Source organism: Mycobacterium sp. E2479, assembly GCF_001667925.1.
In the GTDB taxonomy this organism is placed as follows: Bacteria; Actinomycetota; Actinomycetes; order Mycobacteriales; family Mycobacteriaceae; genus Mycobacterium.
This window is the reverse complement of the sequence record NZ_LZJR01000027.1, coordinates 1-107,579: the sequence shown is the minus strand read 5'-3', so window position 1 is coordinate 107,579 and position 107,579 is coordinate 1. Positions and strand designations below refer to the sequence as shown.

Genomic DNA, 107,579 nt, shown 5'->3' with positions numbered 1-107,579 from the left:
GGTAGCCGGTGCCGCGATCGCGGGGGGAACCGAAATCCTGCAAGGCACCGATATCCGAGTTGCCGGCGAAGGCGCGAAATTCGGGGTGTCGGAGGCCCGTTGGAGTCTGTACCCGATGGGGGGGTCGGCGGTCCGGCTGGTGCGTCAAATCCCCTACACGATCGCCTGCGATATTTTATTGACCGGGCGGCATATCTCCGCTGCCGAGGCCAAGCAGTTCGGGCTGATCGGGCATGTAGTGCCCGATGGTCACGCGCTGACCAGGGCGCTCGAGATCGCCGAGGTGATCAACAACAATGGGCCGCTGGCGGTTCAGGCGATCCTCAAGACCATCCGCGAAACCGAGGGCATGCACGAGAACGACGCCTTCATACCTGACACCCGCAACGGCATTCCCGTGTTCATGTCCGAGGATTCCAGGGAGGGCCCTCGCGCCTTCGCCGAAAAACGCAAACCCAACTTCCAGATGAAGTAGTGGTCCGAAGGTGACCGGGAACGCGTAGCAGGCGCCCTAGGTGTCAGGGGGCGGTGGAGCGGGCTACCGGGGTGAACGTCACGGGCATCGACTCCAGGCCCACGGCGAAGTTCGCTGGCCGTAGCGGCAACGGACCGTCGGTAGCCAAGCGCAAGTCAGGCAAGCGCCCTAACAGCTTTCGAGACATCTCACGCAACTCCAGGCGCGCGAGCTGGTTGCCGATGCAGAAGTGGGCGCCGAACCCGAACGCCAGATGATTGTTTGGCGCGCGATCGATTCTGAACTCCTCGGGCTCATCGAAAATAGACTCGTCGAAGTTGGCCGACTCGAACATCAAGAGCGCCTTGTCGCCCTTCTCAAACGAGTAGCCATAGAACTCCGCGTCGCGGGTCAAATGCCGGCACATGTTCTTGACGGGCGATGAGTACCGCAGCATCTCTTCGATGGCGGTTCCCAACAGAGTTGTGGTGTCCTCTCGTAGCCGGGCATGCTGACCAGGGTGACGTAGTAATTCGGCCCAGCCACCCGACAGCGTGTGACGGGTGGTTTCGTCGCCGGCCACCAGGAGCATCAGGATCTCCTGGAACACTTGCTCGTCGGACAGCTTCTCGCCATCGACTTCCGCATAGACCAAGGCGCTGACCATGTCGCTGGTGGCTTCAGCCTTGCGGGTGGCCACCATCCTGTTGATGTAGTCCGACAGCTGAGCGAACGACTCCATCGCCGTCGCAAGTATTTCCGGGGTTGCCGTCGAGCTCAGCGTGAGCAGGAAGTCGTCGGTCCATTTCAGGAACTTGGGGCGATCGGCTTTCTCGACACCCATCATGTTGCCGATCACGGCCATCGGCAGTGGAGCGGCAAGGTATTCGACAAAGTCGCATTCGCCGCGCTCGGCTACCTCGTCGATCAGTTCGTCGCACAGGGTGTCGATCGAGCCCACCTGGTCGAGCACGCGGCGCTTGGTGAACCCGGCACTTACGAGTTTGCGGCGCTTCATGTGTTCGGGGTCGTCGAGGTCGATCATCATCGGTAACGGCGGCATGTCTGGGCGAATGCCGCCAGCGTTGGAGAACAGGTCCGGCTGGCGTTCAGCGTCCATGATCGCCGCGTAGGTGGTGATGCCGACCAGTCCGTTGCGGTCGCGGAAGATGGGCTCATTGCCGCGCATCCAGCCGTAAGCGGACCGCGGATGTCCCAGCAGATGCGCGTAGAACTGTCCATCGGTGAAATCGAGGTCCGGTCGAATTTGAGTGGACACAGGTGTCGAGACTGCCATCTCCGGTTACCAGCCAATCTGTTCACGACGCGTGGCCAGCATGGTCACGCGCCACTGACCATACATACTTATTAAAGCGTGGGGCCAGTCCGGGGGTGAGCTTCGCGCCGCACCGCCTCGGGCAGACCACACACTATTGCTATTATGCCTAGTCATAAGACAGCGGCGGACTCTGTGACGATGCGAACGCGGTCGACGGTAAGACATCGCCACGAGATTGGGAGGAAGCCGCTTACAGACGATTTACCGAAAAGTGTTGCTGCTGAGTGGTATGCGCGAGATGCGAGGCGGCCAGCCGCTAGCCACGAGCGATGCGAAACGGCTTCGAGGGTTAGCCGAGCCACATGCGGTCTCACGAATGTGGCGCATGTCAGATCCAGGGGGTTATGTCGATGAGCGTAGCGAAATGGACGGAGGCCAGGGTTCCGGATCAAACCGGGCGGACGGCGGTCGTCACAGGCGCTAATACCGGGTTGGGCTACGACACCGCGCGGGCTTTGGCTGCGCGTGGGGCCTGGGTTGTGCTCGCGGTACGCGACCCCGCCAAGGGTAGGGCCGCCGCGGCTCGCATCCTGGCTACGTCCCCGACCGCTCAGGTCACTGTCCAGCCCCTCGACCTCGGCTCGCTGCAGTCGGTGCGAGCCGCCGCAGAGGCACTGAGCTGCGCACACCCGCGAATCGATTTGCTGATAAACAACGCCGGTGTGATGGTCCCGCCGAAACAGGTGACCCCTGACGGATTTGAATTACAGTTCGGCACAAATCATCTCGGGCATTTCGCTCTAACCGGGTTGCTGCTAGACAACCTCACAACGGTCTACGGATCACGAATCGTCGTCGTCAGCAGCAACGGGCACAAGCTGGGCGGTGCAATCCATTTTGACGATCTGCAGTGGGAGCAGCGCTACAACCGCGGCGCGGCCTACGCCCAGTCAAAGCTTGCGAATCTGATGTTCTGTTACGAGTTGCAGCGGCGTCTGGCCGCGGCAGGCAAACCGACCATCGCGGTGGCAGCGCATCCGGGTTTTACCAATTCCGAGTTGACGCGCCACGTGTGGAAACCTGTTGCTCCACTGGTGAAACTCGCTGGACCATTGGTGGGGCAAAACCCACGCATCGGTGCCCTGCCGCAACTGCGAGCCGCGACCGATCCTGAGGTACGCGGCGGACAGTACTGGGGGCCGCGTGGGCTGGGCGAGCTCAAGGGCTATCCCAAACAGGTGACGTCCAGCGCCAAGTCTCACGACACGGATGTGCAGCAACGCCTGTGGGCGGTATCCGAGAAGCTCACTGGCGTCGCCTTCGGGGTATGAGGGGCCAATGACCGAGAATTTTCATCCCGACCTCCGCAAAATCGCGCGGGTACTGCCGCGAGGCATCTTTAACCGTTACACCCTGCCGCTGCTGCGGCCCCTGACCCGGTTGCCGGCGTTGCGTACACCTAAAGGCGTCGAGGTGCTGACCCTCTCGGACCAGACGAGCGTGCGGCTGCACCAACGGCCCGCGGCTGACCAACTCGGTCCGGCGCTATTGTGGATCCACGGCGGGGGATATGTCATTGGATCGGCAGCACAGGACGATATGTTGTGCCGCCGCTTCGGGCAGCGGCTCGGTGTACCGGTCGCCGCGGTGGACTACCGTCTGGCGCCGAAGTATCCATTCCCAGCTGCGCTCGAAGACTGCTATGCGGCGCTGAAGTGGCTAGCCCGGCTGCCCGGTGTCGACCCGTCGCGCATCGTCATCGGGGGGGCCAGCGCCGGGGGCGGCCTTGCCGCGGCCCTGGCGCTGCTGGCGCGCGACCGCGGCGAGGTGACGCCACTGTTCCAGCTGCTGGTTTATCCGATGGTCGATGACCGCGCGGGCGTCGACAATCCCAATTACCGGATGTGGAACCTAAAGTGCGATCGGCTCGGGTGGGCGGCTTACCTGAAGGGTATCGACCCGGAAGCAGCAGTGCCATCACGGCGGGTCGATCTGACGGGTGTCGCGCCCGCGTGGGTGGGCGTGGGCACTCTGGATCCGCTGTACGACGAAGACGTCGAGTACGCCCGCCGCCTGCTTGCGGCTGGTGTTCCGTGCGATCTCGACATCGTTGCCGGAGCATTCCACGGATTTGACATGATCGCCCCTTCCGCCGGAGTATCTCGGGCTTTCTTCGACCGCCAGTGTGCGGCATTGCGGACGGTGTTGACAGGGTAAGTGCCATTGCCCGGAAGACCATACGCTGCCGATTAAGTGTATGGTGGTATTGGCTTCGGGGATGTCGCAGCTGTCGGCATTCCACGAGGCGTTGTCAGGGAGGCAGTTGAGCGTGACCAGCACAAATTCCGTTACGGGTGCGGGGAGCGCCGTCGGCGCATTTGCGAAGCCGATCAAAGACGCGGCGGTGCTCAATGTCGGGGCTGTGCTGCACCGACGACGGTTGGGCAAGAGCGCCTTCGCGGACGCGATCATCACCGACTACGACCCCTTGGATCCGGCCACAGCAGCGAACCCGTTTCCGGCCTACCGCAAGCTGCACCAGGGTGATCGAGTCCATTACAACCCGAGACGGGCGACGTGGATCATCAGCCGCCATAACGATTTACGCGAGGCTCTCAAGGCCACCGAGCAGATCAACAGCACGGAAGGTGTCACGCGCATCAAGTTCGCGATGCCGTTTCTCGTCTTCACCGATGGTGAGCAGCATTCGCAGTTGCGGAAGAAGGTTCAGCCCGCCTTCACCAAGCGCGCGCTGGAAAGCTGGACTCCGATGATCGACGACCTCGCCAAGACGATGGTCGCCGATGTAATCGCGAACCCAGGCTGCGATGTGGTGCGTAGATTGACGATCCCGATGCCGATGAGCATGATCGCGCATATCTTGGGTGTGCCTGACGCCGACATAGCGCAATTCAGGTGCTGGTCCGAAAATGCAGTAAAGATAATGGATTTGGCGCCTAACCTCGAGTCCGTCGGCAAATCGGTCACCGCGGTCCGCGCCGTATTCGCGCTGCGGAGCTACCTCTTGGGTCAATTCAGACACGGTGCCCTCAAGGACTCGGACACTGCGCTAGGACGTCTGGTGAACGAGAGCGCGGATGGCCCGATCACCGATGACGAATTGTTTGCCTTTGCCTTACTGCTGCTGGCGGCCGGCAACGAAACGACCACCAACCTATTGGGCGGCATCTTCGACACGCTCGCCCGCAACCCCGACCAGTACGACAAGATCCGGGAGAATCCGGAGCTCATCCCGATGGCCGTGGAGGAACAGTTGCGATACTCGTCGCCGATCCAGCACCTATACCGCAACACAGTCGCCGGCTACACCGTGGGTGATGTGACGATCCCGAGAGGGTCGCGAGTGTTGATGTCCTACGGTGCTGCGAACCGTGACCCGCGGGTTTTCGAGAATCCGGATGCTTACATTGCTGATCGCAACCCCCGCATGCACGTCGCATTCGGATATGGAGCGCACATGTGCCTCGGCGCGCCTCTAGCCCGATTGGAGGCTCAGGCTGTGCTGCGCGAACTGGTGCAAAACGTCAAACGCATCGAGCCAGTGAGTGACACCACCTGGTCGACCAACGCGTCACTGCGCGGCCCGACACATCTCTGCGTGCGGCTGAAGGGCGCATAGACGTCATCGTGGAATCGGAGGCGTCGGGCTCTCGGCCAGTGCCGATGATCGTGTCCGCATTCGGAAGTGCGATGATCAGTTAGGCGACTCGCGCCACCTCCCGAAGCCATCCCATACCTGTCGCACAACATCTGATAGGGCAAGGGTCTGCTCACGGAGACGCTCCAGCCCGGACGGTGATGCCGCAGCCTTCGCGGCGTATTGACTGAATTCCTCACCGTGGTCGGCGTCCAAGGCTGCGTGCATCGAAAACCAGGTGAGCTCGTGGTCGCTGAATCCGTAGTTCTTCTTCAGCGCCTGATAGATCCGCTGGCAGTATTCCGCATTCGGCACTTCGACGCTCAATCCGTATGCGGTCAGTTCTACATAGAAATCTTCCGGGGCGATCACACGGCCCTGCGGTGTTTCCTGACCCACCGGCGCCGAAAGTTCTGACGCTTGTTGCGGATTCACGTCGAAAGCTTGAAGGAAGTCGAGGAAGACATCCATGTGACACTTGTTGACGCCAGAAATCCGGCCCGTCTCCTCCTCGAAAAGATTCTCTGCCAGCTCCCGACGCACGACGGGGTCGTCAGGACTATTGGCGTAAAAATTGCCGAGGATGAAGCGGCCGTTGCGGGTGGCCGCATAGAACACTTTGGCCCACGCGCCGATCTGCTCACGGGACGCCATGCCGGCCTCGATGTCGTTGAGGATGCCGGCGTCGAGCATCGACGCCTTTTCGCGTCTGATCTCGCTATTTAACTGCTCGAGGAAGGATTTGACTTCCGCCGCGGTCATGGTCGCTCCTTGAACTTAAATTTGATTATGGCATCATAACTATATGCTTGAGCACGACCTGTCATCAAGTGTCTTGGCTGTTGTTCGCTTGGCGAAAGTGATCGAGATTGTTCTGGGCCAGCTCGACTTGACGGTAAATCAGTTCAGGCTGCTGACGCTGGCCGACGAGGGTATGCCGACTTCGCAAGAGGTAAGCATCAGGCTGGTCAGCAAGCCGCCAAACGTCACAGTGATGAGTAACGCGATGGTCCGTCGAGGTCTCATGGTTCGCGGGCGCGGCTCTACCGACGGCCGTAACGTGGCCCTACGGTTGACAAACGAAGGGAACGATTTGCTTGCGCAAGCGCGCCAACGGTGCTCAGCGGCATTTCGTTTTCTTGCCGTCGAGTTCGGCGGTCAACAGGACGTCGACGAACTGTTCGCGACTCTAGAAGCGTGGATACCCGCCTTGGATGCAGCTGCGGACCGATTGCACAATGTGGCCGCCGTTGCGGCGGCCGATAAGGCCCCTCTTGACCACCGATTGTTGCAGGAAGTGGCTGACCAGGGTGCGAGCCATCGTGCCGCAGGCCGCGCGGGACAGGCCGGCAGTTGAACGAGATGTTCGAGTGTGGAGCCGCTGTTCGATCAACAACTGTCGTCAGAACTGTCGTTAACTCCCTGAGACGGACGACAGCACGCGCGGTGCTGAGTTCATGACGCCGAGGGTGAATCCTAACCGGCGCGGCGATCGGTGATATCACGGATGGCATCGGCCACTCTCGCCAGCGATCGGAAGCTTGCTTCTGGAATGCGCTCGGAGACCTTCGCCGCGGCGAGCATGCGACCTCGCGCTGATCGCGGTCGTGGGCATGCTTTACCTCAAGCCTGACGACCTTAGCCACGCGTCGGGCGCGAACCTCGACATCGCCATGATCGTCGGCTATTTCGTCAACAGCTTCACCTTGGAAGGGCGACCCGCGGCGCTGACGCAGGATCCGACACGGGAATCGACGCTTGAGCCGCACCGGAACCGGGCCTCGACGCCGCCATACGGTTTCGGTTGAGTGTATGCTCAGTTGGGTTCGACGCCGTGCCAGTTGCTTGCCGGGAGAAGGCGCCAATGTCTGAAAGTATGTTGCCGCGTGATCCCGATCTATTCGACTTGTTGCGTGCGAACCGCGACCTGATCCCGGCCGCGATAGACGAGAATCTGCGGTGGGGTAATCCTGTGCAGTGGGCACGAACTGGGCTGACTCCATACGAAGTGGATGGTACCGAGATCCCAGCTCAGGCCAGGGTGGCGCTGTTCTTCGCCGGGGCGAACCGCGACCCGGAACGGCACAAGGATCAGGACACGTTCGGTGTCTATCGAAGACGCAGAGCCATATGGGCTTTGGGCAGGGCCCGCGCATGTGCATCGGTTCCGGACCCGCGCGCCTGAAGGCCAAGGTCGCGTTGAACTGCCTGTTCGGCCGAGTCAAGCGCATCGAACGTGCCCGAAAGTACACGTGGACCGCCAACCCGTCCCTGTTGGGGCCAACCCGCCTGCCGATGCGCGGAGTAGCCGCGTGAACCGGACAACGCCCGACCCATCGATGGAGGATGCAGTGGCAACCAAAGAGCAATTCGTCGGGGTGGACAGTCCTGGCCGGTTGGTGCGCGGAAGGCGGCAGGTCGCATGGTGCGCGCTTGCCGTCGCGGTAGTCGCACTCGTCGCGATCCACGCCCGAACCGGTGCCGTCTCGGAGCGAATTCGGAATCCGGACCTCAAAGGCGCACCGCGCCCCGTGAGTTACCTATTCGGCTTGAGCGGTTCGATGTGGCTGACGATCCTTCAAATCGCGACTGTGGTCGCGGTGGTGGCGCTGCTAGCGGTTTCCATCGTTGTATGGCGACGCCAGCCTGGGCATCCACTTCTGTTGATAGGAATCGCCACAACGGCAATCGTGTGGCAGGACCCAATCTTGAACTGGGCGCTGTATTTTGGTGTACAACCCGCAGCTCTGGCACTGGCCTGAAGACTGGCCGTTGGTCTCGCTGTCGCCGACGGTCGAGCCGTTCCTTGTCATCGGTTACGTGTTCATCCTCGCGGCCCCGTATTTCCCGGCGATCTGGACTCTTCGCAAGATTCAATCCCGCCGGTCCGTCGAATCGTTCGTGTGGCGTCATCCGTTGGTCTCCTTGGCAGGACTCGTCTTCGTCTTCGGCTTCGTGATGGACGCTGTCCTTGAGATTGTCATGATTCGCACCGGGCTTTACAGCTACTCGCAAGTGATTCCGTTCGGCTCCGTTTTCGTGGGAACCCCATTCCAGTTTCCCTTGCTGTGGGAGTCGTTATGCGTGACGTTCGTGATGATTCCCATTGGCATCCTCCGTCTACCGCGACGACACCGGCCGCACCGTGGCGGAGAAACTGGCGCGGCGGGCAAAGATTTTTCCCGGTCGGCCCGTTCTGGGCAGCTTTGTCACCGATGGTGGCCATCCTGAACGCGGTCTACCTTTTCGGCTGCGGAGGGTGGTTTACCGTCATCAAAATGACGGAGGCCGCGACCGCGGTGGCGTGTCCATGGCCCTACCCCGAAGCCAAAGTCTATGACCCGCAGGGCTTTTACGAACGCAGCGGTCAGCCCGGGCCCTACTTCGCCGGGCTCATGTCGACCTGGATGAGTGGTCAGTCCGAAGGAAGACCCCACGGGCATGCACCGGCCGGCGGCGGCAGATGCACAGCACAAGGCCCCGAACTTCGATAGCCACGTTTGGCGTGGAAGGAAATCTCCACTGAAGTTGTAGATACCGCCTGCCACCGGGACTTGGTGGCGCGCCGATGGAGCAGTAGATCAGAGGCTCAGGTATGTGCGGGGTCTCTCGATGACGGCATCCGGTACACGTTTGGTGGCGAGCGTGCGACGACAGTTTTGACGACAACGCTGCGACAGTAGCGCGTCAAACTCACCTACGACACCGCTGCGTGGCTGCTAAACGGCCCGTTCACATGTTTCTGCCCGGCCCTGGCAGTGTGGGGGTCAGGGGGTTCGAGTCCCCTTAGCTTCACCGAAATAATGGCAGCCCGCTGCCTCAGCCGGGCAAAATGAACATCCCACTCGGTTCGTCGGCAGCGAGGTGCCACAGTCTCAGTCCGCACACAGTCCGTAGAGCACCCAACGGCAGTCGCTGGCGACCATGATCAACCAACACTTAAACACGTTGTTGCCGAATGGATTACGCGTACTTTCCAATGATTTCCAAATACTGCCGTTAATTACAAAAGCACAGGTCAAGCACTCTCATAATCCGTTGGTCGCGGGTTCGAGCCCCGCCCGCCCCACCGTATTTCCCCTGGTCAGCGCCTCGCAGGGGCATTCCCGTGCAATTGAGAGCCCGTTATTCGCGGCGTCGTCGCGGCGTGGAGCGCAGAGCGTGTGCAGAGCGTGTGCCGCTAGCAAACTGGGCACCGCCGCCGGGGTACACGCCGGGGCGCGGCGACCGTGTGACTGGTGTGACGTGAGCTTCTACACCCGCGGTAAACCCAAGGTTGGGATTGAACGCCCGGCGTGTCGCCGGAATCCCCGCGCCGCGACCACCTCAGCGACCCTGCGGCTGGCGGCTCGACGAGCGGTAGGAACGAAGCCAGCAGCAAGACCGCGGCGCCGACGATCACTAGTCCCAGCGCGAGGGCGTTGCCGAGCCCCCGTTTCATCGCGATGTCCGCCCTCCCGAATCCCGGATTACCTAATAGCCGCAGCCGCATTGGCAGATTTTGAAGGGGACCTTGGCTTTGGCTTTCACCGAAGTCGCCCGCTGAGTGCCTCGACGCGCTTAGTTCGCCAGCCGGTCTGTCGATCCGCAGGCGCACGCCGCCGAACGGGATCGCAAGTGGATCAGACGTGGACATGGTCGGCCCCGGCCTTCGTGTCGGCGTTGTGGGGCTCGACTCGCTCGTGGACGTGAGCAGCCGGTGTGCGGTCGATCAACAGACTGAGCAGTTCGGGCCTGCTGTAGTGGCCGATGGCATCCATCTTCGACTTACGCTGGTCGATCAACGAGAAGTCGAGATCGGCGATCACAACGCCCTCGCCGGAACGCAAGGGCGTAGCTAGCAATTCGCCAAGAGGTGACACGATCGCGGTGAAGCTGCCGCCCGATATCGGGCCGATCGGCGCCCCGGTGTCGGCCATGATCTGCGCTTGCTGATCGGCATCCAGCCAGCCGGTGGAGTTGACAACGAAACTGCCCGATTCGAGTGCGTGATTGCGGACGCTCAACTCGGTCTGCTCCGCGAAAAGCGGACCGCCGAACGAGCCCGGCCACATCGCTGCGTGAATCTGCTCACCGTCAGCGATGACGGCATAGCGTGCCAGCGGGTAGTAATGCTCCCAGCACGCCAACTGGCCGATCCGCCCCACGGCGCTGTCGACGGCCGCAAGACCGGAGGCATCCCCCCGTCCCCACACCATCCGTTCGTGGAAGGTGGGCAGTATCTTTCGACGGCGCTGGATGAGGGTGCCATCGGCATCGAAGAGGAGCTGCGTGTTGTAGAGCGTGCCGCCATCGCGTTCATTCACACCGATGGACACCACGATTCCCGCTTGCCTGGTCGCATCGGCGATGACGTCGACTGTGGGCGACGGTATGGTCACGGCCTGATCGATCAGCCTCAGTTGCTCAGCGGCCAGCTCGAAAGGTCTTTGGACAAAGGAGAAGTAGGGATAGTACGGCACGATCGTCTCGGGGAAGACAGCGAATCCTACGTCCTGGCGCCCGAGTTCGGCGATCTTGTCGACAACCTTCTGAGTGGTGCCATCACGGCTGTATAGCACCGGGCTCATCTGTACTGCAGCCGCTCTTACCGTAGTCATTTCATTCACCCTTCATGCGCAGGTACTCGACTAGAACAAGGTGACGGGAAGGCAATCCATTCCTGAGTATTGTAGACTGTACTCAGCATCACAAAAGCGTCGTTGGCACCGCTGTGAGGCCGCACAAAAGGAGAACACTATGCAAATCGAGGGGACTACTGTCAGCCCCACGGCATTCACCGCTGCGGCGGTCGCCGTAGCACGGTCGGCGGCGCCCGCGCCCATTCCGCCATCGATGATCTGCGAGGTCTATCTGCACGGATTTGTGCCGTATCTGCTCGAAGGGCACTGATGTCGACCTCACGCCGCATCTTTTTCGCCGGCGCCTCCGGGGTCATCGGCCAGCGACTGGTGCCGTTGCTGCGGAACGCCGGTCACACCGTCGGTGCGATGACGCGCTCGCCGGAGAAGGCCGGCCGGTTGGCCGCCACCGGTGCGCAACCGATCGTCTGTGATGTATTCGACCGTCAGGCGCTCACGGCCGCCGTTCAGGCGTTCGCGCCCGACCTCATACTTCACGAGCTGACAGATCTTCCCGACGATCTGAAAGACTTACCCGAGGATTCGAAAGTCAATGCGCGAATACGCGTCGAAGGCACCCGTAATCTGATCGAGGCATCAAAAGGCTTGGGCTACATCAAGATCGTGGCCCAGAGCGTTGCATGGACCGTGCAACCCGGCGCGGAAGCCGCCGCTGTCGCAGCACTCGAAGAGGCGGTGCTCGCCGTGGACGGTGTCGTCATCCGGTACGGCTTCCTCTACGGTCCTGGCACCTACTTCGAACAGTCGCGTCCCAACGCACCACGCGTGCACATCGATACGGCCGCCTCTCGGACTCTCGAAGCGATCGAGGCACCTCCGGGCATCGTGACCGTCGTTGACAGCGAATGACCGGATGAACATCTGCGTCTTCCTATCCTCCGCCGACCTCGCCGAGCGCTACACGCGGCCCGCCCGAGAATTCGCCGAGCTCATCGGCAACGGCGGACACGGTTTGGTGTGGGGTGGATCCGACACTGGTCTGATGAAGGTCGTCGCCGATGGCGTTCGGGAGACCGGCGGGCGGCTCGTCGGCATCTCGGTCGAGTTGCTGCGGGAGTTCGCGAGGAAGGACGCCGACGAGATGGTGTTCGCGAAGGACCTCGCCGAGCGCAAAGCGTTGCTGATCGAGCGCGCGGACGCGATCGTCGTGATGGCAGGCGGCCTCGGCACGCTCGACGAGGCGACGGACGTCCTGGAGCAGAGGAAGCACAAGCTGCACGACAAGCCGGTCGTGCTGCTGAACACGGCCGGGTTTTACGACGGTTTGACGATTCAGCTCCAGCGAATGGACGAGGAACGTTTCCTTCCGGTGCCCATCATCGATCTGGTCTTCATCGCCGACGACGGCGCCGAAGCCCTCGCCTACTTGGAAGGTCTGATCCGCGAAGCTAATTGAACGATCTCGGGCGCCGCGCTAAGCGCTGTCGGCCGGTTGCAGAAGACGCTGTACCGCGCGTCGGGCGTCGACGGCGGGCGCCACTCGGTGCTGGACCGTGCAAAACTCACCGAAACTGCCGTAGCTAGCAGCCGCGCGCAGATCCCGCCCCGGCGTTTTACCGGCGACCGAGGGTGACACTAGGTCGTATCGAACCCGAATCGTAGCCGCACCGGCTACGCCTAAGTTTCCCGTCTAGCAGGCATTTTGCGCCAATTCAGCCAACGGTTTCTCCTGGTCGGAAGCGCGCCGAAAAGGGACTCATAATCCGTTGGTCGCGGGTTCGAGCCCCGCCCGCCCCACACTGAATGTGAATTACCTCGGCTGATGCCTGACATTTCGTCGTCGGGTGATGCTTGACGGTGTTTCGGCTGATGCTTGACAGCTACTTCGGCTGATCCTTGACAGTCCCTGGATGACGGAATTGAGCGTGGCTCAGCAGCGATATCAGGCCTTGTTGTCGGTCATTAGTGATGGGTTGGCGATCTGGCAGGTCGCCAGGAAGGTCGCGGTGTCGCGTCAGACGCTGCACGCCTGATTGGCCTTACCTACCGCAAACCATTGGATCACCAAAAGTCCGGGACGGACTGAAACGCCCTGATGACAACAAGATTCACCGAACTGCCCCAACGTCACGAGCGGGGGGATCAGATCCGGTCGGACGGCTTGGCGGCCTTCTTCATCAGCTCGGCCATGTAGTCCCGGAATTCCCGGGAACCGGTCACGACCGCTTGCAGGTCGTTGCTGGCCTGCTGATGCGTCCGGAAGCCCATGTTCTCCCACGCCCGCAGGATCCCGGCCTTGGTTGCTTGCAACGTGATCAGTGGTGCCTTGGCGATCTGCGCCGCAAGCTCCTCTACCTCCGCCTCGAGTCGATCGCGCGGCACGACTCGGTTCACCAAACCGAACTCGAGAGCCTGCCCGGCGGTGATCTTCTGCGCGGTGTAGAGGTACTCGGCGGCTCGCTTGTAATTCATGAACACCCACGGTTCGAACATCGTCTCCGAACCGGGCAGGCCGAATCCCGGAACGAGCGGCATTTGGAACCAGGCGTCGTCGCTGCAGACCGTGATCTCCGGAATGAGCGCCCAGGTAGTGCCGCCGCCAATGGCGTACCCGTGCACTTGCGCGATGACCGGCTTGGGAAACTCCCAGAGCTTCAGGACAGGCCACAGAAACAACTGCGCCGCCGAGCGCCATATTTTCCCGGACGCCTCGCTCTCGGCCTTGAATTCGGGATAGCTGCCGTCGGGAATGTGACCCGAGCAGAACCCCTTGCCGTTCGCTTTGATGATGACGACCTTGATGTCGTAGTCGTACTGCGCGTCATCGAGCGCCTCGCTGACGCTGTGGACCATCTCGGAAGTCTGGGCGTTGGCGCGATCCGGATTGTCCAAGATGATGCGAGCTATTGCTCCATCCTTCTCGTATACGACGTGGTCCATCTTCCGCGTCTCCACAAATAACCTCCTGAAGCTCATTGGCCGGGTCCCCGAGGATGCTAGAGCATAGTAGTGCTATTAAACATTTTCTGTAATAGTGTTCCGCACGGAGGGTGGTGTCGATGACAACGACGGACTTGCGCTGGGATCCGTTCGACCGTGCCCTGCATAAGGACCCGTACGCGGTCTGGAAACGGTTGCGCGACGAAGCGCCTGTTTACTACAACCCGGATTACGACTTCTACGCCCTCAGCCGGTTCGACGACGTGATGACGGCATCGCTGGACACCGAATCTTTCTCGTCGAAGCACGGCATCATCCTCGACACGATCAGCGAAGAACCTCTGCCCGCGCCCCAGCCGATGATCATGATGGATCCTCCCGACCACACCTGCTTGCGGAAGATGGTCAACCGCACGTTCTTTCGTAGCCGGATTGCTCAGCTGGAAGACCGCGTCCGCGAATTGTGCAGGGGCTATCTGGATCGATACGTCGGCACCGGCGGATTCGACTACGTTCAGAACTTCTCCGCCAAGCTGCCGGTGATGGTGATCAGCTCGCTCCTCGGCTTCCCCGAGGAGGACCACGACAACCTGCGCGAGTGGTCGGACGCGCAACTGCATCGCGAGGAAGGGAGCACGGAACTCAGCGCCGCGGGAATGGAGGCCTCGGCGAATCTCTACGGCTATTACCAACAGCAGATCGAACTGCGCCGCCAACACAGTACGACGGACATTGTCAGCGATCTGATGAATTCCGACGTCGTCTTGCCCGATGCGCAACCACGCCGGCTGGATGACGGCGAACTGTTGATGTTCATCGCGATGATCAACGTCGCGGGCAACGAGACGGTCGCCAGACTTCTCGGTTGGGCGGCACTCACGCTGGCGCGCAACCCGGAGCAGCGAGCGAAGTTGGTGACGGATCCCGGATTGATCGGCGGCGCGGTGGAGGAACTGCTGCGATACGACGCGCCGTCCCCAGTCCAGGGGCGTTTCGCCCTGCGCGACACCACCTTCCACGGCAGGGTGATTCCGGCCGGAGCGAAGGTGGTCCTGCTGACCGGCTCGGCGGGTCGCGACGAGCGTCAGTACGAGCGCCCGGACGTCTTGGACGTGACGCGAACCGGGATCCGCCACGTCAGCTTCGGACACGGCTCCCACTTCTGCCTGGGTGCGGCGCTGGCCCGGCTGGAGGCCCGGGTGGCGCTGGAGGAGACGCTGAAGCGCTTCCCTCAGTGGGAGGTCGACGAGGCCAACGTCGAGTACGTCCACACCAGCTCAGTGCGCGGTCCGGCCAGCGTCCCCATCGCGCTGTAGATGAGTGTCAAACCATATGGCCGAGGAACGCGTTAGCCAGGTTCGAGAGGTCGTTCGAGGAAGCGTGATTAGTTCCAACAATTGCGACGAGGCGCCTGCGCACTGGCGCACCGGAAGGGGTAGCCGATGACCGTAATTGAAGACGCAGGCGAGTCGAAGATGACTGGAAAGGTGCCGCCTCGCTATGCGTGCGGTGAGACGTTCGTCCCCAAAGGCCGCTACATCGATCCCGAGTTCTTGCAACTCGAACTCGACCATCTCTTCACACAGGTGTGGCAAACGGCGTGTCGGGAGGAGGAGATTCCCGACCCCGGAAGTTACTCCGAATACACGATCGGCCGGCAATCGATCATGGTGGTGCGGCAGAAGGACAGGAGCATCAGGGCCTTTTACAACGCGTGCACCCACCGCGGCATGAAGGTGGTGCGGGGACAAGGATGCGCGGTCGACGGCGAGCTACGCTGTGGGTTTCACGGCTGGCGGTACGCGCTCGACGGCCGCTCGTCGTTCGTCCCGTGCCGTGACGAGTTCCTCAACCGACCAAGGGAGCAGTGGGCGCTGCGCCCGCTGTCGGTAGGGACGTGGGGCGGTTGGGTGTTCATCAGCATGGCCGAGAATCCGCCGGATCTGCTCGACTGGCTCGACCCGCTTCCGACAGCGCTCGCGCCCTTCCGGTTACAGGACATGCGTTTCCGCTGGCGCAAGCGAACCCCGTTGGCCGCCAATTACAAGACCGTCATCGACGCGTTCATCGAGGGTTACCACTCGCCCGGCACGCACCCGCAGACGGTGCGGAGCGATCAGGGCGTGCGGCCCTCGACCGAGCCTGCGGCACCCCACGAGTTTGTCTACGCGCCGTACACACCAACCACCGTGTACCGGAACCACTCGCGGTTCACCTACACCGTGCGGCCCGACAGCAACCGCGGCGCAGCACGCGCGGAGCGGGAGGCATCGCCGGAGATCTTCGCGAACGGGATGCAGTACCAGTTCCTCGAGGTCAATTCCCTTGTCACCGAGCGTGATTACCGGGTCGCACAGCAAATGGCCGGTATGGAACCCGGTCCCATCCCGCCATTCATGGTCTATCACCAGATGTGCGAGGAATTGGCCATTGCCGAGGGTGTCGACTACCCGAAGATGTCGATGGAGGAGTACTTCGCGGGCAACGGTGACTGGCATGTCTTTCCCACCCTGGTCATCCTCGTGGAGAAGTCCTGCGTGCTCGGCTATCGCATGCTCCCCGACGCAGAAGACCCGAATCGGTGTGTGTTCGAGATGTTCTCGCTGGAACACTTCGCGCCTGGTGAGGTTCCGGAGTCCAGCTGGCTCGAGTTCGAGCGTTGGCAGGACCATGATGGCTGGGGCGAACTGCCCACGCAGGACCTCGTGAACATCGACGCGATTCACGCGGGTATGCACTCGCGCGGATTCGAGGGGCTCTGGCTCAACACCAACCAGGAGATGTCGATCCGCAACGAGCACCGCATCGCGGACCGTTTCATCTTCGGCGTCGATGATTGCTGACGAGATCCACTCCGCGACGATGATCCGCCCTGGTGGACGAACCGTATGCCTACATGATGATTGATGAGCTGTTCCGGGAAGAACAGGGCCCAGCAACCAATTACCTTGTCGGAGAGAGTAGTTATGCCAGTAATGCAACAAGGTGACCTTGAGATCGCTTATGAGATCATCGGCGAAGGTGAGCCATACATACTTACCGGTGGCGGCCGCTTCAGCAAGGATGCTGGGGGAGTTCGCGAGATGGCCGAAGCGCTCGCTGATCGGGGTAAGCAAGTAGTGATTTACGATCGACTCAACTGTGGCGCGTCAGCGGTGTGTTTCGAAGGCAGCTCGGAGTCGGTGATGCAGGCCGATTCACTCGCCCGGCTCATCGTAGATTTGGACCTCGGACCGACGGTGTTGGTCGGCGGCTCCGGAGGGGCGCGGATCTCATTACTCGCTGCGGCGCGAAACCCCAAAATTGCTCGTGCCGTTGTGATGTGGTGGGTCAGCGGCGGAGCGTTCGGCACTATGTCGCTGGCCGAGGTGTACAACTTTCCCTCGATCCGGGCGGCGTGGAACGGAACCATGGCCGATGTAGCCGCCCTTCCCACGTGGGCCGAGGTCATCGAACGCAACCCCCGTAACCGCGACCGATTCCTTGCGCAGGACAAGCATAAATTCATAGAAACGATGGAACGGTGGGCTCATGCTTACTGCGCATGCGGCAACCCACTAGTGGCGGGGCTTTCGGATGAGGAAGCCGCAGCGATCACCCTTCCCATACTCGTATTTCGCAGCGGTGAAAGCGATTACTATCACACCCGCGCGACGTCGGAACGCCTAGCCGCGAATCTGCAGAATGCACATCTCGTCGATCCCGTCTGGGGAGACCGGGAGTTCCTCGACCGATTCGAGGCCAGCCGGGACCGTGGAGAGTCAGTCTGGGCGAACTGGAAGCAGCTCGTACCCCAAATCGTCTCTTGGACAGACGAGGTGCTCGGCTGACGAATTTCGTGAGGTCTGATTAATTCGGAAGCCCTATGGCGAGGGTTGGTAGCGACAACGAGATTGCACGCCTGGCCACGGCCGCCTAGACCGTGCGCTGGGTCTTGCACGGGCGGTCGACAACTGACATGGGGCCCAGCGTGCCGAGATCAAGACACATCCCGCAGTCGGGCATCGTCGGGACCCGCGCGTCGAAAATCAGCGGGGCGGTGAATCGAGCTGAATGGCATGGCTGCAGCTAGCTCGCGGTTGTCTGTGGTGCAAATCCTGACGAGGACGCGTACGACGCGCCTCGCGAAGTTCATGGTGCGGATGGCGCCTCGGTGCCGTACCACCGGGTGACGTCGTCTCCCCGTTCGTAGCGGTTAAACCACTCGTCGGCGAGCGCGGGTAGTCGCTCGTCAGCGGGATCGAAGAACGGATTCTGGCTCAGGATTAGGCCGCGCAACGCCGCGATCTTGTCTTTCCTGCTGACATCGGTCAGCATGTCGGCGACCGGCGAGCTGTCTGGACGGTCGCGCCTGGCTAACTTGTATAGCAATTGACGGATGCGCCATGACGCCGACATCGATCGGGCATCGAGGACCCTCTCGCTGGCCGGCACGTAGGCATTGATGCCGTCTACATAGAGCGGAACGAGGGTGGCCATGATGTGGTGGATGACGCTCGGCGCGACGCGGAGGCGATAGAACGGCTTGCCAACGACGGCATTGAAGATGATTAGCGCCGAACTGCGGTGCTCGATCTCTTCGACCATGTGCCACAACAACAGTGACGCGACGCGGTCGTCGCCGGGCCGGAACATCTTGTCGTCGTTGTCGAGCAGGAACCGAAACGATGGGGTGAAGGTGGCCTCCAGATTGGCGATGTACGCCAATCGATAGGCCAATGACCTAACCTTCGTCATCTCGTCGTAGGAGGCCATGATCGCATCCAGGGTGTTCTGCAGGCCCGGGTATCGGCTTATCAATGCACCGATGTGCTGTCGATGGGCGCTGGCGTGTTGCGCCTCCTGGCGCAGGAACGCATTGGCTTCTGCGGCCACCTCGGAGTCGGTGAAGTGCGGTCTAGCCTCCTTGACGGCTTCGACGATCATCTTCTCGAAGCAGATCGCGGTGAATGACATCAGGTTGACGGCATGCGAGAAGGCAGGGTTGTCCGGATGCCATACCACCGGAACGGGTTCGGAGAAATCGAATCGCAGCCGGCGCACTCTCAGATCGGGCATTGGTGGCTCCTGCGGTACCTCACTGGCCGAACGTCTGACTGGGGAGATGTCAACGTCTGTGGTTAGCCGAGGGCGACGCCGAGTTGCTCGGCGATCACCTTGATCATGTGCTGAACCGCAATTTCGTTGCGGCCGATGAGCATGTGGTCATGCTGGGCCATGCGGACCGCTTCCCCACACTGCGGCAACATGGCGAAGTCCTCGTCGCGGACCGCGGCGTGGACGGCGGCAAAGATGGCGTCGTAGCCGGCGCGTGTCTCGTCGTTCGTCGCGGGATAGCGGGCCATCCAGGTGTGGCGCACCGTGCACCTGGTGGGTGAGCCAGCTGGCAGCATGTCGATGATCTCCACTCCGACCGAGCTGTTGGCCAGGATCAGGTTGGGGTAGATCCAGTAAATGAGGCCCATGTTGTCGCGGACGTCCCAGGAGCCGCTCGGATCTTCGGCGAGCTTGGTGATCCAGTGGAACGGAAACCCGATGCGGTGGTGCTTGCCGTACTCGTCGTAGATGTGAGTGTTGGGTAGTGCGTTGATCCCGATGAGACTCTCGCCGTGCACGAACGGGAAATGGTAGCCCTCAGCGAAAGCCTCCAAGGCTCCCTTCCAGGACACCTCAGAGTCGAATTCGCGAAAGTCGTGGTAACCGAATGAGTCGTACTTCAACTGTGCCAACTGAGGTGCTACCTCTCCCAGGTGCGCGTTCACGTCAATGACACCGCCGGCGGTGAGCACCGCCCAGATGAAGCCGTACTTTTCCTCGTTCGGCAACTCCACGAGTCCGTAGTCGGCGAACTCCACCCCGGCGAATCCCGATTTGCCCGGGACGGTAACCAATGCGCCGGTGTTCTTGTAGGTCCACGAGTGGTACGGGCAGGTAAAGCGGGTGGCATTGCCCGATCCGCAGGCAGGCATGGCCCCACGGTGCCGGCAGTAGTTGAGGAAAACGTGGCTGGTCCCGTCCTTGTCGCGGGTGATCAACAGCGACTGGCCGAGCACTGAGCGGACGACGTAATCGTTGGCGTTGCGGACCTGCGCACTCGGCAGCACCGCAAGCGGTGTTCGGCGCAAGATTTGTGACTCCTCGATCTCGGTCAGCTTGGCGTCGTTGTAGTAGTTCAGTGGCACGCGTAGCACGTCCTCGGCCAAGTCGGTGGTCTTGTCCAGCACCACCTTCAGCGCGCGCCGTGTCAGGGCGTCGTCGATCAGGTCGTACCCCAAGCGGCCATCGGTGACTGTCACAATCGATCCCTCCGGGTGGTCGTCGGAATACGCCCTACCGTTGTATTGACAAGACACTAACGCGACTATGTATGGTCGTGCCAGCCGCATCTTGGAGGCATGCCATGAACACTTGCACCGCGGAGTTCGCGCGGCTGTCAGCCGGCCTGGGGGGATTGCAGTGTGACGGCAACCCGATCATCACCTTCACCAATCCGCTCGATCTGCAAAGTTGGACGATGCCCGTCATTGAACTGCTGCTCATCGCCAGCGCGGTGGCGTCGTTGCTGCACGCGTTGTGGTGGCGGCGAACCACGACGGAGTCCTCGAACCTGGTGTTATGGATCTGCTCGATTTTCAGCCTGCTGCTGATCGAGCCGATCGCCTACTTTCCGCAGTGGTTCGGGCTCGAGAAACTGATGGGTCTGACCTTTGTGCACAACCAGTTCTCTGTGCAGTTCCTCTACGACCGCTTACCGCTGTACATCGTGGCGATGTACCCGGCGTACGCGTATCTGGCCTGGGTTCTGGTGCAGCGCACCGGGGTTCTGCGCCGCTATCATCCGGCCATCGGCGCGGCGTGTGTGGCATTCGTCTTTCATTGTCTCTACGAGATCGTGGATACCGTTGGCGTGCAGTTCCGATGGTGGGTGTGGAACCAGGAGCTTTCGACGTCGCAGCCCGCATTGGGAGTCGTCCCGCTGGTGAACCTTCAGGCCTTCTCCATCGGGCTACCGTTCGGTCTGGCTCTGTTGACACTGTTGGTGTCACGGATGCGCAGTGGTCGGCGGCGACTGTTGCGTGACGTCGTCATCGTCTGCGTCTGCGTGTGGCCCTTGCAGTTCCTGTTTTCGGCGCCCGCGACGTTGATCGACCTGACGGGCGCGTCGATCGAGACCGGACGGCTGGTCGGGACATGGTTGCTGATCGCCGTGTGCGGCGTGGTGACGTTGTGGGTGTTCGTCGCGTCATACCGTTCGCGTATCACCGATCCGGCGTCGGTGCCCGCCGTGGTGCGTAGAGATTACTTCGGACTCATCAGCGCGGTGGTGTATCTGATTGCGTGCGTGGCGTTTTGGGCTGCTGCCCTGCCGGACTACATTGCGGCCACCCACGGGGTGACTGCCGGCGGTGCACCAACTGGATCGTTCTCGTATGCGGTCGTGACGTTCGTGCTGTCGATCGCGGTGGTCATCGGCGCGTATGCGGCGACGACGGGCACTGGATCGGTAGCAGGAGATATCGGTGCCGATCCACGTCGAGCCGCGACCGCTTAACCGGGCCGCGGCCGCTATTGCCGAATCAGGAACGAACGTGCGTGTTACCGCGCCTAGTGCGCTCACTCGGGCGGCGCTTGCGGTGATGCGTGATCGCCGGAGCAACCCACTCACGCAGGTAGTCCCGCAGCTGTTCAGCGTCGCGAACGGGGTGCGCAGGATCAATGACGAGGGACTGGAGCACGCGCAACATGTGTTCGACCAATCGGTCGAGGGTCTCATCGTCGAAGCCTGCCGCCCTCCAATCGACTTCGAATCGGTCGATCATCAGCCGACCGAATGACCGCGCCACATCGGAGGTCACACCCGCGAAGAACGCCCCCTTCTGATCGGAGGTGAGCAGCAGGCCGAGGTACTTCTCCTGGGGTAACTGTTCGAGTGCATGGGCGATCGCCTCGATGACCGCCTCCGCGGGATCGTGGATGCCGGCCAGGTGCCGCGTCAGGCCATCGAGGAAAGGCCCAGCATCTGACACCGCCGTGGCCACCAAGAGGTCCTCGGCGCTGGGGAAGTAGCGGTAGACCGTCTGCCGGGTCACGCCAAGGTCGCGTGCGACGTCGGTCAGTCGCATGCCGATACCGCGGGCATCGATGGCGCGTCGTGCCGCCCCAAGGATCCGCTCGACGGCTTCCTCGTCGCTTTTGGGCGGGGCGCCTTGCCAACCGTGCGTCCGCACCGGCTACCTGGCCCGCCGAGGCGAGTGACCGTTCATGCCATCCTCCTACGCTAAGCGACTACCGTTCGTCAGGGGTCGCCGCCGCCTTCCCTCAATCGAAACGTCGCACACCAGGCTCCGGTGCCGACCGCCCTGTACCAGCCGCTAGACAAGTAGGCGAATCTACAACAGGCCGTCGCCCGCCCTCGGGTGATGCTTGACGTTTCGGCTTCGGGTGATGCCTGACAGTGTTTCGGTTGATCCTTAACACTCCCCGCGAGCCTCTTGGAGTTGCGGCGGTCGCGTCGGTATTGGGGCACCGCGGCGGCTGGTGTCTGGACTGGGTAGTTGTGATCCCAAAGTCACTGCGTGGAATCGACCTTGGTCAACACCATCGCTGCTTCGTTATACGGAAACAGGCGGTAGAACATCCCTGATGGCCCCGAAACGATCGCTGCGCCCTCGGCCTTACTCACAAGACGAGGATTGACCAGCTCGATACTACTGCCGCGCCTGTGCAATACCGCCTGTCCGCCGGCCAAAACATTCTTCACCCAGTCCGAATGCAGCCCGTACCCGATGAGGACGACGAAGCCGTCGGGGGTGGGAAAGACCAACAGCGGCGTTAGATAACGCGTGCCTGATTTGCGTCCGACATGTTCGAGCGTCCCTTGGTACGGAAGCCACGGCGTGATCGACCGAGCCGCTGGATTGGTGACTCGACGATTGAATTTGGCGACGGCCCGTGGCACCCGCATGGCTCCTAATCCTCAGCTAAGTTCGAATCATGATGTGCCAACTCATGCGGACGCGGGCACCAGTGCGCTGATGTCCTCGCCTTGAAGCAGCTTGATCGTCAGATTCAGGTCGAAGTAGTCGGTCCAGCGTGTGATCCTCCCGTCGCCATCGACGACGAAGGTCCCCATTACGGGGATGGCCGGCTTGCGTCCATCCGGAGTCTGGATGTAGTCCAGGCGTTCGGTGAGCACCACGGAACCGTCGCTGGCGAGGTTCACGATCTCGAAGGCGTAGGCGTCCGGGAACATAGCGAACTGGGCCGCCATGTTCTCCACGATGGCGTCCGGTCCGGTGAAGGCAGGCATTCCGACGTTCTGATAAACGGCCCCTTCGGCGAGCAGGGGACGTAACGCTTCGGCGTCTCGCTTCTCCATCAAAGCGCAGAAGTGGCGGACGATATCCGCTGGCGAAGACATAAAATGTATCCTTTCACTGCGAGTAGGTGGATCACCTGCGCGGGCTAAAAGATGATGCGGATCTGCCTCTCGACACATCAGTGCTCGTGGATGATCACCCCGCGAATGTTGCGGCCGGCGAGCATGTCGTCGTAGGCCTCATTGATGTCGTCGAGCTTGTACTCCGTGGTCACGGCTTCGTCGAGCAACAGCTTGCCGCTTCGATAGAGGCTGATCAGTCGAGGGATGTCGGCCCGCGGGTTGGCTTCGCCGTACAGGCTGCCCAGCAGGCGTTTCTGGAACAGCGTGAACAACGTCAGCGGCAGCGTCGGCGTCACGTCGGACATCGATGCCAGGGCGGTGGCCACCACGGCACCGCCCTTCCGCACCACGTTGAGCGCGTCGTTGATCATCGCGCCTTCGAGCACACCTGGCGTGAGGATGGCCGAGTCGGCCATGACCCCGCGCGTGATCTCACCGACTAACTGGGTTGCTTCCTCCATCGAGGTGGCAAAGTGCGTGGCCCCGAACTGAAACGCTTTGTCGCGCTTGTTCGGTTCGATATCCACCACGACGATATGCTCAGCTCCTGCCAGCCGCGCGCCCTGAATGGCACCGCAGCCGATCCCTCCGCAGCCGACCACGAGAACCACGTCGCCGGGACTGACGTTGGCGGTATTCACGGCCGAACCCCAGCCGGTGGTGATGCCGCAACCGAGAAGACATGCGCGCGACAGCGGCACATCGTCGTCGATCTTGACGACGGAAGCCTCCGACAACACACCCCACTGCGCGAAACTTCCAACGCCCGAGAGCGCCCCGATGCCCCGTCCTCTGGCTCGGCGCCGAAAGGTACCGTCGGCCTGGACCCCCGCCAGGATGATCGCCCCGTAATCACAGAGGTTCTGACGGCCCGTGGCGCACCAGCGGCAGCGGCCGCACGCCGGTAGGAACGACGTGACCACGTGGTCTCCCGCCGCCATATCGCGGACTCCCGGACCAACCTCCTGAACGACGCCCGCCCCTTCGTGCCCACCTATCAAGGGGAAACTCACCCCGAACATATCGCCGGTGCGGATGTGGTGGTCGGAGTGGCATAGACCGGTGGCTTCGAACTCGACGAGTAGCTCGCCTTCCTGTGGCGGATCGAGTTCGATCTCTTCCACCGACCACCTCTCGTTCGGCCCCCACAGAACTGCTCCCTTGGTCTTCATGGCGACTCCTCGAGGATATGTATGGCACGCTCCGGGCAGTTCGCGATTGCGTTGTGCGCCCGGTCTTCCCACCGGGACGGGATATCTTCCATGGTCACGACGGCGGTCCCTTCGTCGTCGATGTCGAACAATTCGGGATACGCCGCGTAACAACGGCTGTGGCCTTGGCACGTTTCCCTGTCGACATGAAGTTTCACGTTGTCTAGTCCAATCCGCCTGGGCTGGTCCCGATGACTCCTTTTTCTGTGAGCGCTGCAATCAATGCGGAGTCGAGGCCCAGTAGGTCGCCGAGGATGCTCGCGTTGTGCTGCCCTAAGGTCGGCGCTGCCGACCGATACCACGTCTCAACGCTGCGGTACCTGAAGGGAATCGCAGGCACGTGATGCCGTCCCACGATGGGATGGTCGAGGCTTTCGAAGAAGCCCCGTGCTGCCAGCTGAGGGTGCATCGAACCGACCCTGGCGTCTGCCAAATCTGCAGCCGGAATACCACGTTCAACGAGCAACTGTGCGGCGGCCGCGGAATCGTATTGGGCAGCCCATTGCTCGAGGTGCTTATCGATCACATCATGTGCCCGCACGCGCCCGTCATAAGTGTCCAACGCGGGGTCGTTTGCCCAATCCGGTTCGCGCAGAGCCGACTTGAGTAGGCGCCACTGCTCGTCCGTGGCGACCGAGATCGCCAGCCATCGTTCGGTTCCCGCGCACGGATAGAGCCCTTGTGGGGCAGCGTCACGGCTGCGGTTTCCCAATCGCGATATCAGGTTCCCGTAGGCGGTGAATTCGACAACCTGCTCGGCGGCGGCGTTGAGCGCGGACTCAACCATCGATACTTCGATGAAGCACCCTTGGCCGGTTTCGTCGCGTCGCCGAAGTCCGGCCAGCATGGCGAATGCGGAGTGCATTCCAGCCAGTGGGTCACACGGGCCTCTGGGGATTCGCGGCTGGTCGTACTCGTGACCGGTCACCCACGCCATTCCAGTCATCTGCTCCATCGTTTGCGCGAAACCCACGTTGTTGCGCCACGGTCCGTCGAGCCCGAAGGCAGGCATGCGGACCATCACGATTCGGGGGTTCCGCTCACTGACGGCCTCCCACGTGATGGCGAAATTGTCGAAGACGCGGGGCGAGAAGTTCTCGACCAGAATGTCCGAGCGTTCGACAAGCCCGAAAAGCAGCCCCCGCCCTTCGGGCGAAGACAGGTCGAGCGTGAGCCCTTGCTTGTTGGCGTTGGTCGCCAAGTACATCCCCGACCGCTCCCACCACTGAGACTGATTTGCAAACGCCGCGGCCGCCATCCGTGCGCCGTCGGGGTGGTCCGTCGACTCCAGGTGAATGACCTCAGCGCCGAGCGCGGCGAGAATGTGGGTGGAGCAGGGACCCGCCCACCACGCTGTCGCGTCGAGAATTCGTATGCCCTCCAGAGGAAGTCGTGGTGCACCGTCGGCTGTGGTCGTAATCCTGTTGTGGGCAGGTACTTTTGCCATTTCGCCGAGCGGGGGAGCGCCGGCGGTGGGGGAGGGGCGTCGGCCATTGATCCGGTACGGCGCCAACGGGTGGGTAAAGCTGCCGTCGGCATACCTGCCCCACACGCCGCGCGCCGCGAACTGAAGGTGGTCCAACACGGTCTGGCCATTGTTGACGGGTGAGACGGGGATCCGCAGATCGGAGGCCAACGCGACGATCTCGTCTGTGGAACGTTGCGCCGTCCATTCCCGCACAATCCGATTCCACTCCTCCCGGCGTTCCCATCGCGTCGTGGCGGCGGCCCAGGCTTGGTCCTCGTCGAGCAGATCCAGTCGGCCGATCATCGCCAGGAACGACTCGAATTGTTGGCGGGTATTGGTATTGAAGCCCACCCATCCGTCCGCCGTTGGTTCGATGGAAGGGATTTCAACCTGTCGCGCCGGCACGGCCAAACGGGGACGACCGGCCAACTCGTGGTAGAGGTCGGCGAATCCGCTGGCGCTGAGGTGACACGTCTCCAGCAATGAGCAGTCCACGATTTCGCCTGCGCCTCCGAGTTGAACTCGCCGCAATGCACCAAGCGCCGCGACGGCGGCGTAGCTGGCCATTACCCATTCGAAGACTCGGCCGCCGGCTTGAATGGGCGGTTGGTCCGGACGACCTCGCAACGCCAGGGTTCCGCTCTCGGCCTGGATCGTGAACTCCGTCGAGGGTCGGTCCCGGTACGGTCCGGTCAAGCCGTAAGGAGAGAGCGCCACGATCACCAGGTGTGGCGCTCGCTGTAGGAGGGCCTCGCGGTCGAGTGCTTCGGGGCCCAGAGAATCGACGAACACATCGGCGGAAACGATCTGGGGCTCCAGGTCGGCCAGCGAAGTGCCAACGACCGACCGCTTGCCGGCGTTTAAGAATTTGAACAGCGCGCCGGCTTCGTGTTGATCGCCAATCGTCCTGCGGCGGAACGGATCCCCGTCCGAATCCTCTATCTTGATGACCTCCGCTCCGAGGTCGGCGAACAACTTGGTGCAGTACGGGCCCGAAATTTCCGTCGCCCACTCGACGACACGAATCCCACGCAGAGCGATCATCGTGTGGCTTTCCGTGTCAATGTCTGCTGAAGTGCGTTACCCACCCCGATGAGTGCACACACGCCACTTCCTGTCCTCACGCTCGTGCCGGTCGAGCAGAGCGTTCTGCATCCGCATGGCTACGGCTTGGTTGGCAACGACGCTAGCGACGGGAAAGCTGACGTGTCAAGTGCGACTCGATAACCCTGGCCAGGGTTGAGTCGTTGGGGCTTTCAGTCGGCCGCACGCACCTTGGGGGACCGTTGGACCCGCCCGCTGCGTTTGGCGGGCGGCTTCGTAGTCGACGTGCTTACCCCTTTGGCGAGGATTTGCGAACCCAGTTCGATCTGCGCGCGGATGTCTGACTCGGCCGTACCAAACCAGCGTGGTCCGAGGCTCGTCGTGAAAATGATGAAATTGGCCAGCAGCTCGGCGAACAGGTCGGCGTCGACGTCGGCCCGGATCTGCCCCGCGGCCTGATAGTGGCGAACGCCTTCGGCAATCACGGCCGTACGGCGTGCGTGATTGGGTTGCAGCACCCGCAGCGAGAAGTCGGGATCTGACAACGCCCGACCGGAGATGTCCCAGCCGGGAACGCCGCTGTCCCGGTCATCGATCCTTAATCTCGCAAAGAAAAGCCGCTCGATATAGTCCTCGAAGCGCGTAGGCAGATCCGCCACGACTTGCTCTTCTGCCTCACTGACCAGGTCCGCGATCTGTCGAGAAACGACTTGCTCGAAGATGCCTCGCTTGTCTACGAAGTAGTGGAACAGCATCGCCTCGGAGCAGCCCGCACGACGGGCGATCTCCTTCGTCGCGGCGGCCGCGTATCCCGCTTCGGCAAACACTTCAGCGGCTGCTTCAAGGAGGGCTCGTTGTTTGCCGTCCTTGTCGCGAACTCGCCGCCGCGCGCCTGTGGTCATCACACATACTTTAGCGAGCAGCCGTCGGCTGAGGGGACGCCTGCACGCGTGCCGCCCGTTCGCGCCCTGCGCGGGCGCGTCGATCCTAAGTGCTTTCAGGTAGTTATCGAGTGCGACTTGACTCCGCGGGGCCGACGATTTACTGTGCTGCCAAAGCGAATTTCGGCGTGTGCGAGAAATCTGAGGGCCGGCGCAGATGGCACGTGGACGGCGGCACGATTGCGGCGTGCCTGGAATGTGGTCGGCCTCTCGATGGTGGCTGTCTGGCCGGGCTGACCGCTGGCGGTGTCTCGAGGTCGGCGGGGGCGGAAAGGACTACCTATGGTGAGCAAATCACCGGAGGAACACGCCCGGAACCTCGACCTTCGTCACGAGGATTTCAACGATCAAGAATTCCTCTACGAGGTCTACTCGGTGATGCAGGAGAACGGACCGTTCAGTCACCAGGACGTGCCATTCCTGGGCCCCACGCCGGGGGGCGCGTGGATCGCCACCCGCTACGACGACTGCTACGAGATTTTGCGGAACTGGCGCAGCTTCTCCAGCAAGCCCCTGGGACTCGAGGGCAACCCGATGTCGTTCGGCGACATCGTGATCACCTTGGATCCCCCACGGCAGCAACAGCTTCGCAAAGTTCTCAATCCGTATTTCTCTCCGGGCCGAATGAAGGAGCTGGAACCTCAGGTGCGTGCGGTCACCGATGGGTTGATCGACAATTTCATCGAGCTGGGCAGCGGCGATCTCGCAGACGTTGCATGGCAGCAACCTGGAATCGTGTTCTTCCGGTACGTACTCGGCATGCCCGTTGAGGACGTGCCGCTCTACATCGAGACAGCCGACCTCGCGATCAATGGTGAGAGCGAAGAGATCCGAAACGGTTCGATGACGAATCTCTACCTCCGCGTACGCGAGGAGATCGACAAGCGTCGTGGTGAACCGCCGCGTGATGACCTGATCGACGTTCTACTAGCCGCCGAGATCGACGGCGAGAAATTGAGCTTCGACGACGTTGTCGCGAATGTGATGCTGCTGGTGCAAGCGGGGCTCGAAACGACCTCTAGTGCAATGTCGTTCGCCTTCTTCTATCTGGGCACCCATTCCGCGGATCGCGACCGACTCGTACGCGAAGCCGGGTTGATGCCCGTGGCGATAGAGGAATTCATCCGGTTCGCCGGTTCGGTCCACGGACTGCATCGCTCAGTCGCAGAAGAGGTTGAACTAAGCGACCACAAGTTCTGTCCCGGAGAGACGGTCGTCGTGAACTATGCGGCCGCCAACCGCGACGCGCGCGAGTTCGACGAGCCGAACAAATGCATTCTCGACCGGCAGACAAATCGTCACCTCGGGTTCGGAGCCGGCGTCCATCGCTGTCTGGGCTCCAATCTCGCCCGGCTCGAGTTTCGGGTGGGCGTCGAGCAGACCCTGAATCGGATACCCGACTACGCCATCCCCCCTGGGGCAAAAGTTGATTTTCACGGGAACTCGGTCACCCGGGGCTACCGCGCCCTGCCCGTCGTCTTCACGCCGGGTGCCGGCATCAGCCGGTGAGAGGCGGCAGGCGACCGCCGATATCGTCTCGCAGCCAACGTAATAGCGAAATCAAGGAGGAACTTGTGGACAAGCAAGATCTTCAATGGATGATCTCCGTCGATGACCACATCATCGAGCCACCGAATCTATGGGTCGACCGCGCATCGGCCGCCGACCGCGATCGAGTGCCACACGTCGAGCGCATCGACGGCGTCGATACGTGGGTCTACGAGCAAGCGCGCGCGTCGGTGCTGGGCATCTTGGTCGCGGCTCACCAAAGGCCGGCCGAGTATTCCCCGCTTCCAGTGAATTATGACGATATGCCCCGCGCATACTTCGACCCGGTGGCCCGCATCCCTGACATGGACGAGGATCATGTGATCGCGGGACTGAACTTTCCGTTCTTCCCAAGGTTCTGTGGTCAGATGTTCGCCCACCTCGGTGACCGCGATCTGGGTCTCAAGTGCGTGCGGGCGTACAACGACTTCGTCATAGATGAGTGGTGCGCGGCGGCGCCCGGTCGCTACATCCCCATGGTCATCGTTCCGTTGTGGGATACCCGTTTGGCCGTCGAGGAGACGCTACGGTGCGCCGGCAAGGGTGCCAAAGCCATTGCCTTCTCGGAGAACCTGCACCCGTTGGGATTTCCGTCCATCCACTCGGGGGCATGGGACGACTTCTTCGCGGCGGTGAACGAGACGAAGATGCCGCTGTGCACGCACATCGGCTCGTCGTCGGTTAGCCCGACCACATCCCCTGACGCACCTTTCGGGGTTCAGGCGGTCAACATCAACCTCAATCTCGCGAACTCAACCACGGATTGGTTGTTCTCGGGCAAGCTTCAGAAGTACCCCGACCTGAAGATCGTGCTGGCCGAGGGCGGCATCGGCTGGATCCCCTACCTCATCGAGCGTGCAGAACATGTCGCCACCGACTACCAGTACCTGCGCGCCAACAACTGGGCGGTCGATCCGGCCACGATGCGCTTGACCCCGGTGCCCACCGACCCCGAGATTTTTCCGGAGTCACCGCGCCAGCTTTTCCGCGACCACATGTATGGCTGCTTCATTGAGGATGACTTCGGGGCGGCTAACCTCGACTCCATCGGCGTCGACAATGTGATGATTGAAACGGATTATCCGCACACCGACAGCCTGTGGCCCAACTCCCTTCAGGCCGCTCATAAGGCACTCGACGGCCGGTCCGACCTCGACAAGTACAAAGTGCTGCAGGGTAATGCTCGCCGGGTCTTCGACTTTGAGCCCGCCGCGTATCCGACCCTGGCGTAGCAATTTTCTCACTGGCTGAGGGATTGTTTGATGCGTGAGTACCAGAGCTTCATCGATGGTAAGTGGTTGAGCGACAACGCCCTCGGCACCATCGAGGTCATCGATCCGTCCAATGAAGAGTTGATCGGCCGAGTCGTCGACGGTGGACCAAAGCAGGCGGCAATGGCGATCGAGGCTGCCCGGCGAGCGTTCGACGAAGGTCCGTGGCCGTGGATGTCCGTCCGGGAGCGGGCGAAGATCATCAAGCGATTCGCTGAGATCCTCGACGAGCGCAAAGCGGAGCTTCGGGAGCTAGTCGTCGCCGAGATCGGCTCGACCGGCTTCATCACGGACCTGATTCAGGTTGGCGGCGCGATCGAGGCGGCCCACTATTACGGCGAGTTCGTCGAACACGATGTGAAGTGGGTGGAGACACCGGGCGGGCCCATAGTTTCACCGACTGGCCTGGGCGGCGTGACGGTCGTTCGCGAACCGGTCGGGGTGGTCGGCGTCATCACGCCCTTCAACTTTCCTTTTTCGATCAACATTCAAAAGTGCCTGGCGGCCTTGGCCGTCGGCTGCACTGTGGTGCTCAAGCCTCACCCGTGGACCCCGATGAACGCCCTGGAGTTGGCCAAGGTCAGCGAGGAAGCCGGCCTTCCGCCCGGTGTGTTCAATGTGGTTGTGGGCGGTGCGGAAGTGGGAGAGGAGCTGTGTACCCACAAAGGCGTTGACATGATTGGGTTCACCGGTTCGACGGCGATCGGTCGGCGCATTCGTGAACTATCGGCGGCAACGATGAAACGCGCACAGCTGGAGCTGGGCGGCAAGAGCGCGCATATCGTCCTCGACGATGTCACCGAAAGCGACGTTGCGGGAACAGGATTCGGGCAGGTGCTGATGCATGCCGGACAGGCATGCACCGTCACGTCTCGACTTCTGTTGCCCGAGCACCTGCTCGACGCCTATGTCGAGGGCCTCAAAGCCATGGCTCCAATGATCACGGTCGGGGATCCGCGCGATCCCACGACCGTTGTTGGTCCGCTGATCAGGGATCAGCAGCGTCGGCGAGTCGAATCCTTCGTTCAGGCGGGCCTACAAGACGGCGCGCGGCTGGTGGTCGGCGGCAAACGTCCCGAACACCTCGTCCTGACATAAGCGCATGTCGCTGCGGCAGTCGACAAATGCCGTCGGTTCGTAGTAGAAGCCGCGTTGGAGGTGTTCGGGCCTGTGCTGTCGGTGATGACCTATCGCTCCGAAGACGAAGCCATCCGCATCGCGAACGACTCCATCTACGGTTTGGCAGGTCTGGTAATGACCCGCAACGCCGCGAAGGGATTCAACGTCGCGAGGCAGGTCAGAACCGGCACCATCATGGTGCAGACTGTCGCACCCGGTGTCGATCTAGGAGCCAATCCGGGGGGAGGGCAGGGCCCCGGCTGGTCTCTACCGGCGCGTGGCATGTTCAACGGCGGGGGGCCGTTCGGCGGCTTCAAGCAAAGTGGACTCGGCCGAGAGCAGGGTCGCTGGGGCTTCGAGGAATACACCGAGCTGAAATCAATCACCATGCTGTAGTCGCACCGCGCTTGTTGAAGACGCGCCGCGCCGCGTTGCATCCGGAATCCGAGAAGGAAAGGTCGCTTATGGAACTTCTCAAAGATGTCCGGGTCCTCGAGGTGTCACTCTTCTCCGCGGATGCACTGGGCGGGCATCTGGCTGACCTCGGCGCAGAGGTGATCAAGGTGGAGCCGCCTGGCGGCGGTGGTTTCCGCGGTTCGGCGGTTTCCGGTGGCGAGCTGCAGGACTCTCACTGGAACCGCGGCAAGAAGAGTGTGGCAATAAACCTGAAAACGACTGACGGTCAAGATGCGTTTCGTCGCCTGGCCGCGAGATCGGCCGTGGTGATCGACGGACTTCGTTACGGAACCGCGCACCGGCTGGGCTTCAGCTACGACGACATCGTCGCAGTCAACCCGACAGTTGTTTATTGCGTGCTCAACGGCATGGGCAGCTATGGGCCGTACACCCGATTACCCACACACGGGCTGTCCTTCGACTGTTTCGCGGGGTTGAGTCCGCCGATCATCGCGGCGGACGGAACCCCACGTCTTTCGGGAGCGGCGACAGGCACAACCGGTGTTCTGGCGGGACCGCTGTACGCAGCGATGGGTGTACTCGCCGGGCTGCACGCTGCGGGGCGAGACTGCAGGGCGCAGTACATCGAAGTAGCGCAAGTTGATGCCGCGATCAACTGGAACTTTCAACACCTCTCGGCGCTGGCCAACGGTCAACCGGCCTACGGGGGCGAGGGAATCCGCGCTTCGCTTAGATACCAGTACTACGAAACGCGCGATGGCAACTATGTGGTGTTCAATGCCCTCGAGGACAAGTTCTGGCTGAGGTTCTGCGAGTCACTCGACAGGATGGATCTATACGAACCGGGCCGCCAGAAGCCGGGAGAGGATGTTGAGGCAGAGGCTTGGCTGCGCAACGAGTTGACGGCGATCTTCAAGGCCCGCACTCGCCGGGAATGGACCGACTTCTTTGTCGCGACCGATATCGCCGGTGCGCCGGCGTTTTTGGGCGCCGATCTGTTCGACGACGACCACACGAAGGCTCGCCGACTTGTCTACGAGCAAGCACAGCCTGACGGGACCGCGAAGAGGATGGTGGGCACGTGCATAAAGACCAATCCCGACGACGGATTCGCACCGCCAGGAGCGCCGCACGTCGGGCAGCATACGGAAGAGGTGCTCACCCGCCTGGCCGGCTACGACACGGCCGAAATTGAGCAGCTACGTTCGACGGCCACGATCTGAACATTTTCGTGCCCAACCGAAGTTAAAACTGCAGGGGTTCGCGTATTAGCGGCTTGCCTCTAGCTAACATCCGCTTAGCCCGGCTCACCCCGGCGACCAGGGGCGATTTGTAGCCGTACTCAGGGCGTACTGTAACCGTACCGGCAACGGCCAGATTCATTGTCTCACACGCGATTTGATGCGTCGAAGCTAAACGGTGTCTCCTGGTCTTCGACGAATTGGCTAGGGACTCATAATCCGTTGGTCGCGGGTTCGAGCCCCGCTCGCCCCACCGGCCAAATGTATTTAGCGTCCGATCGATCGGTTGCTTAACTAGGGAAGTCTGTTCTATGGTGACTGCTATGTCGCCTAGAGCGTCTGCTGTGGAGGCCGCACGCACTCGTGATCGCATCCTGACTCGTAGCGTGGCGATCGCCTCGGTCGAGGGACTCGATGGACTGACCCTCGGTCGGCTGGCCGCCGACCTGAACATGAGCAAGGCCGGTGTGATCGGCCATTTCGGCGCGAAGGAAACGCTGCAGATCGCCACCTTGGATAAAGGCTACGAGGTGTTCGAGGCCATCGCTTTCGAGCCGGCCGGGCATGTGGACCAAGGTCTACCGCGCGTGCTGGCGCTCTGCGAGGGCTGGATTCGGTATCTGCTGAATGAAGGAGAATCCTTCCCGGGCGGTTGCCTGTTCACCACCGCAGCGGTCGAATTCGATGCTCGCGGCGGACCGGTGCGCGCGGCGGTGGCCGAGCTGTTTGGACGATGGCAGGACAAGCTGTCACACGCCATTGGCGAGGCCCGCGACGCTGGGCACCTGCCCCCGAGCACTGATGTCGCGCAGGTGGTTTTCGAGTTGATCGGTACGTTCACGGCGATGAACCTCGCCGTGCAGCTGTTCGCCGACAAGAGAGCTGCGATGCGCGCGCGCCGCGCCGTCGCACGCATACTCGGCCTGGCTGACCCGGGCACCGGGCGGCTACCACGGCTCGCTAAGACTAACCGCGGCACGAAGACCTGACCGCAACTACCCACTCCTGTCGCTTTTCTGCTCGATTCGCTCTGTCTACGAAGGGGTTTTGCCATGCCCAAATCTGATGAGTTCGACCACATCGTGGTCGGCGCCGGCAGTGCGGGCTGCGTGCTAGCCAATCGGCTCAGCGCTGACGCGTCGACCCGGGTGCTACTGCTGGAGGCCGGCGGCGAGGACTCCCCGCCCGAGGTGCATATTCCGGCCTTGTTCGGCACGCTGTTCGGCACCGAGATGGACTGGGCGTACCGGTCGGTGAAGCAGTCCGGAACGGGCACCAGCGTCTGCATACCGCGGGGGCGTGTGCTCGGTGGCTGCTCCTCGATGAACGCGATGGTCTACATCCGCGGTAACCGGCTGGACTACGACGGTTGGGACGCCGACTACGGAGCCGCGGGCTGGCGCTACGACGAGGTGCTGCCATATTTTGTCCGCGCCGAACACAACGCGCGGCTACACGGACCGCTGCACGGCGTGGATGGCCCACTGCATGTGCAGGACCCGGTTTATCTGCACGACCTCAACCTGAAGTGGATGGAGTCCGCGACGGCCTGGGGGCTACCGAGAACCGACGACTTCAATGGGGTGCAGCAGATCGGTGTCGGCCCGTTTCAACTCACCCAGGCGCAGGGCAGGCGTTGCTCGGCGGCGGATGCCTACCTGCGCCCGGCGCTGGAGCGGGAGAATCTGACCGTCCGGACGCGCGCCCTGGTTCACCGCATCCTGCTCAATGGCGAGCGCGCGGTCGGTGTGGTCTATGACCACGATGGTGCACGGCGTGTGGCGCACGCGGCGGGGGAGGTGCTGCTCAGCGCCGGGGCCATCAACTCGCCTCAACTGCTGATGCTTTCGGGCATCGGCCCGGCCCAACATCTGCGTGCGCAGGACATCGATGTAGCGGCGGATCTGCCCGGAGTTGGCGCCAATCTGCACGATCACCCGACACTGCCCATGATCTGGAGTACCCGCGATGCCACCGATATGCTGGCCCTCGCCCTTAATCCCAAGGCCATGGCACAATTCCAGGCCGGTGAGCCCGGGCCGCTGAACTCGGCGCTGTGCGATGTCGGTGCATTCTGCAGCACGACGGGCGATACGGTAACGCCCAATATCGAAATCCATGTGGCACCAATGGCCTTCGCTGACGGTCTGGTGCCGCCCTCAACTCCGTCGTTTACCGGGACGGTGTCGCTGCTCGATCCGGTGAGCAGAGGCACGGTGCGGTTGCGCTCTGCCAACGCCTCAGATACCCCGTTGATCGACCTCGGACTGTTTCGGGAACCCGGAGACTTCGAGGCCGTGCTCGCAGGCGCCGAGGCGTTCATGGACATGAGCACCTCCGGTCCGCTCGCATCACACTTGGGCGCCCTGTTCTTTCCGACGCGCTGCACTGACGGCGCCGAGTTCACACAGGCCGCCCGCGCCCGCACCCAGACGATGTATCACCCGGTAGGCACGTGTGCGATGGGTAGCGGTGAGTTTTCCGTGGTAGACCCTCAACTACGTGTGCGCGGTGTCGAAGGTCTGCGAGTGGTCGACGCCTCGGTAATGCCTGTCGTGCCGCGTGGCAATACCAACGCTCCTACGATCATGCTCGCCGAGAAAGCTGCTGACCTGATCAACGGCGAGGCGAACGTCTGTAGCGTCCACCTTTCCTAGATGGGCAAGTCCCTGAGTATCTTTGCAGCCAGCCTGCTCGTCGCGGTCTGAACCAACGGCCGTGTCGGACGTAGGTTCCTCGAAGTCCCGACGCCATCGAAGCCGACTACACACTCGACGGGCCAAATGTATTGCTTCGGGTGATGCTTGTCGTTTCGCCTTCGGGTGATTGGAGGGCGGACCATCAGACCGTTGGGGCCGCTCATCCCCACCAGAACGACGTGGCGATCGCCACATAAAGCGCGATGAGCACTGCTCCCTCGAACCAGGTCGACTCGCCGTCGAAAGTGACCAGCACCGCGACCAGCGCCGACATAATCATCGACGCCAACAGCAGCGGCGAGAACACCAGATCGAAACCGGGCTGGCCGAGCCATACCGCCGCCAGGCAGACGATCGGGGCGATGGTGAGCGCGATCTGGACGGGCGACTGGAGGACCACCTGAACCGCGTAGTCCATCTGGTTCTTGGCAGCCAGCTGAATGCCGACGAAATTCTCCACCGCGTTGCCGGCGATGGCCACGATCACCAGGCCGGCGAAAACCTCGTTGATCCCTGCTGCATGCATCGCTGGCTCGAGGGCGGCGACGAACCATTCCGACACGAAGGCCGCACCTATACCGGCGCCGGCCAGCATGCCGATGGACATCGCCAGCGGCCACTCGCCGTGAGCTGTCGCGGCACTGGCGGCTTCGGCCGATTCGGGGCTGGCCACAATGGGAGAGGTCGCTCTGGAGGGGCTATGACCGGCTTGCAGCGCCGAGTCGGGGGTCCGGTTTCCGAGTGTGGCGGGCAGCGAGAGTGCGAACAGCGTGAGCATGACGATGGAGACGACGACCGACACCGCCCGTTCGTGCTGTTGCGCCGGGGTGTGTATTGCAGCGGTGAGCGAGGGGACGGCCAGGATGAACACCGCGAGGGTGAACATCAGTCCGAGGGTGCGTCCGTCGTCGGCGGCGAAGCGCTGGCGGCCGTGCTTGATCCCGCCGGCCACGAATGCGAGCCCGAGCACGAGCAGCGCGTTGGAGAGAATCGAGCCGACGATGGTGGCCTTCACCACGCCGTAAAGGCCTGCCTTGAGTGCGAACAGGATGACGAACAACTCGGGCAGGTTTCCCAGCGCCGTCTGCAATATCCCAGTGGCGTTGGGCCCGAGCCGGTCTCCGAGCGCCTCCACCGAACGGCCGACCAGAGATGCCAGTGTGGCCAACGCGAGTGCGGAGATGGTGAACGCCAGCACTGCATTCGCGTGGGTGAAGTTGAGAACCCCTGTCGCCATGGACGCGATCACGGTAATGGTGATGATGATGCGGTCGCGCCGGGTCAGCAGCGGGAGCCGTTCGGTATGGGTGGTCGTCACGCGCCTCTCCCTCTGATCGCGCTGAAGTTTTCCACAACCGAACGGTTCGCGCGGGAAACACGCTGGTCCCGCTGCGGTGACCTCGCCTTACTGCCGAGTCCGGAGGCAATGGCGGGACGCAGCCGTAAGCCTGATCTGCGCCGTCACGCTCATGCTGATAGGCGCCATCAACCTCTGGGTTAAGGGCTAGCCAGCGGACCCAGAGACGTACCGCAAGAAAGCGTTGATGTCGCCGTGCAGCAGCGCATCGCCGAGAGCGATTCGTGACATCGACAATCGACTGCTCTCGGCGACCCCATTGGCTCAACTTCTTCGTTGTAGTGCCCAAACTCACTGCGTGGAATTGACTTTGGTCAACACCACCGGCGAATACATTCTTCAACCAGTCCGAGTTCAGCCCGTACCCGATGAGAACGACGAAGCCGGCCCTTGGCACCCCGCATCGATCCCCCTCGTTCACAACCAAGCCCGAATATAACCAGTATCCGTTGGAACGCTACGGGCCGAAGCAAATTTTATGCAGGTGTCGAAGTGATTGGGGACCAGCATGCTTACGTTGACGCGTAACGCGTACGGGATTGGGCTGCCCAGCAGCGCCGGAGCAGGTTCCCGGCCGTCGCGGTTACCCAGATACCTTATGAGATAGCGTAATTAATGCGTATTAACCCTCGCGCCGACGGTACCGGTGGATATACGGCCGGGCGCGATGCCACTATCTGGCGCTGACCACTGAAGTGATCGCTGACCACCTGCGCGGTGATCACCGAACGGCATGATTGCGCAGGATATTGCTTGATGGAAGATGCAGTGGCACTACGTGGCTGGGGACGTCGACCTCGTCCGCGTGGTTACGAGAACCTTCCTGCGGATGCCGGGCACCAGTTTTAACGACCCGGCCCGCCGACAGGTCAGCTCCTATGAAGCCAGCCGCGGGGCAAGGGGACAACGTCAATCAACGTGCCACTGTTGCTTGGCGGATCAGTACAGGCGATCCAACTGACCCTGGGAAATCCTTGAAACCAGCCATGGCCTGCGCGGTCTGCGGGGTCAAGGGCGCGATATCCCCTCTCTGCCGCGTAGGATCCCTATATGCGAAGGGCTTTCGTCGTTACATTCGCGGTTGGGTTGATTGTCGCAGTGTTCGGACTGATCTGGGCGCTCCAGGGATTTGGAGTGCTTGGCGGAAGCCCGATGAGCAACACCACGACCTGGTCCATCATTGGCCCGATCACGGTGCTGATCGGCATCGTGATTGCGCTATTCAGTTGGCGGAGACTCTCGTCAAAATAGCGCTTCACCTCTACGCCACGGTGAAGTCCACCGTGTGCCAGCCGGTGGCGCCGTCGGGGACGGCACCAACCCGATCTGCCGTCTGAGTAGCGCCGGTGTTGTCGGTCGCGCGCACGGTGATGCTGTGTCTCCCGGGGCTTTTCGCCTGCCAGGGAAAGCTCCACAATCGCCACGTCTCGTTGGAATAACTGGCCCCCTGTTGCGCGGGTTGCCACCCGCCATTGTCGATGAGGACCTCCACGGCCCGCACCCCACGATTCTGGGCCCACGCGACACCGCCGAACATCACGGGCCCGATCGGCACCCTCTGGCCACTTTTCGGCACGTCGATCCGCGACTCCGTCTTGATGGGTGCGCGCGGTGCCCAGCCCTGCCGCGTCCAATACGCCGCCGCTCTGTCGAAGCGGGTCAGCTCCATCTCGACGACCCACTTGGTGGCCGACACGTACCCGTAGAGCCCGGGTACCACCAGCCGGGCCGGGTAGCCATGCTCGATCGGCAGCGGCTGACCGTTGAGGCCGACGGCCAGAAGCGCGTCGCGGCCATCGGTGAGCGCCTGCACCGGCGTGCCGGCGGTGAACCCGTCGATCGACGTCGAGAGGACCATATCGGCATCCGCGTGCACGCCCGCCGCCGCCAACAGATCGGCCACCCGGTAGCCTGTCCAGATACCCGTCGAAATCAATTTGCCCCCAACGGGATTCGACACGCAGGTTAACGTCGTCACCGTTTCGACCAGGTCAAAGTGGGCGAGGTCGTCGAAGCTGTAGGTGGCTTCGTGGTCCACCATGCCGTGGATGCGCAACCGCCAGTCGCCGTGGCTGAGTTGGGGAACACTGAGTGCGGTGTCCACCCGGTAAAAGTCGGCGCCGGCGGTGACAAAGCTCGGTAGCGCAACGCCGTTCGGTTGCACATCAGCAGGTATTGGTGGCGCCGATGTGCGCGGTCGGGGAAGTGTGAAGCTGTTGCGGTCAGCGGCCACCGAATGCACCAACCGCGTGATGACCGCACCCGCCACGCCACTCACTACTCCGAATCCGAGCAATCCCAACATGATCAACCTGCGCCGGCCGGCATCCGGCTGGTCGTGGTCGGCCCCGTCCCCCTGGTCTCCCAGGGCGGGCCAAAACCGACGGGTGAGCACGCGAAGGGTCGCCACGCCGCAGGCGGCGCCCGCGACGGTGGGGATGGTGTCGAGTGCTGTCGCACCCTGCCGCGACAGCACCGCAAGGCATCCGAGGACGCCCGCCCCGCCGACCATGGCGCTACCGAGCGGGCGACGCTGAGTCTCGAGGGTCCCAGCAATCGCAGCGATCGTAGCGATCACCACAAGCACAACGACAGCCACGAAGAGTTTGTCCAGCGAGCCCAGGGTCTGAATGGCCCACTCTTTGATGGGACCCGGTGTCAGGTCGACGGCCACTGAGCCGATCGCAGCACGCGCATCGGCTCGCGCACCGAACGGGACGCCCACCAGCTGGGCTATTCCGAGCGAGACGGTCGCGGCGGCGACCCCAGCGATCATCCGCTCATTGGACGGGGCGACGACCATCGAACTACTGTACTCGCGTTCCCGTCAACAACCGCAAACGTCTTGCCGTGCAGGCGAACCGGCGACTTCGGCATGCTGCCCGACGACCGGGGGCACTGTACGGACGATCTAGCCTGACCCTGCGCTGGGGGCCACAGCCGTGACCTCGATCGGAGGTCCCAGCACGTCTGCAGTGATCGGCCCATACTGGAGGGATCTCGACGTTTCGTCGGCTGTAAGTCGCCCGGACTCGCCGAGAAGCACTGACAGGTCTTGCCGGGTGGAAGTGGACATAATGATCATCCTTTACGCATTGGCCGCAGCGTTCGGCCTTGGTGTGCTCTGGCTGGGCACAAACGTTCGGGTCGTCAAGCAATTCGAACAAGGCGTCGTCTTTCGTTTCGGACGTGCCCAAACCGGGGTCCGTGGACCGGGGCTCACGATGCTGATTCCAATCGCCGATCGCCTCAAGAAGGTGAACATGCAGATCATTACGATGCCGGTGCCCGCCCAGGATGGCATCACCCGCGACAACGTGACCGTGCGTGTGGATGCTGTCATCTATTTCAAGGTTGCGGATCCGGTGCGTGTGGTTGTCAACGTACAGGACTACGTGTCCGCTATTGGCCAGGTCGCGCAGACGTCGCTGCGTTCAATCATCGGCAAAAGCGACCTGGACGACCTACTCTGCAACCGCGAGGGTCTCAATCAGGGCCTGGAGTTGATGATCGACAGCCCCGCGGTGGGCTGGGGTATTCACATCGACCGCGTGGAAATCAAGGATGTAGTACTGCCGGATTCGATGAAGCGGTCGATCGCGCGCCAAGCCGAGGCGGAGCGTGAGCGGCGCGCTCGGGTTATCACCGCTGACGGTGAACTACAGGCATCTGAAAAACTGGCCCAAGCGGCGGAGACGATGGCCGTGCACCCGGCTGCGCTTCAGTTGCGGCTCTTAGAAACCGTGGTCGAAGTCGCCGCGGAGAAGAACTCGACCCTGGTGCTTCCCTTCCCCGTCGAACTGCTCCGGTTTTTGGAACGAGCAACACCGCAAGCATCCGGGGGTCGGAACGACGAAGCCGCTATGCTCTCCACCGGAGCGGCGGCCGCGAAGACCGAGATGTCGAAGCTGGACTAACCACAGATCCCCGAAGACGCCAGCGGTTTGGAAGTCGACACACGCATCGCGGGTCGGTTTTCCGACTGAAGCGGGTAACCGTTGGGAACGGCCGAACCCGGGTGAGCTGGCCATGTTGGCCGACACACCTGACTCTCGTCGAATTACTCTTGGCCCAGCAAATCTCACGGAGCCGCTGTGTGGGTTGTGGCGGCGTGGCGGGCCCGCGCGGCAGTGCGTCGTGCGGCCTCCGTATGCTCAGCGGCGGTGACGACCACCGCGTCAGACCCGGGGTACACCGTCGCCTCGTGCCCGGTCACCAGCCAACGCACCACGTATGGCGGCGAGCCGTCTTGCGAGCGAACCTCGATGATCTCAGCATGTTGATCATGCCGTTCCGTGGTTGTGCCCTTTACCACGAGGTAGTCGCCGACATTTGCCTTCATCGCCCGCCCCCTTCTCGTCCTGGTGAGACTGCGGACCCCTCCATCGTGCGCGCGTTCGTCACTTAACGGAAGCGTGAGTAACTACCACAGCTTTCCGGCGACGAAGTCCGCGCTTGTAGGTCGGCGCGTAGCCCCACGCCCGTGGCTGAATTCCGACGCGGCAGCAGCGCGAAGCTCGCGCTCGGTTTCGCCACACTGTTTAAAATTTGGGCGTGGCAGCGCGCGCCGTCCTGGTACCCCGCTGTCGGGGCCGCTGGCTAGATTCGGGATTGCAGGGGCGAGCGCCCTTGTTCTCCGGGCTGGCGGTTATGCGGCGCACGCCGGGAACCCGGAAGTGCCGACTAGTTATATGTTCAAACAACTTGCCCACGACACCCAGGTTTTCTTGGCCTGTCCCCACGTCCTTAATTCATAGCGCTAATTGGCGTGGCGAAAGGCTGAGTGACCGAGTATTGGGACGCGGCCCGCGTGACCCTGTTGTCCAAGCGCCATAGGGCGTAGCGTTCTGCGGATCGTGAAGAGGTGATTTCCATGAATAAATTCATTAGCGTCATCGCGGCCTGTGTTGGCGCCTCACTATTGGCGGCAGGCATCGCGCTTCCCAGCGCGGCCGCGGACCCAACCGACGCCTCAGACCCCAACCCGGCGGTGGCTGACCAACCGCCCGGAGTTCAACCCGACAACCCCTTGTTCCAGTCGATTGTTGAGGGGCAGGATACTGGTCTGCCCGCAGGGGTCCCAGGTTTGGACGTCATAGGGCAGCCCTAACGGGGTTCGGCCGCCGCGGTCATCGTTAGCCGTACTCAAGTCGGCGTTTATCACCGCACGCCGTAACTGAGCCGCCGTGATCGTCGACCCGGCAGCGCTTGACTCGCCGGTATCGTCGTTCACCGTAACGTCGTCGTCAACGCGGTCGGGCAGGTCAAAGTCGCGACGAGCGAGTACCAGTGCTTCAGCAGCGACAGCGTATTGCTCAGAAGCCACAGGTCCATTCGGTCACGTTGTGGTGCGGCCACCGGGATCGGCAATTCACCTCCACGCCCGAGGGCGGCCAAGACGGTGGGCGGCAGCGTTTTCAAAACGCAGTTTGTCATTCAGGCCGAGCTGCGTCGGGCGATAAGACGGCCGCCGCCACCTCCCAACGCCGAGCCGTGAAACCCATAGAAAGAAGGGATTTCTCTGCCAAGCTGGGCGGATGACCTCGCGACTGTCGCCTCTTGTACTCCTGCATGGCGGGTCCTGGTCTGGCGATCAATGGCGGGACATTGCGCCGCTGCTATCCGCCCACCACGACGTCTACACACCGTCAGCCCTCGGTCATCGCGGAGGGCCAGCTGTGCGGCGGCGACCCGTCACGATTTGGGACGTGATCGATGAGTCCGAACGCTACCTCGACCAACGCGGATTAGATCGGCCGCATTTAGCGGGCCATTCGATGGGTGGATTCGTGGCGCTCGAATTGGCGCGTCGTGGCCGGGCGGCATCCGTCTGCGCATTTTCACCGGGTGGATTGTGGTCAGACGATCTACGGGCTCAGGTCACGAAGAGGCTGCGACGGCGGTTCGCGGTAGGCCGCTTGATGCGCCCCATCACCCGACATCTATTGAAATCGCCGGGGGTGCGCCGACGTTCATTGACCGATTTGACGCTGCACGGAGATCGACTCAGCTACGAGCGAGCCATCGAAATCGGCGAAGTGTCCCTCGCATGCACCATCACTGGCGACATTTTCGACAAGGCCGACGAGCAGGTCGCACCGATGGACCCCCTGCCGTGCCCAATCACCATCGCCTGGGCCGAAAAAGACAGGATTCTTCCACTCGAGCTGTGCGAACCCATCGCCCGCGACCGCCTACCCCGCGCGACCTTCACCATCCTGCCGGGCCTCGGTCACACTCCGACGGTCGATGATCCCGAGCTGGTCGCGAGCACCATCCTCGCCGTCACCTGCGCCCCAAAGGCGTAGCCATCGACGTAACAGCTGACCCTAGTGACGCGGCAAGTATCGAGGGGGAGCAGCTGACCCCGGAGTAGCAGAGCGTTCCGCTTAGCGGTGGCCGCAAGGCCGTAGCACCCGCGACATCAACTTTGAGACCGCACCCGCTCTCCGGCCGGGGCCATCCGGCGACATTCGAGACGTGGCAGTCTTGGCAGTGTGACCGACCTCGTGGAGGACTTCGAGGCTCAGCGGCCGCGCCTGTTCTGGCTGGCCTACCGACTGCTGGGGTCGGCGAGCGAAGCCGAAGACACAGTGCAGGATGCATACCTGCGACTACACGGCGCAGACTCAGCGCTCATCGAATCGCTGCCCGCGTGGCTTACCAAAGCCGTCACGAACCTGTGCCTCAACCGGCTCACGTCGGCCCGCGCTCGACGGGAGGTCTACCCCGGGCCGTGGCTTCCGGAGCCAGTCCTCACCGACGACCGGACGCTCGGCCCGCAGGAGACCGCCGAGCAACGCGAGTCGGTGTCTATCGCGTTGCTGAGCTTGATGGAGCAACTCAAGCCCAACGAGCGGGCGGTGTTCGTGCTCAGAGAGGCGTTCGCGTACCGCCATTCAGAAGTTGCCGAGATCCTCGAGATGTCGGAAGCCAACGTCCGGCAACTGTACCGGCGAGCGAGGCAGCGACTGAGTGAACGCCGTCAGCCGGTGCACCGACCGGATCGGGCACAGTGGCGGTCCCTGGTCGATCGCTTCTTCACCGCCGCCACCGCCGGTGACGTGGCCGGACTCGTCGAAATCCTGGCCGCTGATGTGACCTCCACGGCCGACGGCGGCGGCAAGGTGGCGGCCGCCCGGCGCGTGGTCTCGGGCCGCGACCGGATGGCCCAGTACGTGGCGCGGGTGTTCACCCGAAACCTGGCGCAGATACAGCTGCGCCTCGATTCCGTCGAGGTCAACGGCGAGCCGGCGATGCTGGCATTCGACGGCAACAGATTGGCCGGCGTCTTGTGCTTCGAGATCACGGGCGAGCGGATAGCGGCCGTGCGGATCCTGGCCAATCCCGACAAACTGCGGTTTCTCGCTGAGCAGCTGTCACATCCTGCGGGCCTGTCCGGTTCATAGGGTATGACGAACTCTGTACTCGTAACCGGCGGCACGGGAACCGTGGGCCGCGTCGTTGTCGATCACCTGACGGCGGCGGGGAACGAGGTCCGCGTTCTTAGTCGCGGGCGGCGCCCCCGGCAGTCCACCGACGTTCGGCACGTCGTGGGGGACGTGCAGATCGGTGCTGGGCTCGACGCGGCCCTGGACGGCGTCGACACGATCGTGCACTGCGTGTATCCCACCGAGCAGCTGGTCGCGGCGGCGAAACGGGCGGGCTCACCGCATCTGGTTTATGTCTCGATCGTCGGAATCGACCGCATCCCATTCGCCTTCTACCGCACGATGCTCGCCAACGAACGCACGATCGCCGAGTCGGGCCTGCCGTGGACCGTGCTGCGGGCGACCCAGTTTCACGACCTGATCGCCTTCCTATTGCGCGTGCTCGCCAAGCCGCCGGTCATCGCACTGCCGTCGGGCCTGCGGTTCCAACCGGTCGACGTTCGCGACGTGGGCGAACGGTTGGCCCGGTTGGCACTGGGCGAGCCGATCGGGCGGGCACCGGATTTTGGCGGCCCGCAGGCGCGTGCGCTCGACGACCTTGCCCGCAGCTACCTGTCGATCGTCGGTAAACGCCGAGCCATCGCCCCGATCCGTTTGCCCGGCAAGGTGTTTGACGGGATACGGGCCGGCGGGCTACTAGCCCCGGAACACGCCACCGGCACGATCACGTTCGAGCAATACCTCAATGAACAGCACACCGCAGGTGAACGGCCGTACCGCGGCGCCATCCGCGCCTACCTGCCCCGGTCGCATCGCCGACGCAGGGGGTCGCGGTGAACGCCCGGCTGATCGTGCTTCGGGCCGGGGTCTGGTTTTTCGCATTCGTACAGATCGCGGTCGGGCTCGTCGCGACGCTGGCCCCTCGGGCTTTCTACGACTACGTGCCCTGGGTGGACCTCATCCCGCCGTTCTCCGAACATCTCATGCGTGACTACGGCGCCATGAATCTCTCACTCGCGCTCGTATTCGTTGTCGCCGCAGCCACATTGGAGCACCGCATGGTGCGGATTGCGCTGGGTGCGTACCTGCTGTTCGCCATCCCACACCTGATCTTTCATCTCACACACCTGGAGCACTTCACGACCGGGGCCGCGGTCTGGCAGACGATTGTGCTCACGGTCGCCGTGCTGCTGCCAAGTAGCCTTTTGATCCTCACGGCCTGGCGGCCACGGCCTTGAGTGGATCGCCTTCTTTGTCGGGCTATTCGAGGGGTATGCGATGGTCCAGTTCTTCCGCCACGGCAAGCGGTTCACCAATACCCAACTCTCCTTCATCATGGGCGGAATGATCGTGGAGGTCACGCTGCCGGCCGTGTAATTCGTGGATTACGCACGCGATGGCATCGCCATCGTGCTCGTCCTCTATCCACGGATGACGTCGCCGCCGATCCACAAGCGACACGCTTGATCGGGGTGGCACACCGAAGCAGAACGACGCACCTCGCTGTCGCAAAGTGTCCCAACGAAGTTGAGGCTCGTCTGGTTCGCATCGAGTAGGTCAGAGGGACACCACAATTGGCCAGGTTCCGTGCCTTCACTGGTCGGCGTCGCCCAAGCCGAACAGGTATCTGTCGGCGATCGCGTGCTCGTTCCGGATCGACATTTCCTGAGCGGTGTTAAGCCATAGCCCGTCGAAGCCCGCCGAATGCATGCCGGCGTGGATGGCTCCGATGTTCTTCAAGTCCTGCGACGGCAACTCGCCCCAGGCGTCGTGATCCTGCCATCGCTCGAACACTTGCCACTGTGTTTGCGGAACCTCTCCGGGCGCGAAATGCTCCAACGAGAACATTTCGAACGTGCACCGATTCGGATCTTCGGCATCGGGCAGCATGCGGTATCCGAGCAGGCACGATTTTTCGACCAGGATGACCATCGTGGGAAACACATGCCAGTCGCCGTTGCCCGCGAAATACTGCTCCATCGACATCTGCGGAAAGTCGACGCCTTCCGCGCGTGCGAGTTCCTCACACAGCTGGTGATAGAGCACGAACGGCGGGACGTCACTGGGGTCCTGGGTCGCCAGTTTTTGCGCGGCACGGTAGTCGCGTTCGGTGACCAGCGAGCCGACCTCTAAATATTGGTATTGCATCGAATTTGCGAATACTTCCGGTCGCGCCGCCAGTTCCTGACGAGCGCTGTCGCGGCTGGCGTGTTCGGGACGCTGGGTGTACACGAACCGGGAGTGGTTTTTGTATGTGATTGTTGGCGTGTACGGAGCGTAGACGTACTCCTGCGGCGCGGCGGGCGTCGCCGATGGCCGCGGGCCCTCTGCAGATCGCATCGTTTGCGGGTGGGTGCCAGGAGTGTGGTAGCCCTCGATGAATGCGTCGACAACCGTCTTCCAGTTGGCGGGCAAAACGGTACGCTTGCGCCAGCGGTAGCGCATGTCCTGCAAGCGGAATGGCGCCAGCGCGGTCGGCAGCGGGTCCAGCCATTCGAACAGATCCGGCGGGCTTTTCGACATGCTGATGAACACCCAACCGCCCCAAGTGTCAACGGCGACGGGGCTTAGGCCCCATTTCTCCCGTGGGCGGGAGGCGAATTCGTCACGGCAAGGAACGAACGATGACCGTCCGTCTAAGCCATAACGCCAGCCGTGAAAACCACAGCGCAACTCCTTGTCCTGCGAACATCCGCTGCCTTGCACAATTTTCATCCCACGGTGCGCACAAGCGTTGTGAAACGCCTTGATCCCGCCGTCCTTCTGGCGCACCACGGCGATAGATTGCCGCCCGATCGTGTACTCGTAATAACAACCGGGGGAGGGGATTTCCTCTTCGCGACACGCAGGCTGCCAAACCTGGGTGAACAATCGATCCAACTCGAGCTGCAGGAACTCCGCATCAACATACCTGCTCTTCGGCACGAACGTCTCACCGCAGGCGTACTTTTTGGGCACCCGCTCGGTGGCAAGCTCGGTCATGATCACCCTCTCCGTCTCAGCTGGCGGGTGGCTTGTCGAAGATGTTGGGATACAGGACGGCTTCCTTGAACGACGTCTCGATCTCGGCGAAAGCAGTCGGGATATCCCAGGTTCCCGAGGTCGACACGATTTCGCGTTCGACGACCGGGTTGGACATCAAGCTGATGCGGCCGTTGCCGGCGAAGATGACTCGCCGGTTAAGCCAATCAGACTGCGCGCTAGCCAGATACACCACAGGCGGCACGCAGTTCTTGGGCGAAAGGCGAATGTTGGAGTCCGAGTAATCCATGCTCCCACCACCCTTGATGCCCTGGGTCATGCGGGTTCCGGCGATCGGCGCGATTGCATTGCACCGCACCCCATAGTTGCGTAATGCGTTGGCACACGAGAATGTCAGGCCAACTATGCCCATCTTGGCGGCAGCGTAGTTGGGCTGGCTGGGGGCGCCCTGCAGTCCCGACATCGACGTGAACGTGATCAGTCGGTACTGCCCGCCTCGGTTGGCGCGCCACCATGCCGCAGCGTGCCGGGTGACGTTGAACGTACCTTTGAGGTGCACGGAGACCACTGCGTCCCAGTCCTGCTCGCTCATCTTGAATACCATGCCGTCACGCAGGATTCCCGCGGCGTTCACGACGACATCCAAGCCGCCGAGCGTTTCGGCGGCGCGGTCGATGAGATCCGCGCACGCAGCGAAGTCGGTGATGTCGGTGGTATCGGGGAAAGCCTTGCCGCCCCGGCTCGTGATCGCCGCGGCCACACTTTCGGCCGGGCTCGCGTCATGGCCGGTCCCGTCGACGCCGACTCCGGCATCCGACACCAGGACCGTTGCGCCCTCGGCTGCCAGGCCCTCGGCGACCGCAGCCCCAATTCCCCGTCCCGCGCCGGTTACCAGTGCAGTACGTCCGTCAAGCACACCCATCGTCATTCAGCTCCCCGTGCCGTTTGCTTCAGCATACAGAACACACATACAAGATCTGTATAGGTGTCGCATCAATGAAACTATTCGAATCCCCACTCGGAATAGCGGCGCTCGAGCTCGGCCATGGCCTCCCGGCCGCCGCGAGAACTGCGTTCCTTCATGAAGTTGAACTCATCATCACGCCAGGACAGGTTGCTGAACACGGTGTGGCCCATCGGAACCCAATCGCCGAACTGTGCCATTCCGACTGCGTGCCAGAACGCGATCAGCGCGTGCTTTCCCACCATCAACCCGTCGGCTGAGTGGTGGGCTATCGCGTGGGCGTACCGCATGGCTTCGTGGCGTAACGACACGGCGGGCACCACTGACGCGGCCACGCCCCATTCGCGCAGCTCAGCTGCCGTCACCTTGCGGCCGGTGATCATTGCCTCGTAGCCGCGATTAGGTCCTAACTTGAGCAGCGCCAACGGCATAGCTGTGGAAAATCCTGCGAACCCGATGCGCGCCTGCGGGCGGGCGAGATACATGTCGTCGGAAACAACCAGGATGTCAGCGGCTAGAGCGAGATTCATTCCGGCGCCCAGCGTGGCGCCTTGGCAGGCCGCGATCACGGTCTTGGGAAACTCCAGCCAGTTGGTCAGGTGCCGGTGTAGTCGTCGAGCATTGCCTAGGCGTGCAGTCTGTGGCAACCGCTTCCCCTTGGTCAGCCCTGCTTGCTCCACCGGGAGCCGGCGCACATCGTCGCCGCTGCAGAAGTCCTTGCCCTCGGCCAGGAGGATGACGACTTTGACCGCATCATCGTCTTCGGCACGGGTCAGCCGCTCCTTGAACAGGTTGTGCATGTCGGGCGACAGGATTGCGTTGCGCCGGTCCGGCCGGTTGATGGTGATCTGGGCGATGTGCGGTTCGACGACTTCATAACGGACCCAGTCGTCATCGACCTCGTATTCGCCTTCGGCGGTGGCGTCGGCGCTCATGTCACCCTCCTTCGCACACGCGGCAGTACATAAAAACAGTAGTCGATCAACTGTTACATGGTGGTGGTACCTTCAGCGAATGCCATCGTTTACGGTCACCAAGCAGCTCGCAGCACCGCCGGACGCAGTTTGGGCAGTCCTGGCTGACTTCGGCAACGTCGATTGGATCCCCGGGCCCAGTGATGTCCGGGTCGAGGGCGAAGGACCAGGCATGCGACGGTTCATCGCCGCAACCAGTGAGAAGCCGGTAATCGAGACACTCATCTGGATCAAGCCGGACCAGCGCGCGCTATCTTACGAGATCGCCAACAATCCGATGCCGGTCAGCCGATTTGTGGCGGTCAATACCGTCTCCGAAAGCGCGGATGCCGTTGGGGAATCGATCGTGGTCTGGGACATCGACTATGAGCCGATTGGTGACGACGCCGCCGCGCGCGAAGCCATGGAGGCCGTTTACGGCTTGATGGCGGGCTGGGTGCAGGACTTCGCCACTGAGCGTCGGCCCGGATAGAACACTTAGACATAATCTGTTAATTAGTCTAAAATGCATCAGGTGATTGATCCTCTCGATCTGGTGCTGATCAGCGTGGACGACCACACCGTCGAACCGCCCGATATGTTCTCTGGGCGGGTGCCACGCCGTTTCGCCGACGACGCTCCGCGCATTGTCGAGGACGCCGACGGCGTGTGTTTTTGGGAGTATGACGGTCTGCAGCTACCCAACATCGGACTCAACGCGGTGGCGGGCCGGCCCAATGACGAGTGGGGATTTGAGCCCTCCCGATTCAGCGACATGCGGGCAGGTTGTTACGACGTCGACGCGCGCGTGAACGACATGAACGCGTCCGGCGTGTTGGCTTCGCTGTGTTTTCCATCTTTTCCCACCATCTCCGGCGCGCTGTTTACCTACCGGGGTGACCGTGAGGTCTCCGAGGTGATGGTGCGCGCCTACAACGATTGGCACATCGAGGACTGGTGCGGCCGTCATCCCGACCGGTTCATCCCGATGGGCATTCTGCCGCTGTGGGATCCGGTGCTGGCCGCAGCCGAGGTGCACCGGCTGGCGGGGCTGGGCTGCCGCGCGGTGACGGCGCCACAGCACATCGGCAACTACGGCCAGCCGCCGTGGCAGGACCCGCACTGGGACCCGCTGTGGGAGGCGCTGTGCGAAGAGAACAGCGTGGTGAACATCCACATCGGCACGGGTGGCGGCATGCCCGTGCCGTCCGACCTCACCACCTACCTCGCGTACAACGCGATGATCCCGCTTGACACCCAGCGGTTCACGGCCGATCTGCTGTTCTCGCCGGTCCTGACGAAGTTTCCAACTATCAAGTTCTCCCTATCTGAGGGCGGGATCGGCTGGATCCCGTTCCTGTTAGAGCGATTCGAGGACATCTATTCCCGCCAGCGGGCGTGGACCGGAGACGACCTCGGTGATGGACTGAGCCCCACCGACGTGTTCCGGCGCAACTTCATGTCATGTTTCATCCGTGACCGTGTGGGCATCGAGATGCGCGACCGCATCGGGGTGGAAACCATCTGTTGGGAGATGGACTACCCGCACTCGGACAGCAGCTGGCCCGACGCACCCGAGCAGCTCGCTACCCAACTGGAGGGCTGCAGCGCTGAGGAGGTCGAAGCGATCACGTGGAAAAACGCCGCCCGTGCTTTCGGCTACACGGGCGTTGAACGGCTCGAAAGGGCGAACTGCACCGTTGCGGCATTGCGTGGGAAGATCGCCGGCTTGGATCTGTCCGCCCCGAAGGTCGACGCTGGCCGCGCGCCGAAGGCAGGTGCCACGGCGATCACGTACGGGGACATGAAGGTGCGGATGGCCTCGATCCTTCGCGGTGGAGCGTGACCGAGCCAGACTATGGCGTTATCCTCGCCGACGCTGATCGCGAGTTCCGCGATGAGGTCCGCGCTTTTCTCGCATCAGCGCTGACGTCTGACGTGCGGGGCCCCGGCGATAACGAGACCGACCGCCTGGACCGAATGCGGTTGTGGCAGAGACGGCTTCACGACGCGGGTCTGGCCGCGATCTCTTGGCCTGTGCAGTTCGGCGGCCGCGCCGCCACACCGGTGCAGCAGCTGATCTTCAACGCGGAGTTGGCTGCAGCCCACGCGCCCGAGCCCATTAATCGCAGCGCCGTCAATCAGTTGGGGCCCACCATCATTCAGTGGGGCAACGACCAGCAGCGCGCACGATATCTGCCCAAGATTCTGTCTGGGGAAGAGGTGTGGTGTCAGGGCTTCAGTGAGCCCGAGGCAGGCAGCGACTTGGCTGCGCTGAAGACGAAAGCCGATATCGACGGTGACAAATTGGTGATCACCGGTCAGAAGATCTGGACGTCGAAGGCCCAGTACGCGGACTGGATCTACATACTGGCGCGTACCGATGTGACAGCGGATAAGCACCATGGAATCAGTTACATCCTTGTGCCGTTAGGAACCCCCGGAATCGAGGTGCGCCCGATACGGCAGATCACCGGGCAGGCGGAGTTCAACGAGGTGTTCTTCGATTCGGTGCGTGTGCCGCTCATCAATGTTCTCGGGCCATTGCACGGCGGCTGGACGGTGGCCAAGTCCACGCTGGGCTTCGAGCGTGTTGGCCAGAGTCGCACGCATCGCATCGAGCGGCGACTCGCGATCCTGGTCAGGATGGCACAGGAAGAGAATGCGCTGACTCGCAACGGCTTCAGCGACAGCTATGTAGCCGATCGGATCGCCGGGTTCGCGGCACAGGTGGAGGCGCTGAGGCAGATTTCGGCGCAGGCGACCGCCGCGGGCGTCCGCGGTGTCAGCCCGGGCCCGGAGGCGTCGGTGGCCAAGTTGCTCACCTCGGAGGTCGACCAGGCGATGGCGAACTTCGGGTTGGACCTCGCCGGCCCCGCCGGCGCGCGGGAGCGCGGCTCGGTGGGGGCGAGCAAGAACGGCAATGTCGCTCAGAGCTACTTGTTGATGCGCGCCGCGACCTTCGGTGCGGGTACATCGGAAATCCAGCGCAACGTGATCGGTGAGAAGCTGTTGGGGCTGCCCCGTGACCCCTAATTCCCTGTCGTCGTTGACCGAGATGGCTGACACTGCAGAAGAACTCGCACGGCTGCGCGAATCGGCCGACGATATCCTGCGGCGGGCATGGTCGCCGCACGCATTCCGCAGCCTGCTCGACGGCCCTGGGCCGGTCTTCGACCCGACGTTGTGGCAGACCATCGCCGAGTTGGGATGGCCCGATGTCTTGGTGAGCGATGCGGGCGGCGGGGGAGGCGAGGGTCTTCGCGAGTTGTGCGTGCTGGCCGAGGCGGCAGGCGCGGCGGCGGCCCCGGTCCCGCTGGGCATAGCGGCTGCCGCAGGCTGGTGCGAGGATCGGTGCGCGGACGGCATCAGCCTGGTGCTACCCGAGCGCGGGGAACTCACCGGCGCCGGCAACATCTCCGGAGTATGGCCGCTTGTGCCCTTCGCTGCGGTTGCGACCAGGCTCCTGGTCTGTGCTGGCACCAACGACGAGGCTGTTCTGGGTGTGATCGATCCGACCGGCGCAGGCGTGACATGTGAGGCGGTCACTCCACTGGATCACAATCCTGCTGCCCGAATCTCCATGCAGGAAGCACCGATTGAGGTCATCGAGTCGGGTGAGCCAGCCGAGGTCCGCCATCGCGGCGCGACAATGCGTGCACGGGTCGCCCAGGTAGCCGAACTGGTCGGCATCGCCTCGGCCGCCAATGAATCCGCGGTCGAATACGCCAAGCAGCGCACCGCGTTTGGCCACCCAATTGGTGCATTCCAGGCGGTCAAGCACCGCCTCGTCGACCAGCGGTGCGCGATCGAAGTCGGACGGGCCCTTGTCAACCGCGCCGCCGACGCGTGCCAGCAGGGGCATCCCGACGCTGCGGCGCTGGCATCGCTTGCCGCATATTGGGGTATCGACTCGCTGCGCGCCGTCCCTGAGGGCGCGACCCAGGTGTTCGGCGGCATCGGCTACACCTGGGAGCACCACGCCCACGTTCACCTTCGCCGCGCGGCGAGTGTTGCGGCGGGGCTCGGAGGACGCGCGCATCACCGCGACGCGGTGACGCGCTGGCTCACCGGCCGGCATCGCTCCGCCGCCAACGAGGAGCGTGGAATGTGAACGCTACCGATCAAATTTCTTTCCTATCAGGAATCAACATCCTCGAAATCGGCGACGGGATAGCCGGTTCGGCTGCTACGGCCCTGCTGGCTAGCCTCGGTGCTGCCGTCACAAAGGTGTCCGGGGCAAAAACGACCGGCCGGGTCGGGCCCGTGTTCAGCACCCCAGCGGGGCCCGTCGCGGCCGTCGACTTGACCCTCGATCGCGGCAAGCGGATCGTCGGATCGCCACCGGACCTGTCGGCACTGATCAATGAACACGACATCGTGATCGTGGACCACAACGCCGCCGTGGACCCACCTATGGCCGACAACGCCGTTGTGGTGACTGTCAGCCCCTTCGGACTCGACGGACCGCGGTCGTCGCAGCTGGGGGGTGAACTGGTCGCCCAGGCTGCCGGCGGGCTGCTCGCCACGATCGAGGGAGCGGATGGAGCGCCGGTGCCCGCCCCGGGCTATGTCGCGCTGAAGGCGGCGGGCGCGGCCGTGGCGTTGGCAGCGTTGCACGGCCTCGATCAGAGCAACTCTACGCACACGTCGGTATTCGTCGACGTATCAGTCCAGGAGGCAGTGGCGTTCACCGCGGCTCTGCCAGAGTGCGCTCATGTGCTCTACGCGTGCCCGGGCAAGGCGGGCAGCGGGCGCTATGTTGCGCCGTCGGGTTTGTTCGGGTGCCGCGATGGGATGGTTCGCATCACCGCGGTGGAAAACCACCAGTGGCAGGGTCTGCTTGCCGCACTGGGCCATCCGGCGTGGGCCGAGGGGCTCGACGAACGAGACGCCCGGATCGACCACGCCGACCTGATCAATGAACATGTCAGTGCGTGGGCGGCGACGCATGACAAAGAAGCGTGCGCAGCGCTGCTCCAGGCCAACGGTGTGCCGTCGACACCGGTCAATACTCCCGCGGAAATCCTGACCTCGCCCCAATTCGCCTCTCGCAGAGCGATTTCGACGATGGAACTTTGCGGTGTGGCAGTGTCCGTGTTGGACCCGCCATGGCTGGTGCACACGGGTGGGCAATCCGATCACCGACGTACCGGTCGCTTGACCGACCTGAAGATCGTCGAACTGACCCACGTGTTGGCCGGACCGATCATCGGCGCACTACTCGGCGCCATGGGAGCGCGGGTGGTGAGGCTGGAAGATCCGGAGCGACTCGACATTTATCGACGCATCGGCCCCTTCGCCGGAGGCCAACCAGGCGTCGAGCGCGGTGCCTATTTCGCGGTGGCCAACCATTCCAAGCGGAGCGTTCTGATCGAGCCTGGCCGAGCGGTGCAGGATGTCGCCGCAGCGGTGGCGGACTCCGACGTGCTTATCGAGAACGTCGGCGCGTCCCGACTGACCCGGCTGGATGTGGATCCTTCTGCGGTCACCGGCTCGGGCCGACTCGCGGTTCGGGTGTCGGGGTTCGGGTCGACAGGCCCCATGGCGGGATACCGGGTGTACGCCAACAATGTTCAGTCCTACGGGGGTCTGGCCGGGCTGACCATCGGCTCCGACGGGTCACCCGCGCGGCTCGGTACGGTCCTCGCCGACCCGCTGTCCTCGGTGGTGGCCGCCACGGTGATAGCCGCGTGGGCCATCGGGCCCGCCCGCGATATCGGAGCGGTGATTGACCTGTCCATGGCCGAGGTGGTCGCGTCGACGGTGGCCGAGTTCGTCGCTGCGGCCTCGGTCGCCGAAGGGCCGGTGAACGCCAACGCGGCGGCCTCGCACCGCGGGGTGTACCGAAGCCGCGATGGCCGTTGGGTAGCTGTTGAACTCGTTGAACCCAGTGACTGGGCGTGTTTAGCCGGCTTACTCAAAGCGCAGGAGGATTCGCCGCACGGCGTGGTAACCGAGCAACTGGCAGCGTTAATCGCGGCTGCGTCGGCTGAGGACGTGGCCGCGCGCTTGAGCGCCGCGGGGGTGCGCGCCCAACCGGTGCGGCGCGCCGAGGAACTGGTGACCGACGAGCATCTGAGGGCCCGCGGATTCTTCCCCGAAATCACTCATCCCGACCCCGAAATCGGTACCGCCCGATTGGTCGGGCTGCCATGGCGATTCGCGGGCCTGGGCGCTATTCCGCTGGCGCCGCCGCCGGCGCTGGGCAATGCAAACGCTCGTCACGAAAGGATGACCAATGCCCGGTGACCCGACCGCGACGGTGTGGGCCTCGACCTTCGTACCGGCGAAATCGCCGATCCCCGGTTATGGCCAGGACGGCTACAGCGTCGCATGGGTGGACACCCCCGACGGGCGGCTTCAGGTGCTGGTATTGGGGCCGAGGCCGGAACCGGGCACAGTCGGTCGTGTCGTCGAAAAGACCTTGGGTGACATCGCAACTGTGGTGTTCGAAGGGGATCCGACGTGACCGGTGTACGCATTGCCGGAGTCGGCATCACCCCATTCGGCAAGTACGGTGATACTGCGCTGGCGGATCTCGGTGTCACGGCCGCCGAGATAGCGCTTGGAGATGCGGGTCTCGACTACGAGGCCGTCGGCGAGGTCTTCACTTCCAGTTCGATGGCGCCGCCCCAGACAGGGTTGAAGGTGGCGCATCGTCTGGGCCGCACCGGAGTTCCCGTGACCGCCATCGAAAGCGCCTCAGCCGGAGGCATGGTCGCGTTGCGGCACGCCGTCTGGGCGGTCGCGTCGGGCCGTTGCCGCACGGCTCTGGCGATCGGCTACGAGAAGACGACGGCTCTCGAACCCGGCGGGGTGGTACCGGCTGCGGTCGATTTCTGGGACCGCTTCCCGCCGCAGGTTCACTACGCTATCGAGGCTAACCGGTGGCTCTACGAGGCACATTGCGGTCCGGAGGCAATCGGTGCGGTCGCAGCCAAGTCGTACAACCAAGCACGGCTGAATCCGTTGGCGGCGCGCCGAACCGACGACGAGGTGACCGTCGAGCAGGTGATGTCTGCCCGCATGGTCGCCGAGCCGCTGACGAAGATGATGTGTCACGCCTCGGTCGACGGCGGAGCCGCGATCGTGGTGACGGGCGAAGACCGACCGCGATCGGTGGCGGTCAACTCGATCGAGCAGACGAGCTGGCCGCAGGACCCGACTTGGCCCGCCAAGGGCCCATGCGTTGGCCCTCCGTCACAGATCACGCTGACCGCTCAGCGGGCCTTCGACGCTGCGCAGGTCGTCCCATCTGATATCGGGATTGTCTCCCTGCACGACATGTGCGCCAGCGAGGAGATCACCGCACTCATCGCGATGGGCCTGGCCGACGTCAAGGAAGTGGCTGACCTCGCCCAATCAGGTAGCCTGGCGTCAGGCGGCCGCTTACCAACGAACACCGACGGTGGTTGCCTCGCCCGTGGTCACGCCTTCGGCGCAACCGGATTGGCGCAGGCAGCTGAGATTGTCAGTCAGCTTCGCGGCGAAGCGGATTCGCGGCAAGTCCCCAATCCTCGGATCGGGCTGGCGCAGGCGATGGGCGGTGGCGGGTCCTGCGTCGTCGCCGTGCTGGGCCGGTGAATCCTGGGCATGGGTTCGGGGCCGCGGTGCTGGCGCAGCGGGCCGGCTTCAATGTTGTAGCGAGGTCAATCCATGACGGTTCTTGATAATCCGATCCAGTTCTTCGGCGCGGACGCGGTACAGGACCCCTATCCGTTGTATGACCAGATGCGTGCTGTGGCGCCGGTGCATCGCATCGGAAATTCGGCGTTCTACGCCGTGTGCGGTTGGGATGCCGTGATGGAGGCCGTCGAACGGGTCGACGATTTTTCTTCGAACCTCACGGCCACGATGGTCTATCACGACGACGGGACAGTCACCCCGTTTGAGCTGGGTGCGCCTGGGGATCAATCTCACGTGTTGGCCACCGCGGATGATCCGGTGCACGCGATGCACCGCAAAATCTTGTTACCGCACTTGTCCGCCAAGCGCGTCCGCATCATCGAGGAGTTCGCCGCCGATACCGCCGATCAGTTGTGGGACGAGCATCTGCGCGGCGGTCAGATTGAATGGATGAGCGCTGTGGCCAACCGGCTTCCGATGATGGTGGTGGCCAGGTTGCTGGGCCTGCCCGACGACGACGTCGACGACCTCATCCGCCTCGGCTACGCCACCACGACGTTGCTCGACGGGATTGTCACGCCGGCACAGCTCGAGTCCGCCTGGGCTGGGGCAGCCGAACTGTCCACGTACGTGATGGAGCACTTCGAAAAGGCAGCCGAGAACTCCGACCACGGTCTGATCAGTGACCTGGCCGCACGCTGTTCGTCCGGAGAACTTGAGCAAGCTCCAGCTCTCCGGATAATGCTGACCCTATTCAGCGCCGCCGGTGAGTCGACGGCATCACTTCTGGGAAGCGCGGCGTGGATTCTGACCGACCGACCCGAGGTCCAAAAGCGGCTTCGTGACAACCCCGAATCCCTGGGCGCCTTCATCGAAGAGGCACTGCGCTGCGAGGCGCCGTTTCGTGGCCACTACCGACACGTCATGCGCGACACCACGCTTGGCGGAGTCGAGGTAGCCGCCGGCTCTCATCTGCTGCTGATGTGGGGAGCGGCTAATCGCGATCCAGCCCACTTCGATGCGCCGAACGAATTCCGCCTCGACCGCGGTAACCCCAAAGGGCACCTGACCTTCGGCAAGGGGGTGCACTTCTGCGTGGGGGCCGCACTGGCGCGATTGGAGGCTCAGATCGTCTTCCGGATGCTGCTGGCGCGCACCAGCTGGATCGAGGCGGCCGACGTTGGGGAGTGGTTGCCCAGCATTCTGGTTCGGCGCTTGAACCGTCTCGAGTTGGCCGCCCGATAAGCCGTGCGGGTGGTCCGTCAGCCGATGGCGCCGCTGTCCTTGAGCGCGATGATCCGGTCCCAATCGTCACCGAGTTCGAGGATCAACTCCTCGGTGTGTTCGGCGAACTCCGGTGATGGACCGAGACGCAAAGGCGTCTCGTCGAACAGCACTGGACTGGCCACCAAGTCGAAAGACTCGCCGTCGCGATCGATTGTGACGATGCCGCCATTGGCGCGTACCTGCGGGTCAGTCGCCACCTCGGCCGTGTTGAGGACCGGGGCCCACTGGCCGTCGAAGTCCGCGAGCACTTTGCGCCAGTGTTCAAGAGGGTGTGTCGCGATGGCGACACGCAGCACGTCGGTTGCCTCGTGGGCGTTCTCGGTGAGCAGCTCATGGCTGGCGAATCGCTCATCGGCGGCAAGTTCAGGAACTCCCACACGTGCGCAGAATTCTGGGAAGTACCGAAACGCCTGCAGCATAGACAGTCCCAGGAATCGATTGTCACTGGTCCGGTAGAAACCGGTGAGTGGATTGTGCGGCGCTACGTTGGCACCGGTCGGATTAGCCACCCACGGCTCGCCGCTGACCAGGGCGGCGTTGACGGCCACGCCCATTGCCCATACTCCGACACCAAGCAGCGAGATGTCCACTGTGCGTGCCACGCCGGTCCGTTCGCGCTCGAATAGCGCTGCGGCGATGCCACCAGCGATCGTCATGCCGCCAAGTGAATCGCCGTACGCGGGGCCTGGTTGCGCGATTACTCCGTCCAGGTCACCCGGAGTGGTGCTGGCAGCCCCCGCCGCACGACACCAGAAGCCCGTCATGTCGTAGCCGCCCTTGGCGCCATCGTCGCCGAGCGGGCCATAGGCGCTGCCGCGGGCATAGATGATCTTCGGGCTGACCTCCCGCACGTCGTCGACGTCGATCTTGAGCTTCTTGCGGGCGTCGGGCAGGAAGTTGGTGAGGAACACGTCGCTGGTCCGCGCGAGGTCCATCAGCAGCTCATGGCCATCGGGCGTCGAAACATCGAGCGCGATCGACCGCTTGCCCCGGTTGGCATGCTCCATCACGGGATTACGCCGGCCTTCGACGGTGATGTTGCCGAGCTGACGCAGCCCGCGCTGCGAGTCGCCGGTGCGAGGGTGCTCAACCTTCAACACATCGGCACCCCAGTCGGCCAGCACAGCACCCGCCGCAGGAACGAACGTCCACTGCGCGACCTCCAGGACGCGCACGCCGTCCATCGGTCCGCTCATGGATGCGCCTCTCAGCGGTAGTTCAGCACGACCGGCAAGCGATCGTGGGTATGCACTAGCGCGGACGCCCGCGGCACCCGCTCGCCGACCACGTGAATGCCGGTGGCGCGCTTAACGATTTCGTCCAGCAAGAGGCGCGCCTCTCGTCGGGCGAGCGCGGCGCCCATGCAGAAATGTTCACCCACACCGAATCCGAGGTGACTTGCGGCGTCGTCGCGGGTGATGTCGAACTGCTCGGCGGTCGGTCCCCAATGGTCCTGGTCGCGATTGGCCGATGCATACGCCAGCAACACGCCGTCGCCTTTCCTTACGGTCGCGCCGCGCAGGTTCACATCGTTGGCGGCCTGGCGGGCCATGCTCATCACCGGCGTCCAGTACCGCAGGACCTCCTCGACCGCGTTGGCGCTCAGGCTTGGGTCTGCGAACAACTTCTCCGCTTGGTCGGGATGCCCGTCGAGGCAGTCTGCGATTCCCGCGATCAGGCTCTGCGTGGTTTCGCTGCCCGCCGCCAGCAGGGTCAGCGCGTAGATCATCACCTGGGTCTCGTTGAAAGGTTCTCCGTTGACCCTCACCTCCGACAACAAGGTGAGCAGATCGTCTCGTGGATTGTCCTTACGTTCGGCGACCAGACCCAGCAGGTACGGGCCGATGTGTTCGAAAATGAACGCGAGGTCATCGTCACTGGCCACCCCGCTGCCCACGTTCGCGATTGTGGTCGCCCAACCTGCGACCCTGGGCCAATCCTCCTCAGGTACTCCGAGTAGGTAGGCGAAAACATAGACGGGAATGGGCTCGGCGATCCGCTGGATCCAGTCGAACTCACCATCCGGCAGGCCGTCGAGGACGTCGTTGACGACTTGGCGCACCCGCGCTTCCATCTTGGCGACCGCCGCCGGCGTGAAACGGACGCCGATGGCCTTGCGGTGCTCACGGTGTTCCGGGGGATCCATGAACATGATGCCGCGGCCCTGGTATCCCTGTGGGTCGCGGCCCTCCCGGTGCGCGATCAGATCCATCATTATGCCGATACGCTCGGACTTGAACTTCTCCGGACGAGCCGAGATGCCCTTGATGTCTTCATATTTGGTAATAACCCAAAACTTGCCCTCCTCGTACCAGTGCACGGGATCGGCTTCGCGCAACTGCGCAAATGTCGCGTTCGGGTCGCCGAGGTAGAACGCCGGCTCGTCGAACCGGGCGGCTGCGATCGTCACCATAAAGTGAACAATAGAACATTAAGTGTCAATCTGCGAGCACCGGCCACCCAACCACGCATGCGCCCAGCCTGTTGGCAGAAGAACAAAATCTGTTTTATTGTTACACAGTGACCAGCGCCTTATCCCATCTTCGCGTGTGCGACCTGGGCGGCCAGCTGGCCGGGGCCGGCGCGACGAAAATTCTGGCGGCCTTCGGCGCCGAGGTGATTCGGGTCGAGGATCCGGTTACTCGCGGGATGTGGGACGCACTGCGCGGCGTGGGTCCATTTGTCGATGATCGCAGGGGGGTCAACCTGGGCGGCGGTTTCAACAACCACAACGTGGGCAAGCTCGGCGTAACCATCAACCTGCGCGTCGACGCCGGTAAGGACCTGCTCCGCGAGCTGATCGCGGTGTCCGACATCGTGTGTGAGAATTTTGCAGCCGGCGTGCTGGCCAGGATGGGCTTCGGCTACGACGAGCTGCGACGAATCAAACCGGACATCGTCTATGTGTCGAACTGCGGCTTCGGCCACACCGGTCCGTATCGGGATTTCAAGACCTGGGGCCCGATCGTGCAAGCCCTGAGCGGGCTCACGTTCACAGCTGGGCTGCCCGGCAGGGAACCCGCCGGATGGGGTTTCTCCTACATGGACCACATCGCGGCGTACTACATGGTCGTCGCGATTCTGGCGGCGGTACACCATCGCGAACGCACGGGTGAAGGCCAGCACGTCGATTTGGCGACGGTGCCGGCCGGCATCGCCATGCTGCCCACCGAGGTGCTCGACTGGACCGTGAACAAGCGGCGCGCCCGCTCAACCGGGAGTCCCCACGGCAATCGCGCCGACTTTGGTGAGATGGCCCCGCACGGGATCTACCCGTGCCTGGGCGAGGACCGGTGGATCGCCATCGCTTGCCGCGACGATCGCGATGTCGCGCTGCTTGCCAAAGTCGTTGACAAACCGGAACTGACTGCCGACCGGTTCGCGACACTCGAGCAGCGGCTCCGCGTCGCCGACGAGCTCGATGAATTGCTCAGCGCATGCACCCGGACGCGTGACGCCTCTGTCCTGGCAAGCGAACTCACCGCTGCGGGAGTTCCCGCCAGCGTTGTCAAGTCGCCCCGTGAACGCATCGACGAAGATCCCGACCTGGCCGAATGGGGTCTCTTCCCGGCCGTGGAGCACCCAGAGATCGGGACGGTGCGGGTCGAGGGGCTGCCGCTGCGAATGTCGGCCTCGCCGTGGAATATTTCGCGGGCGGCGCCCTGCCTCGGCGAACACAACCGCCAGGTGCTGGGCGGATTGCTCGGTCACAGCGGTCAGGAACTGAACGAACTGACGAAGCAGGGTGTGATCTGAACGCACTAGCCGGAATTCGCGTCGTCGAGATCAGCGACCAGTTCACGCCCATTGGTGGGCGGGTGCTCGCCGAACTCGGCGCCGACGTGATTGTCGTTGAACCTCCGACCGGATCTCCACACCGGTCGCGGCCACCGTTTGCGCTCGAGGTTCCCGGGCCCGATGCCAGCCTGCGCTGGTGGGGCGGAAATGCCGGAAAGCGCTCGGTGACCATCGATCTCGAGACCCCGCAGGGGATAATTGCGCTGCAGCGCCTGATCGCGCGCGCCGACATTGCAATTTCGGGGGCCGGGCCGGTGGGCGATGGCCCGCTTGGCTACGGCAAGACCGTGGCCAATAACCCGTCGTTGATCTGGATAGCGGTCAGCCCGTTCGGCCTGAACAGCACCCGAGCCGACCAACCGGTCACCGACCTCACCATGCTTGCTGGAGGGGGCCCGGTGTGGAACTGCGGCTACGACGACCATTCACTGCCACCGATCCGCGGTGCCGGCGAGCAATCCGCAAACATAGCCGGAATGTACTGCGCGATCGGAGCATTGGTTGCGCTTGCCCATCGCGACCAGACCGGAGAAGGGCAGCTGGTCGACGTCAGCGTCAACGCTGCCTGCAATGTCAGTTCCGAGCAGGTGACCTACCACTGGCTGGTCAACAACGAGACATGCGTTCGACAGACCGGTCGGCATGCATACTTCACGCCGAGTCAGCGGACCCAAGTTCTGTGCGCAGACGGCGCGTACGCCACCACCGGCGTGTTGCCCCGGAAACCACACGAGTTCGCCAACCTGCTCGCGTGGCTCACCGAGCTCGATCTAATCGACGAGTTGCCCGAGACCGTGTTCCTGGAACTGGCCGCCTCACGCGACACACCAGTGGACATCGCGCAGATCGGCACAGACGACGAGACCACCGCGATCCTGACGGCGGCCCGTGAGGCGATCACGTTGATCGCTTCGCGGTTGCCCGCCAAGGAGTACTTCCTGGAAAGCCAGCGCCGCGGATTCCCGGCCGGAGCGTTGCTGTCACCTGACGAGGCATTCGAGGACGAACATGTCGCCGCCCGCGGATTCAAGATGCCGGTGCCCCACCCGGAGTTAGGGGAAACGTTCAATTACCCGGGCACACCGTACGCATTCAGTGCCACACCGACGACCACCCTGACTCGCCCGCCTCTTGTTGGCGAACACAACGCACTGCTCGACGAAGTTGTCGACGACGCCACATGAGCGGCGGCCACCGACTCACTCACATCGGGCTGTGCGTCAGTGACGTTGAACGGTCCATCGAATTCTATTGCGAGGCTCTCGGATTCGATGAGGTCAGTCGAATGCACGTCGAAGGGCCTCAGACAGCACAACTGCTAGACGTGCCCGGACTGGTGCTTGACCTTGTTTACCTGCAGAGGGACGGATTCCGCCTCGAGTTGCTGAGCTACGCGGAGCCGGGGGTTCACGGGAATATTGAACCGCGGCAGATGAACGCGGTGGGATTCAGTCATCTGTCGTTTCGCGTCGACGACCCCGACGAACTCATCGCGCGGATCGAGCGCTCCGGGGGGCGGGCACGACCCGAGCGGACGGTGACTTTCGAAGGTGGCAACCGCGGCCTGATGGCCACCGACCCCGACGGCAACTGGCTGGAGTTGATTGAACGCCACCCTAGACAGTGATCAACTGATCACAAAACGTTCGATTGTTCAGCCAAATGATAGAGTCATGGCTGTGCCGGCCACCAGCGAGCTGATGTATTCGCCGTTCTCGAAGGCGATCTTCGACGATCCGTACCCCGTCTACCGGCGACTGCGCGACGAGGCACCGGTCTACCGGGATCCCGAGGACCGCTGGTGGGTGCTGTCCAGGTTCGACGACGTCTCGCGGGCCCTTCGGGACTGGGAGACGTTCTCGTCCAAGCTGGGTCCGGCACCGGAGAACCCCGACAACGACGGCCGCAAATACTCCGTAATCTCGATGGACCCCCCTCGCCACGACCGTATTCGCGGTGTGCTCAAGGGCTTCTTCACGCCAAAAGCGGTCGCCGCGATGGAGTCCGCCCTGCAAGCGGTCGTCAACACACATCTTGACCGGCTGCGCCCCGGAACCACCGTCGACGCCATGGAGGCGTTCGCGTTCTCGGTTCCCACCGACGTGATCGGCGATCTGCTCGGCGTGCCGCACGGCGATCGTGCGCAGCTGCGCGTCTGGTGGGAAGCCTTCCTGACGCGCGAGGAAGGCGAAGTGGTCATGCCGGCCAAGGCCATCGAGGCCAATCGGATGATCAGCCAGTACATCGGCGACCTCATCGAACGGCGCCGTACCGAACCCGGGGACGACCTGATCAGCATCGTGCTGCAGGCCACCTTCGACGACCCCGAGGCCGGCGGTGAGCGCTCGTTGACCGCGCACGAGGTGCTCATGTTCTGCAACCTGCTTTCAGCCGCGGGGTCGGAAACCACTCAGAAGTTGATCTCCAACGGCTTGGTCGCCCTCGCAGAGCATCCCGACCAGTGGCAGCGAATCGTCAAAGACCGCAACCTTATTCCTGTCGCCGTCAACGAGGCACTTCGTTATGACACCCCGAGTCATTGGGTGGCCCGCACGCTGACGCGGCCCATTGAGCGGCACGGTGTCACCATGAACGCCGGAGACTGGGTGCTGCTGCTACTGGGCAGCGCGAACCGCGACGAGCGTCGATACAAAGACCCCGACCGTTTCATCATCGGGCGGCCTCGGGGCACCGACGTCTATTTCGGCTGGGGAATCCACATCTGTCTTGGGCAGTGGCTGGCGCGCCGGGAGGCGCAACTGGTGTTCGAGTACATCGCCAAGAAGTTCCCGAACTACGGCATCGGGGCGCACGAGCGGGTGCTCACCGCGACCGTGCGCGGCTACACCCGCGTGGAGATGACCCTGCGCTGACCATGGACATCGCCTTCACCGACGAGCAGCGACTGCTGCAGGACACCGCCACTCGGCTGGGGGAGAGTCTCGGCGTCACCGGCCCCGACCAACTACCTACCGACCGCGCGCTCGACGCACACTGGCGCCAGGTTGTCGAACTTGGTGTGCCGACGCTGCGTTCGCCTGCCCTGTGCGGACTCCCGGCCAGCGGCGTGGAAACAGCCATCGTCATCGAGCAGCTCGCACGAACTCTCAGCGCCGTACCGGTGATAGGCCAAGCGGTGCTGGCGACCGAGCTTTTGGAGGCTGCCAGCGCCGAGAAGGAACTGCAGCTCGTCGCAGACGGAAGCCTGCGGGCGGCGCCTGTGCTGACCATTGACCTGGGGGGATTCGCAGCGGCGAATCAGCCAGGAGTGGCATTCGACGCGGCGGGTGCTACCCACGCACTACTAGCGGTCCGAACGGATGGTCAACGCAAGCTCGTCTGCGCGCCGCTTGATGGTGACAATGCGGCTGCCCTCGACCTGACCCGCGTGTTGCGCCGCACGCCGGCCGATCTGGCAGCTTCGGCAGTCGCGACGGGAGAGCCCATCAGTGATGAGCGCTGGCAGCGGGTGGAGTCGCTGGCGATGACCGCGCTCGCCGCCGACCTTGTCGGCGTCATGCAAGGCGCGCTCGACGATGCGGTGCGCTATGCCGGTGAACGCGCGCAGTTCGGAGTCAAAATCGGCTCATTCCAGGCGGTGGGGCACCTGCTCGCGGATGCCCTGGTACAAGTCGAAGGCGCCCGCAGCTGCCTGTGGCACGCCGCGTGGGCGATCGACCAACTGCCGGTTGAGGAGGCGCGGTTGGCTGCGATGACGGCGAAGGCATACGCTGCCGCGGCGGGCCGCGAGGTGGTGGAGACGACCGTTCAGGTATTCGGCGGCATCGCGATCACGTGGGAGCACATATCGCATCTGCGGCTACGTCGTACCCTGCTGGACCGGCGCTTATTCGGTGACGAGGTGGTTCACTATGACGCCATCGCGGCGATGCGGTTGGCCAACCGAGAGTTGGCGTAGCGATGGACTTCAACGACAACGCGCCAGAAGCGCAGTTTCGCGCCGAGCTAAGGCAGTGGCTTTCCGAACACGCCGCGGACGCTTCGATCCCCGAGGATCCAGCCGCCCGCGCTGATGCGCAAAACGCTTGGCACCAAACGCTTTACAAAGCTGGGTACATCGGGCTCTCTTTCCCCGTCGAGTATGGAGGGCACGGAAAGGCCCCCATCTACGAGGCGATACTCAATGACGAACTCGGCCGCGCCGGCGCCCCGCCTATTGAAGGGGTCGGCCACCTGAGCAACGCTTTGCGGTTGTTCGGTACCGACGAGCAACGGGACACCCTGCTTCCCGGTCTGTTGTCCGGAAAGGTGCGGTGGTGTCAGGGGTTCTCCGAACCCGAGGCTGGATCCGACCTCGCGGGCCTGAAGACCGGCGCCGAGTTGATCGAGACCGAGGGGCATCAGCGGTTCCGCGTCAATGGCCGCAAGATCTGGACGAGCTTCGGGGCCGTGGCCGACTGGTGTTTCCTGCTGTGCCGCACTGAGCCGGACGCCCCTAAGCACGCAGGTATCTCGGCGCTGTTGGTACCGATGTCGACGCCAGGGATCCAGGTCCGCCCGATTGTGAATGCCGCGCGCAACCGCGAATTCACCGAGGTCACGTTCGACGACGTGGACGTACCCGTGGCCAATCTGCTGGGTGAGCGCGGCCAGGGCTGGTCCATCGCCAGCCAACTGCTGGCCTACGAGCGGGGTCCCGGCGACATCAACTGGGTCAGCCGGCTCTCGACACAATTGCGGCGGCTCGAGAACGACGTCCGGACCGGCTGGCTCCTCGACTCACCCGCGGCGCGGGCCCGGCTTGGGCAGGCCTACGTGGAGTTACGCGCTCTCCAGATCAAGGTTCAGCGCTCACTCACGGAGCGCCAACGCGGAAAACTTCCGGGGCCGGAGGGGTCGGTCGACAAGCTGCTCATGGCCCGGGCCGACCAGTACTTGGGTCACACCATGATGGATCTGTGCGCCAGCGGCCCTCTGCTCACCGAGGGCCTGGAATGGGACATCTACCTGTGGTCGCGCGCTGCCGGCATCTACGGGGGCACTGCGCAAATCCAGCGCAACATCGTCGCGCAGCGCGTGCTTGGACTGCCACGCGCCTGAGCAGGTGCCGGTTACCCTGGTTCGGCCTCGGTCAGGTGTCTGTACGCCTCTTTGAGACCGTTGAGCCGCCGTTCGAGGATCTCGTCACCCGCATGGGCCACGCTGAGTTTCGCGTTGACCTCGGCTATCTCCGCGGAGAGCCGTTCGGCCGCTTCACCCTTGGTGAGCAAATCCTGGTCGGCCCAGTCGTCATGGGGGATGCGCTCATGCGGGTCCATCGTCTCTCCTCAGTGCACCTTTGGTTTGAGCCTAGGTGGAGATCGGCGTTATAGTCAGTTAGGCATAAAGTGTTTAGTTGTACTGTAACGCATGAATTAGAAAAGTTGAGGACGCGACGATGCCGCTGCAACCATCGATGAAACTTCTGTCGGTCGACGATCACCTCATCGAGCCACCCCATGTCTGGATCGACAGGCTGCCGAAGAAGTACATCGACCAGGGTCCTCGCATCGTCGACTTCCCGCGCGAGGGTGCTCCGCCTACGCAGCAGTGGGTCTATGAGGGCCGACCGTATCCCAACATCGGGCTGAACGCGGTCGCGGGCAAGCCCCCGGAAGAGTTCGGCGTCGATCCGATCCGCTACGCCGACATGATCCCTGGATGCTATGACCCGAAGGCCCGCCTGGCCGACATGGACATCGATGGTGTCCATGGAATGTTGTGCTTTCCGTCGTTTCCCCGATTCTGCGGCACGGTCTTCCTCGAGGGGGAGGACAAGGAACTGGCGCTGCTGGGCGTCAAGGCGTGGAACGACTTCTCCCTCGATGAGTGGTGCGCTACAGACCCCGCCCGTTTCATCCCTATGGCGATCACTCCGCTGTGGGATCCAGCGCTCATCGTCGCCGAGATCGAGCGAGTGGCGGCCAAGGGAGCCCGGGCGATCGGCCTCCCCGATAACCCGACCAACCTTAAGCTGCCCAGTTATCACACCGCGTACTGGGAGCCGGTGTGGTCGGCGTTGGAAGAGACGAATCTGACGGCGGTGATGCACTTCGGCAGTGGCGGATTCCCGCCCCAGACGGCGCCGGAGGGCCCGTTCGCCGTGATGATCACGTTGATGGGCACCACATCGATGGCCGCGGCCACCGAGCTCATCTTCTCGCCGGTGTTCCATAAGCACCCGAACCTCAAAGTGGCGTTCTCCGAAGGTGGCGTCGGCTGGATGCCCTACCTGGTCGAGCGCGCGGATTACGTCTGGCGCAAACACAAGTACTACCAAAACATTCACCCGACCGTGGCGCCATCGGAGCTGTTCCGGCGCAACATCTCCGGATGCTTTATCGAAGACGAAGTCGGGATGGCTATGCGGCACCAGATCGGAATAGACAACATCACCTGGGAGTGCGACTATCCGCACTCGGACTCGTTCTGGCCCAAGAGCCGAGCGCGCGCCGAGGAAATGCTGGCCGATGTACCCGACGAGGAAGCTGCCAAGATCGTCGAGCTCAACACTCGGCGCTGGTATGCATTCCCGGAGGAGGGCTTCAAGTCCTGCACGGCGGACTCCGGGTGGCGCCCGAATGACGGCAACCCAGCCGACTATGACTACGACGAGGTCATGGCAAGGCATGGCGGGGTCGGCATGGAGGCTTTCATGAACAAGATGGAGGAGCAGAAGTCTCAGAAGGTTTGAGCCATTGATCGATTGGAACGGCGATTTGGGTCGGATTGTCTCGTCCGCGCAACACTTTGGAGTCGATGACGCGCCACCGCCGCCTCTCCGACTCATCCGCCCGGCTCAGCGCCGCACCCGACGCTGCGACACCGTCGGACAGCTTGGCGACCTCGGTCAGCCGTGCCGCCTCGTTGACCGGGTCTCCGATCACCGTGTACTCGTACCGGTTGGGGTCGCCGATGTTTCCGGCGACCGCCTTGCCGGCCGACACCCCAATGCCGACCTTGATGTCCTCGTTCGCCCGGTTGAGTCGGATGTTGAGCTCACGCGCCGTCGCGAGTGCGTCCGCGGCGGCCCGGGCGTTGGCATTCGGGGCGCCGAAAACTGCCAGGGCGGCGTCGCCCTCGAACTTGTTGATCAAACCGTTGTGGCGCTCAACGACGCTGACGACCACGGCGAAGAACTCGTTGAGCATGATCACCAGTTCGTCCGGGTCTAGTGTGGTGGCCAGCCGTGTCGAGCCAACCAGATCGACGAACAACACCGCTACTTCGCATTTCGCACCGCCCATTTCGGTCTCGACCCCATTGCGGGCGACTTGCTCCGCCAGGCGCGCTACGTCACGGCCGACGTGCCGACCGAACAGATCGCGTAGGCGCTCACGTTCGCGAAGTCCACTGGCCATGGTGTTGAAGCCGGCCTGCAGCAGCCCGAGCTCAGAGGCGTCGAAGACGGGAACCGATACGTCGAAGTCGCCCCGCTCGACGTACCGCATACCCCGCCTTATCTCGTCGATGGGGTCGGCGATGGTCGACGCGTTGAAGGCGGCGATTACCAGGCCGCAGGCCATGGCGCACCCCCCGAGTACGAGAACGAGAAGCGCAAGTCGATGCGCGGAATATTCGACGTACAAGGCGCTTTCGGCGACCAGCATGACCATCAGCGTCGGAACTCCCGTTCCTATTACCCAGGCGCTCACGGCACGCAACCGAAGACCGGGCCCCCGCGGGCGTGTCGGCGGGTTGTCGGTGAGCAACCTGGCCGCCGTCGGCCGCAGCGAAATCCTGCACATCCAATAGGCCAGTGCGGTTGTCACGATGGCACCGAGCAGAATCGACACCCCCAGCGTCGCGGCCAGCCAGGGTGTGTGGATGTTGATGAGCGCAAAAACCGCGGCCGCTGCCGACCATACGGTCCCGTGGACTACCGCCATCCTCATTGGGATGGCCAGGACGACGCGGCGCACGGTGACATCGCTTGCCCCCGCAGGCAGGCTCATCCAGATGTACGCCCATAACCCGGCCAAGGGCAAGACGGTGCCGGAGTAGCACAGTGCGGCAACGATATTGACCAACATCACATGGTGTTTGCTCAGCGCCGCACCGGTGGGCAAGGCCCAGGCGGTCAGTGCTGCGATCAGCGCCGAGCCCGTGAAAGTCGGAACGATCGCCCCCGAAATGACCAGAGATCTGCCGGTGCGAGCGAACGGCAGGCGACGTTCGGCAAGCGAGGTTTTCACGGTGACGCCCGCGCAATGCTCGAGTTGTCCAACCAGTTCGCGATGCTCATCAGTCGTCCCGATGATGCGAGCGTCATGAATAGGGTGCGGGCATCGCTGCTCAATGCGACATTGGTGGTCATCGGGTCGTCGGCGGGAATCGCACCTAGAAAGTCGCCGGTCGAGGACAAGACGGTGACCCCGCCCGTCCCCAGGGTCGCGACGAGGATTCGGCCGGCGGGGTCTACGCACAGCCCGTCGGCCCCTCCAACGTTCAGCGGGCCGCCGCTCGGCACCGTCGCCAGACCCCGCGCCCGGCCCACCACGCCCGGTCCGTCGAGCTTGAATTCCCAAATACGGCGCGTGCGCGTCTCTGCCACGTATAGCGACGAGCCGTCGGGTGACAACGCGACCCCATTCGGCATCTCGAGCGGGTAGATAATTTCACGCAGGTCGCCGTCGACCGTGCCATAGAGGAGTCCGGTCACGCTGCGGGTGCGGCTCTGTGCCGTTCCTGCGTCGGTCAGATAGAAGCCGCCGTGGCTGTCAGCGCAAATGTCGCTGGGCCGCACCAGAGGCAGCGTCTTACCGGAACGCGTGCTGAACTCGGTAGCGAGCGTGCTGACGCTACCGTCGGATTCGATGATTTGCAGCGCGGGGGTGACGGGTTCGTCGGGCGGCCCTATCGGCCGGAAGATGTTTACGCAGCCGTTGAAGTCGTATGGCCACGGCCCGACCCCGAACTTGGACCCGCCGTTTTGACACACGATCAACCGTCCATCGGGGAGTTTGACCACGCCGTTGGGTCCGCCACCCGTGTGGGCGACTGTCTCGGTAGCCCCATCGGGGCGGACTCGAGAGATCCGGCCGGCCGCCATCTCCGACACCAGAACGGAGCCGTCATCCAAGGCGATCGGACTCTCCGGGAAGGCTAAGCCGTCGGCAAGGCAGCGATTCATCACGGCTGTTCTCTATCAGATTGTGGCACAGCGGTTTTCGTTGCATTGCTCCACCAGGCGACGAACACCGGATCGGCCAGCGGCAGATCTCCGACGCCAGTCTGATTTCGCGGCCAGTCTGCGGCGCTTTGCGTCAGTGGTGAGGTGGGCCTGTTGACGCCGTAGAACAGCCGATGCCGGCGGTGCAAGAAACACCAACGCTCTTCGTGTTTCTCGTAGCGGTCCTCGTACTTGATGAGCTGTTCGATGAATCCCTCGGCGTGCGCCTGAGCGAAGCACTGCGCCCAGACCTGCCCGTGTGCCCTGTCCTCGGTGTCGAGCTCGATGAGGTGGTTGGCGACCAGAATGACAGCGAACACGCTGGCGTCGAGGCTGTCGGACATGAGACGGCGCGCGCCGTCGCGACCCTCTCCATAATCACCGAACCGCGCATGCGGGACGAACAGATCAGCCATCGCGTCGGCGTCGCGGGTTTCGATCGCGGTGGCGTAGCGAAACGGCAGTTGGCGAATCTCTTCGCGCGCCAGCATGGCTTGTACGGCTGGATCTATCGTGACCACCGAATCCTCCTCCGCCACAGTTATTGGTCGATGTCTTCCAACGTGTGGATGGGATGAGTCATGAACGGATGCATTGCATTTGACTTCTATGGGGTCGCATCAAGTGATGGGCGTCGGCTGGCCGAGGATGTAGTGCCCGGTCTGGGGATGGTGGTACCAGCCCCCAGCCGCTGCCGTACCGCCGTCGACATGCAATGTCTGTCCGGTCACGTATGCACTGAGATCGCTGGCCAAAAAGACGGCTGCCCCTGCCATTTCGTCGACGTGGCCGGCTCTGCCCATCGGCACCATGAATCTGGCGTTCTCGGCCCCGGCAGGGGCCATCTTCGCGAGGCTTTCGGTCAGGGTGAAGTCGGGAGCCAATCCGTTGACACGGATACCGTGCGGCGCGAGTTCGAGCGCAGCGGTTTTCGTAAAGTTAACAACCCCGGCCTTCGCCGCTGCATAGGCGGCAAACCCGGGCGCCGCCCGCACCGCCTCGATCGTGCTGACGTTGATGATGCTGCCGCCCGTGCCGGCTTCGACCATGGCGCGGGCGACCCGTTGAGTGCACAGCAAGACCTGGGTCAGGTTGATGCGGATCAACGCGTCCCATCCGTTGGGGGAGGTTTCGAGCAGACCACACCAAAAGACTCCACCGGCATTGTTCACCAATAGGTTTGGGGTTCCTAGCTTCTCGACGGTGGCGGCCAGGGCGGCATCAACCTGCTCAGCGTCGCGGACGTCGGTGACGCACGCGAGGCCGTCGATTTCCCGGGCCGCAGCTGTCGCCGTCTGCGCATCCCTTTCCCAAATTGAGACCTTTGCGCCGAATTCAGCGAACGCTGACGCAACGGCGCGGCCGATGCCGGCCCCGCCTCCCGTCACCACGGCCACCCGGCCGTCCAGGGACGCGGCCTCGCGGTGCAGCGTCACTCGCTTTCCCTCACGCGAATCAGACTAGGCGCCGTATCCACACACGTGACAGATTAACACTGAGTGTTCTATTATCCAATAATGCTGTCGGGGGTCGCGGCGCCCGCAGGAACAACGGTCCTGTGGCTTGTGCCGGGTGTGCGGCCGAGCAGCTGGCTCGTCGAATGACCATGGAGGAGCAGATGCAGCGCTTGAACGGCAAGGTGGCCGTGATAACCGGTGCCGCCCGCGGACAGGGCCGCAGCCACGCGGTCCATCTTGCCGACGAGGGCGCCGACATCATCGCGCTGGACATGTGCGCCGACATCGAAACCAACGAGTACCCGCTTGCTACCAGGGAGGATCTGGACGAGACGGTCAAGCTCGTCGAAAAGTCGGGTCGCCGCGCGGTTTCAGCGGTCGTCGACGTCCGCGACCGCGCCGCGCTGAAGAAGGCGATCGACGAGGCCGTCGCCGAGTTGGGCGGCCTCCATGTCGTCGTGGCGAACGCAGGCATCTGCCCGCTAGGCAACGATGTTCCGTCACGCGGTTTCACCGATGCCTTCGACGTCGACTTCGTTGGTGTCATCAACACCATTCATATCAGCATGGAACACCTGCGCTCGGGTGCGTCGATAATTGTCACCGGCTCGATCGCCGGACTGGTTCCGCAGAAAGACCTGGCCACCGGCGGTGGGCCGCAAGGTCCCGGGGGCGCCGGCTACGGACTGGCGAAGAAGATGCTGTGCGAGTACACGAAGGGGCTGGCCTTGACGCTGGCACCCGAGCAGATCCGGATCAACACCGTGCACCCGACCAACGTCAACACCGGGATGCTGCATAACCTCCCGATGTACCGGACGTTTCGTCCGGACCTGCCCGAACCGAGCCGCGAGGACGCCGAAATCGTCTTTCCGATCCTGCAGGCGATGCCCGTCCCGTGGATCGAGCCGCATGATGTCTCCCACCTGGTGGTGTACCTGGCGTCGGACGAATCCCGTTACGTTACCGGACAGCAGATATTCGTCGACGCCGGCGCAGGATTGAAGCTGGGCCTCTAGCAATGACATTCGCTAGGTAGCCGTCACCGTCCGCGGAAGTCGGGATCGCGTCGCTCGACGAAGGCAGCCATCCCTTCGGCGACGTCGTCGGTCGCGGCTACCTGTTCCACCAACAATGCCTCGGTTCGAAGGGCGGCGTCACGACCCACGTCGAGTGCCTGGTTGAGCATCGCCTTGGCCGCCGCCAGCGCACGTGTTGGTCCTTTAGCGAGCCGCCGCGCCCAGGCCGCCGCCTCGTCCTCGAGGTCGCCGTCGGCGACCACCTTGTTGACCAGGCCGATCCGGTAGGCCTCGGGCGCGGACAGTTCCTCGCCGAAAAACAGCAGCTGCTTGGCGACATTGAAGGGCACCTTACGGGCCAGCAGATATGCGGCACCACCGTCGGGCGCGAGCCCTCGCCGCGTGAAAAGCTCTATGAGTCGCGCGCTTTCGGCGGCCACGATGAGGTCACAGGCGAGCACCATGCTCGCGCCCACCCCGGCGGCGATGCCGTTGAGCGCGCACAGCACGGGCTTTTCGCAGTCCAGCAACGCTGAGACCACCGCTTGAGACCCAGTGCGCAGAATGCGGGCGGCGTCGCCGGCGACCCTGTCTTTTTTGGGTTGCATTCCTGGATCGTGGAGATTCGGTCCGGTGCAGAAATGCCGGTCGCCCCGAGCGGTGAGCACCACCGCTCTGATGTCGGGATCGCTGGATGCGGACTGAAGATTCTCGATCAGGCTCCGCTGCATGGCACGCGTCACCGAATTGCCGGCGTCCGGTCGGTCCAGAACCAGCCAGCGCACCGCGTCCTGTGTGTGCGCCGCGAGGTCGGGGGTCACGGCCGGATCGGCACGCTGGCGGGCCCGCGCACCGAATTGGTGTGCACGTAGGTCACGGCGTCTTCGTCGACATCCCAGGCGGGAAAACGCTTCAGCGTCTCTTCCAGCGCCACGCGGGCCTCGAGGCGGGCCAGCGCCGCGCCCAGACAGAAGTGCGAACCGTGACCGAAGCTGATGTGACGGATTCCCGCGCGCTCGACGTCAAGGACGTCCGGGTTCTCGTATTGGCGTTCGTCGCGGCCCGCCGATCCGGTCAGCAGTGCTACGCGCGAGCCGGCTGGAATGAGGGTGCCGTTGTAGGTGACATCGCGTTTCGTGTAGCGCCCCTGTACTGGTGATGGGGCGTCGTAACGCAGCAGTTCCTCGACGGCGTTGCTGATCAGTTCTGGGCGGTCCACCAGCTTGGCGCGTTGATCGGGATAGTTCGCCAGTGTCAGCGCGGCCCATCCCAGCAGGCGCGCAACCGTCTCATTGCCGGCGACGTTGATCATCGCGATGAACATCAACACTTCACGATCGTCGAGGCGACGGGTCTGGCGACCTGCCTGGACGAGGTCGGAGGTCATCAGGTTGCCGACGATGTCGTCGCTCGGTGCGACCCTGCGGCGCTGAATCTGGTCGGCGTAGTAGCCGAGCAGTTTGACGTTGGCCTGCTGGCCGTCCTCGCTGAGCTGGGTTGTGCCCTCATCGCGGTGGAGCTGGGCATCCGACCACTCGCGCAGGTTGTCGTGATCTTCTTCGGGAAAACCAAGCAGCGAGCTGATCACCATCACCGGTAACTTCATCGAGAAGTCACGCACGTAGTCGAAGCCATCGGTACCGACGAAGGCATCCAGATAATGGCTGCACAGCGTCCGGACGCGGTCCTCGAGTCGGGCAATCTCGGTTCGGAAGAAGGTGCGATTGACCATCTTTCGCAACGCGGTGTGATCTGGCGGGTCCATCATGATCATCGCCCTGGGCGACGGCCACGGTTGCTCGCTGATCGCATCCAGGGTGACCCCGTGCTCCGACGAGAACGTCTCGGTGTCCAGCGACGCCTCCAGCACGTCGGAGAACCGGCTGAGCGCGTAGAAGTCGTACTGTTCGTTGTAGTAGGTCGGCGCTTCGTCGCGCAGCCGTTTCCAGACGGCGTAGGGGTCCTTGTGCAGGGCGCGGTCGAACGGATCCCAACGTAAGTCTGTTGTCGTCATCGGCACCGTCCTTTCCTGAAGAACAGTAATACATTATCTGTATAGTTGCACCATGCGGTGGTGGGCCGCCCGGTGTTGAGGAGGAAGAACCGAAGTGGAAACGCGAGAACTGGAGCACGTGATCTACCAGAAGGACGGCCCGATCGCGCGCATCATCCTGAACAATCCTGACGCCGCCAACGCGCAGAGCTCGGAAATGGTCCATAGCGTCAACGCGGCCCTCGACGACGCGCAGTACGACTACGACGTGAAGGTGGTCATCATCAAAGCCAATGGCAAGGGCTTCTGCTCTGGTCACGTCCCCACCGGCGCGTACCCGGAGTTCAAAGCCGAGCTGGAAGCATCGGGGAAAGTGTGGCGTTCTGCGGCGCAATTGTTCCTGTGGCCCGTCCTCAAGTTGTGGGAGTTCCCCAAGCCGGTGATCGCCCAGGTACACGGCTACGCGATCGGTGGGGGCACGACCTGGGCGCTGATTCCCGAGATCACCGTCTGTTCCGAGGATGCGTGGTTCCAGATGCCTCTGGTGCCGGGGTTTGGGCTGCCCGGTGCCGAAACGATGTTCGAGCCGTGGGTGTTCATGAACTACAAGCGGGCGGCCGAATATTTGTACACGGCTCAACGGTTGACTGCCGCGCAAGCGCTCGAGTTCGGTCTGGTGAATCGAGTGGTGCCCACCGATCAACTCGAAGCCGCCGTCGAGGAACTGGCCGCGAAGATTGCCACCGCGCCCCTGATCACGTTGCAGGCCGTCAAATCAGGTGTAATCCGGGCGTGGGAAACAATGGGTTTCCGCACGCACCAACAAGCGAGCAACGACCTTCAGGCGGTGGTGACCGGTAGCCAGGAGTTCCAGCAGTTCCTCGCGGAGCTGATGAAGAAGAGTTCCAAACCCAGTGAGCGCATCTGACCATGCCACTTCAGCCGATCATCCGGTTTGGCGGGGACGAGGACACCGAGTCACTTCGTGCGTCGGTGCGTGATTGGCTGGCGCACAACCTGCCTGACGAGTTCCGTCGGACTGCGGCCAATCCCGACTACCTGCCGCGCGACGCCCACGAGCGTGCGGTCTTGTTCTGTAAGGCGTTACACGAGCAGGGATGGTTTGTGCCGCACTGGCCGGCCCAGTACGAAGGCGGCGGCCGCGGTGTCGTGGAGCAGGTGGTCATCCGTGAAGAGCTTGCGTATGCGGGCGCGCCACTGGTGAACACCAACGGGGTGAACATGTTGGCGCCAGTATTGTTCAAATTCGGTACGTCAGAACAGAAAGCGGAGCATCTGCCGGCCATCGCGCGCTCGGAACGTATGTGGGCACAGGGCTATTCGGAGCCGGAGGCGGGCTCGGACCTGGCGGCCTTGCGGATGACCGCTCGACGAGACGGCGACTATTACGTCCTGGACGGGCAGAAGACGTGGACAAGCAACGGCGTGCTCGCCGACTGGATCTTCGTCCTGGCCCGCACGTCGCCGGTGGCGGGCAAGCGTCAGGCCGGAATCTCGTTCTTTCTCGTCGACCTGGACTCGCCAGGGATCACCCGTCGACCCATCAGGTCGATGACTGGCTACCCCACCTTTGCCGAGGAGTTCTTCGATGGTGTGCGGGTTCCCGCGGCCAATCTTGTCGGGGCCGAGGGGGAGGGGTGGACGGTCGGAAAGGCACTGCTCGACGTCGAACGGTCGAATATCACCAGGGCCGCTCAGGCTCAGCGCTATCTTGACGAGCTGATCGACTGGTGCCACGCGCAAAAGGGATCGACGCACGACCCACTGTCCGATCCGGCCAATCGCGTTGCGCTCGCTCGCGCCGTCGAACGCGTCGAGGTGGGTCGCGCCCTGTCGTATCGGGTGGCACACCTGCAGGCCGAAGGTGCCCTGGATGCCGCACTGCCGTCGTTATCGAAGCTGTATCACTCCGAATTGACCGCCGAATTGCGGGGGCTCGGGGCCCAGATCCTCGGGCACGCAGGCGAACTCATGCCGGACGATCCGGACTCGGTGCTCGATGGCCATTTCTCGGAGGGGTTGTTGCTGTCTCTCCTGCACTCGATAGGCGGGGGCACCAGCGAGATTCAGCGAGATCTGATCTCGACGGTTGGGCTGGGCATGCCCCGCTGAAATCAGGAGTAGGCAGCTCGTCCCTCGGTGGCCGCCGAACGTTGCTGCGCTACGGTCGCCATTGCCAGCTCAAGCGGATGAAAGGCGGCAAGTTGCGCACTTTCAGCAGAATTGATCAACCGTTTCGTCATTTCCACCGCCCCTGCATCGGCCTGTGCTAGTTCGTTGGCTATCGCGACGGCGCGATCGATCGCCGATCCGGGTTCGACGACGTCGGTCACCAGTCCTAGCCGTTCGGCCTCGGCGGCCGATAGCCGTATGCCGCGCAGTAATAGGGACGCCGCGCGGTGTCGGCCCAGCTGTTGAGTGAGGCGCCAGGCCAGCCCGCCGTCGGGTATCACCGCGCGTGCCACGAATGGAGCAGCGAAGAAGGCATCGGAGGCGCTTACAACTAGGTCGCACGACAACGCCAGACTCCAGCCGAGGCCAATCGCCGCGCCTTCAACCGCCGCGATAGTCGGCACCGGCACAGCTTTGAGTTGTTCCATCACTCGTTGCGCGTGCTCGACGCGGCCCGCGGGCCCCAACGGCCCGCTGCCACGGGCGGGTCCGGTCTTCAAATCACCTCCGGAGCTGAAGAATCCCTCCGCGCCGGCCAAGACCACACCGCGGGCGCCGTACGCAACGATGCCACCGAGTGCGATCGATAGCTCGGTCCACGATTCGTAGCACAAGGCATTACGCTGGCGCGGCCGGTCCAATAAGACCACAGCGATGCCGTCCCGCTCTTCGTAACGGACTAGCAGAGCGTCCGCGTCAGCGTCGTCGACCATCGGACCAGTCCTACCGGTTCAGGAACTTGTCGATAGCAGCCCGGTGCTCGGGTGTGGTGAAACACTCTGTCTCAGCCGATATCCCGTACTCGAGGATGCCGGTGATCGCGCGTTGGGCATGCAGATTCAACGTTCTCTTCGTGTCCTGCACTGCCCGCGCCGGCAGCGCGGCCAGGCGGTGGGCCACTGCCAGGCCCTCCTGTTTGATCTGCGCGTGCGGTACAACGCGGTTGGCCAAGCCGAGTTCTACGGCCTTGTCGGCGTTGATGCGTTCACCGAGCATCAGGTACTCCTTTGCCTTGATAAGGCTCATCAGCAACGGCCACAGCACCGACCCGCCATCGCCGGCGACCAGACCACTCGCGACGTGGGTGTCGGCGAAGAACGACCGGTCGGACATCAACACGATGTCGCACAACACGGCGATGCTGCACCCGAAGCCGACGGCGGGCCCGTTGACGGCCGCGACCACCGGCAGGGGAAAGTCGATCATGTCGCGCACGATCCGCCGTGCGTCGCGCATTCCGGCACGGCGTGTGACCGGGTTGTTGACGTGGGTTTCCAGCCATTCCACCAGGTTTCCCCCGGCGGAGAAGTAGTCGCCGGTGCCGGTGATGAGCACTGCCCGGGCGTCGGGGTCGTCGGCCAGCGTGCCCCACAACCGGGTGAACGCGGTGTGCATCCTGTTGTTGACCGCGTTGGCGTTGTCGGGGTTGTTCAACGTCACGATCCGCACGGGACCGTGGACAGCAACAAGGATCTCGTCGCACCCGGTGAGCTCCGAGGTGCCCTCAGGCAGGTCTGTCATCAGGGTGAATAATAGAACACTTTGTGTTCATTTGTCACGTTCCTCGGTGCCCCGCACGCGCGAGACGGCGCCCGTAAGGCGCAGATCTTCTTTTGACATTCGTCGTCGACATTAGTCATTGACGACCGTCAGAAATTGGCTATAGAGTTAGCGTGCGCAGATAGATTTACGTGTACCAAGGGGTTTGGATGGCAAGTGCGACGCGGTCGTTTGCTGACGGTGCGGGCCTCAGGCGCCCGGATGTGAAGTTCCCGAGTCGCGAAGCTCAACGGATCGAGACGCGTGAGCGTGTTTTCAACGCTGCTGTACGTGAGTTCGGGCGCAACGGCGTCGCCGACACCGATGTCAATGCGGTTGTGCTGGGCGCAGGCGTAGCTCGGGGCACCTTCTACTTCCACTTCCCCACTAAGGAACACGTATTGGCCGAGCTCACCCGCCGCGAGGAGACCAAGATCGCCGACGAACTCACCCGAGCGCTAACCTCAACGGTCGACCTCGAGTCGGCTTTGGCCGAGGTGATCAAAGGCGTTGTGGCAGAGGAAGAGCGCTTGGGCAATGTGCTGTTCCGTGACGTTCTCAACCTCTATTTTTCGGCCACTCAACCCGAGCTGAATGATTCGGCGACGCACCCGATCGTGCTCATCGTCATCCAGCAGATCGAGATGGCCCGAGACCGTGGTGAGGTCTGCGCCGACGTCGATGCCGGTGCCAGCGCCGTCTTCTTCCTCATCGGCTTGTATGGGCTGCTGGTCACCAACCGGGAGGCTTCGCCCGGCCGAGTATCCATGCTCGAGAAGTACCTCGCTCACTTCTGCCGCGGGCTGGAGGCCCGGTGACTTTCAAGTTCGAAGATTCGCCACCCTTTTGGAGGTCTCGTCATGGTCGAAGACATCATCCGCTTCGTAGTCGCGTGGGGCGGCTGCGCACTGATCATTTGGTTCTGGTACTGGGTGATGGCCAACATCGGCACCTTCTGAGGTCCGCCCCTAGGGCGGCCCGTACGCTGCCGGTTCCGGCTCCAGGAACCGGCCATGGCTGACGGCATGCTATCTGCACTCCACGCTGAGAAAAGCTGTTCCCTTGTCGCGGTGGCGTTTTCGAGTGGTAAGCGCCAGGGCGTACGCCTTGTTTCCGGGACCCACCGCGCCTTCAGTCTGAACAGCGGCCGCACGATTATTAACGTGCCTTTCCCGATGCTGGAGCCGGACTGGACGTTGCGCACGCTTTCCTGTGGCGTGGGCCTGCAATGCGCACCTTCGAAAGATCTCCTCGCGCAGCGTTCGATTCACGAACTGACGGCCCGGGAACTACGAGCCCTGATGGTCATCGAGGGCCGCGTCGCGATGGGCTGGTTGGCGACGAACTGGCCCGGCACGATGGCAGAACTTCGACGACGACTACCCGGACTGGAGCCGATCTTCGACGAGCTCGACGCCGAGGCGATGCTCGACTACGCCCTTGCCCTGGCAGATTCCGGCGCGCCGCTGCCCTCGTGGCGGCTGCTTGGGAGGCTGCCTAGCCCCGTCGCCAACCGCCGCGGAATGGTGGAAGGCACCCGCAGAATGTGGGGCAGGATGCCGTGGACGTCACGGCGTCAGGACGCCTACCGCATTTACTCGGTACCGGTCGGCGGCGAAGGCGGCGTCAAAAACCCCAATCTCCCTTTACCAAGCCGCCCCGAGGACGAAGAGATCGAGATCTCTGTGGACCAACGCGCGGGTGTGCCTTATCCAGAGTGGGACTTTTGGTCCAATCGGTTCCTTCCCGATCACGTCGCGGTGCTCGAACGCACGCACACCGCATCATCACAACGACCGAGCCGCCGGCCAGCAGACCTAAGACGGTACTTCGAGATGCGCACACAGCGGGTAATGCGGAACGGTCTCGAGGACGGTTGCGATCTGGACATCGACCGCTACGTCGATCACTACATCGACCTATCGACCGGCAAGTTCAGCGACGGTCGTGTATTTCGTGACCTCATTCCGACGCACCGCGATGTCACAACATGCCTTCTGCTGGACGGTAGTTCCTCACTCGGAGCACACCAGGGCCACATCTTCCAGCTCGAATTACAGTGTGCCGACGCGCTGTCACAGGCGATGACCCAGGCCAAGGAAAGACACGGGATCTTCGTTTTCACCGGAAACACTCGCCACCGCGTCGAGGTTCGCTGCCTCAAGGATTTCACCGACCGCGACTTCGTCGCCCCCAGCACTCAGGGCCTGGTCACTGCCGGCTACACCCGACTTGGCGCACCGTTGCGTCACTTGACGACCCGGCTACTGGTGCAACCGACGGAGCGGCGGTTACTCATCGTGATCGGGGACGGCCTGATCTCCGACGAGGGTTACGAGGGCCGCTACGCCTGGGCGGACGTCAACCACGCCGTCGAGGAGGCCGAAGATGCCGGCGTTTTCGTCTACTACATCGGGGTGGGATTGACGCGGGTCGATCCACTTCCCGAAGTCTTCGGCTCGCGCCGATCACGACGCATCCGCCGGGTCGACGAGCTGCCGCGCGTGTTGGGTCACGTTCACCGCGAACTCATCGCGGCCTAGCCATAATTCTCAAGGAGTGTATGTTGAGCGACTTCTATTCGGTCAGCGGCAACGAGGTCAAACTCTTCGAACAGGCCTACGAACGGCGCCTCCCGGTCATGCTCACCGGTCCGACCGGATGCGGCAAAACACGGTTTGTCGAGCACATGGCCGGGTTATTGGGCCGTCCCGCGGTCACCGTGAGCTGTCACGACGACCTCACCAGCTCCGATTTGGTCGGTCGATTCGTGGTAACCGGCGGCGACGTCGTCTGGACCGACGGGCCCCTGACCCGTGCCGTGCGTGACGGGGCGATCTGCTACCTGGACGAGGTGGTGGAGGCACGCCACGACTCACTCGCCGTCCTGCACTCGCTCACCGACTATCGCCGCACCTTGCATCTGGACCGGTCGAACGAGACTGTCCACGCGCCCGACACTTTCATGCTCGTATGCTCCTACAACCCCGCATACAGGAGTTCGTTGAAAGAGCTCAAGCCGTCGTTTCGGCAGCGGTTCGTCACCATCGCGATGGACTACCTGCCCCCAGATCGGGAAGCCGAAGTGTTGATGAACGAGGCGGGCGTCAGCCGAGACGTCGCCGAGGCTCTGATCAAATGCGCCAACAGCATCCGTGCTGCCGACGAGGTCTTCCACTTCGAGCCGCCGTCGACGCGAGTGTTGGTGACCGCCGCGCAGCTCATCGCGGTCGGCGCCGATGAACTGGAAGCGGTCACCGCGTCTGTCTTGGCGCCACTGAGCACGGACGGCGCCATTTCCGACGGCCTGCGTGAAGTGGCGGTCGCAAGCCTGGCCGGAGCCCCCAAGGCAGAAAGTCGATCTATGAGAAAGGAACGGCCATGGTAGTCAACGAACAGGACCGAAAGCGGCGATTGGCGTTGTTCTGGTTCCAAATAGCAATCTATGGATTTCTGTTGGGCAACTTCTTCATTCAGCTGTACATGAGCTTCAACCGGGGCTGGTGACAAGCCAATCATGAACCATCCCAGGCTGAAAGCGGGACACCGCAACCTTCTTCCGCCCGTGGCCGAGAACGCAGCGCCGAATTCGTTGAGCTACGAGGACCACATGGCCGAATCCAAGCGGGTCCAACGTAAGGCCGATATCTACCTGATGATCGGCGGATTTCTGATGGGCACGTTGGTGCTGGGCGTGATCGGGTTTCCGATCTTCTTCTACGGCTTGACGATCCTGCGTCGCGCCGGCAAAGAGGGACTTTCAGTCCGCCCGTTGATGGTCACGCTGATCGGTTTTCTGGTGTTCATCGACGCGGCGCTGAATAGTTTCGGATGGGCACTGGATCTGGTGGCCAACCACACTCTGATCAATCGCACGATCACGGTCGCGTGGGGGAACTTCTTCGACGCCGGCTACTTCTGGCACTACAACCAACTCTGGATCGGCGGGTCCGGGGCGCCCGGCGAGAAGTCCTGGGAGGTGGCCTGTGTCCTGGTCGTTTTCCCGATGCGCATGGCCGCTGCGATCGCCTTCCTGCAGATGAAGCGGTGGGGCCACCAGTGGCTGATCGTCACCTGTTGGTTCGGAGTGGTGATCTGGGTCGGCTACGTGTTCAACATGACCGTGTACGCCGACCTTCGTTACACGAACATCGGTTTCCCCGTCATTGCCTGGTGGATCTACGACATCTTCTACATCACACCTTTCTTGGCGATTCCCTACCTGCACACCGTCAACCGCGAGCTGTTCTCGGATTGAAGCAGCTAGTTCCTGTGAAGGGAGATGGCAGTGAGTAACCCCCCATCCGAAATTGAGCAGACCGCACGTGAGGAAGTGCTCCCCGAGGGCACCACCGCGTATTACAAGGGACTGCATACCTGGCTACGTAGAGCGATCTATGTGTGCCTCTTTGCGCTGGTGGTCGAGGGCACGTTGTTCGTACCGTTTTTGGTGGTCTGGTACGGCTGGCCGACGCTGTCGATGCATGAGATATGTGACGAGCTACAGAAGGTCATGTATTCCGATGAGACCCGGCAGTGCAAGTATCCCTACCCACTACTCAGCCCGGCAGAAGCGGCCGGCGAAAAGACATCCCAAGACACCTGGGGAGTTCAGCCCAAACCGCACTACCCGCGGCTCGGGTTCCGCCAGCTCGTCACAATCCACCAGCAACGCCTGGCCCGAGACACCCAGCAGCACAACGGAACCGGGTCGCGATGACAACCACAGCAGAACCTGTACGCAACCCGCTTGCCGTCCGCCTGCGCCGACAGGGTGTCATCTCACCGCGTTTTGCTGGCTGTTCTTCACGAGCGGCATCGTGGTCAGTCACATCATCGCTTTCACGCACGGCTACGGAACCGGCTTCGGCGACGGACGCCAGCTAAACCGGTGGAACAAATGAGCCCCGCGGAGCTAGCCCGTAGCGGGTCGTGATCGACGACTCTCATTCGACGGGACCGATAAGATGACGATGGAAACCGCAGTCAATATCTCCGGCGATCGGCACCTTCCGTGGGAAGTGACCGCAATGGACGCGAAAACCATTCAGCGCAGCGGCGTTGTCGACTATATCGAGGTCTCTGATCAGCCCGTCGGCTTCTTGCCGCCCAGCATCTGGAACGAGGCGAACGTGCCCGCCGCGGCGATCATCGACGAGCCCGATTCACTAGACGCCGGAATCGTCACGGCGACGGTTGCTGCCACCAGCGCCCCCGGTATGGGTCTGACAATCGGCACCGATTGCATACGGACCCCGCCTGTGGAGTTGATTCAAACAATGTGGTCACTAGCCAAATTGACTAAGGGCAAAGCCCTCTTCCACATTGGCGCGGGTGAAGTTAAGCAGTGCGCACCATATGGGCACAAGCGTTCTCAAGGACTCGCCCGAATGGAGGATCTTTGCCGAATCTTCAACCTAATGTGGGAGTCCGATGAGCCAGTCGACTTCGAGGGACATCACATTTCGCTCAAGGGGGCCTACCTGGGGTCCGCCAGGCCGTACCGCCCTCAAATGTGGGCGCTGGGTGGCGGCCCCAGGCTGATCGACCTGGCAACGAGCTATCTCGACGGCGTCGCGGTAGCGGTGCCAAATGTGTGGTCCACACCCGAGCACGCCAGCGTTGAGATCAAAAATATCCGCCAGGATCTCGAACGCAAGGGCCGTGATCCTGCGACTTTTCGGTTCGGCATGTGGAGTCTAGTTCTATTGCATGAGGACCCCGACGTCATCGAGAGAGCGCTCGACAATCCCGTCATTCGTTGGCAGTCGGCGATCTTCGGCCGAGTAAACCCAAACGATTGGCGCAAAGAGGGCATCGAACCTGCCGTACCCGACAAGTGGACCTATCACCTGAACCTCAAGCCACTTTCAGTCGAGCAATCCTTTCTCGACAATGCTCTTGCTCGTACCACGCGCGAAATGGCAAGCCGCAGCTTCATCAATGGCACACCCGAAGAGGTGGCCGACCAACTGCAGGGGTGGGTCGACGCAGGCGTCGACTGGGTCATGCCGGTCGACTACATGCGCTTCGTCACGTCGCTGGAGGAGGCGGCGGTCGCCCTCAACCGCACTTTCGAGCTATGCAAACGCATCAAGGCCGCGAGTCGTGAGGAGGTCACGGCGGTCCGAACCGATGATTGAACACGTTCTCAACGTGGCACGTTCCGTTCGCGCCGCGTCCGTTGAAGATTTACTGCGGTGGTCTGCTTGTCCTCACTTTGTTCACCTTGGTCCCCACAATCGGCATGGAAGTCGGGTTCATCAAGCCCACATTCACCGTCGACGTGCTCGGCAACATCGTTCTCGCGTTACCATCCTGGCTAGTACCACTGGTTGCTGGTGGGACGGTCCGGGGGAGCACTGCACACCGCTGCAACGGGGCGCCGAATTAATCCTGGTGTGGTTCCTTCCGAGCGGCAGCATGCTGGGAGCAAAGTCGGACAGTTAGGCGTTTAGTCGGCGTTTTGAGACGGTAGCCACGCAGGCCGACGGGTCTGGACGAAAGCGTCGCGGTCGTTGTTGACAGGCCACGCTGGTGATCGCTTCTGTAGGAACGCCGTAAAAGCTTCGATCTGTTCGGCGGTACCGATGGACGACCAGTAGCCCGTGACGTCCACGGGCGGCAACGCGCGCGCCATCTCGCGTTTGACTGCAGCGCGCGCGACGGGGCCGGTCTTTCGGACTCGTTCTAGCAAGGCGTCCACTTCCGGCAGCAAGGAGTCGTGTGGCACGACTTTGCCGACCAGGCCGAGTCGTTCGGCCTCTTGCGCGTCGATCCAATCGTTGCCATAGATAAGGTGATTGGCTCTTAGCGTTCCCAGCCGTTGCGGCAGCCGAGCGGCGACGAATGCCTCGTACACCCCGCGGGTGAGGTCGGGGACGCGGAATCGGGCTCGATCGGATGCGACGACCAGATCCGCGAACAGCGTCATCACCAAACCACCGCCCAGGGCAATCCCATTTACCGCGCAGACGACGACTTTCGGTATCTTGCCGAGCGTTTCGAACGGCGTACCGTCGTATGATTCGGTGAATGCATCCCACGTCCGGTCCGGGTTCTCCACCGCGTTCATGTCGCCACCCGCGCAGAACGCCTCGCCAGATCCGGTGATGACCAGGAAGCTCAAACCCGGTTCGTCGGCAACGATCATCGCTGCCCGCTTGATGCCGTGATAGCCGTCTGCCGTGACGGCATTCTTCTTCTCGGGACGGCTGATCGTAACGGTCAATGTGTCGCCCTCGATACGCCCGATCAGCTCTGGGGTGCCGAGGTCAACGTCGACCGAATCGGGTAGTGCTGTCACCCTTCCTCGATCATCGCGAGGAGCTCGCCGACGTTGTAGGTTTCGCCGGCGCTGACCTTCCAGGAGACGACACCCGAGGCCGGCGCCTCGATATCCATTTCGACCTTGTCCGTGGCGATTTGATAGAGCGGGTCGCCTTCGGACACGTGGTGCCCGTCCGCTGCGTACAACTCGGTCAGCTCCGCTTCGGTGATCGCATCGCCCGGCTTGGGCATCCGCACCTCCATCACACAATCCTCCCGATGGCTTCGACGAGTTGACCGGCATCGGGACGGCAGGCCGCCTCCAGGGTGGCCGCGCGCGGCACCGGAGTGTAGGTGCCGGCCACCCGCTGAATGGGGCTCCTCAGCACGCCGAACAGTTCGGTGCCCACGGCGGCGGCGAGTTCGGCCCCGGGCCCGCAGAATCCGACCGATTCGTGCGCCACGACCAGGCGGCGGGTCTTGCGAACCGATTCGATCACGGTGGCCAGATCCAGCGGCACCAGGGTTCGCAGATCGACGACCTCAACCGAAACTCCAGCGGTTTCAAGCTGGTTAGCCGCATCGAGCGCGGCGTGGACCATGGTGCCGTAGGTGCAGATCGTGACGTCGGTTCCGGGCCGTTTGATTTCGGCCTGCCCGAGCGGAATCACATAGTCGGCGGTCGGCACGGGTCCCTTGCCGCCTCCGTAATAGAGCTTCATTGACTCGATGAACAGGCACGGATCATCTTCTGCCAGGCACGCATTGAGCAGGCCGACGGCGTCCGCGGCGGTGCTGGGCCACACGACCTTGATCCCCGGGGTGTGCATCGCCCACGCTTCGAACGCTTGCGAGTGTTGCGGTCCGGCGGCGGTCCCAACCATGGCGCGGATGACCATCGGCGCGCCCTGTCGCCCACCGGACATGTAGCGAATTTTGGCGGCGTGGTTGGCGATCTGGTCCATGGCGACACCCAGGAAGTCCATGAACATCAGTTCCGCGACCGGTCGCAGCCCGCCCAGCGCGGCACCGACGGCGGCACCGATGATCGAGGACTCGGCGATCGGGGTGTCGCGCACCCGGTCGGCGCCGTATTTGGTGGACAACCCGGCAGTGATCTTGAACATGCCGCCCGACGGGTCGGCGATATCTTCTCCGAGAAGCACGATCGATTCGTCGGCGGCCATGGCCCGATCCAGCGTGCGGTGAATCGCTTGCACGAGGCCGAGATTCTCCGTTTCGCCTTCGGGCACCGTGGCACGCTGCGTCACTGGCGCCGCTAGCTGCGTGCCGTGGGTGGCGAAGACATCTCGGGTGAGTTCGTCGACAGCGGGAGGCTCTGCGTCGCGGGCGGCGGCAAACGCCGCATCGATCTCGGCTTTCAAGTCGGCGTCGATGCGGTCCAACTCCGGCTCGGTGGCCACACCGTCGTCGATGAGACGGCGCCGGTAGCGCGTGAAGGGGGCGTCGGCGCGCTTGGCCGCCAGCTCGTCGGGGTCCGCGTACGGCATTTGGTCCCCGAAATAGTGGCCCTGTAGGCGATATGCCACCGCTTCGACGAACGATGGGCCGCCGCCGGACCGCGCGCGCTCGGCGGCCTCGGCCACGGCGTGATACACCGCGTGAGGATCCGTGCCGTCGACGGTGACCCCTGGCATGGGGTAGCCCGCGGCGCGGTCGGACAGCCGGGCAGAACGCGTGTAGCCGGCCACCGGAGTGCATTCGGCCCACGCGTTGTTCTGGCAGAAGAACACGACAGGGAGTGACCAGAGCGCCGCCATGTTCATGGCCTCGTGGACGTAGCCGATGCTCGTCGCACCGTCACCGAAGCTCACCAGGACCACCTGATCGCTGCCCTTTATGTCCGAGGCCAGGGCGATCCCGTTCGCGATCAGCGGCCCCGCGCCGACGATGCCGGTGGTCCACGCGACCCCGTGATCGGGGTCGTAGATGCCCATTGCCCCGGCTTTGCCCTTTGACAAACCGGTGCTTCGGCCGAGAATTTCGGCGAAGTACTTGGGTAGGTCGATGCCCTTGGCCACCACATCACCGAGACCGCGATAGGTGGTGACCAGCTGATCGTTATCGGAGAGGGCAAGGGCCGCCCCGGCCGACATCGCCTCCTGTCCCTCGACTGGCCAATAGCTCATGGCAATCTCGCCGGATGATAGCCCTTTTCGGACGCGCTGGTCGCTGTGGTTCACCTTGCTCATCAGGCAGTACAACTCGAGGGCACGATCGCTGCTCAGGGCCCGGGTTCCCATGTCTACTTGCGTGGCCATCACCACTCCTTCGCGATGCGCATCCGCCGACGAGCATACAATACAACAATACGATATTTGTTCAGTCGTCCGATGGGCGGCTCAAACGCCAGTTGGGGAGAACTTCGACCGCGATGCCCGAGCGACTAACCCTGCAAGCCGGTGACGGTCTGCCCACCCATGTTCGCGGTGCCGCCGACCCTCGATTTGCCTGCGCAGTGAAAACTTTCGCCACGCTCTTTCCCGGCCCACGGTATGGTGGTGGGGCGCTGTCTGTGTATGTCGACGGGGAACCCGTCGTCGACGTGTGGACCGGCTGGTCCGATCGCGAGGGGCAGGTGCCCTGGTCTGCGGACACCGGCGCGATGGTCTTCTCCGCGGGTAAGGGCGTGGCGTCAACGGTCCTGCATCGGCTCGCCGACCGTGGGTTGCTGTCCTACGACTACCCCATCGCGCAGTACTGGCCCGAGTTCGGCGCCAACGGTAAATCCGACATCACCGTGCGTGACATGATGCGTCACACGACGGGCCTGTCCCGGCTCGGGACCATCACCACCGAACAGTTGCTCGACCACCGGTTCATGGAAGAGCGGCTGGCCGCCGCGTCCGTTGACCGCCTCGCCGGCCGGGCGGCATATCACGCGTTCACTTTTGGATGGTTGGCATCCGGATTGGCCCGCGCGATCACCGGCAAGGGCATGCGGGAGCTATTCCGCACGGAGATCGCGCGACCACTGGACACCGACGGTGTCCACCTAGGGCGGCCGCCGGCCGACGGGTCCACGAAGGCCGCCCAGACCATGTTCCCGCAACGCTTCTCGGGCGGGCCGGTGCTTGGCCAGCTGATCTCGCTGATGGCCAAACTGCCGGTTCCAGGCCCGCTCGGTGCGACCTACGTACCCGGCATCACCTCCCTGGTCCAGGGCGACATGGCGCTGCTGGACAGCGAGATTCCCGCGGTGAATGCGGTGGTGACCGCGCGGGGGCTCGCCAAGATGTACGGAGCGCTCGCCAACGGCGGAAGTATCGATGGGCAGCGATTCCTTTCGGAGGAATTGGTCGAGTCGCTGACAGGCAGGCGCAGCTTCCGGCCGGACCTCAACGTCTTGTTCCCGATGTCATTTCACCTCGGCTACCACGGATCACCGGTGCCGGGTCTACTGCGGGGCTTTGGGCATGCCGGACTGGGCGGGACCATCGGCTGGGCCGACCCGATCACCAAAAGCTCATTCGGCTTCGTACACAACCGGCTGCTGACACCGATGGTCGCCGACCAACTGCTATTCGTGCCGCTCCTGATACCGCTGCAGCGTGGCGTCAACGAGACGCACGACGGCGAGCTCGTCACCGTGCCCAGCTTCGGCGCACGAACCTCCGACGAGGCGCGCACCGAAACCGCCGGCCGCTGACCCGACAACCTCTGGCGGTATCGTCTACGGGTCTTTATCCGGCCGGCACAGGGAACAGATGGATATCTCGCGGGCAGTTGCCCATGCGGAACTTGAAGCGCTGTCCCGCAGGTATGCTGCGGCGGTCGATCGCCGAGATCGCGACGCGCTTCTGGCGGTGTTCGCCCCCGACGCGTCCATGCTCGTCGAAAGGCCCGGGCGCGAACCGGGAACGTTGACCGGTCACGGCGAGATTCAACGGATAATCGGCATCGTCGCGGGGTGGCCACGCACCGCCCACATCATCGCCCAAGGCCTCTACGTCGTCGAGGGGGAGTCGGCGGTCGGCGAAATCTACTGCACGGCCAATCATTTTCGTGGCGGCGAGTCGGACGGCCGCAACCACGTCATGCACATTCGTTACTTGGACCAATACTCGCTCGACGGCGAAGGACGGTGGCAGATCAGGCATCGCAGGGTCGTCGTCGATGCGACCGAAGACCGGACCGCATCGATCGGAGAAACTCAGTGATTGCCCCGATCCAACTTTCAATGGGGATTCCGTCGTACTCGGCGGCGGCGCCGTCGAATTGGAATCACCTTACCGAATGGGCGCAACTGTTGGAGGGCGCTGGATTGGACCGCCTGCTGGTCTCGGAACACGTCGCGTTCGGCATGAACATGGACGCGTACGCGGATCCACGGACGGGCGGAACAATAGGCGGCCGCCAACCGACCGGGCCGGACGGGCACTGGCTGGAACCACTCACGACGCTGACCTACCTGTCGGCAAGGACCGAGCGAATCCGGCTGGGCACGAACATTTTGCTCGCCGCGCTGCGTCCGGCCGCGGTCCTTGCGAAAACCCTTGCGACCATGGATGTTCTGTCCGGTGGCCGCCTCGATGTCGGGGTGGGCGTCGGCTGGCAGCGTGAGGAATACGACGCGGCTGCGGTGGACTTCGACCGACGCGGGGCGATCCTGGATCAGACGCTCGAGGTATGCCAGCGGTTATGGCGGGAGAACGAGGTGAGCTACCACTCGGCCGATTTGAGTTTCGAGCGGATACACCAGATGCCCAAACCCGTGCAGCCCGGCGGAGTACCGGTCTGGGTGAGCGGGACGGTGAACCGAGCGGTCGCTCGCCGGCTCGCTCGCTTTGGACAGGGCTGGATCCCGTGGGGTCCGGATGCGCGGGATGTCGCCGCGGGAATAAGTCGAATGCGCGCCGCCGTCGAACGCGCCGGCGGAAACCCGGACGGGTTCGGTGTTGCCGGGACGCTGCGTGTGCAGACGAGTGCCGATGGCCGGCTCGACCTCTCCGCGGTCGCCGCGGGAGCGACCGCGCTGGCGCAGGCCGGCGTGACCGACCTGCGAATGACGCACTGGCCGTTGCCTGGCGCGAATCGGGACCGCGACACCCCCGCACTCGTCCAGGCGGTCCGTGACGCTGTCGATGACTAGGGCGTGCGGATCGACTCGAGTTGCGCAGCGAGCAGCATCCGGTCGAAATAACAACGTTCCAGGACGAGATCGGGCCCGCGGAAGCCGAAAAGGTTGACGCTCAACATGTCGAGCGGTGTGCCAGGTGCGGTCGTTCGCGTCTCCACGACCAGACCGTCGTCCCCGTGGTAGATCGCCTCGGCGGCATATCGCAGCATGGGGAGATCCACCCACTGCTGCAACAACATTGCGCGGACCGCCTCGTCACCGTCGAAAACGGTTCCCGTAGGGATGATCTCGTAGCGCGGATGGGTGAAGGTGGCCATCGCCGCGTCCAGGTCGCGCGCATTCTCGGCCGCGACGTGCCGGAGCACGACTTCTTCGCGGGCGCGCCGCAGCGCGGTATCAGGACTCACTTCGGTTCGAAGACAGCGAGATTGCGGCCGTCCTCGAGCGGCACCCACGCCACGGTGACACGGTCACCGACTGTGGGAGGGGGACCGAACACGTTCGACATCATACGGACACCTTCGTCCAGATCGACGAGCACCACAGAGTACGGCACCATGTCGGCCAGCGCGGGCAGCGCGGCGCGGTGGTGCACGCTGACCGCGTAAACGACCCCGTCGCCGCTCAACTTCTCCCACACCAGCGATGAACCGCCGCAGTGCGGACAGACGAACCGTGGGTACCAGACGAGCCGCGCGCACGATTCGCATCGTTGGACCTTCAACTCGCGACGCCGGGTCGCGTCCCAGAAGGGCGCGGACGCCGGGCTGGGCTCCGGGACCGGCAGCGTATCGGTCACAGCGCCGCCTCCGTTCCCAGAATCACCGTCGAGGTGGCCGAGAGCACCCCGCCGGTGCCATGTGCGACAGCCGTTTTCGTTTCTGGGACCTGGCGTTCGCCGCATTCACCGCGCAACTGGCACGTGGCCTCGACGAGCAGAAATGCCCCGAACGCCCCGGGGTGGGTGTAGGCGAGCCCGCCGCCGGACGTCTGACCGGGCAGCGTTCCTCCGGGTCCCAATGCGCCGTCCGCGACAAACGGACCGCCTTCGCCCTTCGGGCAGAAGCCCAAATCTTCGAGCGCCAGCAACACCGTGATGGTGAACGAGTCGTAGAGCTCGACCACGTCGATATCGGCCGGGGTGAGGCCGGCTGCACGGAAGGCGGCTGGCCCCGAAAGGCCCCCCGGGGTGACGGTGAGGTCGGGCATTTGGGAGATCATCGCGTGCGACGCCGCCGACGCCGCACCCAGGACGAAGGCCGGCGGCTTGGCCAGGTCGCGGGCGCGCTCGGCGCTCGTGACCACCAGCGCCGCGGCGCCGTCGGTGACTAGGCAGCACTCGAGCTTGTGCAGCGGTTCGGCAATGAAGCCGGAGTCCAGGACGTCGTTCACGGTGATCGTTTCGCGCAGGTGAGCGCGCGGATTCATTACCGCCCAACGCCTGGTGTCGACGGCGATCTGAGCGAGCTGAGCGGCGGTGGTTCCGAAAGTGGCCATGTGGCGGTTGGCGGCCAGCGCGTAGGCACTGATCGGGAGCATCACGCCAAACGGGTTCTCCCACTCGAGCCGCTCGGGGGTGGCGAAGACGCCCAGGCCTTTTTCGCCGCGCTTTCGTGCGGCACGCGGTGTGGATGCATAGACGATTACTACCGTCTCGGCTTCACCGGCGGCGATCGCCGCGGCGGCATGCTCGACGTACAGCCCGTAGCTGGCGCCCCCGGCTTGAGTGGCATCGGTGAATCGTGGCGTAATTCCGAGATATTCGGCCAGTTCGACCGAATGCATGAGCGCTCCGCCAGTGCAGGTGCACAGGCCATCGACGTCCCGCAGCGACAAGCCCGCATCGGCCAACGCCGCGGTGACCACGCGCGCTTCCAATTCCCGCAGCGGAACGTCGATCACACCGGTCGGCGAGACCTCGTCGGCCACACCGACGACGGCCGCCGCCCCTCGGATGTCGGTTGTCAACTCCGCACCCCTTCGAATAATCCGCGCACGCCGGGCTGGCTGACCTTGAGCGAGGGCGTCCGTGGCAACTCGTCGACGATGACCAGACGGGCCGGAACCTGATAGCGGCTGACTCGTTCGCGCACATAGGTCAGAAGATCCTCCGATGTGACCTGACCACCGTGTACCAACTCGACTGCTGCGACCGGCACGTGGCCGAGCCGCTCGTCGGGCAGACCGGCCACACCGGCGTCGCGCACCGCCGGATGACTGCGCAGGACCTCGACGATTTCGGCGGGGGCGACCTTGAAGCCACCGCGGATGATGACGTCGTCGATGCGCCCATCGATGAACACGAAGCCGTCGTCATCGACACGGCCAAGGTCGGTGGTCCGCACCCAGGCGCCACCGGAGGTACGGACCTCGATGCGACCCTGTTCGCCGGCCGGCATCTCGCTGTCGCCTTCTATGGACATGACGCGGATTTCGCGCCCCTGCTGGGGCCGTCCTACGCTGCCGCGTTTGGCTGCGGCCCACTCCCGATGTAAAGCAAGGTTCCAGCCCGCCACTCCGCCCGCGAATTCCGTTGCGCCGTAGGATGGCAAGACCGCAACGCCGTAGCGCTGCTCGAACTCCTCCTGTATGTCGACGGGCAGATGCGCGGTGCCCGAGGTCACCACCTCGACGCTGGAGAACACCTCAGGCGCCACCCCGGCGTCGAGCACCATCGACAGCGCCGACGGCACCAGGCTCACGGCGCGTGGCCGATGTCGGACCACCAATTCCACGAAATCGGGCACCCGGAATCGCTCCAGCAGTGCGATCTTTCGGCCCTCGCAGACGTTGAGCAGCGTGCGAAACAGGCCCGACATGTGCACCAGCGGCGAGGCGACGATCGCGATGCCGGAACGCAGTCTGAGTTCCGGCACATGTCCCGAACCGTAGTGCGCGCCCGCTGCGGCAACCGTGTGCTCGAAAGAGCGGTAGGACAGCGGGACTCGCTTTGGAGGGCCGGTAGTGCCACTGGTCAGCATCTCGACTGCGATGCCGGCGGCTTGCTCACGGAATGGGCCGGGCCCGGGATTTTCATGGCCGGCAACGGTTGCGCAGGCGGCTGGCTCGGTCATCACCTGCAGCCCCATCGCCCCGGCAGCGGCGCCGATGACGCCGGTGCGCTGCCAGTCGGTCGACACTGCGACCACCGCGGGCAACCTCAGCCCACGGATGTCCGATGCGAGTCCGGCGTCCCCGTGTGACGGGTTGATCGTGACGATGCAACCGTTGGCCAAGAACACGCCGAGCATCGCCCCGACCATCGCGGGATGATTACGCAGCACCAGGCCGACAGCAGACCCCTCGTCCAAACCTACTGCTGTCAGCTGGCTTTGAACTCCCGAAGCGATGTCTGCCACCGCCTGCCAAGTCGTCCAAGAACCGTGGTACTCGATGGCGGGTGCCCCGGGGTCGAGCGCCAGAACCGCGCGGATGCGGTCGGCCAGCTGCTGGCTCAAGCCGCAGCTGCCGCGAGCTCGGTGGCCGCCGGGATCACCTCTTGGGCGAACAACTTCATCGATTCGTAGACCTTGGCGCGTTCCATCGCCCCGCCTCGCGACATGCGCAATATGATGTTGCGCCAACCCATGTCGATGACGGTACGCATCTTCTCCACAATGCGGTCCGGGTCACCCATCAGCGTCAGGTGTGAATTCAGCACCTGCTCGTAGCTCTGCTTGTCATGCTTGTCGAACCAGTCCGAGTAGGCCTTGTAGTCGGCCGGTATCTCGCCGCCCCGCTCGAAGGGGCTCGAATACTTGCGATGGGTCTGAATGGACAGCTCGACACTCTCACGCGGGTAGCTGCGGGCGAACGCGTCATCCTCATGGCAGAACGCGTTGAGCAGCGCCCATACGTTGCCGGTGGCTGCTTCGAGTCCCTTCTCGGACTGCACCTTCAGGTAGATATCCAGCGCTCCTTGCAGGTCGGGGTCCACTTGGTAGGGGTTGCCGATGATCGCACCGAAACCCTTCTCCGCCAGCCACTCGAAGCTCGACGGCGTCTTCATCACGGTGCCCCACACCGGTATCGGCTGCTGTGCCGGGCGCGGATAGACGGTGACGTCTTCCAGCTGGAAGTACTTGCCCTGATGGCTGACGTTCTCCTCCGTCAGCAGGCGGTTGACGATATCCACGCATTCCTGGTATCGACCGGTCGCCTCGTCCATTGAGATGCCGAATCCCTGAAATTCGTGTGCCTGATAGCCGCGTCCGAAGCCGGCGTCGAAGCGTCCGCCCGACAGCACATCGACCAGCGCGATGCGCTCCGCCAGTTGGATGGGATTGTGGAAGGGCGCGACCATGCATGCGGTCCCGATGCGGATGCGCTCCGTCTGCGCCGCAATGGCCGTGGCTACCTGTGGGAGGTCCGGGAGCATGCCGTACGGGGAGAAGTGGTGCTCGGCCAGCCAGACCTCGTCGTAGCCGAGTTCCTCCGCCCAGCGGGCTTCCTGCAGCACGTTGGCCAGCACCTCTTTCTCGCTGAGGTGGTTGGGCTTGTCGCCGAGGATGAACACGCCGAACTTCATATCGGTCCTTCCTTCAGACCCTCAATAAAATAGTTGCAGTTACTGCCACTATATTGCACGATTGAACATATATCGTCAATCCGTTCAACGTAGGGAGGCGCCGTGACCCTCTCCGACTCCGTGGTCGGGACCCCCCTGAGGCCGGCGTCATTCACGTGGGATCAGACCGACGTGATCCTCTACGCGCTGGGGGTTGGCGCCCGCCCACCCACCGAGTTGACACTGCTCAATGAGGCCTGCGGTCCTGCGGTGTTGCCGACCTTTGCCCTCATCGCCAACTGGTGGGCAGTCAAGGATCTCCGCAGTGTTCTCGACCTCGGTACGTTCCCTATCGTCCACTCCGCCCAGTCGCTGGAGCTGCATCGACCGATCGCCGCCAGCGGCGAACTATCAGTGCAGGCTCAGGTGTCGTCGGTATGGGACAAAGGCAAACACGCCGCCGTCGAGTTGACCAGTCGCGGGGTCGACGCAGACGGAACCGTCTTTGTCGCCCGGTCGCAGACCATGGTCCTAGGAGCCGGGGGATTCGGTGGCGAGCGGGGACCGTCGGCCGAGCCGGATCCGGACGGGCCCCCGGACGAATGCTTCGACGACGTGATCCGGCCGGAACAGGCCGCAATCTATCGATTGTCCGGCGACCGCAACCAGCTCCACATCGACCCGGCCGCAGCCCGCAAATTCGGCTTCGACGACGTGTTCCTGCACGGGCTGTGCACGCTGGGATTCGCCGCACGGGCGGTGATCAACGAAATCGGCCACGGCGATCCACAGTCGTTGACATCCTTGAGTTGCCGGTTTGCCAAGCCGGTCGAACTCGATGGCTCGCTGCGCACCGAGATGTGGCGAACCGGAGATTCCGTGCGTTTCAGGACACTGCAAGGTGACATCGTCGCGTTGAGCTCAGGAACTGCCACCTTGGCAGGGGGATGACCATGGACCAACGGCGGGCCCGCGGATTGCGCAACCGACAGGCACTCATTCACGCGGCGATCGAGCTCTTCGCCACCCAGAGCTACGAAACGACCACAGTCGAGCAGATCTCGGCCGCGGCAGGTGTAGCGCCGCGCACATTCTTTCGCCACTTCGCCACCAAAGACGACATACTGTTCGACGGCTACGCCGATCGGCTCCAGGAGGCCACTCGACGGTTCCGTGCCGCGCGGTCGAGCTCCTTGTGGGGCGCCCTTGCCGAAGCGTCGTCCGCGGTGGCGGAGGCGATCATCGAACAGCCCGAGATCTTCGTGGTCCGCGCCAACATGTACCACAACGTGCCATCGCTGCGCGCAACGATGTTGCGGATCAACGAAGACTGGATTGATCAGCTCACCGCCGAAGTGGCGCGGTGGCTAAACAGCAATGGGGAGACGGATTTGCGGCCTCGTCTCGCCGCCACGCTGACCAATAGCGCCAACCGTGCAGCCATCGATGTGTGGGTGGCCGGCGGTGGTCAGGGAAATCTGCCAAAGCTGATGGCCGAAGCCGTTGAATTGGTCCGGCCTTCCATCGTCGCGATCGAGCGTGCGGCAGCGACGACGGGGGGTCAGCGTGTCGGTTGAATCTCGTCCGCTTGCGGTCGTCACCGGCGGAGCCCGCGGCATCGGAGAGGCCATCGTCGCCGAGTTGATCTCCACGGGTCATCGGGTGGCCGCAGTCGACGTTAACGCGAAAGCGATTGCACGAACATCTGATTCGGACGCCGCACGTTCGGGAGATCTCATCCCCGTAAGCCTGTCGATCACTGATCGTGGCGCCGTAGAGGACGCGCTAGACAACCTCGCCCGCGAGCACGGGCCCATTAGTGCACTGGTGAACAACGCCGGGATGACGCTGCCCGGAACGTTTCTCGAGCAGGGTGACGAGGACTGGGATCGCATCGTGGAAGTCAACCTCAAGGGCACGTTCATCATGGCGCAGGTTGCGGCCCGACAGATGGTGGCCGAAGGCCGTGGGGCGATCGTCAACATCAGCTCGGTGTCGGCCCACGGCGTGCGCACCGGTCCGCCGGCCTATGCGGCCGCTAAGGCGGGTGTGGAGGGACTGAGCCGGCTGATGGCCGTCCAGTTGGGTGTGCACGGCGTGCGCGTTAACACGGTTGTAGTCGGTACCACGGCGACGCCCTGGCTAGTGGGGCGCAAGACCGAGGACGAGCTGGCACAGATGCGCCGGACCACCGTGACCGGGGAGCTGGGCGAACCGGCGGACGTTGCCGGGGTGGTCGCATTCCTGTGCTCACCTGCCGCCAAACACCTGACAGGCCAGCTGATTTCGGTGTCCGGTGGCCAGTGGATGCCATGAAAGTCTCCGGTGAGACGATGAGACAAATTCTGCTATAGTGTTTAGCTGCTACATATCGATGCCAGGGGATGCCGTGGAACTGAAGAGAATCTTGTTCGAGGTCAGCGAGCATGTCGCCACGATCACCATCAACCGCCCGGAGCGGCTCAACGCTACCGACGATCTGACCCGCACCGAGCTCGGCAACGCGTGGGCGCACGTTCGCGACGATCCCAACGTTCGAGTGGCCATCATCACCGGAGCGGGGGACCGCGCATTTTCCGCGGGCCAGGACATTCGGGCAACGGCAGAGGGCGGCATCCGCAACAAGATTCCCGGTTCTCGGCTCCACCACAACGTATGGAAGCCGGTCATCTGCGCCCTAAACGGGATGGCGGTCGGAGGCGCTCTACATCAGGTAGCCGACTCCGACCTGATCATCGCAGCCGAACATGCCGAACTGATCGACACACACTTGGCGGTCGGCAACGTGTTCGCGCTCGAGCCCGCGGTGCTGCTGCGCCGAATGCCGCTATCGATGGTGATGCAGCTGGGGCTGATGACCAAGCAAGGGCGTATCAGCGCACAACGAGGCTACGAGATCGGCTTGATAAACGAGGTGGTACCCGCGGACCGACTGCAGCAGCGCGCCCGGGAAATCGCTTTGGAAATAGCGAAACTCTCACCGGCCACTGTCCAGGCGTCCATCAAGGCGATGTGGGCCAGCCTCGACGTCGGGCTGCACGCGGCCAATGACGTCGCCTACCGCTATGTGCTGCAACACCAGCTGACCCATCCTGACTACCGGGAAGGGATGCTCGCGTTCGCCGAAAAGCGTGAACCACGCTGGGTGGTGGAATGACTGGCGCGCCATGAGGCAGTCCGCACGGACGTTCACCTATGATCCGTTGCCGTACGCACCGGTGCTGCCGGCGATGCTGGCCAGTCTGGTTGCTGACTACGGCGACAACGACTTCATCGTTTCGTCGGTCGGTGACGGCACGGTCGAGCGGATCACCTATGCGGAAGCCGATTCCAGGTCGGCCGAGATGGCCCGGCGACTTATAGCCGCGGGGGTGACCAAAGCTGCGCGCGTCGGAGTGATCGCGCCGAACGGCCCCGATTTCGTCGTCGCGTTCCTGGCCGCCACCCGGATCGGTGCCGTTGCGGTGCCCATTAACACTTTCTTCCAGCCGCAGGAGTTGAGATGGCTGCTTCGTGATGCCGACATCCACACGCTGCTGTCGGTCGACTCGCTGCTCGGCAAAGACATGCTCGCGCGGGTCACCGAGGCGGCCGGAGGTTTTTCCACCTCGGCCGAGCAGCTGGCTGTAGAGCGACTACCGCACTTGCGCAACGTATTTGCGCTCGGCGACACCGATCGGCGCTGGCCGACGGCGTGGCCGCAGCCAGTGTCCGATCCATTCCTGCGGGCGTGTGAATCTACCGTGCGCCCTTCCGACGACCTGGTGGTCATCTACACATCCGGGAGCATGTCAGATCCCAAGGGCGTCATCCACACGCACGCCACGGTGATCGCACACTCCCGCTTCATCGCCACCCAGCACGAGTGGAAGCCCCATGACCGGGTCTACATCCCGATGGCGTTCTTCTGGGTGGGCGGACTGGTCTTCGGACTGCTGGGGCCGATGCAGACCGGGGTGACGATTCTGACCGAGCATCGATTCGACGCCGGTGATGTGTTGCGTCTCCTCGAATCCGAGCGGGCCACCTACGCAACGGGTTTCCCGCACGTCGGTCCGGCGCTGGCGAATCACCCCGACTTCGCGTGCACCGATCTGTCGAGCCTGCGGGAGGGATACCACCAGGTCCTGCTGGCGCCGGAACTGCGCGCCGCCGATCCTTCATTGCGGGTAACGCAGCTTGGGATGACCGAAACGTGCAGTTCGCACACGTGGTGGCCGCCGCACGAGCCGGTGCCCGAGGCCAAGCGCGGTTCGCTCGGCGTGTCCGCGCCCGGCTACGAGCACCGGATTGTCGACGATTCCGGCGCGGACGTGGCCAACGGCACGGTAGGCGAGATATGCGTCCGAGGTGTGGCCATGATGCGAGGCATAATCGGGCGGCAGCGCGCCGACCTGTTCGACGCCGACGGTTGGTATCACACCAAGGACGCTGGGTATCTGGACGATGACGGGTTCGTGTACTTCACCGGCCGGACCGACGACATGATCAAGACCTCGGGAGCCAACGTCGCGCCCGTTGAGGTCGAAGCGGTGATCACCAGCGTCGACGGTGTCCGGATCGCTTATGTCGTCGGTGTTCCCGACGCGGACAGGGGCGCGGTGGTCTGTGCGGTGGTCGTGTGCAACGAAGGCCGGCACACGTCGCAAGACGAGCTCGTCGCCGCATGCCGAACAGAACTCGCGGCCTACAAGATCCCGAAGAGATGGGTGATCCTTCCCGACGCCGATCGGCTGCCGTACACCACCACCAACAAGATCGACAAGAACCGGTTGGTGCAGCTACTGGAGTCCGGGGAGTTGGCGTGACGGACTTAAAGGCGCGCGTCGCCCGGTTGGAGGCCATCGACGAGATCCGGCAACTGGCCGCCAAGTATGCGGTGGCATTGGACATGCGCGACTTCGATTCCTTGGCAAATCTTTTCGTGGACGACATCGGCGTGCCGGGCAAGGGTCGCGGCCGCGCGGCGATGCGGGAGTGGTACGACGCCCAGATCAGGCACTCGCTGTTGGGAAGCGCACATGGTGTTCTCGGCCACGTCATCGACGTGCACGACGCCGACAACGCCAGCGGACTCGTCTATTCACGCAACGACCTAGAGACGGAGTCGAACTGGGTCATCGAGCTGCTGGCCTATCTGGACAGCTATGAACGGCGGGACGGCCATTGGTATTTCGCCCGCCGCACACCGCTGTTCTGGTACCAGAGCGACATCACCGACCCGCCGGTCGGGCCGCGCAAGATGCGCTGGCCGGGTACCCCGCCGCACGACGGCGCATTCCACGACGCCTTCCCATCGTGGGAGGCTTTCTGGACCGCCGATCCCGGACGCTTCGACGCGCCCGTCCCGGCCCCGGCCGTCGTCGGCGAGTGGTTGCGCACCCTGCGTCGAGGTGCCGAGGTGCCTCGCGTCGACCCCACCGGCCGTGGCGCCACGGAGACCTGAAATGCCCGGCAATGCTATGAATTTCGCGTTCACCGATGAGCAGAACGAACTGCGCCGCACCGTGCGCTCTTTCCTGGCGAGCAAGGCCAACGAGACAGAGGTGCGTCGGCAGCTGGAATCGCCGCTGGGCTACGACCCGACTGTATGGGCTCAGATGTCTGACCAGATGGGCCTGGTTGGGCTGGCCATCCCGGAAGAATTCGGCGGCCAGGGCTTCAGCTTCGTCGAACTCGGAATCGTCTGCGAGGAAATGGGCCGGGCTCTGCTTCCGTCGCCCTATTTCGCGGCAGTCGTGCTGGCCGCCAACCTGATCATGCATTCCGGCGATGACGCCGCCAAGAAGCGGTACCTGCCAAACATCGCATCCGGTGGCACCGTCGCGACGCTGGCGGTCACCGAAGAATCGGGCCGCTGGGAAGCCGGCGCCATCCGGACGCGGGCGCGCAGCACAAGCGACGGCTGGGTGTTGGACGGAACCAAAACGTTTGTTCTCGATGGTTGCAGCGCCGATGTACTCTTCGTGGCGGCCCACACCGAGGCGGGCATGTCGCTCTTCGCCGTTGACCGCGTTGACAGCGTTATTCGCCGGCCGTTGTCGACCTTGGACCAGACACGCAAGCAGGCGCGCATCGAGTTCAACGCAACGCCGGCGTCGCTGGTCGGTCGCGATGGTGCGGCGTGGCCGGTGTTAGTGCGGACCCTGGCGCTCGGTTGTGCCGCGCTGGCCGCCGAACAGGTCGGCGGCGCACAGCGCTGCCTCGAACTGGCCGTCGACTACGCCAAGATGCGCAGACAATTCGGCAAGCCGATCGGATCATTTCAAGCCATCCGCCACAAGTGCGCCGACGTCTTGCTGGACGTCGAATGTGCCCGCGGCATAGCACATTACGCGGTGCGCGCTGCAGCGGAACTCTCCGATGAACTACCGGCGGCGGCATCATTGGCCAAGGCATTCAGCTCGGATGCGTATGCACGCGCCGCCGCGGCCAACATCCAGATTCACGGGGGGATCGGCTTCACCTGGGAGCACCCGGCGCACCTCTACTACAAGCGAGCAAAATCCTCCGGCCACCTGTTGGGAGATGCCACGTTCCACCGGGGACTGCTCGCCGACGAGATCGGGATCTGAGACCTGTCATGCTGCCTCGCCAACGTCTCAGAAGTCCGTGCCCCCATCGATGTTGATGGCCGCACCCGTCATGAAGGCCGCGCGCTCGCCGAGCAGGAACGCGATCAGCTCGCCCGCCTCGGCGGGGCGACCCCCGCGGCGAAGGGCGACCCGCATGTTCCAGTCCGGATTGCTTGCCAAGTGCGTGTAGATAGCGTCCTCCAATGGCACGTCGTATTCCGCCGCCCGCTGAGCGCGAATGGAGTCGTTCACCTCTGTGTCGAACAACCCTGGGCACACGGTGTTCACCCTGATGCCGTCGGGACCGTGCGTTTTGGCCATGATCTTCGACAAGGTCAGCACCGCCGCTTTCAGCGCGTTGTAGGGCGGTATCAGAATCTTCGGCGCCCGAACCGAGTACGCGGCGGTGGTCACTATCGTCCCGCCGCCGTTGCGCTGCAGGTGGGGGATGGCGGCGCGGCACGAGCGGACGGTAGCCATCAGGATCAGCTGGTAGTACCAGTCCCACGAGTCGTCGCCGTGTTCGAGGAACGGTCCCTGCTGGTTCATGGGGCCAGCCGTCACGGCGAGACCTCGCAGCGGACCGAGGCACGCGGCGGCGTGATCGATAGCGCGGTCCACGCCGTCGCCGGTGGCAGCGGCGTCAACGGCGATGCCGACCGCACGGACGCCGTGGTCGGCGCTCAGTTGCCCGGCGCGGTCGCGGGCGCGCTCGCCGTCGCGAGCCAAAAGAGCCACGTTGGCTCCGTTTTCGGCGAGTTGCTGGGCGGCGGCGAACCCCATCCCGGTGGTGCCGCCCACGAGCACGAAGTTGCGCCCCGCCACGCCTAGGTCCACCCCCAGCTCCTTCCGTGATTGAACCTGACGCGACGCGTCAGGCAAAGGCTCATACTAAACAAAAGTACGGAAGATGTAGAAATGACCACTAATCTGCCTGTCGCAAGCCCGATCATGGGCATAGATTGAACACATTGAGCATATTTGTCGCGTAATATGGGCTTTTCGGGTGGGCGGCTATCACGGCACGAGGAGCAAAATGCCAACGGAACGGGCTACTGCCGAGCTGGACTCGACCGAGGAGTTCGATCGCCGGGACCAAATTCTGGGAGCGGCGAACGAATGCTTCACCCAGCTCGGGATCGCGCGGACCAGCGTGCAGGATGTCGCGCGCACAGCCAACGTGTCGCGCGGCACGGTGTACCGCTACTTTGAGGACCGCAATGTGCTCATCGAGGCCGCCATCGAGTTCGGGGCACAGCGGTTCTATCGCGAAGTCGCGGTGGCGATGGCCGCGAAGGCGACGCTGGCCGAACAGGTTGGTGCGATGGCCGAAACCCACGCGAAGATACTGATTGACCACCGCACTCGAAACCGATTAATGGCCGATGATGCAGAGCTGATGCGACACATGATCTCCGATGGAGACACCGCAGTGCGCCGCACGACGGCATTTCTGATGCCTTACGTTCGCGACGCCCGGGAACGCGGCGAGATCGGCGCCGGTGTCGATGTGACGGCCGCCAGCGAATGGCTGGCGCGCATCATCTACTCGTTTTCCACCGTCAACGAGGCACAGACATTCGACATGTCCAAGCCGGCGACGGTGCGGCGCTACGTCGAAACTTTCGCGATAAACGGTCTCCGCTGATCTCCGTCCTGCGCAAGACAGGCTTGGGCGTAACTGAACAACCTATGTACTAGTGTTCTCCGAAGGCGGATGCGGGCTGAGCCGCGAACGTGAGAAGAGGGCGCCATGAGTGAGCGGACTTTGGCCGGCAAGCGCGTCGTGGTCGTGGGCGCATCGGCCGGGATTGGGCGAGCATTCGCGGTGCGTGCGGGTAAGGAGGGCGCGGAGTTGCTCATCGCCGCCCGCCGCCGGGATCGGCTGGAAGAGGTTGCCACCGAGGCCGGCCGCGGTAGCGCCGTGATCGCAGATGTGCGCAGCATGGAGGATTGCGCGCGCCTCGCCGATGTCGCGCGAGACGCCCTGGGGGGCATCGACTTGCTGTTCATATCGGTGGGTTACGCCCCGTTGCGCATGTTCGCCGATACCTCCGCCGACGACTGGCTGGACGTAATGCGTACGAACGTCATCAGCGTTCATCAAGTGATCAAGTCTTGTGTGCCGGTGCTTGCGCCCGCCGCGATCGTCAGCGCCCTGTCCTCCGAAACCGTGGGTCAGCCGAGGACCGCCCTCGGCGCCTATTCGTCCAGTAAGGCCGCGCTGTCGGAGAGCCTTAACGCTTGGCGCACCGAGCATCCGAGTTTTCGGTTCTGCTGCATTACGGTGGGAGGAACCGTGCCCACGGAGTTCACCGCGGCCTTTGACCCCGATCTGCTGGGGGTGGTTGTCCAGGATTGGATCGCGCGCGGCCTGCTTCAGGAACAGCTGATGACGCCCGAAGACGTTGCCGACGTGCTGGCAGGCGTTTTCGCGAGTGCACTGAACTCTCCCGCCGTCGGCCTCGAGCAGCTCGTCGTCCGTCCGCCGTCATCCATGCGTAGGGCGGTGACGGCATGACAGCGCAAGTCCAATCAGCGTGGCCCGATCACCCCGAATACCGAATCGAAGCAATCCCGTGCCCTCATACCGGTCAAGTGTGGTTCGGCGATGTGCTCGTCGCCGAAAGTGACCGCTGCCTCGTGGTCACCGAGACCGACCACGACGACCGGCTGTACTTCCCCGAATCCGATGTGCGGTGGGAACTCTTCGCGCCGTCGGACCACACCACCGTGTGCCCCTTCAAGGGCCGAGCAAGTTACTGGACGTTGAATAGTGCTGACCCCGCAGTCGAAAACGTGGTGTGGACATACCGCACCCCGTTGCCTGAAGTTGTCGCGATCGCGGGGCACGTCTCCTTCTACGACAATGCATTGCGTGTTGTCGTCGTCGAACACTGGCCTGATGGCTCGAAGGTTCCTGTCACGTTCCCACTTTGGGGAGACGCAAACGAGCTGCAGAGGCTGATCGATGTTCAGCCCATGAGGAACGGCTGTTTCGTTGGGCCGGCTCATGGACCGACCCGCCGCAACGTTGTCGAGGGTGGACAACTCCTCGCCGAGGCCATCGTCGCCGTATCGAAAGTGCTTCCAGAGCAAAGAGTTACGTCGGCATCGATGATTTTCACCAAAGCGGCGTCGTTCGATGCACCGGTGGAACTGACCGTCGATGTTCTCCGCCGTGGCAGAACGTTCTCGTCGGCCGAAGTTCGCGTGAATCAGCGCGACGAGCTACGCAGTGCGGGGATGATTCTCGCGGATCGTGGTGCGAGCGAGGTAATGCGGGACGCTGAGCGGATGCCGGACGTGCCGGGACCTGATGGGGCGGTAGCTTTTCCGGGCTTTGGGATGACCGGTCGCGAAATCCGCGTGGTTGACGGGGCCTACGATCCGGACCCCGACCGGGTCGGACCGCCAGTGATCAATGTCTGGGTTCGATTTCGTGAGGCGCCGCGTGAACGCTATTTAGCGGCCGCGCTGCTCGCTCAGTCGACGACGCACTGGACTATCGCGGCCGGTATGCTTCCCCACCGTGGACTAGGCGAAGCTCGCGCGCACGTCAGCCTATCGACGGGGATCATCAAGGCCACCATCGCGTTTCACGACGAGGTCGATATTGCCGACTGGTTGCTGTACACCAACCACGCATTTTGGTCGGGGCGCGGCCTGGTGCAGGGCGACGGGCGGGTGTTCAGCCAAGACGGTCGGCTGGCCGCGTCGTACACGATCCAGGCGATGGTCCGCGAATTCGCGGCCGATCCCGCCTCCATGGGGCACGACAGTCGAACGGCTATGTGATCGGCGTAGGGGGATCATCGCCCGCAAGCGTCCAGAAACGCGTCAATGCGCCGCAGCCGTTTTAGTGCGTGGGCGGGTCAGCTCCGGGTAAAAGCCTCGCCTCAGCGCAGGCCGTTGATGGCAAACTTTTCTACATAGTCGCGGACCGTTTTTGGCTTGGTCATATCGAAGCTCAGTCCTTGATTGACCGTCGAGAAGGAATAGATGATGCGCGCGAGCCACTCGCTGGCCGCTGTGACGTTAATTCCTGCTCCGACCTCACCGCGTTTTTGCGCGTCGCG

At 63.2% G+C, this 107,579-nt stretch carries 110 protein-coding genes and 2 pseudogenes; 70 read left to right on the top strand and 42 right to left on the bottom strand.

The window, feature by feature from the left end; translation table 11 throughout:
* Nucleotides 1-475: enoyl-CoA hydratase-related protein (locus A5686_RS03800; RefSeq protein WP_197520466.1), on the top strand; the 475-nt coding region annotated here is incomplete at its 5' end.
* A gap of 43 nt (nt 476-518) precedes the next feature.
* On the opposite strand, the gene A5686_RS03795 is transcribed toward A5686_RS03800, so the two are convergent.
* Nucleotides 519-1,751, bottom strand: coding sequence for a cytochrome P450 (locus tag A5686_RS03795; RefSeq protein ID WP_067931250.1), 1,233 nt, complete (start codon nt 1,749-1,751; stop codon nt 519-521).
* A 392-nt stretch (nt 1,752-2,143) separates the two neighbouring features.
* Between A5686_RS03795 and A5686_RS03790 the strand changes: the two genes are divergently transcribed.
* The 3 genes from A5686_RS03790 (at nt 2,144) to A5686_RS03780 (ending at nt 5,373) form a co-directional block, all read left to right on the top strand.
* Nucleotides 2,144-3,064 carry an SDR family NAD(P)-dependent oxidoreductase gene (locus tag A5686_RS03790; protein ID WP_156749917.1) on the top strand — a complete coding sequence of 307 codons (921 nt, stop codon included), beginning with the start codon at nt 2,144-2,146 and terminating at the stop codon, nt 3,062-3,064.
* 7 nt (nt 3,065-3,071) lie between these two features.
* Nucleotides 3,072-3,950 carry an alpha/beta hydrolase gene (locus A5686_RS03785; RefSeq protein WP_067931246.1) on the top strand — a complete coding sequence of 293 codons (879 nt, stop codon included), beginning with the start codon at nt 3,072-3,074 and terminating at the stop codon, nt 3,948-3,950.
* A 61-nt stretch (nt 3,951-4,011) separates the two neighbouring features.
* Nucleotides 4,012-5,373 carry a cytochrome P450 gene (locus A5686_RS03780; protein ID WP_082947472.1) on the top strand — a complete coding sequence of 454 codons (1,362 nt, stop codon included), beginning with the start codon at nt 4,012-4,014 and terminating at the stop codon, nt 5,371-5,373.
* A gap of 75 nt (nt 5,374-5,448) precedes the next feature.
* Here the strand turns inward: A5686_RS03780 and A5686_RS03775 are convergent, their stop codons facing one another.
* Nucleotides 5,449-6,153 carry an iron-containing redox enzyme family protein gene (locus A5686_RS03775; RefSeq protein WP_067931244.1) on the bottom strand — a complete coding sequence of 235 codons (705 nt, stop codon included), beginning with the start codon at nt 6,151-6,153 and terminating at the stop codon, nt 5,449-5,451.
* Nucleotides 6,154-6,196: 43 nt separating this feature from the next.
* Here A5686_RS03775 and A5686_RS03770 point away from each other — a divergent pair, with 43 nt between their 5' ends.
* The 7 genes from A5686_RS03770 (at nt 6,197) to A5686_RS28325 (ending at nt 8,885) form a co-directional block, all read left to right on the top strand.
* A complete protein-coding gene (locus A5686_RS03770) occupies nt 6,197-6,748 on the top strand; it encodes a hypothetical protein (protein WP_067931241.1) in 552 nt (183 codons plus the stop codon).
* A gap of 250 nt (nt 6,749-6,998) precedes the next feature.
* Entirely contained in the window at nt 6,999-7,199 is a 201-nt protein-coding gene (locus A5686_RS03765; RefSeq protein WP_067931238.1) for a hypothetical protein, read from the top strand.
* A gap of 56 nt (nt 7,200-7,255) precedes the next feature.
* Entirely contained in the window at nt 7,256-7,576 is a 321-nt protein-coding gene (locus tag A5686_RS27025; protein WP_156749916.1) for a hypothetical protein, read from the top strand.
* Complete coding sequence (locus tag A5686_RS28340) at nt 7,522-7,707, top strand: hypothetical protein (protein WP_067931235.1); 186 nt, start codon at nt 7,522-7,524, stop codon at nt 7,705-7,707. The genes A5686_RS27025 and A5686_RS28340 overlap by 55 nt, the downstream gene beginning before the upstream one ends.
* A gap of 35 nt (nt 7,708-7,742) precedes the next feature.
* The gene (locus A5686_RS28335; RefSeq protein WP_369829670.1) at nt 7,743-8,153 is read left to right on the top strand and encodes a spirocyclase AveC family protein; all 411 of its coding nucleotides are present in this window, start codon (nt 7,743-7,745) and stop codon (nt 8,151-8,153) included.
* Nucleotides 8,122-8,622, top strand: a complete 501-nt coding sequence (locus tag A5686_RS28330) for a spirocyclase AveC family protein (protein WP_369829669.1) — start codon at nt 8,122-8,124, stop codon at nt 8,620-8,622. Before A5686_RS28335 ends, A5686_RS28330 begins: the two co-directional genes overlap by 32 nt.
* A gap of 47 nt (nt 8,623-8,669) precedes the next feature.
* Nucleotides 8,670-8,885 (top strand): hypothetical protein, encoded by a 216-nt coding sequence (locus tag A5686_RS28325; protein ID WP_369829668.1) that lies wholly within the window; start codon nt 8,670-8,672, stop codon nt 8,883-8,885.
* A gap of 1,128 nt (nt 8,886-10,013) precedes the next feature.
* Here A5686_RS28325 and A5686_RS03750 read toward each other — a convergent pair.
* On the bottom strand, nt 10,014-10,991 hold the full coding sequence (locus tag A5686_RS03750; RefSeq protein WP_067931233.1) for a nitrilase-related carbon-nitrogen hydrolase: 978 nt from the start codon (nt 10,989-10,991) through the stop codon (nt 10,014-10,016).
* Between the two features lie 139 nt (nt 10,992-11,130).
* On the opposite strand from A5686_RS03750, the gene A5686_RS27020 reads away from it, so the two are divergent.
* The 4 genes and pseudogenes from A5686_RS27020 to A5686_RS27015 all read left to right on the top strand — a co-directional run.
* Entirely contained in the window at nt 11,131-11,283 is a 153-nt protein-coding gene (locus A5686_RS27020; protein WP_156749915.1) for a hypothetical protein, read from the top strand.
* Nucleotides 11,283-11,882 (top strand): NAD(P)-dependent oxidoreductase, encoded by a 600-nt coding sequence (locus A5686_RS03745; protein ID WP_067931230.1) that lies wholly within the window; start codon nt 11,283-11,285, stop codon nt 11,880-11,882. Before A5686_RS27020 ends, A5686_RS03745 begins: the two co-directional genes overlap by 1 nt.
* 4 nt (nt 11,883-11,886) lie before the next feature.
* Nucleotides 11,887-12,429 carry a TIGR00730 family Rossman fold protein gene (locus tag A5686_RS03740; RefSeq protein ID WP_067931227.1) on the top strand — a complete coding sequence of 181 codons (543 nt, stop codon included), beginning with the start codon at nt 11,887-11,889 and terminating at the stop codon, nt 12,427-12,429.
* A 454-nt stretch (nt 12,430-12,883) separates the two neighbouring features.
* Nucleotides 12,884-13,003 (top strand): annotated as a pseudogene (locus A5686_RS27015) (IS481 family transposase); the annotation flags it as partial.
* A 112-nt stretch (nt 13,004-13,115) separates the two neighbouring features.
* Here A5686_RS27015 and A5686_RS03730 read toward each other — a convergent pair.
* Nucleotides 13,116-13,868, bottom strand: coding sequence for an enoyl-CoA hydratase/isomerase family protein (locus A5686_RS03730; RefSeq protein ID WP_369829673.1), 753 nt, complete (start codon nt 13,866-13,868; stop codon nt 13,116-13,118).
* A gap of 8 nt (nt 13,869-13,876) precedes the next feature.
* Nucleotides 13,877-13,930 (bottom strand): hypothetical protein, encoded by a 54-nt coding sequence (locus A5686_RS28320; protein ID WP_369829672.1) that lies wholly within the window; start codon nt 13,928-13,930, stop codon nt 13,877-13,879.
* Nucleotides 13,931-14,032: 102 nt separating this feature from the next.
* On the opposite strand from A5686_RS28320, the gene A5686_RS03725 reads away from it, so the two are divergent.
* The 3 genes from A5686_RS03725 (at nt 14,033) to A5686_RS03715 (ending at nt 17,743) form a co-directional block, all read left to right on the top strand.
* Entirely contained in the window at nt 14,033-15,229 is a 1,197-nt protein-coding gene (locus A5686_RS03725) for a cytochrome P450 (protein ID WP_067931288.1), read from the top strand.
* A 126-nt stretch (nt 15,230-15,355) separates the two neighbouring features.
* Nucleotides 15,356-16,756 (top strand): Rieske 2Fe-2S domain-containing protein, encoded by a 1,401-nt coding sequence (locus tag A5686_RS03720; RefSeq protein WP_067931220.1) that lies wholly within the window; start codon nt 15,356-15,358, stop codon nt 16,754-16,756.
* Between the two features lie 63 nt (nt 16,757-16,819).
* Entirely contained in the window at nt 16,820-17,743 is a 924-nt protein-coding gene (locus A5686_RS03715; protein WP_231986279.1) for an alpha/beta fold hydrolase, read from the top strand.
* A 301-nt stretch (nt 17,744-18,044) separates the two neighbouring features.
* On the opposite strand, the gene A5686_RS03710 is transcribed toward A5686_RS03715, so the two are convergent.
* Complete coding sequence (locus tag A5686_RS03710; protein ID WP_067931215.1) at nt 18,045-18,971, bottom strand: metal-dependent hydrolase; 927 nt, start codon at nt 18,969-18,971, stop codon at nt 18,045-18,047.
* A gap of 62 nt (nt 18,972-19,033) precedes the next feature.
* Nucleotides 19,034-20,209 carry an SRPBCC family protein gene (locus A5686_RS03705; RefSeq protein WP_231986278.1) on the bottom strand — a complete coding sequence of 392 codons (1,176 nt, stop codon included), beginning with the start codon at nt 20,207-20,209 and terminating at the stop codon, nt 19,034-19,036.
* 104 nt (nt 20,210-20,313) lie between these two features.
* Here A5686_RS03705 and A5686_RS03700 point away from each other — a divergent pair, with 104 nt between their 5' ends.
* On the top strand, nt 20,314-21,465 hold the full coding sequence (locus A5686_RS03700; protein WP_067931213.1) for a hypothetical protein: 1,152 nt from the start codon (nt 20,314-20,316) through the stop codon (nt 21,463-21,465).
* Nucleotides 21,466-21,490: 25 nt separating this feature from the next.
* On the opposite strand, the gene A5686_RS03695 is transcribed toward A5686_RS03700, so the two are convergent.
* The 7 genes from A5686_RS03695 to A5686_RS03665 all read right to left on the bottom strand — a co-directional run bounded on the left by A5686_RS03695 (nt 21,491) and on the right by A5686_RS03665 (nt 27,980).
* Nucleotides 21,491-22,141 (bottom strand): TetR/AcrR family transcriptional regulator, encoded by a 651-nt coding sequence (locus A5686_RS03695; RefSeq protein ID WP_067931209.1) that lies wholly within the window; start codon nt 22,139-22,141, stop codon nt 21,491-21,493.
* Nucleotides 22,142-22,482: 341 nt separating this feature from the next.
* Nucleotides 22,483-22,878: a nitroreductase family deazaflavin-dependent oxidoreductase gene (locus tag A5686_RS03690; RefSeq protein ID WP_067931206.1), complete on the bottom strand. Its 396-nt coding sequence runs from the start codon at nt 22,876-22,878 to the stop codon at nt 22,483-22,485.
* 42 nt (nt 22,879-22,920) lie between these two features.
* The gene (locus A5686_RS03685; RefSeq protein ID WP_067931203.1) at nt 22,921-23,334 is read right to left on the bottom strand and encodes a limonene-1,2-epoxide hydrolase family protein; all 414 of its coding nucleotides are present in this window, start codon (nt 23,332-23,334) and stop codon (nt 22,921-22,923) included.
* Between the two features lie 77 nt (nt 23,335-23,411).
* The gene (locus tag A5686_RS03680; protein ID WP_067931200.1) at nt 23,412-24,527 is read right to left on the bottom strand and encodes an NDMA-dependent alcohol dehydrogenase; all 1,116 of its coding nucleotides are present in this window, start codon (nt 24,525-24,527) and stop codon (nt 23,412-23,414) included.
* A complete protein-coding gene (locus A5686_RS03675) occupies nt 24,524-24,724 on the bottom strand; it encodes a ferredoxin (protein ID WP_067931198.1) in 201 nt (66 codons plus the stop codon). The genes A5686_RS03680 and A5686_RS03675 overlap by 4 nt, the downstream gene beginning before the upstream one ends.
* 5 nt (nt 24,725-24,729) lie before the next feature.
* Nucleotides 24,730-27,078, bottom strand: coding sequence for a CaiB/BaiF CoA-transferase family protein (locus tag A5686_RS03670; protein ID WP_067931195.1), 2,349 nt, complete (start codon nt 27,076-27,078; stop codon nt 24,730-24,732).
* 212 nt (nt 27,079-27,290) lie between these two features.
* Nucleotides 27,291-27,980 carry a TetR/AcrR family transcriptional regulator gene (locus A5686_RS03665; RefSeq protein WP_067931191.1) on the bottom strand — a complete coding sequence of 230 codons (690 nt, stop codon included), beginning with the start codon at nt 27,978-27,980 and terminating at the stop codon, nt 27,291-27,293.
* A gap of 321 nt (nt 27,981-28,301) precedes the next feature.
* Here A5686_RS03665 and A5686_RS03660 point away from each other — a divergent pair, with 321 nt between their 5' ends.
* The 3 genes from A5686_RS03660 (at nt 28,302) to A5686_RS03650 (ending at nt 31,936) form a co-directional block, all read left to right on the top strand.
* Nucleotides 28,302-29,528: a cytochrome P450 gene (locus tag A5686_RS03660; protein ID WP_197520464.1), complete on the top strand. Its 1,227-nt coding sequence runs from the start codon at nt 28,302-28,304 to the stop codon at nt 29,526-29,528.
* Between the two features lie 65 nt (nt 29,529-29,593).
* Nucleotides 29,594-30,799 carry an amidohydrolase family protein gene (locus A5686_RS03655; protein ID WP_082947464.1) on the top strand — a complete coding sequence of 402 codons (1,206 nt, stop codon included), beginning with the start codon at nt 29,594-29,596 and terminating at the stop codon, nt 30,797-30,799.
* A gap of 30 nt (nt 30,800-30,829) precedes the next feature.
* Entirely contained in the window at nt 30,830-31,936 is a 1,107-nt protein-coding gene (locus tag A5686_RS03650) for an aldehyde dehydrogenase family protein (protein WP_231986277.1), read from the top strand.
* Here the strand turns inward: A5686_RS03650 and A5686_RS27775 are convergent.
* Nucleotides 31,874-32,029, bottom strand: a complete 156-nt coding sequence (locus A5686_RS27775; RefSeq protein WP_231986281.1) for an aldehyde dehydrogenase family protein — start codon at nt 32,027-32,029, stop codon at nt 31,874-31,876. The two genes, A5686_RS03650 and A5686_RS27775, sit on opposite strands and share 63 nt — an antisense overlap.
* Here A5686_RS27775 and A5686_RS28315 point away from each other — a divergent pair.
* The 4 genes from A5686_RS28315 (at nt 32,009) to A5686_RS03635 (ending at nt 36,272) form a co-directional block, all read left to right on the top strand.
* Nucleotides 32,009-32,353 (top strand): aldehyde dehydrogenase family protein, encoded by a 345-nt coding sequence (locus tag A5686_RS28315; RefSeq protein ID WP_231986276.1) that lies wholly within the window; start codon nt 32,009-32,011, stop codon nt 32,351-32,353. The two genes, A5686_RS27775 and A5686_RS28315, sit on opposite strands and share 21 nt — an antisense overlap.
* Before the next feature lie 68 nt (nt 32,354-32,421).
* Nucleotides 32,422-33,597 (top strand): CaiB/BaiF CoA-transferase family protein, encoded by a 1,176-nt coding sequence (locus A5686_RS03645; protein ID WP_067931188.1) that lies wholly within the window; start codon nt 32,422-32,424, stop codon nt 33,595-33,597.
* Between the two features lie 341 nt (nt 33,598-33,938).
* Nucleotides 33,939-34,604: a TetR/AcrR family transcriptional regulator gene (locus tag A5686_RS03640; RefSeq protein ID WP_082947471.1), complete on the top strand. Its 666-nt coding sequence runs from the start codon at nt 33,939-33,941 to the stop codon at nt 34,602-34,604.
* 63 nt (nt 34,605-34,667) lie between these two features.
* Nucleotides 34,668-36,272 carry a GMC family oxidoreductase gene (locus A5686_RS03635; protein WP_067931180.1) on the top strand — a complete coding sequence of 535 codons (1,605 nt, stop codon included), beginning with the start codon at nt 34,668-34,670 and terminating at the stop codon, nt 36,270-36,272.
* Nucleotides 36,273-36,474: 202 nt separating this feature from the next.
* Here A5686_RS03635 and cax read toward each other — a convergent pair whose 3' ends face one another.
* Nucleotides 36,475-37,632 (bottom strand): calcium/proton exchanger, encoded by a 1,158-nt coding sequence (gene cax / locus A5686_RS03630; protein ID WP_067931178.1) that lies wholly within the window; start codon nt 37,630-37,632, stop codon nt 36,475-36,477.
* A gap of 1,089 nt (nt 37,633-38,721) precedes the next feature.
* On the opposite strand from cax, the gene A5686_RS27765 reads away from it, so the two are divergent.
* Nucleotides 38,722-38,922, top strand: a complete 201-nt coding sequence (locus A5686_RS27765) for a hypothetical protein (protein WP_067931175.1) — start codon at nt 38,722-38,724, stop codon at nt 38,920-38,922.
* Nucleotides 38,923-38,932: 10 nt separating this feature from the next.
* Here the strand turns inward: A5686_RS27765 and A5686_RS03620 are convergent, their stop codons facing one another.
* Nucleotides 38,933-40,474 (bottom strand): molybdopterin-dependent oxidoreductase, encoded by a 1,542-nt coding sequence (locus A5686_RS03620; RefSeq protein WP_067931172.1) that lies wholly within the window; start codon nt 40,472-40,474, stop codon nt 38,933-38,935.
* Between the two features lie 274 nt (nt 40,475-40,748).
* Here A5686_RS03620 and A5686_RS03615 point away from each other — a divergent pair, with 274 nt between their 5' ends.
* Nucleotides 40,749-41,588 carry an SPFH domain-containing protein gene (locus tag A5686_RS03615; protein ID WP_067931169.1) on the top strand — a complete coding sequence of 280 codons (840 nt, stop codon included), beginning with the start codon at nt 40,749-40,751 and terminating at the stop codon, nt 41,586-41,588.
* Nucleotides 41,589-41,752: 164 nt separating this feature from the next.
* Here A5686_RS03615 and A5686_RS03610 read toward each other — a convergent pair whose 3' ends face one another.
* The gene (locus A5686_RS03610; RefSeq protein ID WP_067931166.1) at nt 41,753-42,013 is read right to left on the bottom strand and encodes a DUF1918 domain-containing protein; all 261 of its coding nucleotides are present in this window, start codon (nt 42,011-42,013) and stop codon (nt 41,753-41,755) included.
* Between the two features lie 1,195 nt (nt 42,014-43,208).
* On the opposite strand from A5686_RS03610, the gene A5686_RS03595 reads away from it, so the two are divergent.
* From A5686_RS03595 to A5686_RS03580, 4 genes are all read left to right on the top strand, one after another.
* Nucleotides 43,209-43,979, top strand: coding sequence for an alpha/beta fold hydrolase (locus tag A5686_RS03595; protein ID WP_067931156.1), 771 nt, complete (start codon nt 43,209-43,211; stop codon nt 43,977-43,979).
* A gap of 189 nt (nt 43,980-44,168) precedes the next feature.
* The gene (locus tag A5686_RS03590; RefSeq protein WP_067931153.1) at nt 44,169-45,080 is read left to right on the top strand and encodes an RNA polymerase sigma-70 factor; all 912 of its coding nucleotides are present in this window, start codon (nt 44,169-44,171) and stop codon (nt 45,078-45,080) included.
* Nucleotides 45,081-45,083: 3 nt separating this feature from the next.
* Nucleotides 45,084-45,899: an SDR family oxidoreductase gene (locus tag A5686_RS03585; RefSeq protein ID WP_067931150.1), complete on the top strand. Its 816-nt coding sequence runs from the start codon at nt 45,084-45,086 to the stop codon at nt 45,897-45,899.
* Entirely contained in the window at nt 45,896-46,300 is a 405-nt protein-coding gene (locus A5686_RS03580) for a hypothetical protein (RefSeq protein WP_231986275.1), read from the top strand. Before A5686_RS03585 ends, A5686_RS03580 begins: the two co-directional genes overlap by 4 nt.
* Before the next feature lie 355 nt (nt 46,301-46,655).
* Here the strand turns inward: A5686_RS03580 and A5686_RS03575 are convergent, their stop codons facing one another.
* The 3 genes from A5686_RS03575 to A5686_RS03565 form a co-directional block, all read right to left on the bottom strand.
* A complete protein-coding gene (locus A5686_RS03575; RefSeq protein WP_067931279.1) occupies nt 46,656-48,044 on the bottom strand; it encodes an SRPBCC family protein in 1,389 nt (462 codons plus the stop codon).
* Between the two features lie 16 nt (nt 48,045-48,060).
* A complete protein-coding gene (locus tag A5686_RS03570) occupies nt 48,061-48,966 on the bottom strand; it encodes an SDR family NAD(P)-dependent oxidoreductase (RefSeq protein WP_067931147.1) in 906 nt (301 codons plus the stop codon).
* Nucleotides 48,967-49,046: 80 nt separating this feature from the next.
* Entirely contained in the window at nt 49,047-49,943 is an 897-nt protein-coding gene (locus tag A5686_RS03565) for an enoyl-CoA hydratase/isomerase family protein (protein WP_067931144.1), read from the bottom strand.
* Between the two features lie 79 nt (nt 49,944-50,022).
* Here A5686_RS03565 and A5686_RS03560 point away from each other — a divergent pair, with 79 nt between their 5' ends.
* The 8 genes from A5686_RS03560 (at nt 50,023) to A5686_RS03525 (ending at nt 58,835) form a co-directional block, all read left to right on the top strand.
* Nucleotides 50,023-50,454, top strand: a complete 432-nt coding sequence (locus A5686_RS03560; RefSeq protein ID WP_067931141.1) for an SRPBCC family protein — start codon at nt 50,023-50,025, stop codon at nt 50,452-50,454.
* Nucleotides 50,455-50,496: 42 nt separating this feature from the next.
* Nucleotides 50,497-51,807: an amidohydrolase family protein gene (locus tag A5686_RS03555; protein ID WP_231986274.1), complete on the top strand. Its 1,311-nt coding sequence runs from the start codon at nt 50,497-50,499 to the stop codon at nt 51,805-51,807.
* The gene (locus tag A5686_RS03550) at nt 51,804-52,997 is read left to right on the top strand and encodes an acyl-CoA dehydrogenase family protein (protein WP_067931138.1); all 1,194 of its coding nucleotides are present in this window, start codon (nt 51,804-51,806) and stop codon (nt 52,995-52,997) included. The genes A5686_RS03555 and A5686_RS03550 overlap by 4 nt, the downstream gene beginning before the upstream one ends.
* On the top strand, nt 52,987-54,075 hold the full coding sequence (locus A5686_RS03545) for an acyl-CoA dehydrogenase family protein (RefSeq protein WP_067931135.1): 1,089 nt from the start codon (nt 52,987-52,989) through the stop codon (nt 54,073-54,075). Before A5686_RS03550 ends, A5686_RS03545 begins: the two co-directional genes overlap by 11 nt.
* Nucleotides 54,072-56,213 (top strand): CoA transferase, encoded by a 2,142-nt coding sequence (locus A5686_RS03540; protein ID WP_231986273.1) that lies wholly within the window; start codon nt 54,072-54,074, stop codon nt 56,211-56,213. Before A5686_RS03545 ends, A5686_RS03540 begins: the two co-directional genes overlap by 4 nt.
* On the top strand, nt 56,203-56,433 hold the full coding sequence (locus A5686_RS03535; RefSeq protein ID WP_067931133.1) for a hypothetical protein: 231 nt from the start codon (nt 56,203-56,205) through the stop codon (nt 56,431-56,433). The genes A5686_RS03540 and A5686_RS03535 overlap by 11 nt, the downstream gene beginning before the upstream one ends.
* Nucleotides 56,430-57,548 carry a thiolase family protein gene (locus A5686_RS03530; protein WP_067931130.1) on the top strand — a complete coding sequence of 373 codons (1,119 nt, stop codon included), beginning with the start codon at nt 56,430-56,432 and terminating at the stop codon, nt 57,546-57,548. Before A5686_RS03535 ends, A5686_RS03530 begins: the two co-directional genes overlap by 4 nt.
* 72 nt (nt 57,549-57,620) lie before the next feature.
* Nucleotides 57,621-58,835, top strand: a complete 1,215-nt coding sequence (locus A5686_RS03525; RefSeq protein WP_067931127.1) for a cytochrome P450 — start codon at nt 57,621-57,623, stop codon at nt 58,833-58,835.
* A gap of 17 nt (nt 58,836-58,852) precedes the next feature.
* Here the strand turns inward: A5686_RS03525 and A5686_RS03520 are convergent, their stop codons facing one another.
* Both A5686_RS03520 and A5686_RS03515 read right to left on the bottom strand, forming a co-directional pair.
* Nucleotides 58,853-60,073 carry a CaiB/BaiF CoA-transferase family protein gene (locus A5686_RS03520; RefSeq protein ID WP_067931124.1) on the bottom strand — a complete coding sequence of 407 codons (1,221 nt, stop codon included), beginning with the start codon at nt 60,071-60,073 and terminating at the stop codon, nt 58,853-58,855.
* An 11-nt stretch (nt 60,074-60,084) separates the two neighbouring features.
* Complete coding sequence (locus tag A5686_RS03515) at nt 60,085-61,290, bottom strand: cytochrome P450 (RefSeq protein WP_067931121.1); 1,206 nt, start codon at nt 61,288-61,290, stop codon at nt 60,085-60,087.
* A gap of 107 nt (nt 61,291-61,397) precedes the next feature.
* Here A5686_RS03515 and A5686_RS03510 point away from each other — a divergent pair, with 107 nt between their 5' ends.
* Genes A5686_RS03510 through A5686_RS03485 form a run of 6 tightly spaced genes read left to right on the top strand, consistent with a single transcriptional unit; the run spans nt 61,398 to nt 67,736 of the window.
* The gene (locus A5686_RS03510; protein ID WP_067931118.1) at nt 61,398-62,633 is read left to right on the top strand and encodes a CaiB/BaiF CoA-transferase family protein; all 1,236 of its coding nucleotides are present in this window, start codon (nt 61,398-61,400) and stop codon (nt 62,631-62,633) included.
* Complete coding sequence (locus A5686_RS03505) at nt 62,576-63,859, top strand: CoA transferase (protein WP_369829671.1); 1,284 nt, start codon at nt 62,576-62,578, stop codon at nt 63,857-63,859. Before A5686_RS03510 ends, A5686_RS03505 begins: the two co-directional genes overlap by 58 nt.
* Nucleotides 63,856-64,302, top strand: coding sequence for a VOC family protein (locus A5686_RS03500; RefSeq protein WP_067931115.1), 447 nt, complete (start codon nt 63,856-63,858; stop codon nt 64,300-64,302). The genes A5686_RS03505 and A5686_RS03500 overlap by 4 nt, the downstream gene beginning before the upstream one ends.
* A 46-nt stretch (nt 64,303-64,348) precedes the next feature.
* The gene (locus tag A5686_RS03495; protein ID WP_067830678.1) at nt 64,349-65,548 is read left to right on the top strand and encodes a cytochrome P450; all 1,200 of its coding nucleotides are present in this window, start codon (nt 64,349-64,351) and stop codon (nt 65,546-65,548) included.
* 2 nt (nt 65,549-65,550) lie between these two features.
* Nucleotides 65,551-66,594 carry an acyl-CoA dehydrogenase family protein gene (locus A5686_RS03490; RefSeq protein ID WP_067931113.1) on the top strand — a complete coding sequence of 348 codons (1,044 nt, stop codon included), beginning with the start codon at nt 65,551-65,553 and terminating at the stop codon, nt 66,592-66,594.
* A gap of 2 nt (nt 66,595-66,596) precedes the next feature.
* Nucleotides 66,597-67,736: an acyl-CoA dehydrogenase family protein gene (locus A5686_RS03485; protein ID WP_067931110.1), complete on the top strand. Its 1,140-nt coding sequence runs from the start codon at nt 66,597-66,599 to the stop codon at nt 67,734-67,736.
* 11 nt (nt 67,737-67,747) lie between these two features.
* Here the strand turns inward: A5686_RS03485 and A5686_RS03480 are convergent, their stop codons facing one another.
* On the bottom strand, nt 67,748-67,954 hold the full coding sequence (locus A5686_RS03480; RefSeq protein ID WP_067931106.1) for a hypothetical protein: 207 nt from the start codon (nt 67,952-67,954) through the stop codon (nt 67,748-67,750).
* 119 nt (nt 67,955-68,073) lie between these two features.
* Between A5686_RS03480 and A5686_RS03475 the strand changes: the two genes are divergently transcribed.
* On the top strand, nt 68,074-69,369 hold the full coding sequence (locus tag A5686_RS03475) for an amidohydrolase family protein (RefSeq protein ID WP_067931103.1): 1,296 nt from the start codon (nt 68,074-68,076) through the stop codon (nt 69,367-69,369).
* On the opposite strand, the gene A5686_RS03470 is transcribed toward A5686_RS03475, so the two are convergent.
* The 4 genes from A5686_RS03470 to A5686_RS03455 form a co-directional block, all read right to left on the bottom strand.
* Nucleotides 69,329-70,870: an adenylate/guanylate cyclase domain-containing protein gene (locus A5686_RS03470; protein ID WP_082947460.1), complete on the bottom strand. Its 1,542-nt coding sequence runs from the start codon at nt 70,868-70,870 to the stop codon at nt 69,329-69,331. The two genes, A5686_RS03475 and A5686_RS03470, sit on opposite strands and share 41 nt — an antisense overlap.
* The gene (locus A5686_RS03465; RefSeq protein WP_067931100.1) at nt 70,867-71,808 is read right to left on the bottom strand and encodes an SMP-30/gluconolactonase/LRE family protein; all 942 of its coding nucleotides are present in this window, start codon (nt 71,806-71,808) and stop codon (nt 70,867-70,869) included. The genes A5686_RS03470 and A5686_RS03465 overlap by 4 nt, the downstream gene beginning before the upstream one ends.
* Nucleotides 71,808-72,368 (bottom strand): nuclear transport factor 2 family protein, encoded by a 561-nt coding sequence (locus A5686_RS03460; protein WP_231986271.1) that lies wholly within the window; start codon nt 72,366-72,368, stop codon nt 71,808-71,810. The genes A5686_RS03465 and A5686_RS03460 overlap by 1 nt, the downstream gene beginning before the upstream one ends.
* Nucleotides 72,369-72,467: 99 nt before the next feature.
* On the bottom strand, nt 72,468-73,283 hold the full coding sequence (locus A5686_RS03455; RefSeq protein WP_067931097.1) for an SDR family NAD(P)-dependent oxidoreductase: 816 nt from the start codon (nt 73,281-73,283) through the stop codon (nt 72,468-72,470).
* Nucleotides 73,284-73,465: 182 nt separating this feature from the next.
* Between A5686_RS03455 and A5686_RS03450 the strand changes: the two genes are divergently transcribed.
* The gene (locus A5686_RS03450) at nt 73,466-74,323 is read left to right on the top strand and encodes a mycofactocin-coupled SDR family oxidoreductase (RefSeq protein WP_067931268.1); all 858 of its coding nucleotides are present in this window, start codon (nt 73,466-73,468) and stop codon (nt 74,321-74,323) included.
* A gap of 23 nt (nt 74,324-74,346) precedes the next feature.
* On the opposite strand, the gene A5686_RS03445 is transcribed toward A5686_RS03450, so the two are convergent.
* Together A5686_RS03445 and A5686_RS03440 are read right to left on the bottom strand one after the other, a co-directional pair.
* Nucleotides 74,347-75,144, bottom strand: a complete 798-nt coding sequence (locus A5686_RS03445; protein WP_231986270.1) for an enoyl-CoA hydratase/isomerase family protein — start codon at nt 75,142-75,144, stop codon at nt 74,347-74,349.
* Nucleotides 75,141-76,337 carry a cytochrome P450 gene (locus A5686_RS03440; protein WP_067931092.1) on the bottom strand — a complete coding sequence of 399 codons (1,197 nt, stop codon included), beginning with the start codon at nt 76,335-76,337 and terminating at the stop codon, nt 75,141-75,143. The genes A5686_RS03445 and A5686_RS03440 overlap by 4 nt, the downstream gene beginning before the upstream one ends.
* 94 nt (nt 76,338-76,431) lie before the next feature.
* Between A5686_RS03440 and A5686_RS03435 the strand changes: the two genes are divergently transcribed.
* Both A5686_RS03435 and A5686_RS03430 read left to right on the top strand, forming a co-directional pair.
* A complete protein-coding gene (locus tag A5686_RS03435; protein ID WP_067931089.1) occupies nt 76,432-77,244 on the top strand; it encodes an enoyl-CoA hydratase-related protein in 813 nt (270 codons plus the stop codon).
* 2 nt (nt 77,245-77,246) lie between these two features.
* A complete protein-coding gene (locus A5686_RS03430; RefSeq protein WP_067931086.1) occupies nt 77,247-78,449 on the top strand; it encodes an acyl-CoA dehydrogenase family protein in 1,203 nt (400 codons plus the stop codon).
* A 2-nt stretch (nt 78,450-78,451) separates the two neighbouring features.
* Here the strand turns inward: A5686_RS03430 and A5686_RS03425 are convergent, their stop codons facing one another.
* Both A5686_RS03425 and A5686_RS03420 read right to left on the bottom strand, forming a co-directional pair.
* Nucleotides 78,452-79,222, bottom strand: coding sequence for an enoyl-CoA hydratase/isomerase family protein (locus A5686_RS03425; RefSeq protein ID WP_067931084.1), 771 nt, complete (start codon nt 79,220-79,222; stop codon nt 78,452-78,454).
* A 10-nt stretch (nt 79,223-79,232) separates the two neighbouring features.
* Nucleotides 79,233-80,030, bottom strand: coding sequence for an enoyl-CoA hydratase/isomerase family protein (locus tag A5686_RS03420; protein ID WP_082947459.1), 798 nt, complete (start codon nt 80,028-80,030; stop codon nt 79,233-79,235).
* 242 nt (nt 80,031-80,272) lie between these two features.
* Between A5686_RS03420 and A5686_RS03415 the strand changes: the two genes are divergently transcribed.
* The 7 genes from A5686_RS03415 (at nt 80,273) to A5686_RS03390 (ending at nt 86,191) form a co-directional block, all read left to right on the top strand.
* Entirely contained in the window at nt 80,273-80,866 is a 594-nt protein-coding gene (locus A5686_RS03415; RefSeq protein ID WP_067931082.1) for a TetR/AcrR family transcriptional regulator, read from the top strand.
* 195 nt (nt 80,867-81,061) lie between these two features.
* Nucleotides 81,062-82,591, top strand: a complete 1,530-nt coding sequence (locus tag A5686_RS03410) for a nitric oxide reductase activation protein NorD (protein WP_067931079.1) — start codon at nt 81,062-81,064, stop codon at nt 82,589-82,591.
* 20 nt (nt 82,592-82,611) lie between these two features.
* Nucleotides 82,612-83,436, top strand: a complete 825-nt coding sequence (locus A5686_RS03405; protein ID WP_067931076.1) for a CbbQ/NirQ/NorQ/GpvN family protein — start codon at nt 82,612-82,614, stop codon at nt 83,434-83,436.
* A complete protein-coding gene (locus A5686_RS28175) occupies nt 83,430-83,555 on the top strand; it encodes a hypothetical protein (RefSeq protein ID WP_255404995.1) in 126 nt (41 codons plus the stop codon). Before A5686_RS03405 ends, A5686_RS28175 begins: the two co-directional genes overlap by 7 nt.
* Nucleotides 83,556-83,565: 10 nt before the next feature.
* Nucleotides 83,566-84,306 carry a hypothetical protein gene (locus A5686_RS03400; protein WP_082947458.1) on the top strand — a complete coding sequence of 247 codons (741 nt, stop codon included), beginning with the start codon at nt 83,566-83,568 and terminating at the stop codon, nt 84,304-84,306.
* A 24-nt stretch (nt 84,307-84,330) separates the two neighbouring features.
* Nucleotides 84,331-84,768 (top strand): hypothetical protein, encoded by a 438-nt coding sequence (locus A5686_RS03395; RefSeq protein ID WP_067931073.1) that lies wholly within the window; start codon nt 84,331-84,333, stop codon nt 84,766-84,768.
* 247 nt (nt 84,769-85,015) lie between these two features.
* On the top strand, nt 85,016-86,191 hold the full coding sequence (locus A5686_RS03390) for an LLM class flavin-dependent oxidoreductase (protein ID WP_082947457.1): 1,176 nt from the start codon (nt 85,016-85,018) through the stop codon (nt 86,189-86,191).
* Between the two features lie 311 nt (nt 86,192-86,502).
* On the opposite strand, the gene A5686_RS03380 is transcribed toward A5686_RS03390, so the two are convergent.
* The 3 genes from A5686_RS03380 to A5686_RS03370 are packed head-to-tail and all read right to left on the bottom strand — an operon-like array spanning nt 86,503 to nt 89,599.
* Nucleotides 86,503-87,354: an enoyl-CoA hydratase/isomerase family protein gene (locus A5686_RS03380; protein ID WP_067931067.1), complete on the bottom strand. Its 852-nt coding sequence runs from the start codon at nt 87,352-87,354 to the stop codon at nt 86,503-86,505.
* Nucleotides 87,351-87,581, bottom strand: coding sequence for a lipoyl domain-containing protein (locus A5686_RS03375; RefSeq protein ID WP_067931064.1), 231 nt, complete (start codon nt 87,579-87,581; stop codon nt 87,351-87,353). The genes A5686_RS03380 and A5686_RS03375 overlap by 4 nt, the downstream gene beginning before the upstream one ends.
* Nucleotides 87,581-89,599, bottom strand: a complete 2,019-nt coding sequence (locus tag A5686_RS03370) for a thiamine pyrophosphate-dependent enzyme (protein WP_067931259.1) — start codon at nt 89,597-89,599, stop codon at nt 87,581-87,583. Before A5686_RS03370 ends, A5686_RS03375 begins: the two co-directional genes overlap by 1 nt.
* Nucleotides 89,600-89,712: 113 nt before the next feature.
* Here A5686_RS03370 and A5686_RS03365 point away from each other — a divergent pair, with 113 nt between their 5' ends.
* Genes A5686_RS03365 through A5686_RS03355 form a run of 3 tightly spaced genes read left to right on the top strand, consistent with a single transcriptional unit; the run spans nt 89,713 to nt 92,430 of the window.
* Complete coding sequence (locus A5686_RS03365) at nt 89,713-90,987, top strand: serine hydrolase domain-containing protein (protein ID WP_067931061.1); 1,275 nt, start codon at nt 89,713-89,715, stop codon at nt 90,985-90,987.
* 58 nt (nt 90,988-91,045) lie between these two features.
* Entirely contained in the window at nt 91,046-91,498 is a 453-nt protein-coding gene (locus A5686_RS03360; RefSeq protein WP_067931058.1) for a nuclear transport factor 2 family protein, read from the top strand.
* A complete protein-coding gene (locus A5686_RS03355; RefSeq protein ID WP_156749919.1) occupies nt 91,498-92,430 on the top strand; it encodes a TIGR03619 family F420-dependent LLM class oxidoreductase in 933 nt (310 codons plus the stop codon). The genes A5686_RS03360 and A5686_RS03355 overlap by 1 nt, the downstream gene beginning before the upstream one ends.
* Here A5686_RS03355 and A5686_RS03350 read toward each other — a convergent pair.
* Genes A5686_RS03350 through A5686_RS03330 form a run of 5 tightly spaced genes read right to left on the bottom strand, consistent with a single transcriptional unit; the run spans nt 92,427 to nt 96,946 of the window.
* The gene (locus tag A5686_RS03350) at nt 92,427-92,825 is read right to left on the bottom strand and encodes a nuclear transport factor 2 family protein (RefSeq protein WP_231986268.1); all 399 of its coding nucleotides are present in this window, start codon (nt 92,823-92,825) and stop codon (nt 92,427-92,429) included. The two genes, A5686_RS03355 and A5686_RS03350, sit on opposite strands and share 4 nt — an antisense overlap.
* The gene (locus A5686_RS03345) at nt 92,822-93,217 is read right to left on the bottom strand and encodes a Zn-ribbon domain-containing OB-fold protein (protein WP_067931052.1); all 396 of its coding nucleotides are present in this window, start codon (nt 93,215-93,217) and stop codon (nt 92,822-92,824) included. Before A5686_RS03345 ends, A5686_RS03350 begins: the two co-directional genes overlap by 4 nt.
* Nucleotides 93,214-94,386 (bottom strand): acetyl-CoA acetyltransferase, encoded by a 1,173-nt coding sequence (locus A5686_RS03340; protein ID WP_067931049.1) that lies wholly within the window; start codon nt 94,384-94,386, stop codon nt 93,214-93,216. Before A5686_RS03340 ends, A5686_RS03345 begins: the two co-directional genes overlap by 4 nt.
* Nucleotides 94,383-95,876: a class I adenylate-forming enzyme family protein gene (locus A5686_RS03335; protein WP_067931046.1), complete on the bottom strand. Its 1,494-nt coding sequence runs from the start codon at nt 95,874-95,876 to the stop codon at nt 94,383-94,385. Before A5686_RS03335 ends, A5686_RS03340 begins: the two co-directional genes overlap by 4 nt.
* Nucleotides 95,873-96,946, bottom strand: coding sequence for an LLM class flavin-dependent oxidoreductase (locus A5686_RS03330; protein ID WP_067931043.1), 1,074 nt, complete (start codon nt 96,944-96,946; stop codon nt 95,873-95,875). The genes A5686_RS03335 and A5686_RS03330 overlap by 4 nt, the downstream gene beginning before the upstream one ends.
* 102 nt (nt 96,947-97,048) lie before the next feature.
* Between A5686_RS03330 and A5686_RS03325 the strand changes: the two genes are divergently transcribed.
* The 7 genes from A5686_RS03325 (at nt 97,049) to A5686_RS03295 (ending at nt 103,500) form a co-directional block, all read left to right on the top strand.
* Nucleotides 97,049-97,876, top strand: a complete 828-nt coding sequence (locus A5686_RS03325) for a MaoC/PaaZ C-terminal domain-containing protein (protein ID WP_067931040.1) — start codon at nt 97,049-97,051, stop codon at nt 97,874-97,876.
* A 2-nt stretch (nt 97,877-97,878) separates the two neighbouring features.
* Nucleotides 97,879-98,502: a TetR/AcrR family transcriptional regulator gene (locus A5686_RS03320; protein ID WP_067931036.1), complete on the top strand. Its 624-nt coding sequence runs from the start codon at nt 97,879-97,881 to the stop codon at nt 98,500-98,502.
* Complete coding sequence (locus tag A5686_RS03315) at nt 98,492-99,241, top strand: SDR family NAD(P)-dependent oxidoreductase (protein ID WP_067931034.1); 750 nt, start codon at nt 98,492-98,494, stop codon at nt 99,239-99,241. The genes A5686_RS03320 and A5686_RS03315 overlap by 11 nt, the downstream gene beginning before the upstream one ends.
* A gap of 73 nt (nt 99,242-99,314) precedes the next feature.
* The gene (locus A5686_RS03310) at nt 99,315-100,082 is read left to right on the top strand and encodes an enoyl-CoA hydratase-related protein (protein WP_082947455.1); all 768 of its coding nucleotides are present in this window, start codon (nt 99,315-99,317) and stop codon (nt 100,080-100,082) included.
* 10 nt (nt 100,083-100,092) lie between these two features.
* Nucleotides 100,093-101,733, top strand: coding sequence for a class I adenylate-forming enzyme family protein (locus A5686_RS03305; protein ID WP_082947454.1), 1,641 nt, complete (start codon nt 100,093-100,095; stop codon nt 101,731-101,733).
* Nucleotides 101,730-102,371: a nuclear transport factor 2 family protein gene (locus tag A5686_RS03300; protein WP_067931027.1), complete on the top strand. Its 642-nt coding sequence runs from the start codon at nt 101,730-101,732 to the stop codon at nt 102,369-102,371. Before A5686_RS03305 ends, A5686_RS03300 begins: the two co-directional genes overlap by 4 nt.
* 1 nt (nt 102,372) lies before the next feature.
* On the top strand, nt 102,373-103,500 hold the full coding sequence (locus A5686_RS03295; RefSeq protein ID WP_067931024.1) for an acyl-CoA dehydrogenase family protein: 1,128 nt from the start codon (nt 102,373-102,375) through the stop codon (nt 103,498-103,500).
* A 27-nt stretch (nt 103,501-103,527) separates the two neighbouring features.
* On the opposite strand, the gene A5686_RS03290 is transcribed toward A5686_RS03295, so the two are convergent.
* A complete protein-coding gene (locus tag A5686_RS03290) occupies nt 103,528-104,337 on the bottom strand; it encodes an SDR family NAD(P)-dependent oxidoreductase (protein ID WP_082947452.1) in 810 nt (269 codons plus the stop codon).
* A 199-nt stretch (nt 104,338-104,536) separates the two neighbouring features.
* On the opposite strand from A5686_RS03290, the gene A5686_RS03285 reads away from it, so the two are divergent.
* The 3 genes from A5686_RS03285 (at nt 104,537) to A5686_RS03275 (ending at nt 107,298) form a co-directional block, all read left to right on the top strand.
* Nucleotides 104,537-105,148 carry a TetR/AcrR family transcriptional regulator gene (locus tag A5686_RS03285; RefSeq protein WP_067931253.1) on the top strand — a complete coding sequence of 204 codons (612 nt, stop codon included), beginning with the start codon at nt 104,537-104,539 and terminating at the stop codon, nt 105,146-105,148.
* A gap of 105 nt (nt 105,149-105,253) precedes the next feature.
* On the top strand, nt 105,254-106,021 hold the full coding sequence (locus tag A5686_RS03280; protein WP_067931017.1) for an SDR family oxidoreductase: 768 nt from the start codon (nt 105,254-105,256) through the stop codon (nt 106,019-106,021).
* 77 nt (nt 106,022-106,098) lie between these two features.
* Nucleotides 106,099-107,298 (top strand): DUF427 domain-containing protein, encoded by a 1,200-nt coding sequence (locus A5686_RS03275; protein WP_231986267.1) that lies wholly within the window; start codon nt 106,099-106,101, stop codon nt 107,296-107,298.
* A gap of 101 nt (nt 107,299-107,399) precedes the next feature.
* Here the strand turns inward: A5686_RS03275 and A5686_RS27510 are convergent.
* Nucleotides 107,400-107,579: pseudogene (locus A5686_RS27510) on the bottom strand (TetR/AcrR family transcriptional regulator); the annotation flags it as partial.

What these genes read in the sequence shown, in the direction of transcription:
- A5686_RS03795 (WP_067931250.1), bottom strand. Translation starts at nt 1,751, where the DNA reads ATGGCAGTCTCGACACCTGTGTCCACTCAAATTCGACCGGACCTCGAT.
- A5686_RS03790 (WP_156749917.1), top strand. Translation starts at nt 2,144, where the DNA reads ATGAGCGTAGCGAAATGGACGGAGGCCAGGGTTCCGGATCAAACCGGG.
- A5686_RS03785 (WP_067931246.1), top strand. Translation starts at nt 3,072, where the DNA reads ATGACCGAGAATTTTCATCCCGACCTCCGCAAAATCGCGCGGGTACTG.
- A5686_RS03780 (WP_082947472.1), top strand. Translation starts at nt 4,012, where the DNA reads ATGTCGCAGCTGTCGGCATTCCACGAGGCGTTGTCAGGGAGGCAGTTG.
- A5686_RS03775 (WP_067931244.1), bottom strand. Translation starts at nt 6,153, where the DNA reads ATGACCGCGGCGGAAGTCAAATCCTTCCTCGAGCAGTTAAATAGCGAG.
- A5686_RS03770 (WP_067931241.1), top strand. Translation starts at nt 6,197, where the DNA reads ATGCTTGAGCACGACCTGTCATCAAGTGTCTTGGCTGTTGTTCGCTTG.
- A5686_RS27025 (WP_156749916.1), top strand. Translation starts at nt 7,256, where the DNA reads ATGTCTGAAAGTATGTTGCCGCGTGATCCCGATCTATTCGACTTGTTG.
- A5686_RS28340 (WP_067931235.1), top strand. Translation starts at nt 7,522, where the DNA reads ATGGGCTTTGGGCAGGGCCCGCGCATGTGCATCGGTTCCGGACCCGCG.
- A5686_RS28325 (WP_369829668.1), top strand. Translation starts at nt 8,670, where the DNA reads ATGACGGAGGCCGCGACCGCGGTGGCGTGTCCATGGCCCTACCCCGAA.
- A5686_RS03750 (WP_067931233.1), bottom strand. Translation starts at nt 10,991, where the DNA reads ATGACTACGGTAAGAGCGGCTGCAGTACAGATGAGCCCGGTGCTATAC.
- A5686_RS27020 (WP_156749915.1), top strand. Translation starts at nt 11,131, where the DNA reads ATGCAAATCGAGGGGACTACTGTCAGCCCCACGGCATTCACCGCTGCG.
- A5686_RS03745 (WP_067931230.1), top strand. Translation starts at nt 11,283, where the DNA reads ATGTCGACCTCACGCCGCATCTTTTTCGCCGGCGCCTCCGGGGTCATC.
- A5686_RS03740 (WP_067931227.1), top strand. Translation starts at nt 11,887, where the DNA reads ATGAACATCTGCGTCTTCCTATCCTCCGCCGACCTCGCCGAGCGCTAC.
- A5686_RS03725 (WP_067931288.1), top strand. Translation starts at nt 14,033, where the DNA reads ATGACAACGACGGACTTGCGCTGGGATCCGTTCGACCGTGCCCTGCAT.
- A5686_RS03720 (WP_067931220.1), top strand. Translation starts at nt 15,356, where the DNA reads ATGACCGTAATTGAAGACGCAGGCGAGTCGAAGATGACTGGAAAGGTG.
- A5686_RS03715 (WP_231986279.1), top strand. Translation starts at nt 16,820, where the DNA reads ATGAGCTGTTCCGGGAAGAACAGGGCCCAGCAACCAATTACCTTGTCG.
- A5686_RS03710 (WP_067931215.1), bottom strand. Translation starts at nt 18,971, where the DNA reads ATGCCCGATCTGAGAGTGCGCCGGCTGCGATTCGATTTCTCCGAACCC.
- A5686_RS03700 (WP_067931213.1), top strand. Translation starts at nt 20,314, where the DNA reads ATGAACACTTGCACCGCGGAGTTCGCGCGGCTGTCAGCCGGCCTGGGG.
- A5686_RS03690 (WP_067931206.1), bottom strand. Translation starts at nt 22,878, where the DNA reads ATGCGGGTGCCACGGGCCGTCGCCAAATTCAATCGTCGAGTCACCAAT.
- A5686_RS03685 (WP_067931203.1), bottom strand. Translation starts at nt 23,334, where the DNA reads ATGTCTTCGCCAGCGGATATCGTCCGCCACTTCTGCGCTTTGATGGAG.
- A5686_RS03680 (WP_067931200.1), bottom strand. Translation starts at nt 24,527, where the DNA reads ATGAAGACCAAGGGAGCAGTTCTGTGGGGGCCGAACGAGAGGTGGTCG.
- A5686_RS03670 (WP_067931195.1), bottom strand. Translation starts at nt 27,078, where the DNA reads ATGATCGCTCTGCGTGGGATTCGTGTCGTCGAGTGGGCGACGGAAATT.
- A5686_RS03665 (WP_067931191.1), bottom strand. Translation starts at nt 27,980, where the DNA reads ATGACCACAGGCGCGCGGCGGCGAGTTCGCGACAAGGACGGCAAACAA.
- A5686_RS03660 (WP_197520464.1), top strand. Translation starts at nt 28,302, where the DNA reads ATGGTGAGCAAATCACCGGAGGAACACGCCCGGAACCTCGACCTTCGT.
- A5686_RS03650 (WP_231986277.1), top strand. Translation starts at nt 30,830, where the DNA reads ATGCGTGAGTACCAGAGCTTCATCGATGGTAAGTGGTTGAGCGACAAC.
- A5686_RS03645 (WP_067931188.1), top strand. Translation starts at nt 32,422, where the DNA reads ATGGAACTTCTCAAAGATGTCCGGGTCCTCGAGGTGTCACTCTTCTCC.
- A5686_RS03640 (WP_082947471.1), top strand. Translation starts at nt 33,939, where the DNA reads ATGTCGCCTAGAGCGTCTGCTGTGGAGGCCGCACGCACTCGTGATCGC.
- A5686_RS03635 (WP_067931180.1), top strand. Translation starts at nt 34,668, where the DNA reads ATGCCCAAATCTGATGAGTTCGACCACATCGTGGTCGGCGCCGGCAGT.
- A5686_RS27765 (WP_067931175.1), top strand. Translation starts at nt 38,722, where the DNA reads ATGCGAAGGGCTTTCGTCGTTACATTCGCGGTTGGGTTGATTGTCGCA.
- A5686_RS03620 (WP_067931172.1), bottom strand. Translation starts at nt 40,474, where the DNA reads ATGGTCGTCGCCCCGTCCAATGAGCGGATGATCGCTGGGGTCGCCGCC.
- A5686_RS03615 (WP_067931169.1), top strand. Translation starts at nt 40,749, where the DNA reads ATGATCATCCTTTACGCATTGGCCGCAGCGTTCGGCCTTGGTGTGCTC.
- A5686_RS03610 (WP_067931166.1), bottom strand. Translation starts at nt 42,013, where the DNA reads ATGAAGGCAAATGTCGGCGACTACCTCGTGGTAAAGGGCACAACCACG.
- A5686_RS03595 (WP_067931156.1), top strand. Translation starts at nt 43,209, where the DNA reads ATGACCTCGCGACTGTCGCCTCTTGTACTCCTGCATGGCGGGTCCTGG.
- A5686_RS03585 (WP_067931150.1), top strand. Translation starts at nt 45,084, where the DNA reads ATGACGAACTCTGTACTCGTAACCGGCGGCACGGGAACCGTGGGCCGC.
- A5686_RS03575 (WP_067931279.1), bottom strand. Translation starts at nt 48,044, where the DNA reads ATGACCGAGCTTGCCACCGAGCGGGTGCCCAAAAAGTACGCCTGCGGT.
- A5686_RS03570 (WP_067931147.1), bottom strand. Translation starts at nt 48,966, where the DNA reads ATGGGTGTGCTTGACGGACGTACTGCACTGGTAACCGGCGCGGGACGG.
- A5686_RS03565 (WP_067931144.1), bottom strand. Translation starts at nt 49,943, where the DNA reads ATGAGCGCCGACGCCACCGCCGAAGGCGAATACGAGGTCGATGACGAC.
- A5686_RS03560 (WP_067931141.1), top strand. Translation starts at nt 50,023, where the DNA reads ATGCCATCGTTTACGGTCACCAAGCAGCTCGCAGCACCGCCGGACGCA.
- A5686_RS03535 (WP_067931133.1), top strand. Translation starts at nt 56,203, where the DNA reads ATGCCCGGTGACCCGACCGCGACGGTGTGGGCCTCGACCTTCGTACCG.
- A5686_RS03525 (WP_067931127.1), top strand. Translation starts at nt 57,621, where the DNA reads ATGACGGTTCTTGATAATCCGATCCAGTTCTTCGGCGCGGACGCGGTA.
- A5686_RS03520 (WP_067931124.1), bottom strand. Translation starts at nt 60,073, where the DNA reads ATGAGCGGACCGATGGACGGCGTGCGCGTCCTGGAGGTCGCGCAGTGG.
- A5686_RS03515 (WP_067931121.1), bottom strand. Translation starts at nt 61,290, where the DNA reads ATGGTGACGATCGCAGCCGCCCGGTTCGACGAGCCGGCGTTCTACCTC.
- A5686_RS03500 (WP_067931115.1), top strand. Translation starts at nt 63,856, where the DNA reads ATGAGCGGCGGCCACCGACTCACTCACATCGGGCTGTGCGTCAGTGAC.
- A5686_RS03495 (WP_067830678.1), top strand. Translation starts at nt 64,349, where the DNA reads ATGGCTGTGCCGGCCACCAGCGAGCTGATGTATTCGCCGTTCTCGAAG.
- A5686_RS03490 (WP_067931113.1), top strand. Translation starts at nt 65,551, where the DNA reads ATGGACATCGCCTTCACCGACGAGCAGCGACTGCTGCAGGACACCGCC.
- A5686_RS03485 (WP_067931110.1), top strand. Translation starts at nt 66,597, where the DNA reads ATGGACTTCAACGACAACGCGCCAGAAGCGCAGTTTCGCGCCGAGCTA.
- A5686_RS03480 (WP_067931106.1), bottom strand. Translation starts at nt 67,954, where the DNA reads ATGGACCCGCATGAGCGCATCCCCCATGACGACTGGGCCGACCAGGAT.
- A5686_RS03475 (WP_067931103.1), top strand. Translation starts at nt 68,074, where the DNA reads ATGCCGCTGCAACCATCGATGAAACTTCTGTCGGTCGACGATCACCTC.
- A5686_RS03465 (WP_067931100.1), bottom strand. Translation starts at nt 71,808, where the DNA reads ATGAATCGCTGCCTTGCCGACGGCTTAGCCTTCCCGGAGAGTCCGATC.
- A5686_RS03450 (WP_067931268.1), top strand. Translation starts at nt 73,466, where the DNA reads ATGCAGCGCTTGAACGGCAAGGTGGCCGTGATAACCGGTGCCGCCCGC.
- A5686_RS03440 (WP_067931092.1), bottom strand. Translation starts at nt 76,337, where the DNA reads ATGACGACAACAGACTTACGTTGGGATCCGTTCGACCGCGCCCTGCAC.
- A5686_RS03430 (WP_067931086.1), top strand. Translation starts at nt 77,247, where the DNA reads ATGCCACTTCAGCCGATCATCCGGTTTGGCGGGGACGAGGACACCGAG.
- A5686_RS03425 (WP_067931084.1), bottom strand. Translation starts at nt 79,222, where the DNA reads ATGGTCGACGACGCTGACGCGGACGCTCTGCTAGTCCGTTACGAAGAG.
- A5686_RS03420 (WP_082947459.1), bottom strand. Translation starts at nt 80,030, where the DNA reads ATGACAGACCTGCCTGAGGGCACCTCGGAGCTCACCGGGTGCGACGAG.
- A5686_RS03410 (WP_067931079.1), top strand. Translation starts at nt 81,062, where the DNA reads ATGGCTGACGGCATGCTATCTGCACTCCACGCTGAGAAAAGCTGTTCC.
- A5686_RS03405 (WP_067931076.1), top strand. Translation starts at nt 82,612, where the DNA reads ATGTTGAGCGACTTCTATTCGGTCAGCGGCAACGAGGTCAAACTCTTC.
- A5686_RS28175 (WP_255404995.1), top strand. Translation starts at nt 83,430, where the DNA reads ATGGTAGTCAACGAACAGGACCGAAAGCGGCGATTGGCGTTGTTCTGG.
- A5686_RS03400 (WP_082947458.1), top strand. Translation starts at nt 83,566, where the DNA reads ATGAACCATCCCAGGCTGAAAGCGGGACACCGCAACCTTCTTCCGCCC.
- A5686_RS03395 (WP_067931073.1), top strand. Translation starts at nt 84,331, where the DNA reads ATGGCAGTGAGTAACCCCCCATCCGAAATTGAGCAGACCGCACGTGAG.
- A5686_RS03390 (WP_082947457.1), top strand. Translation starts at nt 85,016, where the DNA reads ATGACGATGGAAACCGCAGTCAATATCTCCGGCGATCGGCACCTTCCG.
- A5686_RS03375 (WP_067931064.1), bottom strand. Translation starts at nt 87,581, where the DNA reads ATGGAGGTGCGGATGCCCAAGCCGGGCGATGCGATCACCGAAGCGGAG.
- A5686_RS03370 (WP_067931259.1), bottom strand. Translation starts at nt 89,599, where the DNA reads ATGGCCACGCAAGTAGACATGGGAACCCGGGCCCTGAGCAGCGATCGT.
- A5686_RS03365 (WP_067931061.1), top strand. Translation starts at nt 89,713, where the DNA reads ATGCCCGAGCGACTAACCCTGCAAGCCGGTGACGGTCTGCCCACCCAT.
- A5686_RS03360 (WP_067931058.1), top strand. Translation starts at nt 91,046, where the DNA reads ATGGATATCTCGCGGGCAGTTGCCCATGCGGAACTTGAAGCGCTGTCC.
- A5686_RS03330 (WP_067931043.1), bottom strand. Translation starts at nt 96,946, where the DNA reads ATGAAGTTCGGCGTGTTCATCCTCGGCGACAAGCCCAACCACCTCAGC.
- A5686_RS03320 (WP_067931036.1), top strand. Translation starts at nt 97,879, where the DNA reads ATGGACCAACGGCGGGCCCGCGGATTGCGCAACCGACAGGCACTCATT.
- A5686_RS03305 (WP_082947454.1), top strand. Translation starts at nt 100,093, where the DNA reads ATGAGGCAGTCCGCACGGACGTTCACCTATGATCCGTTGCCGTACGCA.
- A5686_RS03295 (WP_067931024.1), top strand. Translation starts at nt 102,373, where the DNA reads ATGCCCGGCAATGCTATGAATTTCGCGTTCACCGATGAGCAGAACGAA.
- A5686_RS03285 (WP_067931253.1), top strand. Translation starts at nt 104,537, where the DNA reads ATGCCAACGGAACGGGCTACTGCCGAGCTGGACTCGACCGAGGAGTTC.
- A5686_RS03280 (WP_067931017.1), top strand. Translation starts at nt 105,254, where the DNA reads ATGAGTGAGCGGACTTTGGCCGGCAAGCGCGTCGTGGTCGTGGGCGCA.